Source organism: Pseudomonas sp. C9 (assembly GCF_002000165.1).
Lineage (GTDB): Bacteria > Pseudomonadota > Gammaproteobacteria > Pseudomonadales > Pseudomonadaceae > Aquipseudomonas.
Map to the genome: position 1 here is coordinate 346,027 of NZ_MPAK01000001.1, position 110,582 is coordinate 456,608.

The following is a 110,582-nucleotide window of genomic DNA, read 5'->3' on the forward strand; positions in this document are numbered from 1 at the left end:
GTCAGCGCGTCGAGCGCACCGAAGGGTTCGTCCATCAGCAACAGGCGCGGGCGATTGATCAGCACCCGGGCGATTTCCACCCGTTGCTGCATACCGCCGGAGAGCTGATCCGGCCAGCGTTCGGCAAAACCTTCCAGCCCCACCAACGCAAGAATTTCATCGGCGGCGCGATGCCGTTCGGCCTTGCCGATGCCACGCATTTTCAGGCCGAAGGCGACGTTGTCACGCACGGTTCGCCAAGGAAACAACGTGTGATGCTGGAACACCATGCCGCGCTGCGGCGACGGGCCCGACACTGGCGCACCATCGACCTTGAGACTGCCGGCACGCGGTTGCAGGTGCCCGGCCAGTGCGCCGAGCAATGTCGACTTGCCGCAACCGGACGGCCCGAGAATGCACACGAACTGCCCGGCTTCAATCTGGCAATCCAGACCTTGCACGGCTTCGAAAGCGTGTGCGCCGTCGCCGAGAACGATAGACAACTGGCGGATGTCGATCCGCCCTTCCGGGGTTTGCATCACGCTCATCAGGCTTTTCCTCGTGGTCGGTGCCAAGGCGTGAACAGCCCGCCGAGGCGTTTGATCAGCAGGCTGCTGCCCATTCCCAGTACACCGATCAGCAACATCCCGACCACGATGTCGGCATAGTTCTGGATGGTGTACGACTCCCAGGTGTAATAGCCGATGCCGTATTGGCCGGAGATCATTTCGGCGGTGACCAGGCAAAACCATGAAGTGCCCATGCCGATGGCCAGGCCTGTGATGATGCTTGGCGCGGCGCCGGGCAGGATTACTTCCAGCAGGATCGCCCGCCGCCCTGCCCCCAGGCTTCGGGCCGAGGCGATCAGGCGTGGGTCGACGCCTTCGACGCCATGCACGGTGTTGAGCAAAATCGGAAACAACGCCCCGGTGAAGGTGATGAAGACCATCGACAGTTCCGAGGACGGGAACATCAGGATCGCCAATGGAATCCAGGCAACGGCGGGAATCGGGCGCAGGACCTCCAAGGGTGGCAGCAGCACATCCTCGGCCCATTTCGAGCGGCCGATGGCCAGGCCCAGGGCGATGCCGACGATCAGCGCGGTGAGGTAACCGGCGAAGACCCGGCTGAGGCTGCTGCTCAGGTGTTGGGCGAATTTGCCGGAGTCGCCGAGGCTCAAGGCAGCGTTAATGACTGCCAAGGGTGTTGGCACATTGGCGAAGGTGACCAGGCCAAGGTTCCAGTGGCCACTGGCGGCGAGTTGCCAGAACAGCAGGCACACCAACAGTGAAATGGCCCTGGGGAGCCAGCGTAAATAGGATCCGTACACAATAATTCCTCTCCATCGAGATCCCTGTGGGAGCGGGCTTGCCCGCGATGAGGCCTGATCAGTCAACATTGACGTTGTCTAACCCACCGCTATCGCGGGCAAGCCCGCTCCCACAGGGAATTGCACTGTTCTGAAATTAGCGTGCGGCAACGGCCTGGGTGGTGGCTTCGCTGAAGTCGAGGACTTTGCCGCCCTGGGCCGTGGCGAACTGCTGGGCTTGGCCTTTGAGCAGGAAGGCGCTCAGCTGCCCTTGCGCATCACTGGCAAACCACGCCTGATCCGCCAGCAACTTGATCCCGCTGTCGCTCGCCTGGGCATACACCGCGCGGATGTTTTTGCCTTCCTGCTTGAGGCTGACCAAGGCGCTGAATGCCGCTTGCGCCGAGGCGTATTGGCGGACTTTCGGCTCGCCGCGCACCCAGATTTCCGCCACATGGCTGACGTCAGTGATCGCCTTCCCGTTCGCTGCATCCACGGCTTTCAGAGGTGTCTGCGCGTAGTTGGCCAGTTGCGCGGTGTAGTCGAGGTTCGACGCCTTGAACGCGGCGCGGATGTATTGATCGTCGATAAAGGTGTTTAGATCGAGACCGCGATCCGCCTTCTTCAACAGCTTGAGGGTGTCGATAGCAGTGCCGACCGCCTGACGGTATTCCGGCTTCCAGCTCAGGTCGCGGGTCTGCACGCCCAACGGCCCGTGGAACAGGTAATTGACCTCGGCATCGACCCCGGTGACTTGGGCGATCAACTCGCTGTACTTCTCCGGTTCAGCGGCGAGCAACTGATTGGCCTCGATGCTCGCCCGCAGATAAGCGACGACAATTTCCGGGTATTTTTTGGCATACGCCTGATCCACCAGCGCGCCATGGAACGTCGGTGCATTGGCCTGGGCACCGTCGTAAATCTTGCGGGCGAAACCACGGCTCGGGAACAGTTCGGCGAACGGCACGAAGTCCGCATGTGCGTCGATCTTCCCGGCCTGCAACGCCGAGCCCGCGACTTCTGGCGGCTGGGCGATGATGTTCACGTCTTTGAGCGGGTCCCAACCCTGAGCGGCCACCGCGCGCAGCAACATGCCATGGGCCGTCGAGGCGAACGGAACGGAGATGGTCTTGCCCTTCAACTCCGCCAACGACTGCACGCCCGAGGCGCTCGGCACCACGATGCCGTTGCCGCTGCCCTTGATACTGCCCGAGAGCACGCTGATAAACAGGCTGTGCTTGCCGGCGGTTTCGAACGCCACGCCGTTGAACGAGCCAGGGAAATCGGCCATGGCGCCGAAGTCGAGTTTTCCGGCGACCATCTCGTTAGTCAGCGGTGCGCCACTGGTGAAGTTCTTCCACTCGACCTCGTATTTCGCGTCTTTGTACTGGCCGTCGTGGGGCAGGTATTTGTCGAGCAGCCCGAGCTCACGAATCAACAGTCCGCCAGCGGCGCAATTGATCGTGGTGTCCTGGGTGCCAATGGCAATGCGGATGGTTTCGGCCGACGCCGACAGGGTGAATGAGGCCAGTACCAGACCGGCTAAAGCTGCACGCAACAACATAGGTGTTTCCCCTCGAATCATTTATAGGATGTTCGTCTCCGCCACGATCAGGGCGTGGTGGGAAACGAGGGGTGGTTTGAAGCTGGCGTCCGGTGGTGGCCGGATGGCTTTTGGGTTGTCTGGGGGGCCTCATCGCGGGCAAGCCCGGCTCCCACAGTGATTTGTGCTGAATCCAAAATTTTGCAGACACCAAAGAAACCTGTGGGAGCCGGGCTTGCCGCGATGGCGTCCGACCATTCAGCGCAACAGGTAAGGAATTTCAACTTTCACAGCGCCAGTCGGACAGTCCTTTTCGCACGGCATGCAGTACCAGCATTCGTCGAAGGCCATGTAGGCTTTTTGCGTGGCCGGGTTGATCGCCAGCAGGTCCATCGGGCAGACGTCGACGCACACGGTGCAGCCTTTGTGGGCGATGCAAAGATCCTCATCGACCGTGACGGGCGCGTTGGAGCGGAAGAAGATTTCCTGGGGTTGATAGGCCATTTTCGGTCTCTCTCTTGTGTGTAGCTCAGGCCGCAAAGGCGCCCACGCGCAGCCGGTCGTAGGCCTGCATTTCATCGACGTCCAGCGCGATGATGTAAGGTTCGACGGCTTTCTTGAAACTGCTCATCAAGCCGTTTTCATCCTTTTTCAGGTGGCAATGGCAGAACCAGTCGCTGTCGTTGCGTTGCGGGTGATCGACGCGATAGTGGTAAAGCCCCCAGCGGCTTTCAGCACGGAACAGCGAGGCACTTGCGGCCATTTCGGCGCAATCGCGGATCATGCTGACTTCCATGGCACGCATCAGTTCGTGGGCGTTGTGGGCTTTGATCTGATCGAGATCGCGCTGGATATCACTGAAGCGTTGCAGGCCGATCTGCATTTTCTTGGTCACTTTCGGCGGTTGCAGGTAGTCGTTCACAAAGCGCCGCAGCTTGTACTCGACTTGCGCGGGTGGCAGACCTTGTTCGCGGTCCAGCGGTGCGTAAACCCTTTGTTTCTCCGTCTCGATTTGTTGGGCATCGACGGCTGAGAACTCGCGCCCGGCGACGAAATCCGCCGCATTGGTGCCGGCAAACCAACCGTAAGTGAACGCACCGAGCATGTAGTTGTGCGGCACTGCCGCCATATCACCCGCCGAGTACAACCCCTTCACCGAGGTCTCCGCCCGCTCGTTGACCCACACGCCCGACGCCGAATGCCCGCTGCAAAAACCGATCTCTGAAATGTGCATCTCGACCATCTGCGTGCGGTAGTCAGTGCCACGATTGGCATGGAACTGGCCGCGACTCGGGCGTTCGTTGCTGTGCAGGATCTCTTCGATGTTCTGGATGGTTTCCTCGGCCAGGTGATCGAGTTTGAGGAACACCGGGCCGTTGCCGCTTTCGAGTTCCTGGTGGAACTCCCACATCATCTGGCCGCTCCAGTAGTCGCACTCGATGAAGCGCTCGCCCTTGTTATTCGCGGTGTAGCCGCCCAACGGACCGGTGACGTACGCGCAGGCAGGGCCGTTGTAATCCTTGATCAGCGGGTTGATCTGGAAGCATTCCAGGTTCGCCAGTTCGGCCCCGGCGTGATACGCCATGGCGTAACCGTCGCCGGCATTGGTCGGGTTTTCGTAGGTGCCCATCAGGTAGCCCGAAGCCGGCAAACCCAGACGTCCGGCGGCGCCGCAGCACAGGATCACCGCTTTGGCCTTGATCACATGGAAGTCGGCGGTGCGGCAATCGAACCCCATCACGCCGTTGACCGCGCCCTCTTCATCCGTCAGCAATCGGGTGCAGACCAGGCGATTGGTGATGCTGACCCGTGCGCGTTTCAACTGGCGATACAAAACCTTTTTGATGTCATGCCCTTCCGGCATCGGCAGCACGTAGGCGCCCATGTGGTGGACTTTTTTCACCGCGTAGTCGCCGGTTTCGTCCTTCTCGAACTTCACGCCCCAGCGGTCTAGCTGCTCGATGGTTTCAAAACTGTGCGTGGCATAGGCGTACACCGCCGCCTGATTGACGATGCCGTCATTGGCGATGGTGATTTCCTTGGTGTACTGCTCCGGCGTCGAGTGGCCGGGAATGATCGCGTTGTTCAGGCCGTCCATGCCCATGCTGATCGCGCCGCTGCGTTTGACGTTGGCCTTGTCGATCAACAACACGCGCAAGTCGCGGTTGCGCTCCTTGGCCTTGATCGCCGCCATCGGTCCTGCGGTGCCGCCGCCGATCACGACGATGTCGTATTCCTGTTCGAGGGTGCTTCTGGTTGTAGAGCTGCGCGTCATGCCTGTGCTCCTTTTTGCCGGTCGATTCGCAAGCGGTACTGGAAGGCATCGCCGCGGTAGTAAAGGTGTTCGAAGTCCACCGGCCGACCGTTTGCATCGTGGGTCAGTCGTTCGATGCGCATGATGGGCGAGCCCGGTTCGACGTTCAGTGCACGGGTCAGATCGCTGTCGGCCAAGACGGCATCAATGGCCAGGTCGGCGTGTCCGAGGGCCAGGCCGCAGTCGTTTTCGAGGATCAGGAAAATGTCGCGGGTGACCAGATCAGCCTTCTCCAGGCGTTCGCCGAGGGCTCTGGGCAGGTAGGTGATTTCCAGCGAAATCGGTTCGCGGTTGATCAAACGAACCCGTTTGATCTGCGCCACGGTTTCACCTTCGGCCACCTCTAAACGCTCGGCGACGAGTTTGTCGGCGGCGATGAATTTGAAACTGCGCAGGCGGTTGATCACTTCATAGCCGCGACCGGTCATGGACTCGGCCAGGCCTTGCAGGGTGCTGACGTTCTGGAAGGTTTTCGGTTTGGCGACGAAGGTGCCTTTGCCGTGGATCTTGAAGATCAGCCCTTCCTTTTGCAGATCCCCCAGGGCCTGGCGCACGGTGATGCGGCTGACTTTGAACAACGAGCCGAGCTCGCTTTCGGAAGGCATCTGGCTGTCTTGCGGGTATTCACCGTCGAGGATGCGAGCGCGCAATATGTCCCGCAGTTGGGTATGCAACGGGATGCTGCTCAGGGATAGAACGTTATCAGTCATGGCAGATCACTTGTTATAACGAGTTATAACGTGATCTTAGAGAGCCTGCAGGAGGATTGAGAAATACTGTTTGAGCATAAGGTTAGATGCGTCGGACACACCCGAGCCTCTGTAGCAGCTGCCGAGCCTGCGAGGCTGCGTCCGGCTGCGTAGCAGTCGTGAAATCTGATGACTCAGTGTGTCTGGCTAACCTTGCATGCAGGGTTTGCGACTGCTGCGCAGCCGGACGCAGCCTCGCAGGCTCGGCAGCTGCTACATCGACTTGGTTCAGGTGCGCTTGAGGATCTGGTCCATCACCCAATCGGTTTTCAACGCTTCCCCGGCGACTGCCGGGTGCTGCGTGTCACCCCGAATGTGCGCGTTCATGCCCAGCACGTGGTGCCACTGGATGTGTTCGTGATGGTCGATGCTCAGGCTGAGTTGCTCATCCGCATCAAGTTGCACCGGGTGCTCATCGAACACCGAGAAACGGATCCGCCCCCGGCTGCCGATCAGCTCGACGCGATCCTCGCGCCGATCCGCCACGAAGTTCCAGCAACCCATGCCCGTCGCCCCCGAGGCAAACCGCCAACTGGCGCTGACTGCATCTTCGGCGGCATACAACCCGGCCTGTCGCGCGGTGAAACCGGCAACGTCGGTGATGTCACCGAGCAGGTACTGAAACAGGTCAAACCCGTGGCTGGCGAGGTCGGCGAAGTAGCCGCCACCGGCAACACGCGGGTCCGTGCGCCAGTTGTCCGTGCCGGCCAAATCAACCGGCGACGCTGCTTTGGTGAGTGTCCAGGTCAGGTGCCGGACCTCACCGATTCGCCCCGCATCCAGCCACTGGCGCACTTGCTGAAAGCGCGGCAGCGAGCGCCGGTAGTAGGAAACGAACAGGTGCAATCCGGCGTCGGCAAAGACCTTTTGCATCTCGCGACTTTGCCCGGCATTCAGCGACATCGGCTTTTCGACGCAGCAATGTTTGCCGGCAGCGGCCACCAACAGGCTGTAGGCGTGATGACTGTCTGGCGGCGTGGCGATGTACACCGCGTCCACCTCGGGATCGTCGATCAGTGCTTGCGCGTCGGTGTACACCCGGGCGATGCCATGGCGCGTGGCGTAATCCGTCACCGCGTCCAGGCGCCGCCCCATCACCGCCATCAGCGCTGAACCGGGGGCCTTGTAAAAGGCTGGCCCGCTCTTGCGCTCGGCGACACTGCCGCAACCGATCATGCCCCAACGCACCACGTCCATCATCACGTCCCGAGGGTTAGCCGATGCGCAAGGCGCGCAGGTCCAGGCGACCGTCCTTGAGCGGCGGGCACCAGTAGTAGCCGCCCGTGATCGGGCGACTGATGCGGTACAAGCCGTCGGTGATGCCGTCTTCCAGACCGCTCATGCGCCGCAGTTGCGCTTCAAAGGCGTCGAGGGAAAAGCCGAACGCGAGGAACATCAGGCCTGCGCGATCACCTTCGATCCATGGCATTGAACGACGGACCACAAACGCCTCGGGCGCGAAGCTTTCCTGGGCGGTGCGCTTGACGTGGGCCGAGACCGGCGCGTCGTCGAGTTCTTCGTTGTCGCTCAAACGACGGCCCATGATGTTGTCTTTCTCATGGGACGGCATCGCGTGGAAGCCCTTGAGGTCATGCTGCCACTGCTGGATCGCGGCAAAGCTGCCACCGACCAGGCCCTCAGCGCCCTCGCCCAACAGGGCGGCGGCGACGGCGGCTTCATCGTGCGGGTTTTCGGTGCCGTCTTCGTAACCGGTCAGGTCGTGGCCGCTCATGTGGCGAAAGGTTTCGTTCATCTGCACCAGGCGCAAGGCCGGCGCCAGAGCGGCTTCGATGGCCTGGCTGCGATTGAGCAATTCGCCACGGTCGACGCCGTGCAGCCAGCACCACAATGCGTGTTGCGTCGACGGGTTATCGACGCCAACACCGGTCAACGCCGGAAAGGCTCGCAGGCCGTCAACCTGCGCGTGCAACGCCTTGACCAGCGATTCGCCGAAACCGACGACAGCCGATTTCCCGTCCACCAGTTGCATCAAGTTGTCGAGCGCGACTGGCAATGCTTCGGCGCATTCGAGGGCGAAGAACATATGGCGGGCTTGAGGCGGAACGGGGGTGGCGAGAATGCCCGGCTGGTAATAACTCATATGAACTCCTTGAAAAGAGCATGGAGTTTAACCGGGGATGAGCATTTATGTGCAGTCTCGTGTAGCAGCTGTCGAGCAGCGCGAGGCTGCGTTCGGCTGCGAAGCAGTCGTAATTCCTCTGTGCAAGGTGTGCCTGACACACCGCACTGCCTGGTTTCACGACTGCTTCGCAGCCGAACGCAGCCTCGCGCTGCTCGTCAGCTGCTACAGGGGGTCGAGTATCGGGGTTTCGTTGCGGAATGCGCTCGGGCTCATGCCCGTCCAGCGCTTGAAGGCGCGACGAAAGCTGCGCACGTCGCTGTAGCCGACTTCCTCGGTAATGCGTTCGATGGACATGTCCGGGTTGGCCAGCAGGCTCATGGTGCGGGCCTGACGTACTTGTTCCAGCAGCGTTTCGAAGGTCAGCGTGTGTTCGGTGAGGCGGCGGCGCAAGGTGCGGCTGCTCATGTTCAGGTCGCTGGCGATTTTCTCGATGTGGCTGCCCTCGGTCAGGTCCCGGGCAATCGCCCGTTCCACCGCTTGGATCAAGTCCATTTTCTGGTGCACTTGCGCCGCTTCCAGTTCGAGCAATTGCACCGCCTGACGCAGGGCCAGGGAATGGTGATTGGGCAAGTGAACATCCAGCCAATGCGCAGCGATCACCATACGGTTTTGCAGACAACCAAAGCGCACATCCGGCCCCAGCAGGCGCGAATACTCGCCGAGATAGTCCGGCGCGGCGTGCATGAACTCCACCGCCATCGGCTTGAAATCCGCCCCGACCAGCGCCCGGCCATACACCAGCAAACTGGCGAAAAACTCCTCGACCGCAAACAGCTGCACGTCGGCGAACGGCAAGCGGCATTCGACGTCGACAAATACCCGGTCACCCGACTCCTCCACGCTCGACACGACAATGCCGCCAGAGGTGTGCTGATGCCGAATGCCCAGCTCAAAGGCATCGCGCAAGGTCTTGCACAGCGACAGCACATGCCCCAGCAACCCCAGCGTGCCGAGCACATTTTGCGCACCCACCCACAACCCCAGCCCTTGATTGGGCAAAGCCTTGAGCGCGCGTTGAATCATCGCCACGGCCTGGCGATAGGAAATCCGTTGTGCCGGGTCCTGAAGATCTTCAAAAGTGAAACCCAGCCCTCGGCACAGGTTGTCGGGGTTGACGCCCTGTTGCTGCGCGACTTCGGCCAGGGTTTGCAGGAGAAACGGCGACACCAGCGCCAGTTCAAAGGTGGGATCGATCACTTTCATTTGCATGGGGCTATACATTCCGGGTCGAGCTGCATTCTTATTTTTGTTACCGGTTATGTCGAAGGAAGTTAGCACAGGGTTCAAAGGCTGTCCGCAGAAGCCCCCCTAAATGGCCGCCAATACCCTGCCTTGTACGGCGCAGACAGCTTATTTCTATGTTGCGGCCCTCGTATGGACGCTGGACAGCCCGCTAACAATAATAATGAGTACCCCCATGATCCTGACCCGCACGACACTTCCCCTACTGGTCATTAGCCTGGCCGGCGTCTGTGCCCTTCAACCGGCACTGGCCACCGAGGCTGGCGTGGACAACATCGGCCCCGGCACCGACGGTTTTTTCATGTTGCCGCTGTCGCCCGACAGCCTTCCGGACAACATGCTGGCGTTCAACCTCTACTACAACCACTACACCTCCACGAAGCTGAACATCAGCTCGCTCGGCGGCAAGGTGCCGGACGTTGATATCGAATCCACGGCGGTCATTCCGCGCCTCGATTACCTCAGCCCATTGCGGGTATTTGGCGGCCGGCTGGCGGGCTATATCGCACAGCCGTGGCTCAAGCAGGAAGTCGCGGTGTTCGGCTTGCACGACACCCGCGAGGGCATGGGCGACACCACGGTCGCGCCGATCATTCTCTGGGACATGGGCCCGAACCTGACCCTGGGCGCGGCCGTGGAAGTCACCGTGCCCACCGGCGAATACAGCGTTGATCGCCTGGCCAACACCAGCAACAACTTCTACACCTACAAACCGTTGTTCTCCTTCACTTGGCTGCCGACGGACAGAACCGAGGTGTCGATGAAGACCACGTACAGTTTCAACGGGAAAAACAAAGACACCGATTACAAGTCAGGGCAGATTTTCCACTTCGACTATTCCGCCAGTTTCAAAATCACCGACGACCTGATGCTCGGGTTGAATGGCTACTACCTCAAGCAAACGACCGACGACAAACAGTTCGGCCACACCGTGCAGTTCAATGGCCAGGACGTGAACGACGGGGTGCGCGGGCAGGTGTTTGCGATTGGTCCGGCGTTGCACTGGACCTTTCTTAAGTACGCCAGCGCGGAGATTCGCTGGGCCAAGGAGTTTGATGTGGAAAACCGGCCTGAAGGGGAAATGCTGTGGGCCAAAGTCAGCATTCCGTATGCGTTCTGACTGAACTGACGCCTTCGCGAGCAAGCCCGCTCCCACATGGACAACGCTGCACCCTGTGGGAGCGGGCTTGCCCGCGATGGCGGCGGCACATACACGGAAAATCCTTCAGGAATACACCGACCAGGTGTCGACGATCCGACCACCCCGCACCGCCAGCAAATCCCCAAACTGCAACAACACCGACTCCGTCTGGGTCGGGCGCAAAAACACCTGATCCTCAACCCCAAGCCCCACCGCTGCCGAACCATTGACCATTTCCTGATTCGAGCTGCGGCCATACACCCCGTTACTCTGCAACCCCGAGGGCGACTCGAACTCCGCCATCCAGTTGCCTCCATAGATAAAAAAAGTCTCGCGCTGATTGGTGTCCCACCAGGAAAACAGCCTGGACTTGTCATCCAGCGCCGGAATCTCCACCGCCCCGGTGCTTTTCAACACGGGCGTGGCGATGTACGCCGCAGGCACATGCTCCACCAGTGACGGCAGGTCATAGTGAGTGGGCTTGAGCATCGCCGTGCCCACCGACACTTCAGTGCTGAGCTGTTCGTGTTCATGCATGCGATAGCTCGGGCTGCCGGCCGTATTGAGGGTCAGCCCGTCGTGCCACAAACCGGGGTATTGCTGACGGGTGAAGTCGACGCAGCGGTTGTAAATCACCATCACCTTGGCAAACAGTTCTTCGGGCGAGCCCAGAATCCCCGGCACGCCCATGCCCACGAACGGGTCGTAGCCCATGAACCCGGCAAACTCCAGGTGCTGCGGGTTCTGGCTGATCAGCGTCAGCATCTGCCCGAGTACCCCCACCTCACTGACACCACCGCGATGCAGCCCGACATCCAGCTCGATGTTCACCCGCAATCGCGTACCCAAGCCTTGGGCCAGCGCCAGGTATTGCTGCAAGCGTTCCGGCGTATCGAGCAACCACTGCAATTGCTTCGCCGGGTCGAAAGGCCCCTTGTGCGACTGATAAAACAGCTGGGCCGAACGCGCCGGCAGCGGCTTGCCCAACAGAATGTCGGCCTCGGGAAACTGCACCGCGTCATGGTTGAGAAACGGTTGATGAAACGACATCAAGCGTTGCGTGCCGGCGCGCTTGGCGATGTAGGCCAGCAGCCCCGGCGCCGGCAGTGACTTTTCCACCAGTCGCAGGTGCTTGCCACCACGTTTGACCGACAGCATCACCGCATCGATGTTGTGATCGAGTCGGTCAAGGTCGATCAACATCACCGGGCGCATGGGCCCGTGATCCTTGAGTTCGGTGTTCAGCGCACGGAAATAATCACTGTACGGCGCGCCCCGATCACCCGGCCGCAACCAGGTGCCGACACCTGCCAACAACACGCCGACACCGGCGGCTCCCATCAAAAAATGACGCCGATTGACTGCCATCAGTTCACCCCCAGAATCGATGACAAATGCGCATTGAGGAATTTGCCGCTGGGGTCCAGTTCCTGCCGGACCTGAATAAAGTCCGGCCAACGCGGGTACAGCGGCTGCAGGGTTTTCGCGTTGAGGGTGTGCAACTTGCCCCAGTGCGGCCGGCCGTTGTACTTCCAGAAAATCGGTTCGACGGCGGCAAAGAAATTGTGATGATCCATCTGGTAATGCTGATGGACCGAAATCGAGCAACTGTCGCGTCCCTCGAACATGCTCAAGGGAATGTCGTCGGCTTTGACGTAGCGGTACTCAATCGGAAACCAGGTGCGCAGGTCTTTGTCCTGAATCAGCTTGAGAATCTCGCGCAGGCACGCCGGGCCGTGTTCGGCCGGCACCGAATATTCCATTTCGTTGAAACGCACCGTGCGCACGTTGGCGTAGATGTCGAACGAGTCGCCTACCCGGTCATCGAAACTGGCGAGGTGACGCAGGTTATTGAGCATCGTGCGGCGCAGGTCCGGGAAGTCGCTGCCGTACTTGTCGATCTTCTCGATCAAGGTCACGAACTCGTTGCCGCCCTCCTCATCCGCCGGGATCGGCGGTGTGGCCGGGTCGGTGGTTTCGTTCAGGGCGATAGACAAGGCGTAGTCGGAATGGGTCACGACGAGCATTTCCCAGTGCTGGTTTTCCCGGGTGTTTTTGTCGAGGTCTTCCAGCAACTCTTCGGTCTTGGCGATCCATTGGCGCTCCCTTAACCGATACGCCGGGCGGTTTTGCAGGCGAATTTTCGTGGCCACCCCAAGCGCGCCGAGCGACACCCGCGCCGCGCTGAACACCTCTGGATGACGCGTGCTGTCGCAGTCCAGAACCTCGCCCGTGGCGGTCACCAATTGCAGGCCACAGACGTGGGCTGAATAGGATTGAAAGTTCTTGCCGGTGCCGTGGGTCGAGGTAGAGATCGCGCCCGCGAGGGTCTGGTAATCGATGTCGGCCATGTTTTGCAGGGCCTGGCCGATGTCTTTGAGCGGTGTGCCCATGCGCGACATCGGGGTGCCGGCGGCGAACTCGGCTTGCAGCGTTTTCGCGTCGTGATCGAGCAAACCGGTGAAATAACTCAGCGACAGCAAGGTGCCGTCGGTGGGCACCAAGGCGCTGAACGAATGCGCCGAACCCACCGGGCGAATCTTGCCGGGCGCCTGGCGCACCACTTGCATCAGCTCATCCAGATTCTTTGGCGCCAACCGCGCCGCCGGCAGGCAACTCTGGCCCCCCGACCAGTTGCGCCAGGGAATCAGCCGCGGCGCGCGCAGCAGTTCGGCCAGCGCAGGCGTTGAGCCGAGCGCAGTGAAAGCGCCAATGACGCTCGCCCGTTGCAACAACTGACGCCGTGTCAGGTCCATCGTCATGAATCGCACCCTGCCGTTCTTATTGTTGGATTTGCTGGCCGGACATAAAGGCAATCAGCGCCAGGAACTGTTCTTGCGAACACTGCATGCACATCCCCATCGGCGGCATGCCGTTGAAGCCGTTGATCGCGTGATCGAGCAGCGTGTCGGCGCCTTGCAAGACTCGCGGTTCCCAGGCTTTCGTGTCGCCGGTCAGCGGCGCCCCGGCCGCCGGGTTGGCGTGGCACAGCTTGCAGCTGTTGTCGTAGACCTGCGCCAGCTCGGCGTCGGCGGGCCTGGCGGTGGCCGCTTCGCTGCGGGTTGTCGGGTTTTTCGGCTCTTCGCCACACCCCGCAAGCAACGCCGCGAAGACGCCCCCCACCAAGGCAAAACAAAGGCTAGGCTTTTCAGTGAATCGGCTTGCCCGCATGGCGGTCCTCTCATGGGGTGCCCGGACAGCCGGGTGCACCTTTTTTATTGTGATCAAGCACGGGTCAACACTAAGGCACCCCGCGTGGGCGGGTTGAGGGCATTGGGGGCCAACAATGGGGGCTTCTGAGGCCATGACCGAACACGTTGGTAAATTCGCGGTTAATCACGCTGTGCGGCAAAACGCTGAGATGAGTCATGACAAGCGAGGCCGAGGTCTGCTAAAACGATTCATCACTGCATCACCCAATCCAGAGGGGGTAGCGACATGACCACAGCCAACATTCTCGACAACCTGTTCCCGAGCCACGCCGACATCCCGGAAAAGTACCGGCTAGACGGCCAGACCGAGCAACGTGAGTACCTGGTCGATGGCGAACTGAGAACCTGGAACGGGCCGCTAGCCCAGGTCCGCAGCCCGGTGTACCTGAGTGGCGCCAATGGCGACGAGCAAGTGATCCTCGGCAGCACGCCGTTGCTTGACGCCGACACCGCGCTGGTCGCCCTGGACGCCGCCGTCCGTGCGTATGACCGTGGTCAAGGCCTGTGGCCGACCATGCGTGTGGCCGAGCGCATCCAGCACGTCGAAGCCTTTTTAGGACGCATGCGCCAACAGCGTGACGCGGTGGTCAAGTTGCTGATGTGGGAGATCGGCAAGAACCTCAAGGACTCGGAAAAAGAGTTCGACCGCACCTGCGACTACATTGTCGACACCATCAATGCACTCAAGGAACTCGACCGCCGCTCCAGCCGTTTTGAACTGGAACAGGACACCCTCGGCCAGATCCGCCGCGTCCCGCTCGGCGTTGCACTGTGCATGGGCCCTTACAACTACCCGCTCAATGAAACCTTCACCACGCTGATTCCGGCGCTGATCATGGGCAATACCGTGGTGTTCAAACCGGCCAAGCTTGGCGTGTTGCTGATTCGCCCGCTGCTGGAAGCGTTCCGCGACAGCTTCCCGGCCGGCGTGATCAACGTGATCTACGGCAGCGGCCGCGAGACTGTCAGCGCCCTGATGGCCAGCGGCAAGATCGACATATTTGCCTTCATCGGCACCAACAAGGCCGCCAGCGACCTGAAAAAACTCCACCCCAAACCACACCGTTTGCGTGCGGCGCTGGGCCTCGACGCGAAAAACCCTGGCATCGTCTTGCCGGAGGTCGATCTGGACAACGCGGTGAGCGAAGCGGTGACCGGCTCGCTGTCGTTCAACGGTCAGCGCTGCACCGCGCTGAAAATTCTCTTTGTGCATGAGGACGTGGTCGAGGCGTTCATCGAAAAATTCAACGCCAAACTCGCCAGCCTCAAACCCGGCATGCCGTGGGACAGCGGCGTGGCGCTGACGCCGTTGCCGGAGTCGGGCAAAGTCGATTACCTGCATTCGCTGGTGGCGGACGCCGAAAGCAAAGGGGCCAAGGTGGTCAACCCCAATGGCGGTCAAGCCCGCGCGTCGTTCTTCTACCCGGCGGTGCTGTACCCGGTGACGACGCAAATGCGTGTCTATCAGGAAGAACAGTTCGGCCCGGTCATCCCGATTGTGCCGTACCGTCATCTGGACACCGTCATCGATTACGTCCTGGAGTCAGACTTCGGCCAGCAACTGAGTATTTTCGGCACTAACCCGGTTGCGGTTGGTCGGCTGGTGGACACGTTCGCCAACCAGGTCGGGCGCATCAACCTCAACGCACAATGCCAGCGCGGCCCGGACACCTTCCCGTTCAACGGCCGCAAGAACTCCGCCGAAGGCACGCTGTCGGTGCATGATGCATTGCGGGTATTTTCGATCCGCACGCTGGTGGCCACCAAGTTCCAGGAAACCAACAAAGACTTGATCAGCGAGATCATCAGCGGACGGAGTTCGAGTTTCCTGACCACCGATTACATTTTCTGAGGACACCGAGCCTGAGTACGTTCAGCCATCGACTGCCACCGCTGTTGCGCCGACTGCTACGGCCGTTGCTGGACCCGTATCGGCGCTATCGCCACGCCAGACTGATCCATGCAGTGCGGGTATCGCTCGGGTTGCTGGCGACGATTTTGCTGACCACCGGCATCCATCTGCCCCACGGCGAATGGGCGTCGGTGACGATGCTGGTGGTGATCGGGGGTTTGCAGCATCACGGCAACATCGGTAAAAAAGCCGCCGAGCGGGCCATTGGCACCTTGATCGGGGCGGGCGTCGGCCTGGTGCTGGTCGCGCAACAGGCCTGGCTCGGGATGCCCTGGCTGACCTATTTCGCGATGTCGGTGGTGTGCGGATTCTTTTCGTATCACGCCATCGGCAAGGGCGGTTACACGGCGTTGCTGGCGGCGATCACGGTATTTATCGTCGCGGGGCACGGCGACAACCCGGTCACGGATGGCCTGTGGCGCGGGGTCGACATTCTGATCGGCATCGCCTTGGCGTTGGCGTTTTCCTTCGCGCTGCCGCTGTATGCGGTGTTTTCCTGGCGCTACAACCTGGCCGATGCCCTGCGCGATTGCGCGACGATCTACGGGCGCATCATCAATGGCCAATCGGTCAGCGATGACGAACACCTCAAACTCATGGGTCGCCTGAACTCGGTGATGGTGCAATTGCGTTCGCTGATGCCGTCGGTGTCCAAGGAAGTGAAGATTTCCATGACCGAACTGGACGCTATTCAGCGCAACTTGCGGATGTGTGTCAGTACCCTGGAAATCCTCGGCAACACCCGACCGGATGCCAGCGAACCGAATGCCGTGGCGCAGTTGCAATCGGCGATGACCGAGGAACATCGGCACATTCGCGTGCAACTGATCGGCATGGCGCGGGCCTTGAAAACCGGCGCATCCCAACGTCTGAGCCGCCCCGTCGACCTGCCAACTGCGTCAAGTCTTGAGGCACCGGTTTACAGCCCGTTGGACGGTTACCGTTTGTTGACCCGCCAGTTCGCCGCCAACATCGGCGAGATGCGCCAGCGCCTGGCAAAAACGGCCCCGCGCTGGAACATCTGACACCTACTGCGCCGCCAACTTACGTTGTTTGAAGCCCCAGCCCTGCTGCATTCCGGCGGCGGCCAGCAGAATCGCCACCACGCCAACCCATTGCAGCGGCTCCAGACGATGGCCGAAGGCAAACCAGTCGACAAAAATCGCTGCAATCGGGTAGATGAACGACAACGCCCCGGTCAGTGCCGTCGGCAGTTTTTGGATCGCGCCGTACAACAGCACATACATCACGCCGGTGTGAACGATGCCCAGCGTCACCAGGCTCGCCCAGGCAGCAGGCGCTTGCGGCAGCGCTGAAAAGTGCGCGAACGGTGCCAGCAACAGCACACCAGTGCAGACCTGGATCAACGCGATCAGATGCGGCGGCGTACCGGTCAGGCGTTTGATGATCAGCGCGGCAATCGCGTAAAGGAAGGCCGCGCCCAATGCCAGGCCAATCCCCATCAGGTAATCATTGCCGTCCTCGCCCGACCCGCCATGAGCGCTGACAATCGCCAGCATCCCGAGAAAGGAAATGCCCAGCCAGAACAGTTTCTGCAGGGTGATTTTTTCATTGAGGAACAACGCGGCCAGGCCCACCAACATGAACGGCTGAACGTTGTACACCGCCGTACCAATGGCAATCGAGGCGCGCGAATACGAGGCAAACAACAGCACCCAGTTGCCGACGATCGCTACGCCACTGAGCACGGCCAACAGGAACGTGGTGCGGGTCAGAATGCCGGGGCGCAGAAAGCCGAAAGCCGCGCAAATCAGCAGCAAGGTGCCGGCGCCAAACAGGCAACGCCAGAACACAACGTCCAGCACCGGTTGCCCGGACACCAGCACGAACCAGCCGATGGTCCCGGAGATCAGCATGGCGGCGCTCATCTCGAATGAGCCGCGACGTATTGTTTTGTCCATCATCAGACTCCTGTGTTTGAGCGCAAAGTATGCCAATCCATCCGTGGGCTTCTCCAGCGCAAAAAACAGGCTAGACTCGGTTTCTGCCTTTTTTATCAAGGCGTTTTTGTTTAATTGCCTTACGAGGATTGCCATGACCGACGACATCGACCAAGTGCTGATCACGGCATTGATGGAGGACTCCCGGCGCTCACTCAAGGCCTTGGCGAACATCAGCGGCCTGTCCTCGCCCAGCGTCGCGGAGCGTCTGCGCCGCCTTGAAGAACGGGGTGTGCTCAAAGGCTACACCGTTGAAATCGACCCGAAATGCTTCGGTTATCAACTCCAGGCCATCGTGCGGATTCGCCCGCTGCCGGGACAGCTGCAAGAGGTGGAGCGGCAAATTCAGGCCATTCCAGAGTTCACCGAGTGCGACAAAGTCACCGGCGACGACTGCTTCATCGCGCGCCTGCACGTGCGCTCGATGGAACAACTGGACACCCTGCTCGACCGCCTCAACACCCACGCCGAAACCAACACGGCGATCGTCAAGAAAACCCCGGTGAAACGCCGGTTGCCACCGATGGCCTGAGTGAAGTTTGCGCCTCACTGGCGTAGATTGGGGTTTTCCGGCGAAGGATTGGCGGCATGAAAATTCAGGCAATGCTACTGGCAGCGCTGATGCTGGCGGGGTGCGGCACGATTCAATCGGCCTTGCGCGGTGACGAAGTGGCGGCAAACAGTCTCAAGGAACAGAAGAGCTATTGCGGCGCCATTCCGCGGATCTACAGCGGTGTCAGCTATGATTTTTGCAGTTTGAATGCGCCGCTGAAAAAGGGGCTGGATGCACAAGATCACACCGATGCTCCAGCCATTGTGTTGATCGACGTGGTCATGTCCGGCGCGCTCGACACCTTGCTACTGCCCTACACCATCTACCGCCAACAGACCGATGGCAGCATTATCATTGCCGAGTAGCCCTGGATTTCAGGCAATAAAAAACCCGCCTAAGCGGGTTTTTTACTCAAGGCCTTCGATCAATCATCGCGGCTCATGATGCCGAACAGCTGCAACAAGCTGATGAACAGGTTGTAGATCGATACATACAGGCTGATGGTCGCCATGATGTAGTTACGCTCGCCGCCATGAATGATGGCGCTGGTCTGGAACAGAATGCAGACCGAGGAGAACAGCACGAAACCTGCGCTGATCGCCAATTGCAGGCCGCTGATCTGGAAGAAGAAGCTCGCCAGCGTCGCACCCAGCAGTACGAAGAAGCCTGCCGTGATGAAACCGCCCAGGAAGCTCATGTCCTTGCGGGTAATCAGCACGTAGGCCGACAGACCACCAAACACCAGCGCCGTCATCGCGAACGCCGAACTGACCACTTCAGCGCCGCCCTGCATTCCCAGGTAACGGTTGAGGATCGGGCCAAGCAGGAAACCCATGAACCCTGTCAGGGCAAAGGCAGAAACCAGGCCCCAGGCCGAATCACGGAGTTTGTTGGTGAGGAAGAAAAGGCCATAGAAACCGATCAGCACCACGAAAACGTTCGGGTAACCGACACGCATCTGCTGAGCGACAAACGCCATCACGCCGCTGAATGCGAGGGTGAGAGCGAGCAAGCCGTATGTGTTGCGCAGGACGCGGCTAACCTCTAGCTGCTCAGCCTGCACGCTGTTATTAACTGCGTAATCCTGTTCGCGCATGGCGACACTCCTGTTGGTTTGAAACGTTCAGTCGCAAAGATCATAACAGACGCTCTGTAACAAGCTACGTAGAGAGTTTGACAGTGTGTTTCATTCAGGTATTATGGCGCCCGCAACGCAAACGGAGGTGTGGCCGAGTGGTTTAAGGCAACGGTCTTGAAAACCGTCGACTGTAACAGGTCCATGAGTTCGAATCCCATCGCCTCCGCCATATTTGTACCGACAAAGCCCTGATTATTCAGGGCTTTGTCGTTTCTGGGGTTTGGTGCAACCCATAACCGCACACGTTTCATTGCAATGGCGAAAAGGCCGCGGGCAGATAAATCGTCGAGCGCATGTCACGCAGTTGCGGACCAGAATTCTCGGGTGGCCAGACACCGTCCTCCACGGCTTGAGTCCGCACTTGCAGGCGCTGTTCCAGGGTTGACCATGGCCAGATGTGCAGGTAGCGCGGCAAGGCACCGTCGGTGGCATAAAACGCCGCATACACTGGCGAATACTGCTCGGCCGTACGCGGTTCCACGGCCTTTATCCAGCCATCGAGTGTCGGCTGCAGCCCGGAACTGACCAGGTCATACACGCGCATTTCGTAATACGGCCCGTGTTTTCCGGCGCTCAGGGGATTGAGGAACGGGAACAAGCTGTAGTTTTCGATTCGCAGGTCGGTGATAAAGGCGTTGATACCGAATGCTTCGCCTTCCAACAGGAAGCGCTCGCGCTCCGCTTGCCGCAGACTTTCGTCGGCATAGCCGCGCAGCACGGCAATTTGATTCAGTTGGCCGATTTCCGACGCCCAACACCCCATCAGCGTGCCGCCCACCCCGGGCTTGGCCAGCGCGGCCTCGATGCAACCCAGCGCATCTGCAACGGTTCGCACACGCACCGTAAAAGTAATCAGTTCAAACAATCGCATGACGTGCTCCGCTCATTCGTTGCCATTAGCCTAACCCGGAGCCTCCAAGGCGAATATTGAGCCGAACCCCTTGGGGTACAGCGATCACCTTAGTGTTCTAGGTAGTTTCTTTATGGCAACAGTCAGCGGACAAGCCTCACGCAGCAAGTACGCCCATCACTCGATGCGGCGTACTCGCCTGTCACTCAATGCGGCGCGCGGGGGATTGTCTTGAGCAGGTCTTCGGGACTGATGTAACCAACGACCGGTTCTGCGACACTGCCCGGCAGTGGCAGGTCAAGGATGTGGCCCTTGATCTTGCCGATGACGTGCATTTCGCAAGGTTTGCAGTCGAACTTCAGCGTCAGCACCTCGTCACCGTGCACCAGTTGCATTGGCGCGACCTTGGTGCGCACACCGGTGACGCCTTTGGCTTGCTTGGGGCACAGATTGAAGGAAAAACGCAGGCAGTGCTTGGTGATCATCACCGGCACTTCCCCGGTTTCTTCATGGGCCTCAAACGCTGCGTCGATCAACTTGACGCCGTGGCGGTGATAGAAGTCCCGGGCCTTCTGGTTGTAGACGTTGGCCAGGAAGGACAAGTGCGACTCCGGATACACCGGCGGCGGAGTGGTTTCGGCCTTGCGATGACCTCTTGGGTGAGCGAGCAGACGGGCCACGGTCAACGCCTCAATCACTTCGCGACGCAAGGCTTTGAGCTGCGAATTGGGAATGAAGAACGCCTCGGGTGCAATCAACTCGATGGCGGTGGCGTGATAGTCAGTGGTGCCCAGTTGACCGAGCAGATCGCGCAGTTGCTCCAATGCCTGCTCCGGCTTGTTGGCCAGACCGAACGGACCGTCCAGCGACAAGCTGGCGCTGACACCCTCCTCGCTCGTGGCGGTCAGTTGCAGGCGCTGCTCGTCAAGACGTGCCACCCAACTCAAACCGATACGACGCTCGGCAGAGGTCTTCTGCAAGGCTTGCTGCCAGTTATGGTCAAGATTGCGGCTCAGTGGATGGTTGGGGCGCAACTTGAACATCCCATCCGGCATCTCGTTGGGTTCGACACGGTAGCGATAGCGCTTCTGGCCCTCTTCGAGGAACTCACCCTTAGGCTCGGCGATGTTGGCGCGAAAGCCCACCACCTCGCGCTTGATCTGCACATTGAGGCCGTCGCCATTGGACAGCGGCTCAAAGGTCACCACCTGCAAATCACGCTTGCCCACCTTCTCCACCACGCCCACCGACAAGCCAGTGAAGGTCGGTGAATCGAAGGCGCCGATGTCGATCTTGCGCTCACTGACGAAGTAGTCGGTGCTGCCACGGTGGAAAGTCTTGTCCGGGTCGGGCACGAAGAAGTGTGCGGTGCGGCCGCTGGATGCCCGAGCCAGGTCCGGACGATCTTCAAGCACGTCGTCCAGACGCTGACGGTAATAGGCTGTGATGTTCTTCACATACCCCATGTCCTTGTAGCGCCCTTCGATCTTGAACGAGCGAACACCGGCTTCGACCAACGCACGGATGTTGGCGCTCTGATTGTTGTCTTTCATCGAGAGCAGGTGTTTTTCGTAGGCGACGACGCGGCCCTGGTCATCTTTGAGGGTATAAGGCAAACGACAGGCCTGGGAGCAGTCGCCACGGTTGGCGCTACGACCGTTCTGTGCGTGGGAAATATTGCACTGCCCGGAGAACGCCACACACAACGCGCCGTGGATGAAGAATTCGATCGCCGCATCGGTCTCGTCGGCGATGGCGCGAATCTCTTGCAAATTCAGCTCGCGGGCCAGCACCAGTTGAGAGAAGCCAGCCTGGTCAAGAAACTTTGCCCGCGCCAGTGTCCGAATGTCGGTCTGGGTACTGGCGTGCAGTTCGATCGGCGGGATATCCAGCTCCATCACGCCCAGATCCTGAACGATCAACGCGTCGACGCCCGCATCGTACAACTGGTGGATCAGCTTGCGCGCCGGCTCCAGTTCGTTGTCATGCAGGATCGTGTTGATCGTGGTGAACACGCGGGCGTGGTAGCGACGGGCGAACTCCACGAGTTGGGCAATATCGCTGACTTCGTTGCAGGCGTTGTGCCGGGCGCCGAAGCTCGGGCCACCGATGTACACGGCGTCGGCACCATGCAGGATGGCCTCGCGAGCAATGTTCACGTCACGGGCGGGGCTGAGCAGTTCCAGGTGATGCTTGGGCAGAGACATATTTTTTATCTGGTTTGTCACGGTCGAGGTGCGCATTGTAGCGGCCAAAAGCTGGATGGGCACACGTCAAGGGTTTCGGTGCTGACAGGCAGTTGTCAGCTGTTATTCACGAGCGCCCTGGCCACAGAGGTTGGCGGAGCAAGACCAGCCTGCCCGTGGGGCCTCATGCGCCCTACCCCGACATGCCCAACGTACCGAACCTGCAAGACATAACCCCAAACTTTGTGGATGCTGATCGGGAATTCATCAAAAACAGGCACGATGATCCGAAGGCAATCAAAATGAGTTTCGATTACGAAGGGTTGCTCATCGGATTCCCGCAACGTCGCTTGATTTAGTGGCAAGTAGCCGCTACTTCTTAAAGTACTGAAACGCTACTACGACAGGGGAAAGCCGATGCCTAGATTCGTTGTTGTTCCCTCAATACCAAAGGAAACAGGATCAGCACGCAGCGGATCACGCTTCTATTGCACCACCGCTCCTATAGATTTCGACATCTACGACAACGAAGGTAAGTGCAGGCTAAAAATCTGCTATCCGACCCGGATGGAAGCCAACGCAGAATGCGAACGGCTGAACGCTGAACTCATTGAAACCCTGCAGGCTGAATATTCCAGGGTCAGCTCGTCATGGTCTTCGACGGCATGACCGGGAGACCTGTCGCAGGCATCGGATGCGTTCGATACCAGTGGTGGACCCGTCTGCGCTAAAAAACCCACTTCAAGAGAACATGAGAAGCGATCCAGGGAGATGCCGCGGCTACTCCCCATGCAATCAGTGCAGAGACGGACAAGTAAGCCGCAAAAAACTTGATGATTGCTGGCCTTCCCATTGCACCTCCCTCCTATAACCGCTCAGAAGCTGCATTTTTTGACTCAGTTGAATGCTCGCGGTTCCATGCCGTATGTCGTGGGGCTTACATCGCCGTCCTGACGCGTTCTGGATCCAAATCAGCCCCACCACGACGCAATGCCCGTCAGTTCGGCGCCCTCCTCAGTCTGCGCTAAGTTTCGTTGCGTACCTTCTCCGCTGCGCACTTTCAGCGCTGCTCAGGAGAGGCTATCCACATGAATTCCGCCACAGCCGGTTGGCTCAACAAAGTGCCCGAGGTCACGTTGTCATTCTGGGTGATCAAGATTTTGTCCACGACCGTGGGTGAAACCGGCGCGGACTTTCTTGCCGTGGACGCCGGTTTCGGCGCTGGCTGGACCAGCATCGGCATGGCGACATTGCTGGCGATTGCGCTGTTCTGGCAAATGCGCACCAAAGCCTATACGCCATGGATCTACTGGCTCACCGTGGTGCTGGTGAGCATCGTCGGGACGCAGATCACCGACATTCTGACCGACATCCTGGACGTCAGTCTCTACACCAGCACAGCGGTGTTTTCCGTATTGCTGGCGGTCAATTTTCTGGTCTGGTACCGGATCGAGCGCAGCCTGTCGATCCGTGAAATTGTCACGCCACGGCGGGAGTTGTTCTATTGGGCGACGGTGCTCTGCACGTTTGCCCTGGGGACGGCGGCCGGCGATCTGGCCACTGAAACCCTCGGCCTGGGTTTCACCCTCGGCATCGTCATCTTCGGTGCGCTGATCGCTGCCACACTGGCAGCCTGGCGCATGGGCGGCAATGTGGTGCTGACCTTCTGGATTGCCTACATCCTGACCCGACCTTTCGGCGCCTCCCTGGGCGACTTGCTGACGCAATCCAAAACCTATGGCGGCCTCGGCATGGGGGCTACCTGGACCAGTGCGATCTTCCTGAGCGTCATCCTCCTGCTGGTGGTTGCCGCCCAGATCAGCGTCGGCACGCGTAAATCAGTGACTCAGTAACGTTTAAACGCCAATCAAGGAATCTTCATGCGCCACTTTCAAACCCTTATTCGTCACGCCGCGATCGTCTCGTCCATCTGCCTGCTGAGCCTGGCCAGCGGTTGCTCCAAACCGGCTGACAAACCCAATACAGGCGTCGCTTCCAGTTCGATGAGCAGCACAAGCCAGTCAGGCACCAAACTGGGTGACCTGTCAGAGTTTCGTAACATCGCCGCCGATGTGACCGCCCTTGTCGACAAAAATGACCTGCCTGGGGCCAAAGCCCGGATCAAGGACCTGGAAACGTCCTGGGACTCCGCCGAGGCCGGCATCAAGCCTCGGGCCGCCAGCGATTGGCATGTCGTGGATAAAGCCATTGACCATGCACTCGACGCCTTGCGCGCCAGCAGCCCGAAACAGGCTGAATGCAAAGCCACAATGGATGACTTAATGAAGGCCTTCGACTCGATGAAAGGCAACGCCTGACCGGGCCCGCTAGCCGCCGTCATCCGGCGGCGGACAAACCCTGGTGCAGGTGCTTCAATACAGGCGCGACGGTCATGACCGCCGCGCCTTTTTTACGGAGCAGGACATGCGGATATTGCTGGTCGAAGACGACCCGATGATTGGCGATGCCATTCAGGGCGCCCTGAATGATGCGAGCTATGCCGTCGACTGGGTGAAAAACGGTCTCACCGCGCTCACGGCGCTGGAGGCTCAACACTATGACCTGGTGCTGCTGGACCTCGGTTTGCCGGGCAAGGACGGGCTGGATGTACTCGACAGCATCCGTGGCCGCAAAAACCCGGTGCCGTTGCTGATCATCACCGCGCGCGACAACCTCGAAGATCGCCTGCGCGGCCTCGACGGCGGTGCCGACGATTACCTGGTCAAACCCTTCGACTTGTCAGAATTGCTGGCCCGGATGCGCGCGGTATTGCGGCGCAACGGTGGCAACGCCCTGTCCGTGCTCGACAACGGCGTGGTGGCACTGGACCTGATATCCAAGCAAGCCAGCACCGAACAGGACCGCGATGTCCAGCTGTCCAGTCGTGAGTTCGCCCTGTTGCAAGCCCTGTTGATTCGGCCCGGCGCGATTCTCTCGCGTAGCGAGCTCGAAGACCGCCTCTATGGCTGGGGCAACGAAGTGGAAAGCAACGCGGTGGAATTTCTGATTCACGCGTTGCGGCGCAAGCTTGGCAACCATGTCATCAAGAACGTCAGGGGAATGGGATGGATGGTTTCAAAAAGCGCTTGAGTGACTCGGTACAACTGCGGCTGTCCGTCACGCTGTCGCTGGCCATCCTGATCGTTGCTGTCGTGGCCGGGGTTTTTGCGTTCGTCTCGGCGTTCGACGAGGCCCACGAAATGCAGGACGACACCTTGCGTCAGGTGGCCGTGCTGGTTGATCGCCAACACATGACCCCGCGCTATCCCGTGGGCAATAAGGTCGACGATGACAACGAAGAATCCAGGGTAATCGTGCAATACCTGGCCGACGGCAGCAAAGCCCTCGGCAACGATGACGCCACGCTGCCGCTGCCCTTCCCCACGACATTGGCCGATGGCCTGTCGACGTTGAATGTCGCAGGCGAGGATTTTCGTGTCCTGGTCAAGACCACCACCCAGGGCGAACGTATTGTCGTCGCTCAGGAAACCGGTATCCGCGACAAGGAGGCTCGCGAAAGCGCCTGGCGCAGTCTGCTGCCGTTTTTGATCCTGTTTCCGGTGCTGTTGCTGGTGGTCGGCGATCTGGTGCGCAAGCTGTTCCGCCCGATTGCCACGCTCTCGACCGAAATCGACCAGCGCGACGAGCAGGCCTTGCACCCCATCGACGAACACCATTTGCCAACGGAAGTCCGTCCTTTCGTGGTGGCCATCAACCGCTTGCTCGAGCGCGTCGCGCAGTCGATGGACGCCCAGCGCCGCTTTGTCGCCGACGCCGCCCATGAACTGCGCTCCCCCATGACCGCCCTGTCCTTGCAAGCCGAGCGACTGGCCGCCACCGACATGCCGGCACCCGCCCGCGAGCGTTTGTTGCCCTTGTCACTGGGCATCGATCGCAGCCGAAAACTGATCGATCAACTGCTGACGCTGGCCACTGCACAATCAGACTCCCATCGAGCGCAGTCCGCCGTTTGCGTGCATGAAATCTATCGGCGGGTACTGGAAGATTTATTGCCGCTGGCAGAGCGAAAGCACCTCGACATCGGTGTGGAGAGCATTGAAGACGTACAGGTGATTATCAACGAAACGGATCTGGTGATCCTGGTGAAGAATCTGGTGGACAACGCCATCCGTTATACCCCCGAAGGCGGGCGTATCGACCTGTCGGTTGAGCGTGTGCAAGGGCTGGTGATGTTGCAGGTCAAGGACTCGGGACCGGGAATTTCCCTGCTGGAACAAACGCGGGTATTCGATCCGTTTTATCGCAGCCTGGGGACCGATGAAGCGGGTTCCGGGTTGGGGTTGTCGATCGTCAAGGCAATAGCAGACCGCACGGGCGCGCGGGTTCAAATGGGGTATACGGATGAGATAAACAAAAACGGATTGTGTGTGTCGGTATGGCTGAGCGCCGGTAAACAATAGGAAGGGAGCGCACCATTACAGTGCGACTGCAGTGGCAAAAAACCGAATCCTCAACTAAGGTCTCTACGCAATCAAATGCCCCTGCTTATGGATTGGGTTGACTGATCAAGGAGAGATTGATGACGTCCGTTCGCAACGCCGAAAAAACCTATCGCGCCTGGTCGAGCCCGATCCTGCTGGAGCTCAAGGCGCGAGAACACCAAATGGATCCCGCCTCGCGCCAGGCACTCGAAAACATTCTGGTTGAAAGACGACTGATAGACCTCGGTCATCCGACAGGCACGGATCGACGTAAAACCGGGCGCACTCAACAGGACAAACCTCAGTGACCCGCGTGCGTCTCGCTGAGTCCCTGTCCGTTTTTGTTCGCGCAATCAGAAGTCCGAATCCGAAGGGAACTGGCACTACGCCATTAATGTCGTAGTGGCAGCACCTGGAGGATTGGATGACTCGCACTCGCTACTTTCAAATCACGTACTGCCTCAATGATGAGCGGCACACTTTTGTGCAGTCGGACACGCACATGCACCCCGCAGACGCTTGGTATTACGCCTGCCTGCATTCAGGGATTGGGCTTTCGTATGGGCAAAATCACGATCAACAAAACGACGCGGCGCTTCGAAGGCATGCGCAAGCAAAAGGTTTGACCGACGTCAGCTGGGTAAAATTACCCGATTGACGAGACCGGAACGCGCCCTTTCAACTTACAAACAGTTCTTCACTGCCTTGCGCATCGCGTCGGACTTGGCCCAAGGCGGCCCCTGATACAGCGAAACCCGGCTGCCGTCCTTGTACTTGACGATGTCCAGCACTTCATCCGCCGTGATGATGCTCGGCGCCTTGATTCGGTAGCCGTTGGAAATGCCGACCTGAGTCGTATTCGAAACTTCTTTCTGCCACACCGGCAAGATGCACGCGGCCAGCTCTTTTGGCGGCTTCTTACTGTATTTGCTGACGTTCGGTTCACCCGGCACCACCGACGCCGGCAATGAACAACCCGCCAGCATTGCCAGCGTTACTCCCCCAATCAACATCCGCATGACGCATCCTTATCCCGTAAAAACGCGAAATGTAACGCTTCGCCGTCCGGACATCCATCTATTGCACACAACTTAATGCGCGGCATTGTTTTCATTGGGGGACTGGATAGGTTCTTTCGTTCAGATAGGCCATCCACCGTTCATACGCCTCATGCTGCCATTGCGTGACCCGATCCCACTCCGGGCCGCTGAACTGGTGAGCCGAAATCAGCTTCATCATCTCAGTGGTGGCGGCATCCAGATCAACAATCAACTCCTGGGCGTGAAATCTGAAATCGTCGGTATTGCTCATTGGGGGTGGCCTCGCCCTGGTGAAATGGCACTGACCTTCGTACGACATCCACCTGGGCCTCTTGCCCTCATTTTCCCGACCAATGGACCCACCTCCTGCCTCACGGACGAACAAACGCCGCATCGGGCCAAATCGGACTAATCTTTCTTGGCGAGACATGCAGGAGGTCGTCATGTGGCTTAACAAAGACGAAAACGAACTTCGCCGTGCCCTACAAGGCATTGCGTCGGATTTGAGGTGGTCGGCGGTAGAACTGCTGCGAATTGAAAAACAGCTGCGCCTGGCCGGTAATGACGTAGATGCGCAAGCGATTCTCAGGTTGTGTGCGTTGTTTCAGGGTGATGAAGAACGACTGGCGGGCTATGCCGAAGAAGTCAAAGCGAAGGTGATCAGCCGAACGAAAGCCCACTGACAGGAGCGTTGCAATGAACAAGCCTTTGTTCACGCTGGTGGTTGTACTGGCGGTGGGTGGCTGCAGCACCGAGGAACACATCTACGGTGCCCAACCGCTGGTCGCCAAGGTCGAGACGGGAATGAACAAGGATCAAGTGCAGCAAATTGGCGGTCAGCCTGCCTCGATTACCGACCGCACGGTGGTACCTGGCACCTGTTTTGATTACCGGTTAACGCAGGCTGGCCAGCATCAACCGTACAGCATCAGTTTCGATGGCAACGGCCAGGTCGACCACAAAAGCTTTATGACCTGTGCGGAGTGGAGTCACGCCCAAGAAAGGGCGAGGGAACCTACCCGCTCGGGTGGCGGCGGCTACTGATCGAACGTGGACTGCCAAACCTGCTAGCCGGAAACCGGCTTGTTACAGGTATCGCGCCATTTATCGGCGAAGGCATTGATTGCCTCGTTCTTTTGCTCTTGAGAACCGCGAACGGGCAGGCTGTATGCGTCGTTGATTAACATGGCGCCCAATTTGTCATGGTCCGGGTTGCCCGATTTTACTGCCAGCAAACTGGCCTTTGACTCATCATTCTGACGAGACTGCATGATCGATCCGGCCAATACACGGAAGACATCGCACACGTGCGGAGTCGTTTGTATTTCGCCGAGAGTCTGCGCTTGAGCCGCGTTCGTGCAAGCCAAACCGAGTGCAGACAACACGAGCAGCGACATCCAGCGCCCTTTCAACATGGGTTCTTCCTTGGAGTGAAAGCGGCCACCCTATCACTCAAATGTCGCGTTTCAAATCCTCCATCCTCGGTTCCGTGACAAAAAAAGCCCCAGAATTCCGGGGCTTCAAATGGGCTGTCATTCGGATTTCTGACTTGGCGCTCGTGTCGCTCTTGCCCTATAGGCGGGAAGCGACGCGGCATACGCCAGTGCTTCTTCCCGGCTGCTAAAAGCTCCCAGCCGATCACCTTGGGTGCACACCCGCCAGGGGCCGTTGTTCACACTGAGTACTTCATAACCGTTCATGCGCATTTTATTCAGCATCGGAACGCTCATGGTCACCTCCTGTTCGGCAGTGAGAATTGACGATTGACCTGATTACCTTACACCTGACCTTTGTCCAGGTGCCAACCAGACGTCGCGCCAGTTTTCCAGCACCCGATGGCACTTTACGCGAAGGCCATCGCTCTAACCCTTGAAACAGGGGGTTCGGCCCGAATGTTGCATTTTGATGTCTTTTTTGTGACAGCGACTATCAGGTAACGAATGAAAGTACGTGCAACGGTTATTTGCGAGCAGGATCGGCATGTTCTGCTGGTGCGCAAACCCAGGTGTCGCTGGAGCTTGCCCGGCGGGAAAGTCGAGCCCGGCGAAACGACAGGCGGCGCCGCCCTGCGTGAACTTGAGGAAGAAACCGGCCTTGGCGCCGACCACCTGCTGTACCTCATGGAACTGGAGTCCGGCAGCACCCGCCACCATGTCTATGAAGCATCGGCACCGAACCTTGAGCAGGCCCGGCCACAAAATGAAATCGTCGACTGCATCTGGCATCCACTGGAGACGGTCGACAACCTGAGCACCAGCGATGCCACTCGCCAGATCATCAAAGCATTTCGGCGTCGCCTGTAAGCGTATTCAGGCCAGGGCCGTCGCGGCCTTGTCGATGAACGCGGCAACCTCGACCGGCATTGAGGCCAGCGACGCATGACCGGCGTTCAAGGTCAGGATCTCCCTGGCATTCAGCCGTCCAGCCATCCATTGCTGATTTTGCGGCGCGATCATCCGGTCATCGCTGGAGACCTGATACCACGACGGTTTGTTCTTCCAGGCCACGGTGCTGATGGTGTCGCCGAAGGTGCTGGCCAGCGGTGCTTTCTGGGTGATACCCATCACCAGGCCTTCGGACGCAGGTAAGTCCTGGCAAAAACTCTCGTGATACAACTCCGGCTTGACCCACAAATACCCATCGCTGTCAGGGGCCAGGTTCGCCGCCGCAGCCGGTGGATGCTGGTGAGTGATGCTGCCGGGACTTTCACCAGCGTCCGGGGCGAAGGCTGCGATGTACACCAGCCCCACCACGTTCGGCTGATCGCCCGCCTCGGTGATCACGGCGCCGCCATAGGAATGCCCCACCAGCAACACCGGCCCCGGCACCTGGGCGACCATTTTGCGGGTGCGCTCTGCATCGTCAGCCAGGGAAGTCAGCGGCATCTCGACCGCGCGGATGTTCGTGTAACCCTTTCTCAGCAGTTCGGCGATGACCTTGTTCCAGTGGGCTGCGCCACCCCAAAAACCGTGTACTAGCACAATCGTGGGTCTGTCACTCATGACGATGACTCCTGTTCATGGGTAGGTTTTAGTGAGCCGCGTCAGCCCTGGTCGCCGCCACCGACCGGCATGATCATGCCGGTGATGTACGACGCCTCGTCGCTGGCCAGAAACAGAATAGCCCCGGCCTGTTCATCCAGCGTGCCGTAGCGCTTCATCAAACTGCTGTCGAGCGTCTGTTCGACGATCTGCTGATACCAGACCTTTTCTTCCGCGCTTTGCTCGGCATTGTTGCGGGCAATGACCCTAGGTGGCGCTTCGGTACCGCCGGGCGCGGTCGCGTTGACCCGAACCCCGCGACCGGCGGTTTCGAACGCCAGGCAGGCGGTCAGTGCATTCACCCCCCCTTTCGCCGCGCCATACGGCACGCGGTTGATGCTGCGCGTGGCAATCGACGAAACGTTGACGATGGCGCCACTGCCCTGCTCCAGCATGAACGGCAGTGCCGCATGACAGCACCACAGCGTCGGGAACAGCGAACGCCGGACTTCTGCCTCGATCTGCTGCTCTTCGTAGTGCTCGAACGGCTTGGCCCAGATCGTCCCGCCGACGTTGTTGACCAGCACGTCCAGGCGCCCGAAACGCTCGACGGCGGTGCGCATTACACGACTGCATTCGCCGTATTGCTCAAGGTCTGCGGTCAGGGCCAGCACCTGACTGCCCTGCCCCAACTGCTGCTGTACTTCGAAGACATGCTCGGAGCGGTCGACCAGGATCAACCGCGCCCCTTCGGCGGCCATGCGTTCGGCCACCCGCCGACCGATGCCTTGCGCAGCACCGGTAATCAGCACGACTTTTTCGTGAAATCTGTTCATGACGACCTCAGGCCGCGCTGGCGGCAAACTTCTCATAATAAAAATTCGCTGGCTGGATGCCTTGTTCGCGAATGAATTGACTGACCGCCTCGACCATCGGCGGCGGGCCGCACAGGTAGACGTCGACGTCGCCCTCGTTCAAATGCCGGGGCTCGATGTGCTGCGTCACGTAGCCCTTGAGTGGGTGCTGACTGTCGGGATTGGCCACGCAGGCGCTGTAACTGAAGTTCGGGATGCGTGCGGCAAACGCTTCGAGGCGATCAAGCTCCACCAGATCGAAATCGTTGGTCACGCCGTAGATCAAATGCAGCGGATGTTCACTGCCCTGCTCGGCGATTTTTTCCAGCATCGCCGTGAACGGTGCCAGCCCTGTACCGCCGGCCAGCAGCAACAACGGGCGGCGGATGTCGCGCAGGTAGAAGCTGCCCAACGGCCCGGCCAGGCTCATGCTGTCGCCGGCCCTGGCCATGTTGGTGAGGAAACTGCTCATCAGGCCACCGGGCACGTTGCGAATCAGGAAACTGACCTCGCCGTCGCGCTGCAACGAACTGAACGAATAGGCCCGCGTCTGCTCGCTGCCCGGAATCCCGAGGTTGACGTATTGCCCCGGCAGGAACGCCAGTTTGCTCAACGCTTCACCCTTGATCGATAACGCGATGGTGCTGTCGGAGAGCTGCCGCACCGCGCTGATCGTGGCGTCGTAGCTGGCCTGGCGGGTGCGGCAAACCTGCGAGGACGTCGGCACCCGCACCACGCAATCGCTCTGGGCGCGCATCTGGCAGGTCAGGACAAAACCTTGCTCCGCCTCTTCAGGGCTGAGGGCGTCTTCGATGTAGTCCTCGCCCAAGTCATAACGACCCGCTTCGGCAAAGCACTTGCAGGTGCCGCAGGCGCCATCGCGGCAATCCAGCGGAATATTGATGCCTTGGCGGTACGCGGCATCGGCGACCGTTTCGCCGACATTGGCGTCGATGAACCGGGTGACGCCGTCTTCAAAATTGAACGCAATGGAATGAGTCATGACGGGCGCCTCACAAGTGGTAGACATCGATGACCTGGCGAACGTAATCGTTCTTCAAGATCACTTTCTTGGCCTTGATCAGCGGGTTCTGACCGCGCACATCAAGGGTGTAGAAACTGCTGCCGAAATAGCTGTCGACGGTCTTGTAGCGAAAGCTCAGGGTGTGCCAGTTGAAGCGCACCTTGCACAGGCCATCCGCTTGTTCGAGCAGCTCGATGTTGCTGAGGTTGTGCGAAGTCCGGGTGTCCGGAATGCTCGCACTGGAACGCTCGGTCTTGATGCGGAAGATGCGGTCTTCCAGGCCGGTGCGGTTGCCGTACCAGATCAGCGAGATTTCCCGCTGGGGGTCTTCGGTCAGCTCGTCGTTGTCGTCCCAGGACGGCATCCAGAACGAGGCATCGGCAGCGTACAGTTCCAGCCAGTCGTCCCACTGCTTGTCATCGAGGTAGCGTGCTTCGCGATAAAGAAAATCGCGCACGGCGTCGTAGGAGATGGTCATTGCACGGCCTCCACGGCAATCAATTCGCTCTGTTCAGTGGCCAGGGCCTTGAGCATCGTGTCCTGCCAATACTTGTGTTGCAGCACAAACAGGCCTTCGTCTTCGGTGCGCACGCCGCTGAGCAGCGGATGCAGGTCGATCTCTTTGGCCGCCTCGTCCGCGCCTTCGATCCAGTGTTCGGCGCCCCGGGACATGTCATTCCAGGTGGTGACGCTGCCCTGGTAGCTGGTCTGGCACGAGCGAAACTCCTCCAGATCATCCGGGGTGGCCATGCCGCTGACGTTGAAGAAATCCTCGTACTGGCGAATCCGGCTCGACCGGGCGTGGTCGCTCTCACCTTTGGGGGCGATGCAGTAAATGGTGATTTCCGTGCGGTTGACCGAGATCGGCCGGGCGATGCGGATTTGCGAACTGAACTGGTCCATCAGGTACACGTTGGGGTACAGGCACAGGTTGCGCGAGTTCTCGATCATCCAGTCGGCGCGGGCCTGGCCGAAGTCCTGGGCCAACTCATCACGGCGCTCGTACAGCGGACGGTCTTCGGGGTTGGACCAACGGGTCCAGAGCAACATATGGCCCTTGTCGAAGGAATAGAAACCACCGCCCTGCTTGGCCCAGGTGCCGGCACTCATGGTCGGATTGCTGTCACCGGCCTCGCGCTGCTTGCGCTGGTTTTGGGTGGCTGCGTAGTTCCAGTGCACGGAGCTGACGTGGTAACCGTCGGCGCCGTTTTCGGCGGTGAGTTTCCAGTTGCCTTCGTAGATGTAGCTCGAAGAACCGCGCAGCACTTCCAGGCCATCGGTGGACTGGTCGACGATCATGTCGATGATTTTTGCTGACTCGCCGAGGTGTTCAACCAAGGGCACCACATCGGCCTTGAGGCTGCCGAACAGGAAACCGCGATAGGACTCGAACCGCGCGACTTTGGTCAGGTCGTGGGAGCCTTCGCAATTGAAGCTCGCCGGGTAGCCAGCCGCCGCCGGGTCTTTGACCTTGAGCAACTTGCCGGAGTTATTGAAGGTCCAGCCGTGGAAGGGGCAGGTGTAGGAGCTTTTGTTGCCGGTTTTGTGCCGGCACAGCGTCGCACCGCGATGGCTGCAGGCATTGATAAAGGCGTTGAGCACACCGTCCTTGTTGCGCGCGATGAAGATCGACTGGCGCCCCATGGTGGTGGTGTAAAAATCGTTGACGTTGGGGATCTGACTGTCGTGGGCCAGGTACAGCCAGTTGCCTTCGAAGATGTGTTTCATCTCCAGATCGAACAACCGGGGGTCGGTGAACATCTCGCGCTTGCAGCGATAGATGCCGTTTTCCTTGTCATCTTCAAGCAGGGAGTGAAGGTATTCGGGTCGCAGGGACATGGCCGCCGCCTCCATTGTTTTTATTCAGGCAGGGCCATGCTAGGACGCGGGGGAATGACGGACTATCCGTTGGGTGCAGACGTGTATCCGTTTAGTGCAGCATTGAATGCACAGATTCATGTAGCAGCTGCCGAGCTTGCGTGCCTGCGTGTAGCAGCTGTCGAGCTTGCGAGGCTGCGTGTAGCAGCTGTCGAGCTTGCGAGGCTGCGTTCGAGTGCGCAGCACTCGCAGAATGCTTCCCACGATATTTCAGCCAGACCGCATTGCTCCTCGGCGAGCGCTGCGCACTCGAACGCAGCCTCGCAAGCTCGACAGCTGCTACAAGCTCGGCTGTTACGAGGGTTTGGCGGTCTGTCAATGGCGGCGTTTGAGGGTGTCGGACGGCAACTCGCCGAACTGTTTGCGGTAGCTGTCGGAGAACCGTCCCAAGTGCAGGAAGCCATAATCCATGGCCACTTCCGTGACGTTGCGCACGTTGCACGTCGGATCACTCAGGCACAGGTGGATGCGTTCGAGTTTCTTCTGCCGGATGTAGTTTTGCGGTGAAGTGCCCGCGTTGCGTTCGAACAACCCATACAACGACCGCAGGCTCATCCGCGCCTGGCGTGCCAGCTCTTCACTATCGATGTCTTGTTTGAGGTGGCGTGCGATGTAATCGGCAATCGCCTCGAACGTGGCCGACGGCGCACTCGGGCTGGTGCGGATCACGTTGGTTTTCATCAGGCTGAGCATCTTGCTGACGATGATCTGCGCGTAATGCTCCTGCACCCGGGGAATCTGTTCGGTGGCCTCGGCTTCCTGGCAAATCATCGCCAGCAGGCTGACAAAACCTTCCAGTTCATCGAGCTGATAACGGTTCTCCAGAAACCGCACGCCCTGCCCCGGATAACGCCAGCGCTGTTCATCGCACACGGACTCGAACAAGCGGGTGGGAACTTTGAGGATGAATTTTTCGCAATCGTCGGAGTAGGTCAGATCGACCGGCTCATCGGGGTTGATCAGCAACAGCTCGCCCGGTGCAAAGTAATGGTCCTCGCCCCTTCCGCGCGAAAGGCAGTTGCCCCGCAGCAGCACTTGCAGGTGATAAATGCTGTCGAGCGCGCCCGACGTCACGCGCACGCTGGCGCCGTAACTGATGCGGCACAGGTCCAGGCTGGCGAATTTGCGGTGATCGAGGCTGGCCAGCGGTCGGCCGCCCCTGGGCATCAGGATGCAATGGTTGCCGACATGCTGATTGACGTAACCCGAGACCGCATAAGGGTCGGCATGGTCGAATACTCTGCTGCGCTGACTCAACAGTTGCGCGTGCATCATCGGGTCACTCTCGTTGTTACTATCGGCGGTGTCAGTTCCATTCTAGAACATTGACTGAAAATCCCTGTGGGAGCCGAGCTTGCTCGCGATGACAGAGTGCCAATCAACATAGATGTTGAATGTTAAACCGCTATCGCGAGCAAGCTCGGCTCCCACAGGGTAGGAGTACCGCGCTATCAATCTTCCAGTGCGCGAACCCGTTCGTGACGTTGTTGCTCTTCGGGCTGGGCGGTCGACTGCAGCGTGAAATCGAACTCGATTTCAGCAAACCGCCCGCTGACGCCATGCGCTGCGGCGCGTTGCTGGTCGTCGCTGAACGTGATGTGGGCGATCAGCTCGTCACGGGTGGCGTAGGCGAAATCGTCGTGCAGGTATTGATCGCCATCGAGGTTGATCTGGGTGGTCAGGTGGCGGTGATCCGGTGCCGAGATGAAGAAGTGCACGTGTGCTGGACGCTGGCCGTGACGGCCCAGTTGATCGAGCAGTTGCTGGGTCGGACCGTCCGGCGGGCAGCCGTAACCCGACGGCACAATGCTGCGCAAACGATAGCGACCTTCGGTATCGGTAACGATCCGGCGGCGCAGGTTGAACTCCGATTGCGCGGTATCAAAATACGAGTAAGTGCCGCCGGTATTGGCGTGCCAAACGTCGACCACGGCACCGGCCAATGGCTCGCCAGCGGTATTGAACACGCGCCCTTGCATGAACAGCGTGACACCTGGATCGAGACCATCATCGAGTCGCGCTTCGCCTTCGGACAGCGGCGCGCCGGCCACGTACAGCGGACCTTCGATGGTCCGTGGCGTGCCGCCGGACTTGCCGGCTTGCTCATCCTCGGCATCCATCAGCAGATCGAGGTAATGCTCCAGGCCCAACCCGGCCACCAACAGCCCTGCTTCCTGACGCGCGCCCAGCACGTTGAGGTAGTTGACGGCTTTCCAGAATTCTTCCGGAGTCACCGCCAGGTCTTCGATGATGTTCACCGAGTCACGCAGGATGCGGTAAATCAGGGCTTTGACGCGCGGGTTGCCGGCGTCGTTGAGCAGGCCGCTGGCGTCTTCAAGAAACTTCTGGGCGTTGGCAGTGTGGGAAATCTTGACGTTCATGGTGGTTCCTCATCTTGTAATTATTAGCGTAGCGAACTGAACAGGCTGGGTTCAGCGGTCATCCTCGCGGATGGAAGACGGGTGCCGGCACATTGCGTCGATCTCGATCGCCATGTAGGGAAACAGCGGCAGTTGCATCAGCAGGTCGTGCAATTCCTGGACGCTGTCGACATCGAAAACGCTGTAGTTGGCGTAGTGCCCGGCGATGCGCCACAGGTGACGCCACTTGCCCTGCTCTTGCAGGCGCTGGGCCAGGGCTTTTTCGTCAGCCTTGAGTTTGGCGGCTGCTTCGGGGTTCATGTCGACCGGTAGATTCACGGTCATTTTTACGTGGAATAGCATGATCTCTCCTCAGGCTTGATGAACGGAAGTGGATGTTTTGTCGCGACGGAAAAACGCCAGGCGTTCTTCGTCCAGGCTCAGGCCCAGACCTGGTGTTTGCGGCACATGCAGTTCGAAATCGCGATACACCAACGGCTCGCTGAGAATGTCTTCGGTCAGCAGCAACGGGCCGAACAGTTCAGTGTCCCAGGCCAGTTTATTCAGCGTGACAAAGGCATGGGCCGAGGCCAGCGTACCGATGCCGCCTTCCAGCATGGTACCGCCATACAGGGCGATGCCCGCTGCTTCGGCGATCGCGGCGGTACGCAGCACGGCACGGGGGCCGCCGTTCTTGGCGATCTTCAAGGCAAACACCGAGGCCGCGCCTTCGCGCGCCAGGTTGAAAGCGTCTTCCACGCATTCAATGGATTCGTCCGCCATGATCGGCGCCGGGCTCATCGCATTCAGGCGCGCCATGCCAGCACGGTTGTTGCGCGAGATCGGCTGTTCGATCAGGTCGATGCCGTTGGTGCCGAGGATCCGGCAAGCGCGCAATGCGACCGCTTCGTCCCAGGCCTGATTGACATCGACCCGCACGCTGGCGCGATCACCCAGGGCTTTTTTGATCGCGATGACGTGCGCCAGGTCGCGGTTGACTTCACCGGCACCGATTTTCAGTTTGAAAATTCGATGGCGGCGCAAGTCGAGCATTTTTTCCGCTTCGGCGATGTCTTTTTCGGTGTCGCCGCTGGCCAGGGTCCAGGCCACCGGCAAGGCATCACGCACCCGCCCGCCCAGCAGTTCGCTGACCGGCAGGCCGAGGCGTTTGCCCAGTGCATCGAGCAAGGCGGTTTCGATCCCGGATTTGGCAAAGGTATTGCCGCGGATGCTGCGCTCCAGACGCAACATGGCGGCATTCACATTGCCGCTGTCCTGGCCGATCAGCAGGGGCGCGAAGTGTTTGTCGATGTTGGTCTTGATGCTGTCCGGGCTTTCGTTGCCATAGGCCAGGCCACCGATGGTGGTGGACTCACCGATCCCTTCGATGCCATCGGCGCAGCGCACGCGAATGATCACCAGGGTCTGATTCTGCATCGTGTGCATCGCCAGCTTGTGCGGGCGGATGGTCGGCAGATCGACGATGATCGTCTCGATCGATTCAATGGCTGTTGCACGCATGTCGATACCCATCAGGTTCTTAAAGTTCTGGAACCGATTCTCGTACGGCTTTTTTGCCGATGCCAATATAGAATTGGTCTGACTTGATACCTTTAAGGTATGCAAACGACTGACGTCTGGAGGCCCCATGGAACTGCGTCACCTGCGCTATTTTCAGGTATTGGCTCAAACCCTCAATTTCACCCGCGCCGCCGAACTGCTGCACATCGCCCAGCCGCCCCTGAGCCGGCAGATCCAGCAACTGGAAGACGAACTCGGGGTGTTGTTGCTGGAGCGTGGCCGGCCACTGAAGTTGACGGAGGCCGGGCGGTTTTTCCATGAGCACTCCACCGCCCTGCTTGAGCAACTGAACAAGGTCTGCGACAACACGCGACGGATCGGCCTGGGGGAAAAGACCTGGCTGGGCATCGGCTTCGCGCCTTCGACCCTTTACGGAGTGCTGCCGGAACTGATCCGCCGTTTACGCAGCGGCGAGCCTCTGGAGCTTGAATTGGGGCTGTCGGAAATGACCACGTTGCAACAGGTGCAGGCGCTCAAGGCCGGGCGTATCGATATCGGCTTCGGCCGTATTCACATCGACGACCCGGCGATCATTCAAACCGTGCTCACCCAAGACCGGCTGGTCGCCGCCCTGCCCGCCGGCCATCCCCTGCTGGCCGGGCCGATCAGCCTTCGCGAACTGGCGAAGGAGCCCTTTGTGCTGTACCCCGGCAACCCGCGCCCCAGCTATGCCGACCATGTGATTGCGCTGTTCGAATCTTATGGCGTGAGCATTCACGTGGCGCAATGGACCAACGAACTGCAAACGGCAATCGGACTGGTGGGGGCCGGGATCGGCGTCACGCTGGTGCCCGCCTCGGTGCAGTTGCTGCACCGCGACGACATTGGCTTTACCCCATTGCTGGAAGACAACGCCACGTCGCCGATAATCCTCAGTCGGCGGGTGGGCGATGTTTCACCGGGGTTGAGTCACTGTTTGAAGGTGATCGAGGAGCTGCAACCGCAGGCCAGGTTTTAATGGGAGTTTTTGTCCCAGAACCAGTTCCAGAAACCCGGCAGTTCTACTGGCTGCGAACTGTCTTTGACGGTGCGCGCCATGGCCGCGCGCAGCAAGGTGTCGTGATCGTCATAAAACGGCTTCTGCGCCAGTGGCACGCCGGTGGCCCTGGCGCTGTCGATCAGGATTTGCAGGTATTCGCGCGCGTGCCGGGCGGTGTAGCGATTGAGGTCGTGGAAGGTCACCACCACCGGAATCACCCCGTCCACGGTCGGCAACTGGCCCAACACGATGCGCTCGCGCACTTCGGACATCGAACGCAGCATGTGCGAGCGGCGTCGGGGGCTGGCGTTGAATCCCCAGATTTTGCCGTCATTGGCGCTCAAATCGGTCAGCAACACGTGCATGCCGTGCTGCTGATAGGCCGCGAAGACGCGTTTGTCGTAATTCCAGAACGGCGGACGCACCAACGTCGGTGGCGCGCCGGTGATGGCGGCGATGTCAGCACTGCCTTTGCTCAGCGACTGCTCCAGTTCTTGCGGGGTCAGCGAACGGTGATTGGTGTGCCAATGAGTAGCGGTGTGAAAACCCAGCACGTGCCCCTCTTCATGCTCGCGATGCATCAGCGCCCGCCCGATGTCACTGTCGCCGGCCCTCGGCGCACCGGTCTGCACGAAAAACACCGCTTTGATATCGGGCTGCAGAGGATTGTCCTTCAGGCTGTCGAGGACCGTCGCGGTAGGGTTCCAGAAACTCGACGCGCTGGGGCCGTCATCGTAGGTCAGCAGAAAACGAATCGGTGCCTGCGCCTGTAGACGTTGTTCCGTCTGCGGGGTCAGCTCGATGGGGGCAGCGATGCAGCCCGCCAGCCCGATGGCAATGGCGAGTGCACACAATGCGTTGAACAGTTGTTTCATGTTTTGCCTTGGGTCAGACCGTGACGGTCAACACTTCAAACGGCAAAGTCCTTCGCCCGTTCTTCCTTCGCCGGCCCGCCAATGGTGCGGGCCGAGGTTGGATCAGGGTACACAGTGTTTGGTTCCGCAGCCCCCTCTTCGCTTATTGCACCAATGCCTGCTGGAACGAGTGGTCGATGATCGGGGCGGTCGCCAGTTCCGTCGGCAGCGCCTTGACCTTGAACAGGAAGTCCGCCGTGCTCTGCAAATCCGCCGCCGCTTGTTGATCCACCGGGCCGACGGTCATGTGGGCCTGACGCAACCAATGGCGAGACACGTCCTGATCCAGATTGGCCTTTTTCGCCCACAGATCGGCGTACTCGTCGGTATGGCTGTCGACCCAGGCCCGGGCTTTTTTCAGGCGCACCAGGAAGTCGGCGATGGCGGCGTGCTTACTGTCGATGGCCGGTGTCGACGCGGCGATGGCGCTCAAGCCGGGCATCAGGTTTTTAGCGGTCAGAATCGGTCGCGCGCCGGAGAACAGAATCTGTTGGGAAATGTACGGTTCCCATACCGGGAACGCGTCGATGCTGCCTTGAGGCAACGCCGCGGCGGCGTCAATCGGCATCAATTTGATGAAGTCGACGTAGTCTTCCGGCAGGTCGGCTTTCTCCAGTGCGCGCAGGGTCAACTGCTGACTCCAGGCGCCGGGCCAGTAAGCGACTTTCTTGCCCTTGAGATCCGCGATGCTATGGACCGGTGAATCCTTGGGCACGAGCAAGGCAATGGTGTCCGGGTTCTGCCGCGACACACCGATCAGTTTCACCGGCGCCTGTTTGGCCGCCAGGAACAGAAAGCCGGAATCACCGAGAAACCCCACGTCCAGCGCGCCGGTGTTCAGCGCTTCGGCCAATGGCGCAGCCGCCTGGAAGTGCTTCCAGTCGACGGTGTAGGGCGCGCCCTCCAATGCACCCGAGGCCTCAACCGAGGCACGCACGTTGTAGTAATTCTGAGCGCCGATATGCAGGACCACCGGGTCGGCGGCATAGGTGATCGGGGCGGCAAGCAGTGCGCTGGTCAATAGACTACGTACGAATCGGGACAGGTTCATCAAAGGCTCCAGAGTGCTATTTCTTATAGACCCTACCGCTATTACAAGAGCCTTTATAAATTCGATTTAGGCATAAGTTAATGACCAGAAACAAACAGTGTCGGCCCTGCAACAGCACCCCAACAGACTGTCTGCCCAGCGACATCCTTCACACCGTTGATGAGCGAAATCCCTCGAGAAACCAGTAGCCCCGGAACATGGCACAGAGCCTGCAATATTCCTTTTACGCAGGAAGCGACTCTACATAATAAATTTTTGGATATAACAAGCCTTGCCCGGAGCAGCCCATGAAACCGACCTTCCGCTTTCCCGCCTTCAAGTCTCTGCTGGGGGCTTGCGCACTGGCCCTGAGCCTGCAACCGCTGGCCCAGGCAGCCGAAACGCCACCGGCCGAAGTACACCTGGATTACGCCTATTACTCGCCGGTGAGTCTGGTGCTCAAGCACTTCGGTTTCCTCGAAAAGGCCCTGCCACAGACCAAGGTCAGTTGGGTCCTGAGCCAGGGCAGTAACCGTTCGCTGGAATACCTCAACAGCGGCGGCGTCGATTTCGCTTCATCCGCCAGCCTGGCCGCCGTGCTCAGCCGCGCCAATGGCAGCCCGATCAAGTCGGTTTACGTCTACAGCCGGGCCGAGTGGACAGCCTTGGTGGTGCGCAAGGATTCGCCGTACAAAACCGTGGCCGATCTCAAAGGCAAGAAAATCGCTGCCACCAAAGGCACCGACCCCTACCTGTTCACCTTGCGCAGCCTGCAACAGGCGGGCTTGAGCAAGGACGATGTCGAACTGGTGCATTTGCAGCACCCGGACGGTCGCATCGCATTGGAGAAAGGTGACGTCGACGCTTGGGCCGGGCTTGATCCGCACATGGCCGCCAGCGAAGTTCAGGCCGGTTCGCGCCTGCTGTATCGCAATACGCAATTCAACAGTTATGGCGTGGTCAGCGTGACGGACACCTATGCCAAGGAGCATCCGCACACCATCGATACCGTGCTGGATGCCTATGAACAAGCCCGCGTCTGGGCGGTAAAAAACCCTGACGAACTGGCGAAGTTACTGGCCAGCGAATCCGGCCTGCCACTGGAAGTGGCCAAGCTGCAACTGTCGCGCACCGACCTGAGCAGCCCGCAATTGACCGCCAGGGATGTGATCGCCTCTAAAGCCGCGGCACCGATACTCGTGTCCGAAGAATTGGTTCGCCGTGGGGTGAACGTCGATCAGGTCATCGATCAACTGATCGATACCGGTTTCAAAGAAACCGTGGCCCGTCAGTAACGGGGGGCTCATGACCAGCAAAAGCAAACACCTGCCACTCGAACGGCTCCCATCGCGCCGCGCCAGTGTGTCCCTGAACAACGCCTGGCGCCTGCGCCTCAAGGGTCTGGCGTTGCCGGTGCTGATCGTTCTGTTTCTGGAATTCGTCGTGCGTATCGGCTGGTTGCCGTCATACCAAATGCCGGCCCCGAGCGAGGTCGCATTGACCCTCGCAGACTTGGCCGACGGTGCACTGTGGAAGCACATCAGCGCCAGTCTGCTGCGGGTGCTACTCGGTTTCGCTATCGGCGCCAGCCTGGCGTTGGGGTTCGCCGCATGGGTGGGGTTGAGCCGTGAAGCCGAGGCGTATCTGGAGCCGACGTTTGCAGGTTTGCGCTCGATTCCGAGTCTGGCCTGGGTGCCGCTGTTGTTGCTCTGGCTAGGCATCGACGAGACCTCGAAAATCGTCCTGATCGCGATCGGCGCATTCTTTCCGGTGTACCTGAACGGCGTCGCGGCCATCCGCGACATTGATCGCAAACTGGTGGAAGTGGGGCAAATGTATGGCTTCAGTCGCCGTCGGCTGGTCCGGCGAATTCTCCTGCCCGCCGCCCTGCCCGGTCTGTTCACCGGGTTGCGCAGCGGCATGAGCCTGGCGTGGATGTTTCTGGTGGCGGCCGAATTGATCGCGGCCACCAAAGGCCTGGGCTATCTGCTCAGTGATGGTCGTGAGACATCGCGCCCGGACATCGTACTGGCCGCCATCATCGTGTTGGCGCTGCTGGGTAAGCTCAGTGACGGCCTCCTCGCCAGCCTGGAGAAACGTTTCCTGGCCTGGCGCGACACTTTTAATGGCCAAAGCGCCGAGGACTGAGCCATGACCCGACACCTGCTGGACATTCGAATCGAGCGTAAAACCTTCGCAACCACCACCGTCCTTAAAAACATTCACCTGCAATTGCGGCCCTGGGAAACCGTCAGCCTGCTTGGCCCCAGCGGTTGCGGCAAAAGCACTTTGCTGCGCATCGCCGCCGGGCTGGAAAAGGACTTCCAGGGCGAAGTGCGTCACAGCGCCGGGGAAGTGGCCTTCGTCTTCCAGGAACCCCGGCTGATGCCCTGGCTGACGGTCGAGCAAAACATCGGTTTCAGCGCCGATTCCCATTACGACAAAGCCTGGGTCGCGCAACTGATCGAAGAAGTCGGCCTTGGCGGTTTCGCCCAGGCACTGCCCAAAGCCCTGTCCGGGGGCATGGCTCAGCGAGTCGCGATAGCGCGGGGGTTGTATTCGCGACCGCAGGTTTTACTGTTGGACGAACCCTTCAGCGCGGTGGACGCCTTTACGCGCATGAAGCTGCAGGATCTGTTGCTGCAACTCGCCGAGCGTCACGCCATTGCCCTGTTGCTGGTGACCCACGATGTCGATGAAGCGCTCTATCTCAGCGACCGGGTACTGATAATGGACAATCGCCCCAGCAGCGTCCGGCAGGAACTGGCCGTGGAACTGCCTCATCCACGGGATCGGCGCGATTCGCTGCTGGCGGGTTTGAAGGCGGTGTCATTGACCGAACTGCAGCGTGCCCATGTGATCTGAAGGCTAAGCTGAGCATTCCCGCCAGAGCTTTCCAACCGCAGGGTCAGCCGATGTGTGGACGACTGTCGCAATACCGTGGCATTCATGATTTTGTCGCCGTGCTGAGTATTCCCGACGCGATGATCAATCACGTCGGGGACGAACCCTTGGCGCGCTATAACGCGGCGCCCACCACCCAACTCGCCCTGCTGCACCTTGAGCCTGACGGATTGCACGCCGATCCGGTGCGCTGGGGATGGCGTCCGCACTGGGCAAAAGATCGCGCGGCGCCAATCAACGCGCGGGTTGAGAAAGTCGCTCACGGGCCGTTCTTCCGCGCAATCTGGCCACACCGGGCGATTGTGCCGATCGACAACTGGTTCGAATGGGTCGATGCCGGGGATTCGACGCGATTGCCATGGTTGATTCGCCGACGCGATTGCGCGCCGATTTGCTGCGCGGCCATTGGTCAGTTTCCCGGCGCTGGCAACAAGCCGCGCAGCGACGACGGTTTTGTCATCATCACGGCGGACAGCGCGGGCGGCATGCTCGACATACATGACCGGCGACCGGTGGTGTTGTCCCCAGAGCTGGCACGGGAATGGCTCGATCCGGCCACACCCAGGGAACGTGCCGAGCAGATGGTGCTTTTACAGGGTGAACCTAGCGAAACGTTTGAGTGGTACAGGGTCGACAAAGCTGTCGGGAATGTCAGGAATCAAGGTTGTTCATTGATTAATAAGCTTATTTAAACTGACCACCCAGGCTGTTTTGTCTATATAGGCAAGTTTTAACTAAACCTATGCCCGGCATAAACGTTACACAGACTGTTTCACATTAGAAACACTTCCCGTTGTATGCCTTATTGTCCCAATTACCGCTTGTCTGACAATCCATTCGCCATACATACATTTAGAAACACTAAAGCTAGGATGCGCGCCGCGTTTCCCGTGGCACCGCCCTGTTGACCAAGCAGTCAACAAAGAAGGAAATCCTTAAATATCAACAAGCCTTGCAGAGAACTAAGTTGCGCGACGATCTTGTAATCAATCAAGTCAGCGGCCTGGAGTGTGTGTACCTGTCGATGACGGAACGCTATCAACTTGACTGCTTTATCGGGCAATACATACAGACCCGAAACCTGCGCTCTACCCCCAATATCGACGACATACTGCGTTCAACCCTCTCGAACTACGCCGGCCAACCGCCGGTTATGCTCAACGAGCTGAATGCATGGATCGACAAGACCTTGGGCTATCGGGCTTCCCACCCGGATTTTCCGTGTCTGGAAGACCTTTGAAATGATGCCCGGTCCCGCTCAGCAGAAGAGCTGAACGAACCGCACAGCGTTGCACTCTCAGTAGTAAAGGCCTACGGGCCTCCTTCTTTCGTGGACGCGATTCATTCGGCCTCTGCCCATGCCTGTCCACAGTCCGAACGAAAGATCGCGGCACACGCCACCCTTGAAACGGCTCGCTTGATGGCTCGGCAACTGGGCATCACGCACATACGCTGGAACGAGGCGGTTTGATTCATCCAGGCACAATCCGTAGCAGCTGGCGTAGCCTGCGTCCGGCTGCGTAGCAGTCGTCAAACCTGAATGCACGGATTTTCTGAAACACCGCGGCGTCAGATTTTACGACTGCTACGCAGCCGGACGCAGGCTTCGCCAGCTGCTACAAGGTTAGCGGTCTTGGAGGGGTCAGTCAGGGCTTAAGCGGACGCTCTTCATCGCGGTCCGACAGCTCCCGGCTGTCATCATGTTTCCAGTCCTGCCGCGAACGTTCCTGACGCTTGATCTCTTCCTCCGAGGGTTCATCTTCGTCTTCAAAATCCGGACTTTTTTGATCGTTAGCCATGCGCACCTCTCTTCCTGTGAAGGGATTCATTAAGCGTAGAACAAATTCGGACGTTCGATTCAGAGCCACCAGCGCAGCAAAAAGAAAAACCCCATGCTCAGGAGCATGCTGAGCAAGGTATTACGGGTGTAAAGCACCAACCCCACCGCCACCAGCGAACTGATCAGGTACGGGTTGTCCCATTGCAGGTTCAGCTGTTTGTCAGGCATGAACACGATGGGCCCGCAGATCGCGGTCAACATGCCCGGCACTGCAAAACCGAGGAACTGCCGGGCATTGCTGCTCAACCGCACCGGCAGCCGGGGTTCAAGAAACACGTAGCGGTTGAGAAACACCAGCACGCCCATTCCGAAAATTACCGCCCAAACGATCATGCTGTGCGTCCCACGTAGAGTTTGTTGCAGATAAAACCGGCGGTCATGCCTGCCAATCCCGACAGCACCAGCGCCGAGCCCCATTGCCAGTAGCTGAACAACACCGAACAGAACAGCGACACCGCGACACACACCACGGTTGGCACATTGCGCACCACCGGCGTGATCAAGGCGATGAAGGTGGCGGCGATGGAGAAGTCGAGGCCCAAATGCTCCAGCCCCGGAATGCTGCTGCCCAGCACGATGCCCGCAAGCGTGAACAGGTTCCAGGCGATGTAAAACGTCAGCCCTACCCCCAACGCGTACCAGCGATTGAATTGCTGCTTGTCGTGCTGACTGGTCAAGGCGAACAGTTCGTCAGTCAGTAAAAAGCCCAGCCCTACCCGCCAACGCCCCGGCAACGGGGAAATCACCGAACGCATGCTCATGCCGTACAGCAAATGTTGAGAAGTCAGCAATAAGGTGGTCAGCAATATCGAAAAGATCCCGGCGCCACCCTTGAGCATGCCGATGGCGACCAGTTGCGCGGCACCGGCAAACACAATGCTCGACAAGCCCTGGCCTTGCAGCGGCGTGAGATTGGCCTCGATGGCCATGGACCCGGCCAGCAACCCCCAAGGCGCGGTGGCCAGGGACAGCGGCATGATCGCCGCGGCACCACGAAGAAACGCACTGCGTGGCATGAGTAAATTCGACATAACGCCCTACAACCGGTGAAAGACCTGAGACTGTGCCAGCCGCCGCGCCCGAAGGCTTGAACAATCTTGCGCATTTGCGCAGTGAGCGTGTGCAGCGAAGGTGTTCCATTCATCGGCTTGGCGCTTGCTTCGCCTCGATAGTGGCAACATGATGGCGCTGCATATTCCCCAGAGACCAGGCCCTTCATGAGCTCACTCGAACCCGCCAGTGCCGTCTATAAAACCCTGCTTGAGTCGACCAATGCGATCCCCTGGCGAATCGACTGGAACACCATGACGTTCAGCTATATCGGCCCGCAGATCGAGGCGCTGCTGGGTTGGAAGCAGGACAGTTGGGTGACGGTCAATGATTGGGTCGAGCGCATGCACCCGGATGATCGCGATTACGTGGTGGAGTTCTGTGTCTCGCAATCACGGGCCGGGGTCGATCATGAGGCGGATTATCGGGCGCTGACGCAAAGCGGCGACTACGTGTGGATACGCGACGTGGTGCACGTGGTGCGCAAGGACGGAGAAGTCGAGGCACTGGTGGGCTTCATGTTCGACATCAGCGAACGCAAGAAAACCGAGGAGCACTTGAGCCGACTGCAAAAGCAACTCGAAGAGTATTCCTTCCAGGACGGCCTCACCGGCATCGCCAACCGACGCATGTTCGATACGGTGATGGCGCGCGAATGGGGCCATGCCCAGCTCACCGGCCTGCCGCTTTCGTTGCTGATCCTGGACATCGACTACTTCAAGCAATTCAACGACCACTACGGCCACATCAAGGGTGATGAATGCTTGCGCCAGGTCGCCCAGACGTTGTCCCAGGCCGCCAATCGACCGCGTGATTTCATCGCCCGGATCGGCGGTGAAGAATTTGTCTGGCTACTCCCGGAAACCGATGCTGAATCGGCAAGGCTGGTGGCGCGCAAATGCCTGCACCTGATTCGTCAGCAGCACATTGCCCATGAATATTCCCCGGTGGCGCCACTGTTGACCGTGAGCCTGGGTGTCGGCACCACCGTCGCCCCGCTGGAGGCGAACGCACTGGCGTTCATCGAGCAGGTCGACAAGTTGCTCTATCGAGCCAAACACAACGGCAGGATGCGCGCCGAATTCGCTGATTTTCGCTGAGCACACTCCCCATAGAGCAGCCGCCAGCGCCCGAGTACCATGGAGCCATTCGCATAACGGGTCAGGGAGTCGACATGCTGTACCGGATCGCTGCCGATGGGCTGGTGCTGCTTCATTTGCTGTTCATTCTGTTCGTCCTGTTCGGCGGCTTGCTGGTGCTCAAATGGCGGCCGTTGATCTGGGCGCACCTGCCCGCCGCAGCGTGGGGCGTGACGGTAGAAGTCATGCACCTGACCTGCCCGCTGACCCAATGGGAAAACCTGATGCGCCAGGCGGCCGGGCAAGCCGGTTACGGCGGCGGTTTTATCGAACACTACGTGTGGCCGGTCATTTACCCGGCCGGCCTGACGCCCACCCTTCAACTGGCGCTGGGTAGCGTGGTGCTGGCGATCAACGTGCTGGTTTATCTTCGGCTGATCCGGCGCTGGAAACTTCGCCGGACCGCCTGAAACAAACGCCGAGGATTGAATCCATGTTGTCGCTTGAAGACCTGACATTGCTCCAAGCCATCCGCGAGACCGGCAGCCTGTCGCGGGCCGCCGCTCACCTGGGCAAGGCACCATCGACCGTGTCCTATGCGGCGCGGCAACTGGAAGAGCGCTTCGACGCGCTGCTTTTCGATCGCCGTCGTTATCGCTTGCAGCTCACCCCGGCCGGCGAATTACTGGTGAACGAGGCGGCGCGGTTGATGCAGGACGTGTCCCGGCTGACCCAACGAGTCCAGCAAGTGGCCAACGGCTGGGAAAGCCGGCTGTGGATTGTCACCGACGAACTGCTCGAATTCGAAACCCTGATTCCAGTGATCCACGAGTTCGATGCGCTGGCGTCCGGCGTGCCGCTGCGCATCACCCAGGAAGTGCTCAAAGGTGTCTGGGAAGCCCTGCGCGAAGGCCGCGCCGACTTGATCATTGGCGCCACTAACGAACCACCGGCAATCCCGACCTTGCGCTGGATGCAACTGGGGGAAATGGAGTGGGTGTTCGCGGTGTCGCCCAAACACCCGCTGGCCAAGGCCAAGGAGCCGATTTCACGGGCGATGGTGGCGCAACATCGGGCGATTGTGGTGGCCGATTCGTCCCGGGTCACCGAAGGCAGCACCTACGGAGTGTCTGGCGGCCAACCGGTTTTGGCCGTGCCGACCATGCGTGCCAAAATTCTTGCTCAATGCGATGGACTGGGCGTCGGCTGGTTACCCCGGCATCGGGTGGGCTCGCTACTGAAAAACGGCACGCTGATTGAGAAGCTGATGGCTGACCCGCGCGAGCCAAACATTCTGTATGCCGGCTGGCGTGGCGATCATGACGGTCGTGCATTGGGCTGGTGGCTGGAAAAACTCAAGCAGTCGTACCTTTGCACCCAGCTCGTTCAGGGCAGTGACCGGTTTGTCTGAACGCCGTCGGCAATCACGCTCATGTTCCGCCCGCTGGCCTTGGCCACATACAGCGCCTTGTCCGCGGCGCTGACCAAATCGTCGGGCTGATCCTGTGAAGCCGGGTTGAAGGCACACACACCAATGCTGACCGTTATCCGGCCCTCGACGCCTTCGCTGTGCTCGATGCCCGCGCTCAGGACCGCGAGGCGTATTTTTTCGGCCACCAGAAACGCGCCTACATAGTCAGTACCCGGCAGCACCACCGTGAACTCCTCACCGCCATAACGAGCCGCAAGGTCACCGGGACGCTTGATATTGTCCTTGATGATCGCGCTGACCCTGCGCAAACACTCATCGCCGGCGACATGGCCGTAGCGGTCGTTGAAACTCTTGAAATGATCAACGTCGATCATCTGCAGCGCCAGCGGGGTCAGCGTGCGCCGGGCACGGCCCATTTCCGCGAGGATAAACACGTCGAACTGACGCCGGTTGGACAGCCCGGTCAATGCGTCCTCAAGAGCCAGCAACTCAAGGCTGCGATTGACCTCGATGAGCTTCTCCCGCGCATCGAGCAAGACACTCTGGACATGATGTTGCTGCTTCATGAAGCGAATGAGGCGGTAACCGAGCGCGCCCAGAAATGCCAGCAGCGACAACATGATCCCGGCGCTGAGCGCTGTCTCGCCACGCCAGCCGGCCAGCACTTCCTTCTTGTCCAGCGCGGCGAAGATGATCAGTGGATAGCCGTCGACACGGCGATACCCCGTCACCCGCTCGACTCCATCCACAGAAGACTTGACCGTCGCGGTTCCGGCATCGCTTTTGGGTAACAACTCGGTAAACAGCGGCCCCTTGGCGACACTGCTGCCAATGTCGGCCTCATTGAATGGCCGGCGAACAATGATGCTGGCGTCATCGGCAATCAGGTTGATGACCCCGTTGTTGCCCATGTCGATGTTGTCGTACAGGTCCAGGAAATGACTGAGATAAATCGTCGCCAGGGCCACACCGGCGAACCGGCCATCGGCATGATTGACCCGGCGAGAGACGGTCATGATCCATTCACCGCTCGAGCGACTTTTTATCGAGCGACCGATGTGCGGGCCACGGTCAGGATGATCACGATGGAAGATGAAATATTCACGGTCGGAATTATTGGCATTGGTCCCTTCCGCACCATTGGAATTGGCGATCCAGTTCCCGTGTTCGTCATAGACAAACAGGCCATGAAGTTGCTTCAGCTCATCACGCTCGGCGCTGAGCAATCGCTGCAACCTGGGTAATTGCTGCGCGTCGATGCCTTCGTGTTCGAGGCGGTCTACCAAGGCAAAGAGCAGCGTATCGGCCTGTTTGATCGACGATTGCGCCTGCGACGCCAGGGTCTGCGCCAGGTTGGACATCGCCACTTCTTTGTCATGCAGGTGGTACTGGCGCGAGGTCCAGGCTTCCCAGATCACAATCGCCGTCATCGACAGGCACACCGCCACGAGCAGCACCACCGCGTATCGGACCTTGAGCCGTGACTCGAGCTGACCGGGCGCCCCGGGCGTGGCGGGCTGGGGGCTTTCAATCGGATCTTTAATGGACGAGTACCCCATGACAATCCCTGACTGGTGATGACAAGGCGACTTTTCCTGTTCGCCCATCGCAACAACACGATAGGTGATTTACTGACCGCGTGACGGGGTTTGTGGCGGGAATCCGCCCTGAGGTCATGACTTGCCGGACTGTTTCACCGCCTCAAGCCAGGCCGGATCCAGTCGGGTTTGTTCGGTATCGATGCCCAATGCTTGCATGCGCGCCTTGTGCTCATCCATCTCACGAGTCAACTGGCCGTGGTCGCTGGAGTTGCCGTCCAACTCATGCATCTGGTGCAAACCCAGGTGGTAGAAACGCAGCAGTTTCATGGCCACTGGATCACCGGTTGCCACCGCTGCGGTGACCTGATGCATGATGTTGGTCACGCTCATCAGGCTGCGCTTGAGCTGCCAGCCGTAGACCGCCGCGGCCATCCATGGCTGGCTCCAGAGTTTGCCGCGCATCAGCGCCACTATCAGCAGCACCGCGACGAAAACGCCGCCGACGTTAAATCGCAGGTTGTCGCCACCGGGTTCACCGAACAACGCCACCGCGGCCGTGGACAGCCCCATCGCCAGCGCCAGGAAAATCAGGGCAATTATCACCGTACTGCGTCGCGTCTGTTGTCGATAGGTTTGGGCATTCTTCGGCTGGATTTCGAACATCGCGACAGGGTTCCTTGGGGGCATGAACAAAAAGACTGCGGCGCATTATCGCCTCTGCGCGGGATTTAGCTATGCTGGGGCTCCTTTTCATCTTTTCATCGTCAAACGGGGAACATGGCGATACAGCTCGGTTCGTGCCATCTTCATCCATGGATACACACTATTCAGATGCCATTCCCGCCGTTCAGTGAATGACATCGTTTTAAGGATCTTTGAATGACCCAACGACAAGTAATCAACGCCTCGGTCAGCCCAAAAGGTAGCCTGGAAACCCTCTCCCAACGCGAAGTCCAACAACTGAGCGAAGCCGGTTCCGGCAGCACCTACAACATTTTCCGCCAGTGCGCCCTGGCCATCCTCAATACCGGCGCCCATGTCGACAACGCCAAGACCATCCTCGAAGCCTACAAGGATTTTGAAATCCGCATCCACCAGCAGGACCGCGGCGTACGCCTGGAACTGTTGAATGCCCCGGCCGACGCCTTCGTCGACGGCGAAATGATTGCCAGCACCCGCGAAATGCTCTTCAGCGCCCTGCGTGACATCGTCTACACCGAAAACGAACTCGACAGCCAGCGCATCGACCTGAGCACTTCCCAGGGCATCAGCGACTACGTGTTCCACCTGCTGCGCAACGCCCGCACCCTGCGCCCCGGCGTCGAACCGAAGATCGTGGTCTGCTGGGGCGGCCACTCGATCAACACCGAAGAATACAAATACACCAAGAAAGTCGGCCACGAACTGGGCCTGCGCAGCCTCGACATCTGCACCGGTTGCGGCCCCGGCGTGATGAAAGGCCCGATGAAAGGCGCGACCATCGCCCACGCCAAACAGCGTATCCACGGCGGTCGCTATCTGGGCTTGACCGAGCCGGGCATCATCGCCGCCGAAGCGCCGAACCCGATCGTCAATGAGCTGGTGATCCTGCCGGACATCGAAAAACGTCTGGAAGCGTTCGTGCGCGTCGGCCACGGCATCATCATTTTCCCCGGCGGTGCAGGCACGGCCGAAGAGTTCCTGTACCTGCTCGGCATCCTGATGCACCCGGACAACGAAGGCCTGCCCTTCCCGGTCATCCTCACCGGGCCGAAACATGCCGCACCGTATCTGGAACAACTGGACGCGTTTGTCGGCGCCACGCTGGGTGACGCGGCGAAGAAACATTACGAGATCATCATCGACGATCCGGCTGAAGTCGCACGGCAGATGACGCAGGGGCTCAAAGCGGTCAAACAGTTCCGTCGCGAGCGCAATGACGCGTTCCATTTCAACTGGCTGCTGAAAATCGACGAAGGCTTCCAGCGCCCGTTCGACCCGACCCACGAAAACATGGCCAACCTGAAACTGAGCCTGACCCTGCCGGCTCACGAACTGGCCGCCAACCTGCGTCGCGCGTTCTCCGGCATTGTCGCCGGCAACGTCAAGGACAAAGGCATCCGCCTGATCGAACAACACGGGCCGTACCAGATCCGGGGCGATGCGGCGATCATGCGTCCGCTGGATCAACTGCTCAAAGCCTTCGTCGCCCAGCACCGCATGAAGCTGCCGGGCGGCGCGGCGTATGTGCCGTGTTATCAGGTCGTGGCATAACCTCGACCTGACCAACACTATTTACCCCTGTAGGAGCAAGCTCACTCCTACAGGGGTTAACGTGGCTACAGGTGATCAGCGTCAATCACCGCTTTGGCAAAGGCTTGCGGATCTTCCTGCGGCAGGTTGTGGCCGATGCCGCCGGTGATGAGCCGGTACTCATACTTGCCGGTAAAACGCTTGGCATAATCCTCGGCTGCCGGGTGCGGTGCGCCGTTGGCGTCACCTTCCATCGTAATGGTGGGCACCGTGATGGACGGAGCCTTGGCCAGGCGTTGCTCCAGTGCTTCGTATTGCGGCTCTCCCTGAACCATGCCCAACCGCCAGCGATAGTTGAAAATCGTGATCGCGACATGGTCCGGGTTGACCAGGGCCACGGCGCTGCGGTCGTAGGTCGCGTCGTCGAATTTCCATTGCGGGGAGGCCAGTTCCCAGATCAACTTGGCGAAGTCGTGACGATTTTTTTCGTAGCCGGCCTGGCCGCGCTCGGTCGCGAAATAGAACTGATACCACCATTGCAACTCGGCCTTGGGCGGTAACGGGTTCTTGCCCGCTGCCTGATTGCCGATCAGATAGCCACTGACCGAGACCAACGCCTTGACCCGCTCCGGCCACAACGCCGACACGATGTCTGCCGAACGCGCGCCCCAATCGTAGCCGCCAAGCACGGCCTGTTTGATGTTCAGGGCATCCATGAAGTCGATGACGTCGCTCGCCAGCGCGGAAGGCTGGCCATTGCGCAAGGTCTTGGCGGACAGGAACTGCGTGTCGCCATACCCCCGCGCATACGGGATCAGCACTCGGTAGCCCTTGGCTGCCAGCAATGGCGCCACTTCGCTATAGCTGTGAATGTCGTAGGGCCAACCGTGCAGGAGAATCACCACCGGACCATCGGCGGGGCCGACCTCGGCGTAAGCCACATTGAGCAAGCCGGCCTTTACATGCTTAAGCGCGCCGAAGGTGTCCTTCCTGGCCTCCACCGAGTTAGCGGTGACCGTGGTGCTGGTTTGGGCGCTGGCCGCACCGAGAACACCGAACTGCATCAACGCGAAAGCAAGCACCGCGGGTCCCATCAAGCGGCGGCCTCGTGATTCGGTTTTATTGCCCGACACATTCATCTTCATGGTGATTTCCCTATAAGTCATTCAACGATTGTTTTGGACGACGTAGTGGGCCGATCAACCGCCCTGATTGGCGCAGTCCGCGAGTTTGCTGTAATCGAGAACCTTGTGCGTGCCGCTGGAATCAAGGTAGTTCAGGCGAGCATTGACAATGCCGCAACCACTGCCGGAGTCTTCGGCGGACAGCACTTTCTTGATATCCAGATGCGCGCCGTGAGCAGAGACCTGCGCCTGGGTTTGATCATTGGCATGGGCTGAAAACGCAGTGATGTTCAGGACAGCGAAGAAGCTGGCGGCAACGAGTGTGTTCCAGTTCATGGTGATTTCCTCAGGGCTGCGATAGGCGGTGGTGGTGAGGCAAGTCGTCTTGTCTCGATGGAGCCCATTCAACCGCCCCAAGGTATCTGCCATGTGTCGTCAAAACGGCGTTATTAAGGCGTAAGGTGTCAAACAGCGCGCCCGATACAGTGCGATACAAATCTGCGTCGCGCCGTGTAGCGCGCAGCGAACTAATAAGAAGAGGTTTGTGCAATGGACCATGTGAACCACATCCTGATCGTCGATGACGATCGGGAGATCCGCGAACTGGTGGGCAATTACCTGAAGAAAAACGGCCTGCGCACTACAGTGGTTGCCGATGGCCGGCAGATGCGCAGTTTTCTGGAAACCAATCAGGTGGACCTGATCGTGCTGGACATCATGATGCCCGGCGATGACGGCCTGGTGCTGTGCCGTGAATTACGCGCCGGCAAACACAAAGCCACACCGATCCTGATGCTCACTGCGCGCAACGACGAAACCGATCGCATCCTCGGCCTGGAAATGGGCGCCGACGATTACCTGACCAAACCCTTCGCCGCCCGCGAGCTATTGGCGCGGATCAATGCGGTATTGCGCCGCACTCGAATGTTGCCGCCGAACCTGCTGATCACCGAAACCGGCCGGCTGCTCGGTTTCGGCCGCTGGCGCCTCGATACCACAGCCCGCCACTTGCTGGACGAAGACGACACGCTGGTGGCCCTCAGTGGCGCGGAATACCGTTTGCTGCGCGTCTTCCTCGATCACCCGCAGCGGGTACTCAGCCGCGACCAATTGCTCAACCTGACCCAAGGCCGCGACGCCGACCTGTTCGAGCGTTCCATCGACTTGCTGGTGAGCCGTTTGCGTCAACGCTTGCTGGATGATTCACGCGAGCCGACCTACATCAAGACCGTGCGCAGCGAAGGCTACGTGTTCTCGTACCCGGTGGAATTGCTTGGCGCAGAATCTTCCTAGGGGTTTTGTATATAGAAACTGCCGAAACATACGCAAATCCCACAGCCTTTAAATCCTACGATCTGACACAAAAGCCCCGGCAATTCCTCGGGACAGTGCCGCCCGCTCGTACTAAGCTGCGCGATTCATTTCATCAGGGACGATTTATGAAGCGCATTGCCGGTTGCTTGCTGCTGTTGCTGAGTGTTGGCGCAGTCGCAGCAGACCTGAAACTGCTCACCGACAACCACCCACCGTTGCACTTTCAGCAAGGCGACACACTGGTGGGTTTTGGTGTGGATGTGGTGCAGGCGTTGGCCCAACGCACGGGCGACTCGGTGCATTTGCAGCAAGTCCCTTTGCTGCGGGCCTTGCGCGATGCCGGGACCGAGCCCGCCACCGGGGTGTTCACTATCTTTCGCACCGCCGAGCGCGAAGGCCTGTACCAGTGGGTCGGCCCGCTGATGGAGGTGGAAACGGCCCTCTACGCCACCGACAGCACCCTGCCCCCTGTCCGCGCCCTGAGCGAGACCGCCAGCCTGGGCCGAATCGCCGTTCCGCGAAAATGGCTGGCCTACAGCTACTTGCAACAGCAAGGCCTGAACAACCTGTACGGCGTCGAAACGCCCGAACAAATGATGCGCCTGGCGAGTCTGGGCCGTGCAGAATTTGTGGTGGCCGATACCCTGTCCATCACGGCGATGGCGCGAGAAGTCGGGCTGGCGCCCAGTCGGCTGCACTACCAGATGCCCCTGATGAAGCAAAGTACGTACATCGCGTTTTCACCGCAGACCGATGCCGCTCAAGTGGAGCGCTGGCAACTGGCGCTGGACGAAATGAGGCGCGACGGACGCCTGGAACATATCAAGCAGCGCTGGCTGATCGACCGCACGCCTCGCTGACAACGGATCAGCGCGCTCGATAACGACTATGCCCAAGGGTGTTTTTTCATCGCCGGGCTCCAGCACTACAGTGGCGACATCTTCTTCCCACGCTCTGGAGCAACCCCATGAAAAGCCTCATCGGTCTTGGTTTCGCCCTCTCGGTTCTTGGCGCAACGTCCGCTATCGCCGCCCCCCACGCCACCTCGCAGGTTGTCGCGGCAGTGAAAGTCAGCCAACCGGCCACCCTCAATGTGAACACTGTCGAAGTCGATAAAAAGGACAGCCAGCCGACCACGTTGTACGTCGCTGAAAACCGCCCTGAGTTCGGTTCGAAATATCAGCGTTATTGATCAACAGCTTTGCGCCGCTTGAACAAAAAACCCCGGGCAGACCCAATCTACCCGGGGTTTTTCCTGGAAACACACCGGCTCCTGTAGCAGCTGCCGAGCCCGCGAGGCTGCGTCCGGCCGCGAAGCGGTCGTAAACCCTACTCACTCGGTTTGACTGAAACACCGCATCGCCTGATTTTACGACCGCTGCGCGGCCGGACGCAGCCTCGCAGGCTCGGCAGCTGCTACGTCAGTCGTGCGGCGAGGGCCTTGGCTTGTAGTGCGACGTCGGTGACCGCCGTGCTTTCCCACCACATGCCGCGCAACGGGGGGCCCATGGCGAACAGGCGAGTGGCAACCTGACCATCGGCATCCAGCACGGCACCGTCTGCAGCCGCTGCAATCCCCAAGGCCAACGGCCCCGGTCGGATCAACCCGCGCGCCAACAGTTGTTGTGGCAACGCACGAGCGACCCGGCGCCAGTCATATTCGATGCCGCTGGAATTGATCAACGCTGCGCCCTGAACCACACAGGTGCCCTCTTCGCCACGGCGACGAATGCGGATGCTGACGCCGCCCTGCGACGCGGGCTCAAGGCCCTTGAACGACGCCGCCTGAATCCGCAACCGCCCTTCCCTGTGCAAACGCTCCACCAAGGCAGCACTCAGCGGTGGCGAACGATGGTGATGACTTTCCCACCACGGCCGAACATGCCTTACAAATTGCCGACGCTGCCGGTCCGTCGCCTGATTCCACAACCGGCCAATGTGCGCACGCACGGTGTCGAGTGGTGCTTGCCAGTCGATGCCTTCAGCGATGGCCTGCCGACAATGCCGACGCAGTTCACGCACTAACTGCCGAGGTGTGCGAATGCTCTGGTCCTCGGCCAGGAAATCCACCCAGGCCGGCGGTTGGCGACGTACGTGCGGCAGTAAGCCGTGACGCGAAAACACCTCGATCGGCCCACGATGCCCAGCCTGCTCCAGCGACACCACGGCATCGACCATGGTCAGGCCGGAACCGATGATCAGCACCGTCGACTGCGGATCGAGCTGGCGCATGGCGGCCACATCCCACGGATCCAGCGCCGCGGCGTTCAAACCGCTGGACTCGGTCTGCGGTGTGCGCGCCGCGGGAAACATCCCCGTCGCCAACACCGCATAAGCGCCCTGCAAGCGTTGCCCGTCACTCAATGTCAGCCGAACCGAATCGTCGCCCGCTTGCAGATCAATCACCTCGGCCTGCACATGCTCGACCGTCGAGCCATTCAACGCCCCGACGGCTTGCGCCTCGGCCAGGCGTTGTTGCACGTACACGCCGAACAGGCCGCGTGGCGGGAACAACTCGCTGATCGGCACAGGTTGCTCGGCCGATTCCGGCCAGCCACCGGCGGCGATGTGTTCGGTCAGCCATTGCGTCAGGTCATCGGCGTTGTCCGGGTCGACGCTCATGCGCGCCGCGTTGCCGTTCAGCGTATGGCCCAACTCGACCGCGCTGTAGGCTTCACCCCGCCCCAGTTCGGCGCGCGGCTCGATCACCAGCACCGACCGCCGACCAGGCAAGCGCAACAACTGCGCCGCCAGCATCGCGCCACTGAGGCCGCCGCCGATAATCAGAATGTCTGCATGGCGGATGGCGTCGTTGGCCTGTCCGCTTTGGATTTCGCTCATTCCATACTCACTGGTCAATGACTCCCTGAATAAAAATCCACTGTCTGCCACCTTAATGTTTTGCCCTCCAGCGCACAAACAACACTCCTTTGCAGGAGTGAGCCTGCTCGCGATGGCGTCTAAGCAGATACCACCTTCTTCTCCTGCTGCCGCAACGCCGCCAGATCCCGATAACCCGCTGCGGGATGAACGTCTGCCAAACGCGGCCCCTCCCCAAACAATTTTTCACGCAAGGTCCCCGGCGCATAGTCGGTCTTGTACACCCCACGCTTCTGCAACTCCGGCACCAGCAACTCCACCGCGTCGATGAAGGTTTCGTGGGTCAGTGCATAGGCCAGGTTGAAACCGTCTACGTCGGTCTCCTCCACCCACTCTTGCAGAAGATCGGCAACTGTCTCGGGGCTGCCGACAAACAATGGCCCGAACCCGCCAATGCCGACCCAGTCCGCCAGTTCATTGGGCGTCCAGACCTTGTTCGGGTCCGCCGTGGAAAACGCTTCCACCGCCGATTGAATGGCATTGGTGTGCACATGCTTGAGCGGTTCATCCGGTTTGAACTGGCTGAAGTCGATGCCGGTCCAGCCGGAAATCAGTGCCATGGCACCTTCGTAGCTGACCCAGGTTTTGTACTCCTCGAACTTGGCTTTGGCCTTCGCGTCGGTTTCGCCAAGGATCACCGTTTGCAGGTTGAAGATCAGGATCTTGCGCGGATCGCGCCCAGCCTCGGCGGCACGGCGACGAATGTCTGCCACGGTTTTCTTGAGCAGCACTTTCGACGGTGCGGCGACGAAGACACATTCAGCATGCTCGGCCGCAAATTGTTTGCCACGACTCGATGCTCCCGCTTGGTAAAGCACCGGTGTGCGCTGCGGCGAAGGTTCGCAAAGGTGAATGCCCGGCACCTGGAAATGTTTGCCAACGTGGCGGATCTCGTGAATTTTGCGCGGGTCGCTGAAGACCCGCCGCTCGCGATCGCGCAGAATCGCGCCCTCTTCCCAACTGCCTTCCCAGAGTTTGTAGCAAACCTCCAGGTATTCCTCGGCGAAGTCGTAGCGGGCGTCGTGTTCGGTCTGGTTTTTCTGGCCAATATTCTTGGCGCCGCTTTCCAGATACGAGGTGACGATGTTCCAGCCGGCCCGGCCCTTGGTCAGGTGGTCGAGCGTCGACAGGCGCCGGGCGAATGGATACGGGTGCTCGAAAGACAACGACGCGGTCAGGCCGAACCCCAGATGCTCGGTGACAAGCGCCATTGGCGGAATCAGTTGCAGCGGATCGTTGACCGGCACCTGCGCGGCCTGGCGGATCGCCGCGTCACCATTGCCGTTGTAAACGTCGTAGATGCCGAGCACATCGGCAATGAACAGACCGTCGAACTTGCCACGCTCAAGGATCTTCGCCAGATCGGTCCAGTATTCGAGATCCTTGTACTGCCACGAACGATCGCGCGGGTGCGCCCACAAGCCCGGCGACTGGTGGCCGACGCAGTTCATGTCAAACGCGTTCAGACGAATTTCGCGGCGGATGCTTGGGGGTTTGGCGGGGGTTGTCATGGACCGGCTCCGGGTTTCTGGTGAATGCTCTGTTCGCATTTGCAGAAGTCGTGCCTGAACATGATTGCAAGTTATTTCAACAGGTTGAGATGCTTTCCAAGAAATAACATCAGCTTTAAAAGAGCAAAGTGTCTATCCACTGTTGATGAGCCAACAGTCAAATCACCACGTTGCGCACAAACCGCGCCGCCACCGGCCCGTCATTGCGATAGGCATGGGGCTGGTTGCTGGCGAACATAAAGAACTCACCGGCAGCAATGTGCTGCGGGGTGTCACCCAACATCAGGGTCAGGCAGCCTTCGAACACGTAGATCTGTTCGCTCCAGCCTTCGGCGTCCGGTTGCGACGGGTAAATTTCCCCCGGTTGCAGGCACCATTCCCATTGTTCCACTTCGCGGGTGGCGGTGGCCTTGGACAGTAAAACGGCTTTGCTGCCGGGGATTACTCCGGCCCACGCCACTTCGTTGATGCGGTTCGTGTCACGGGCGTCCGGGGCCTGGATGAGGTCGCTGAACCTCACGTCCAGTGCCTCGGCCACGCGGTCGAGGGTGGTCAGGCTGACGTTGTTGTCGCCGGCTTCGATGGCCACCAGCATCCGGCGGCTGACCCCGGACTTTTCGGCCAGCACGGTCTGGCTCATGTCAGCGGCGTGGCGCAAGCGCCGGACGTTCTGGCTGACGTGCTGGAGGACCGAAGCCCGCGGGGTGGAATCTTTGTGCACTATATTGCTCACTTGGTGGGGTTGGGCAGTATACTGCGCAACATTCGGCGCATTGTGCGTCGCCCTCAAGTAGCGCGCAAGGTCATGACGTCAGTGAACTCTTCTCCCACCTCCCCCCGCGTCTCACGGTTCAGCAAAGCCGAGTGCGTGCTGGTGCTGATCACCATGGTCTGGGGCGGAACCTTTTTGTTGGTGCAGCATGCGATGACCGTCAGCGGACCGATGTTTTTCGTCGGTCTGCGCTTTGCCGCTGCCGCGAGTCTGGTCGCGCTGTTCACCTGGCGACACCTGCGGGCGTTGACCCTGTTCGAACTCAAGGCCGGGGCGTTCATCGGGGTGGCGATCATGCTCGGTTATGGCTTGCAGACGGTGGGTTTGCAGAGCATTCCCAGCAGTCAGTCGGCGTTTATTACCGCGTTGTACGTACCCTTCGTGCCGTTGCTGCAATGGTTGGTACTGGGGCGGCGTCCGGGGCTGATGCCAAGCATCGGGATCATGCTGGCGTTTACCGGGTTGATGCTGCTGTCGGGACCCGCCGGCGCTTCGTTCAATTTCAGCCCTGGCGAAATCGCTACGCTGATCAGCGCCATCGCGATTGCCGCAGAAATCATCCTGATCAGCACCTATGCCGGTCAGGTCGATGTGCGTCGAGTGACCGTGGTGCAATTGGCGACCACGTCGGTGTTGTCGTTCTTGATGGTGGTGCCGACCCAGGAACACATTCCGGACTTCTCATGGCTGCTGTTGTGCAGCGCGCTGGGCCTTGGCGCTGCGAGCGCGGCGATTCAGGTGGCGATGAACTGGGCGCAGAAGAGTGTCTCGCCGACACGCGCGACCTTGATTTATGCCGGGGAGCCGGTGTGGGCCGGGATTGTCGGGCGAATTGCCGGGGAGCGGCTGCCGGCGATTGCGTTGGTGGGTGCGGGGTTGATTGTGGCGGCGGTGATTGTGAGTGAGTTGAAGACCAAGGGTAAAGGTGCTGCGGCGGCGGCGGAGTTGGAGCGGGAAACACAGGGTTAAATCGCGAGATCTGTGGCGTCTGATAGATAGCTATCGCGAGCAAGCTCGCTCCCACATGGGTTCTGCGTTGTGCCACCAGAGTGTGAACACAACTGGCCCCTGTGGGAGCGAGCTTGCTCGCGATGGGGCCAGAAGGGTTTAAACCGGCCCGTTGAAACAATGTGAATCAGGCTTTTTCCGTCTACCGTGTAGGATTCTGCGACAGCTTCGCGTTTGGTGATCCGGGAGCTGGCACGTATGATGCTTCACAAACTCCCGCAGATTAGAAGCCTATGTCCCTGATAGTTCTACTGCTTCTGCCATTTATTGGCAGCTGTCTGGCAGCCGTCCTGCCGCACAACGCACGCAATACAGCCCCCTTGCTCGCGGGCCTGATCGCACTGATCGGCACCGTCCAGGTCGCGTTCCTGTACCCGCAAATCGCCCATGGCGGCGTAATCCGCGAAGAATTCTTCTGGCTGCCAAGCCTCGGCCTGAACTTCGTCTTGCGCATGGACGGGTTCGCGTGGCTGTTTTCGATGCTGGTGCTGGGCATCGGCACACTGGTCTCGCTGTACGCACGCTATTACATGTCGCCGGACGATCCGGTGCCGCGGTTCTTCGCATTTTTCCTGGCGTTCATGGGCGCCATGCTCGGGCTGGTGATTTCCGGCAACCTGATCCAGATCGTGTTTTTCTGGGAGCTGACCAGCCTCTTCTCGTTCCTGCTGATCGGCTACTGGCATCACCGTGCCGACGCACGACGCGGCGCCTACATGGCGTTGATGGTCACCGGCGCGGGGGGGTTGTGCCTGCTGGCGGGGGTCATGCTGCTCGGCCATGTGGTCGGCAGCTATGACCTGGACAAGGTCCTGGCCGCCGGCGATCTGATTCGCGCACATGCCCTCTACCCGCTTCTGTTACCCCTGATCCTGATCGGCGCCTTGAGCAAAAGTGCGCAATTCCCTTTCCACTTCTGGTTGCCCCACGCGATGGCGGCGCCGACACCGGTCTCGGCCTATCTGCACTCGGCGACCATGGTCAAGGCCGGGGTGTTTCTGCTGGCGCGACTTTGGCCTTCGTTATCCGGCAGCGAAGAATGGTTCTACATCGTCAGCGGCGCCGGTGCCTGCACCCTGTTGCTGGGTGCGTATTGCGCGATGTTCCAGAACGACCTCAAAGGGTTGCTGGCCTACTCGACCATCAGCCATCTGGGCCTGATCACCCTGCTGCTGGGCTTGAACAGCCCGCTGGCCGCCGTGGCCGCGGTGTTCCACATTCTTAACCACGCCACCTTCAAGGCCTCGTTGTTCATGGCCGCCGGGATCATTGACCACGAAAGCGGCACCCGCGACATCCGCAAACTCAGCGGCCTGATCAAGCTCATCCCGTTCACCGCCACCCTGGCCATGGTCGCCAGCGCCTCGATGGCCGGCGTGCCGCTGCTCAATGGTTTCCTCTCCAAAGAAATGTTCTTTGCCGAAACCGTGTTCATCAATGCCACGGCGTGGATCGAGTGGAGCCTGCCGATTGTCGCGACCATCGCTGGCACATTCAGTGTCGCCTACTCATTACGCTTCACCGTCGATGTGTTCTTCGGCCCGACCGCCACCGATCTGCCGCACACCCCGCACGAGCCACCACGCTGGATGCGCGCACCCGTTGAGTTGCTGGTGTTCACGTGCCTGGTCGTGGGGATGTTCCCGGCGCAAGTGGTCGGTTCCATACTGGCCGCCGCAGCCCTGCCTGTAGTAGGCGGGACGCTGCCGGAGTACAGCCTGGCGATCTGGCACGGCTTGAATGCGCCAATGATCATGAGCCTGATCGCCATGTCCGGCGGCATCGTGCTCTATCTGCTGCTGCGCAATCAGTTCAAGCGCGGGCGCTTCAAATACCCGCCGGTCATTGGCCGGTTGAATGGCAAGCGCCTGTTCGAACGCAGCCTGGTGATCATGATGCGCCTGGCCCGCCGTCTGGTGCGCCGGATCAGCACCCATCGCCTGCAAACCCAATTGTTCCTGATGGTCCTCGCTGCCGTGTTGGCCGGCTTGATTCCGATGCTCCACAGCAGCCTGAGTTGGGGGGATCGACCGAAAATTCCGGGCTCTATCGTGTTCGTGACCCTGTGGCTGCTGGCGATTGCCTGCGCCCTCGGCGCGGCGTGGCAGGCCAAGTATCACCGGCTCGCGGCTCTGACCATGGTCAGCGTCTGCGGCCTGATGACCTGCGTGACCTTCGTCTGGTTCTCCGCGCCAGACCTGGCACTGACGCAACTGGCCGTCGAAGTGGTGACCACCGTGCTGATCCTGCTCGGTTTGCGCTGGCTGCCACGGCGGATCGAAGAGGTGTCGCCACTGCCAAGCAGCCTGCGCAAGGCGCGCATCCGGCGTATCCGCGACTTGCTGTTGTCGACCGTGGTCGGTGGCGGCATGGCCTTGCTGGCCTACGCGATGCTGACGCGTCAGACGCCTAACGATATTTCCTCGTTTTACCTCAGCCGTGCCCTGCCCGAAGGTGGCGGCAGCAACGTGGTCAACGTGATGCTGGTGGATTTCCGTGGCTTCGACACCCTCGGTGAAATCACTGTGCTGGTGGCAGTGGCCCTGACCGTGTTCGCCCTGCTGCGACGCTTCCGCCCGCCCAAGGAAAGCCTGCAATTGCCAGCCCAGCAACGCTTGCTGGCACCGGACGTGGTCACCGACCTGGTCAACCCGCGCCACGCCAGCGACACCGCGCTGGGCTTCATGATGGTCCCGGCAGTGCTGGTGCGTCTGCTGCTGCCGATTGCGCTGGTGGTGTCGTTCTACTTGTTCATGCGCGGACACAATCAACCGGGGGGCGGTTTTGTCGCGGGGCTGGTGATGTCGGTCGCGTTCATCCTGCAATACATGGTCGCCGGCACGCAGTGGGTCGAGGCGCAAATGAGCCTGCGACCGCTGCGCTGGATGGGCATCGGGTTGCTGTTTGCCACGGTCACGGGGCTTGGGGCCATGGCGGTCGGCTATCCGTTCCTGACCACCCACACCTGGCATTTCACCCTGCCGGTACTGGGTGACATTCACATTGCCAGCGCGCTGTTCTTCGACATCGGCGTGTATGGCGTGGTGGTCGGTTCGACGCTGTTGATCCTCACCGCCCTCGCTCACCAATCGGTTCGCGGCCACAAAACCGCAGCCCAGCCCAAACCCGTCGCCACACAAGGAGCCGTCTGATGGAAGAAGTCATCGCAATCGCCATCGGCGTTCTCGCGGCGTCCGGCGTCTGGCTGATCCTGCGGCCGCGAACCTTCCAGGTGGTGATGGGCCTGTGCCTGCTGTCCTATGGCGTCAACCTGTTCATTTTCAGCATGGGCAGCCTGTTCATCGGCAGGGAGCCGATCATCAAGGACGGCGTGCCGCAGGACTTGCTGCACTACACCGACCCACTGCCGCAAGCACTGGTGCTGACCGCGATTGTGATCAGCTTCGCCATGACCGCGTTGTTTCTGGTGGTGCTGCTCGCATCCCGGGGCTTGACCGGGACCGACCATGTCGATGGCCGGGAGCCTAAAGAATGAATCCAATGACGCACCTGATCGCCGCCCCGATCCTGCTACCGCTGCTGACTGCCGCCATCATGTTGATGCTCGGCGAAAAACACCGTCCGCTGAAAGCCAGGATCAACCTGTTCTCCAGCCTTCTGGGCCTGGGGATTTCGGTGTTGCTGCTGCAATGGACACAGACCACCGGCGTTCCCGGCTCTATCGGTGTGTACCTGCCGGGCAACTGGCAGGTGCCATTCGGCCTGGTGCTGGTGGTTGATCGCCTGTCAGCGTTGATGCTGGTGCTGACCGGGATCATCGGCGTCAGCGCCTTGCTGTTCGCCATGGCCCGCTGGGACGGCGCCGGTTCCAGCTTCCACGCGCTGTTCCAGATTCAATTGATGGGGCTGTACGGCGCATTCCTGACCGCCGACCTGTTCAACCTGTTCGTGTTTTTCGAAGTGCTGCTGGCCGCTTCCTACGGTTTGATGCTCCACGGTTCGGGTCGACCGCGAGTGTCGGCGGGGTTGCATTACATCTCGATCAACCTGTTGGCGTCGTCGCTGTTCCTGATTGGCGCGGCGCTGATTTACGGCGTCACCGGCACCCTGAACATGGCCGACCTGGCGTTGAAAATCCCGCTGGTGCCACAAGCCGATCGCGGCTTGCTGCATGCCGGCGCGGGGATTCTCGCGGTGGCGTTCCTGGCCAAGGCCGGGATGTGGCCGCTGAACTTCTGGCTGGTACCGGCCTACTCCTCGGTCAGCGCGCCAGTAGCGGCCATGTTCGCGATCATGACCAAGGTCGGCGTCTACACCCTGCTGCGTCTGTGGACGTTGCTGTTCTCCGGCCAGGCCGGGGCATCGGCCTACTTTGGCGGCGACTGGCTGATCTACGGCGGCATGGCAACGATCGTCTGCGCAGCGCTGGCGATTCTGGCGGCCCAACGCCTGGAGCACATGGCCAGTTTGAGCATTCTGGTGTCGGCAGGGATTCTGCTGTCAGCCGTCGGCTTCGCCCAGCCGAACCTGATCTCGGCGGCGCTGTTTTACCTGGTCAGCTCGACCCTGGCGATGAGCGCGCTGTTCCTGCTGGCCGAGTTGATCGAGCGTTCCCGCTCGGTCAATGAAGCGCCGCTGTTCGATGACGCCGACCTGATCGCACGACCGACGCTGTCCGAGCAACCGCCCAAAGGCTTCAACCTCGATGACGATCAGAAAGCCGTGGTTGGCCAGGTGATTCCCTGGACCATGGCCTTCCTCGGCTTGAGCTTCATTGCCTGCGCGCTGCTGATCATCGGCATGCCGCCGCTCTCCGGTTTCATCGGCAAGCTCAGCCTGCTCAACGCCCTCCTCAACCCGTTGGGCTTGGGCAATGGCGCTGGCGAACCGGTGTCGAACGCTGCATGGGGGTTGCTCGCACTGTTGATTCTGTCAGGGCTCGCCTCACTGATCGCCTTCTCGCGTCTGGGCATCCAGCGCTTCTGGACCCCGCAAGAACGTCCATCGCCGCTGCTGCACCGTTTGGAAAGCGTGCCGATCATCATTCTCCTGGGGCTGAGTATTGCGCTGACCTTCAAGGCTGAACCGCTGCTGCGTTACACCCAGGCGGCCGCCGATGCCTTGAACAACCCGCAGCAATACGTGATGGCCGTGCTCGGCACACGCGCAGTGCCAAGCCCGGAAGCCAAAGCGGCAATGTTGGAGGTGCAACCGTGAAACGCCTGTTTCCTGCCCCTTGGCTGTCGCTGGCGTTAGGGGTGTTGTGGCTGGTGCTGAACCAGTCGATGAGCCCCGGCAATCTGTTGCTCGGCGCGATGCTGGGCTTCTGCGCACCGTTGATGATGCGCCGATTGCGACCGCTGCCGATTCGTATCCGTCGCCCCGGCGTCATCTTGCGCTTGCTCCTGGTGGTCGGTCGAGACGTGCTGGCGTCCAACCTCGCCGTGGCCTGGGGCGTGCTGAACGCCGGTCGCCGCGCGCCACGCTCACGCTTCATCAAAGTGCCGCTGGACCTGCGCGACGCCAACGGCCTCGCCGCACTCTCGGCGATCTGCACCGTGGTCCCGGGCACCGTTTGGTCGGAACTGGCGCTGGATCGCAGCATCCTGTTGCTGCATGTGTTCGATCTGGATGACGAAGCCGTGTTCATCCAGCACTTCAAGGCAACCTACGAGCGCCCCTTGATGGAGATCTTCGAATGAGCCCACTGCTGTCGAACGCCGTCCTGCTGAGCCTGTTCATGTTTTCCGTGGCGATGATTCTGACGCTGATCCGTCTGTTCAAGGGCCCCTCAGCCCAGGACCGGGTTCTGGCCCTGGACTATCTGTACATCATCGCGATGCTGATGATGCTGACGCTGGGCATTCGTTATGCCAGTGATACCTACTTCGAGGCGGCGTTGTTGATCGCCCTGTTCGGTTTCGTCGGCTCGTTTGCCCTGGCGAAATTCCTGCTGCGTGGCGAGGTGATCGAATGAATGGCGAACTGTCGCTGTGGGTCGAGATTCCAGTGGCGATCCTGCTGCTGCTCAGCAGTCTGTTTGCGCTGGTCGGCGCCATTGGCCTGGTGCGGATGAAGGATTACTTCCAGCGCATGCACCCGCCAGCGTTGGCCTCGACATTGGGGGCATGGTGTGTGGCACTGGCGTCGATCATTTACTTTTCGGCGCTCAAATCGACACCAGTGGTGCATGCCTGGCTGATTCCAATCCTGTTGGCGATAACCGTACCGGTGACCACCTTGCTGCTGGCGCGCGCGGCGTTGTTTCGCAAGCGCATGGCCGGCGACGATGTGCCGGCCGAGGTGAGTAGTCGGCGCACGGATGGCAGAAGCTAAGGTTACACGCTGAATCACCCGGATTGGCCTGCCCGGCCATGCGCCAACCCGGGCACTTCAAACCCAGGCAACCGTCAGCAACCCGGCCCCCAACACCACGCACAGTGGTGAATAGACCCAGGTATCGAGCCGGGCAAACGTCGAATTCTTGACCTCTTTGAAGAACCCCACCAGTTCCGAATCGCCAATCGCCCGGGCGAACATCAGTATCGCAATGGCACTGAGCACCCATTGCAGCCACTTGTCATGCACCGCCGGCAAACACAGCCCGACCCGCAGACACACCAGCATGGCGATCAGTAACAGCGCCCCCGCCACCAGCAACGTCACGATTCCCGACGGCTTGAACGCAGGCCTTGATTGCGCGCCGCCCTCCCCGGGCACTCGCGGCACCGCCGCCTCGCTGCCCAGCTTGCCGCCCGAGGCCCAATACACGTGGACCAGGCTGATTATCAGAAAAATTGAAGCCATCCATTGTGCGACCAGCAGATTCATCTTCGGGCATCCATCCAGTGGGAGCGAAATTGCTCCGGGCGGTGATAGCGATACTCGGTGAAATACAAACGTGTGCGGCACAGGCTTACTTCAGTTCGGCGGAGACCTTGTCAGCCACCTGCTTTGGCACCCAAGCCTGCCAGATATCCGGATGCGTCTTCATGAACGCTTCCGCTGCCTGGCGTGGCGGGGTGTGTTTTTCGCTCATATCGGCCAGTGCCTTGTTCAGTGAATCGATGGGGAAATCGACCTTGCTGAAGAACTCGACGATCTGCGGGTACTGTTTCTGGAACGGCGTGGACACGCCAATGGACAGCTTCGAGGGCAGCGAACGCGTCGGCTGCGGGTTTGGATTGTCGGCGTCGGTCAGGGTTTTCCAGGCTTCGGCGTCGAAGGGGGGTTCTTCCAGTTGAATCAACTTGAAGCGTCCGAGCAATGGCGTCGGCGACCAGTAATAGAACAGCACCGGCTTGCCCCGATGGATCGATGAAGTGATTTCTGCATCCAGCGCGGCCCCGGAGCCGCTGCGAAAGTTCACGTAGCTGTCGTTCAGGCCATAGGCGGTGAGTTTCTGCTTGTTGACCACTTCCGACGTCCAGCCGATCGGGCTGTTGAGGAAGCGCCCCTTGCCCGGGCTTTCCGGGTCGCTGAACACGTCTTTATATTTAGGCAGGTCGCTGACACTGCGCAAATCCGGCGCTAGCGCCTTGATGCCTTTGGCCGGGTCACCCTTGACCACATACTCCGGGACCCACCAGCCTTCGGTTGCGCCCTTGACCGTATCGCCCAGGCTCGCGACCTTGCCTTCAGCCTCCGCCTTGACCCAGACAGGGCTGCGACCGGCCCATTCTTCACCTATGACCTGAATGTCATTGTTGGCCAGTGCAGTCTCCAGGGTAATGGTGGTTCCCGGCAGGGTATCGGTCGGCAACCCGTAGCCCTTCTCGACGATGATCCGCAGGATATCGGTGATCAGGCTGCCACTTTCCCAATTCAGGTCGGCGAAGTGGATCGGTGCCTGGGCCGCCAATATCGGGACGGGAGATGTTAACAATCCGACGCTGGCCAGGGACGCCGCCAGCAACCGTCGAAATCCTCTCATGCTTTTGCACCTCGTGCTGTTCACAGCAATAGCAGGATGGCCTGATAAACGACCACAAGTCTCAAAATATTCAGTCAATTGACTGTAGTAGAGGATCCTGATTTCGAGGGATGCGAATTACGTTTCGGAAGATTCCTGCAAACGGGCCAGCTCTCTTCTGACCATGCTGGCGTACGCCGCCGGACGCAGCGTATAGATCTGTGACGCCACCCAACTCAGCCAGGCTCCCTGCAGAACTGCCTTCTGCTCGAACAGCCGCAGGGCTTCAGTGTGGGCACTGGCCTGGTTCTGTTCATGGAAATCGGCGCGGGTCACCGACATCACTCACTGGCCTTGAAAGTCACCAGTTCGCCCTTGCGCCACTTGGCGGCTTTGGCAGTTACGGCTTTCAGGGTTTTGGTCAGGCCTTCCTGCAATTGTTGATGAGCGGCGAACACCATCACCACGCTATGACCTTCCTTGAACACAATCGCCTGACCGTCGGGCGTGGTGACAAATGCGTAATCACCCAATCCATACACCGTCAGTTTGATTTCGCGGAACTTGATGTCCAGCTTGCCGCCTTCGCGACTGGGTAGAACAGACGCGCTGAAATGATCACCGACCTTCAGTTTGAGCCCTGGCTTATCGTCCACCACCAGCGCTTCTTCGGTGTCGATCTCGGCAATATAAATGCCTTCGGCATTCTGTTCGGTGATGTAGACGAAACGAGATTGAAACTGTTTAACCAACTTTGCGCGCAAATCACCCAGCACGAACAAAGCATGCATATCGAGATTACTTACTGCCAAGGAAACATCCCCACATCTGAAATTGATGCCGCACGCAAAAAAGCGCACGGCAGAAAATAGCGGCCATGCCGATGGTCTTTCAAAAAACCGGGTTGAAATCCTGATCCTGGCTGAGGGCTCATGCATCGCGAGGTCAGCGAGCCTACTGGAATATCGCTCGCGCCGTCTTCCGTCAAAGTCGTCAGATGTTGAAGGAAATTGCCCTTCTTACCGCCAGAGGAAACCGGATTACCAACTGTAAGGAAAAAACGCTTCAAGAAAAGCACTTTTCCGACATATCAGCCGCAAAAAATTGCTTTAGATGAACACCATTCGCCAACCCGTGGTGGCGATTCTAGAGCAGCGACGCTCACAGAGACTACCCATAACGACGTACATACGTCGGTAAAATAAAGAAAAGGACTTCATATGTGCACGATGACTCACTTTGCAACCGCCCAGCCACCTTACGCTCACAACGCCTCGCCGCTGCATCAGGGGTTGCTCGAAGCACCTCGGTTTCACCCAGAAGAGCCTGCCCGACCAAGGTTTCAGGTGGTTCCGGCAGGTATTGCATTCTTCCACATAAAGGAAACCGCCACAGGACGCGTCAGAGGTTTCCGCGGCGATCATAACCAGGCGTGTGCACTTGCTCGCTCACTTGAATCACGCGAATGAAGCGTCCACCGAATTCATTTCAATAGACGTTTCGTCAAACGCTCGACTTAACTCAGCCGCCGGCGGGCAACAACTGCCATACTGCCCGCCCCATGAAACCCGTTCCCACGTCGGACGGCGTTCAAAACAACAAAACATTTCCAAGGGAAGGCTGCTACGTGACGGAATTTGATATCGGCGAGTTTATGATCCGGGGTGAAGCCAGAGAGATCGATGGCGAATTCCAGGCAGTGATTGTCATGCGCGCCAAACCGAAATTGACCACGGTGACGTATCACCAGGTCGAGAAAGATCGCTGGTTCAAAACAGCGGAAGTCGCCGCTATCGCCGCTCAGGAATCGGCCAAGGAACTGAAGGCTGCCGTCGATGCGGGGGCATTGAAAGCCTGATCATCGAATTTGCCGTCTATGCTCTTTCCTGCTTTGGCACATCCATCGAACTCCTGAAGCGCGGCCTCCTCAGATGCAATGAAGCTGCCCTTCAGATCTCGCACTCGACGCGGCCCGCAAGGAGATGAACATGGATTCACCCACACACGACTTGAAAGGCTTGTTCGACCAACTCGGCCTGGATTCCAGCCAGAAGGCCATCGATGATTTCATCGCCAGCCACTCACCGTTGGCCGACGACAAGAAAATGATCGACGCCGAGTTCTGGACCCCGCAACAAGCCGGCTTTCTGAAAGAGCAACTGCGCGAAGACGCCGATTGGGCGCGGGTGGTCGATGACTTGAACTTGCGCTTGCACCAGCTTCACTAGCCCGCGCAATCAATGCAGGCTGTCAGGTGATTCAGCGCTCAATTGCGCCAACCAGGCAGCCCTGCACTCTTCGGCCTCATCGCGGCTGGAAAACGCCGTCCCCCGGCGCTCACCGTTGAGCAGTACAACCCAACAGACACTCTGCCCCATCGCGCGCAAACAGGCGGGCACACCGCTACCAATCATGACTGCGACATCCACTTTGCTTTGCATGCTGGCCTCTCGAATTTCATTAGCAACCTAACTACATAGGCATGTTAATGAGTTCATTCGCGAGGAAACAGCAACGAGCTTGTATAGCTTCGTTGCCAAAATCGTAACAATCGCCCCCTTTCAGCGAGGAACTTGGGGCTTGTAACCCAAGCGCAAACCGCCCCAATGCCGGCCCTTGACCATGATCGGCACCGAAAGATCGTGCATCAATTCACCTGTGTCGCGGGTATACGTCTGCAACAGCACTGGCTTTTGATGGCTGCCACAACGGATACCGGTGCGGTCGGCGAATTTGCGTTTGGTGCGGTTTTGCAGCGTATCGACCTGCACGTCGCCGGTCAGCGGCTGGCTGAAGACGTTGTTATGCGTCGGCACATATCCCTGTTGAGTGCAGGCGATGGCAAACACCAAGCCTTCATGAAGCGGCAATAACGGTTCCTGTATCGCCGGCAAGACTTGATCGGTATAGCGGTCGAAGCGGGTCTGGAACTTGGGCGGGCTGGTGTTCGGGATCGCCTGGTAATTGCGATCAAACAGGTCATCGAGGCTGACTCGCCCCTGGCTGATGTCCGCTTCAAAGCGCGCCGCAATCTGCATCGCGCCCTCGCGGGCCAAGTCATAGACCCGCTGGTGATAGTCATCCAGCCCGACTTCGGCCAGGCGCTCGCTGATGGACTCAGCCTGACCTTCCATCTGCACGGCGGCCTGGGCCAGGCGCTGGGTCTGTTGGTCGCTGATCGCCAGATCGCTGCGCATCTGCTCGATCGCATGAAACAGGCTGTCGAGTTGTTCGCGATTGGTGTCCGCGCCCCGGGCGATTTCCCCGACCTGGCTTTCGACGCCAGCGGCCAATCGCGCAATGTTTTCCAGGTGCTGCCCCGTGTGCTCGACTTGCTCGACACCCGTGTCGAGGTCGCTGGACAGTTGGCGAATCTGCTCCACGACCTGAGCCGTGCGTTGCTGGATATCGGCAACCATCTCGCCGACTTCGCCGGTCGCCGTCGCGGTTCGCGCCGCCAGGCCACGCACTTCATCGGCCACCACTGCGAACCCGCGACCATGTTCCCCGGCCCGCGCCGCTTCGATTGCGGCGTTCAACGCCAACAGATTGGTCTGGTTGGCGATGGACTGGATCACCAGCGTCACCCGCTGGATATCGTCACTGCGCAGGCTCAGGGCCTCGATCAGCTCGCGACTGTTGCTGGCGCGCTGGCTGAGTTGATGCATTCGGGCGATGGACTCAACCAGCTCTTTACGCCCCGCTGCGCCGCTTTGATGCGCTTCGCTGGCGGCGCCGAGGGCGTCGCGGCTGAGTTTGGAGGTGACTTGTTCGGTAGCGATCATCACTTCGGCGTTGCTGACAATTTGCGCCGCCGCGTTGAGCTGCGATTGCAGTTTGTCCGCCAGTTGCTTGACCGAATAGGCCACTCCGGCCGCCGACAACGCGTTATGACTGGTGGTGTAGGAAAGATCGCGAGTCAATTCGCTGATGGCGCTGGCACTGTCCGCGGGGTTGTCTTGCGGGTTAGCGCGCGAGCGCAGGCGAGGCAACCAGATAATCAACACGGCCAAGGGCAGGCCAAGGTAAAGCGACCCGTAACCCAATGTCATGCCACACAACAAAAGCATCAGGGAGATGCTTTGCAGGGTCGGCGTCAGCCAAGGGTTTTTCGGCAAAAGCACTGGCGCAGGCGCTGCCGCCGCCAGAGATCCGTCTCTCGTCATCTTCGTCACCCCACGATCTTCTAATTGTTGTCTTCGCATTTAACGCCACTACAACGCCATTATCTATGGTCCATTAGTAGTGGGTATTGCAGCAGATCAATAGAGGGGCACAAGTTTTCTACGGACGAAAAAAAGCATCGCGGGCGAGCCTTGCTCCTTCAGGAGTGAGGCTCGCCCGCGATGCGTGGCGCTACGAAATCAGGCCTGACGCTGGTGCTTGTCGATCTGTTCGTGACGCTCTTGAGCTTCGATGCAGTACTTGGTGGTCGGGCTAATCAGCAAGCGCTTCAGGCCAATGGCCTCGCCGCTGTCGTCGCACCAGCCGAAGCTGTCTTCTTTGATGCGTTCCAGAGCCTGTTCCAACTGAGGCAGCATGCGCTGGTCGCGATCGATCGCGTTTACCAGCCAGGTGCGCTCTTCTTCAACAGAAGCTGCATCTGCCGGATCGGCCGGAGTGTCCAGGCTCTCGATGGCGATGCGGTTCTGTTCGATGCGCTCATGGGTTTCGACTTTCATGTTCTGCAACAGCTCGGAGAAAAAAGCATGTTGCTCAGCATTCATGTAGTCATCCGCCGGCATGGCCAGCAACTTGTCCTTTGTCATTGATATCTCTATAAAAAAACGTGCATTAAGGCGAATTAGGGAGCGTTCCGGCTGACCGGGTGAGGCCATCGGAAAGGCGCCGTTTAATTCCAAGCGCCACCCGGCACTCAATTTACGAGGGGCGGCAGTCTAAGGCCGACGTGAGGCCCCAGCAACTGAAAAGTCAGCGAATTTGTCTGACAAGGTGTGCAAAGTGCTCTATAGCAACCGTTGCGGCGGTTATCGGAGTGCGTTTATAGCAAGAAATTCCGTCGAGCGGCTGTATATAGAAGACAAACGGCTGCGCCAGCCCCACCCGTTTGCAGCTAGCGCGAGCTCAGCTAAGGTTGTCCGTCCCGAAATGGCCTTTAAAAGGAATGCATTAATGAAGCTGATCGGCATGCTGGATTCGCCTTATGTACGGCGTGTGGCCATTTGCGCCCAACACCTGGGTATCGACCTGGAGCACCAATCGGTATCGGTGTTCCGGCACTTCGAGCAGTTCCAGCAGATCAACCCGGTGGTCAAGGCGCCGACGCTGGTGTTGGACGACGGCGATGTGTTGATGGATTCGACCCTGATCATCGACTACCTGGAAGCCTTGGCCGGCCCTGGCAAAAGCCTGATGCCCAGCGACCTCAAGCAACGGCTGCGCGCACTGCGCGTGACCGGCCTGGCGTTGGCGGCCTGCGAGAAGTCAGTGCAGCTCTATTACGAACGCAACCTGCGCCCCGTCGATATTCAATTTCAACCATGGGTGGAACGCGTCGAAGGCCAATTGGCGGCGGCCTATGCGGCACTTGAGCGCGAATTGGAAAAACAGCCGCTGGCTGGCGGCGCCTCGATTGCACAGGACGGCATCACAGTAGCGGTCGCCTGGAGCTTCACCAACCTGGTGGTGCCGGATCAGGTCGATGCCGCGCGCTTCCCGCAGATCGCGAAATTCACGGCACAGGCGGAAACGCTTGAGGCATTTATCAATACCCCGATAACCTGAGCCGCCCAGCCCACCGGACTCTCCCATGACCGCCGTCGAACAGACCGCCCCGGCGCTGAAGGAAATCTTCAACGCCGAGCGCCTCAAACACATCGCGACCGAAATGACGGCGGTTTACCCCCGGTTCAACGCCATAGCCTTCCTGAAGATGGCCAACGAAGGCCTCGCCGACCTGTCGATCATGCAACGCATGGCCCGGGTCAGCGAATGCCTGTACGCGGTGCTGCCGCTGGGATATGACGAGTCCCTTGAAGTATTGCGCACCCTCGCCCCACGCCTGAACAGCAGCTTCGTCAGCATCTCGTTGCCGCACTACGTGGCGATGTATGGCGTTCATGATTTCGAGCAGTCGATGGAAGCGCTCAAGTACTTCACCGCATTTGGCTCTTCGGAATTTGCGATCCGGCACTTTCTGCGCAGCGACCTTCCGCGCTCATTAGCGCTGATGCAGCGATGGTCGCTCGATGACAACGAACACGTGCGGCGCCTGGCCAGCGAAGGTTGCCGCCCGCGTTTGCCGTGGTCGTTCCGACTCGAACAGATCCAGGCCGATCCGACACTGGCTGCGTCGATCCTCGACAACCTAAAGACTGATGAAAGCCTGTATGTGCGCAAGTCCGTGGCCAACCACCTCAATGACATCACCAAGGATCATCCCGACTGGGTGCTGGACCTGATTGAAGGGTGGCCGCTGGATAACAAGCACACAGCGTGGATTGCCAAACATGCGTTGCGCAGTCTGATCAAACAGGGCAATCAGCGAGCGTTGGCCGTCATTGGCGCCAGCGGCAAGGCTGAGGTCGAGATGGTCGGGGTTAAAGTTGAACCGGCAGTGATTCGTCTGGGGGAGAAAATCTCCCTCTCGTTCACTGTGAAATCCACGGTGTCAGAGAGTCAGCGACTGGTAATCGATTACGCGATTGATTACGTCAAAGCCAACGGCGGTACATCGGCGAAGGTGTTCAAGCTCAAGGCGTTGACGTTGCCGGGCAAGGCCACAGAGTTCGTCAGTCGCTCTCAGCAGATCAAAGAGCTCACTACTCGCAAACACTATGTGGGCAAACACGCGGTGCACATTCTGGTGAACGGCGAACGCCTGGCCAGCACCTCATTCGAAATCCTCGCTTAGCTTGTAGCAGCTCGTCCGCTGTAGCAGCTGCCGAGCCCGCGAGGCTGCGTTCGGCAGCGCAGCTGTCGTGAAATCAGGCCGCGCGGTGTTTCAGAAAGACCGCGTATGCAGGTTTTGCGACTGCTACGCAGCCTCGCAGGCTCGACAGCTGCTACAGCGGACATAGCGCTGCTACAAACTATCAATACATCCGTCCCGTTAGTTGATGCCTGAGTTATCCAGAACCATTTCCAATACCTCGCTGACCCGACTTGGCGGCCCGACGTCAACTTCACAAAGTTTTTAGACGAGATGACGTTTGCCGACCATCCTTACGAGACTTCCGTCCCCATGGATCACTTCGCATCAGCGCGAGGAAGACTTCGATGCTCAACTGGATGCTGGTTTTCGTTCCCATCGCCATTGTCGTGGAATATGTCGCAGCAGACTTCCATCTGCTGGTCTTCCTGATGGCGGCCCTGGCCATAGTGCCGCTCGCAGGTTGGTTGGGACGGGCTACCGAGCATCTGGCGGAACGCTCCGGCGAGGGCGTTGGCGGGCTGCTGAATGCGACGTTCGGCAACGCGACCGAGCTGATCATTGCCCTGAGCGCCTTGCGCGCGGGTCTCTTTGATGTGGTGAAAGCGTCTATCGTCGGGTCCATCGTCGGCAACATCCTGCTGGTGTTGGGCGTGGCCATGCTGGCTGGCGGGTGTCGTCACCATGAACAGCAATACAACATTTCCGGGGCGCGCTCCCAGGCTACCCTACTGACCCTGGCTACCATCGCGCTGATTCTCCCGGCTGCCTACAACGCCGTCATCACGCCCCGAAATCCACAGGGTCTGCAGTCGCTGAGTCTGTACATCTCGCTGATTTTGCTGGTGGTATACGGCTTGTTCCTGGTGTATTCGCTGGTCACCCACAAAAGCCTGTTTTCCGGTACATCCAACACCGAGCAAAGCCCGGATCAACCGCGTCCCTGGTCAACGCGCAAAGCGTTGCTGGTGCTTGGCGGGTCGACGGTACTGATCGCGTGGATCAGCGAGATTCTGGTCGGCGCCATCGAACCCAGTGCTCATCAGCTCGGCCTGAGCAACCTCTTTGTCGGTGTATTTGTCGTGGCCATCCTCGGCAATGCCGCCGAGCATGTCTCAGCCGTCTCGGCCGCCATGAAAAACCGCATGGACCTTGCGCTGTCGATCGCGATCGGCTCCAGCGTTCAGGTGGCCCTGCTGGTCGCTCCCATTCTGGTATTGGCCAGCCATTTCATTGGTCCGACGCCCATGGGGTTGGCCTTTTCCGCAGGGTTGGTGCTGAGCGTCCTGTTGGCGGTGCTGATTACCGGGCAGGTCGCCGGCGATGGCCGTTCGGACTGGCTCAAAGGTGTGCAATTGCTGGCGGTGTACCTGATCCTTGGCCTGGCGTTTTTCTTCACACCTGATGCGTCCATTCCATAAAGCGGCCCCTATACCTCTAGCCTGTAGTCCTTAAAATAGCCGGGTGATTTCATTCAAGACCCGATCCTGGGCTTGAGGACTTGGCCTGTGGCGATAAGCCACTGCGAAAAAAGCAACGCCTTCGTAGTCACAGCGAATCGAAAAAGTCATACCTTCACGCAACCCAAAGACTGATCGGTCCCCTGCATCAACAAAATATCTCGCTTTTGTAAGAGCCGCTCTGGCGTGCTTCAGGCAGTCAGATTGGCTAAACGAGTGTTGCAGCCAACTAGTAGTGACACGCACAGACGAAGTCTCGCTGTCATCGATAGGTGGCTGAGTAATGACTTTAGTAGGTGCAGTAATGTTATCGTCGCTGGCGCAAGCGGTCAGCCCCATTGAAATAACACCCAGTAAAAAACCCAAACGAAGTTTCGAATGCTTAAGTGCGTTTCGCATCGTGGGGCGTTCCTGTGACGATCTGCAATGAACGAAGTGGCAGTTACTAACGTAATAGCGGGTTTCTGCTATTTTGCTACCTATGTTCAGTGAATGCGACCAATGGTCCTATGTAGGTCGGTCATTTTGTTCTCGAAATCCATGCTGACTAACTGAGCGTTTTCAGATTCAACGTATAAGCGGTAGCTTCAAGCCGACATTCGTTTTTTACACAGTCTGGGCCGATTGCTGCCTGTCGCGAAGGCAGCAATCGACTGTGGATTCAACTGGACGATGCAACATACCAACTGTTGTGTAAACGGGATCTCGGTTAAACCGGCACTTGCAGCACCTTGCGTGCTGCATCTGAGACTTGAGACTGTACATCTCTGTCAGCCGGGGACGCGCTGCACAGATTAGCTTTTGGCCTGATTGATCGGCCTGGCTTTGCTTTCAGCTACAGCGCCTTCAGCCTTCTGTTTCTGTGCAACCTGGAAGGCTTCCATCGAGACTTTCCGGGCCGCCTCCATGCGTGTGAAGGTGCGATCACCGCCACCTGTGGCCATAGCCAGAGAAGAAGCGGTCAGCGTGGCGACTACCAAGAGAGCTTTCATGGATTTCATTTGGGTATCCTCAAGTGAGACTTTGTAAACAGCTAACAGTGGACATTACTGGCCAAAACCGAACCGCCTTATTCAACTTGATCTCACCACGTAAATATTCCAAGGAGGACAAAGAGAACACATGACCTCTTGATTACAACAGCGAATCAACATGACTCTCAGCACGACTTGATTGGAGCTTGCCGTTACTGACTACAATTAAGGCCCAGTAATTTCCACTCATTAATCTTGCAGTATTGCGCCACCAAGTTAATGGAAAGCTTCGCGAATGAACTTTTACTCATTCGATTATTTTCATTTCGAGATAATAAAAACCTGATTCGCACTGAGTGCATATGAGGTTTAACTTCCGCTTCTGGGTACAGGCGAGGCTCAGACCACATTCGGCGAGCGGATCAGGCAATGCTGGTGGAGTTGGCCGGGCTTGCGCCCCATTCAAGGAAACGGATTTTGTGAACCTCGCCCTCGCTATCTGCGTAGACCAGGGTCACCGGTACCAGGCCAGTCTTGTCGGAAGTGTCGGTACGTTGCAGTACCCTCTCATCCCGTAGTGGTATTCGACGGCTGAGATATGCGCAACGGGGTCTTGCAGGTCATTCTGGGCAAATACACTTGGCGCGATAGCCAATGCCTGCATTTACCAAGGCCGCCAGATGCTGGAAAAGCTTCGAAAGCAACGGCTGGCGAGCCGGGGGGAAAATGTCAGGAATTGACCGTTATCTGCCTGATGCAGTGAATCGGAGCCGCGGTCCGGAAAAGAAACCGCGGCGACCGAACAATCAGGCGGCTGGGAGCAAGCCTTTCTGTTTGGCGACATGAGTCGCCATTGCGTCCATCAAGTCCGGGGACAGGCAGTCATAGGGTTCGAGGCCGATCGAGCGCAAGCGCTCGCGGATAGCCTTCATTTGCGCTGGCGGTGTGCCGGTTTCGATGATGGAGGACACGAACGCCGCGAATCCTGGCGCAGCCCATCCGCGCTGTGGCGAAAGCTCGGTGTGGACGAAATCCAGGCCATAAAACGCATGGTTCTTGTTCTCGATGCGCCCAAAGAGATGGGCGTGACATTGCTTGCAGGCGTGGCGCTGGATGGTGGCGGACTCGTCGACAATCGCCAGTTTTTCGCCGTGGGCAATGACGCTGACCTTATCTCGAGGCACCACGGCGATGACGGCGAATGTCGCGTTTTGTGGTTTCCAGCATTTGCTGCAGCCGCACGCGTGGTTATGCAGGGTTTGTGCGTCGATCTTGACCTCGACCTTGTCGGTCGCACACAGGCATTGCAAGGTGCCACCTGTGAAATTCGCGGCGGCGGGTTGGATACCGTTGTCCAGTGCTGGGTGAAGTTGCAAGGTGCTCATGCTGGCGTCTCCGATTCAGGGTGTCAGACAAAAGTGCCTGGGGCCGTGCCCCAGACCGGTAGTTCATCGGAACTCGATGACAGCGCGGATCGATTGGCCTTCATGTATCAGATCGAACCGCGCGGATTTCGAAAAGGACACAGTGCATAAACGACTGACCTCCTTCGGTGCGACCGGTCGATTACCCAGATCAAGAATAGTCTGCGATGACGCCTCGAGCACGGCCAGGCCCAGCTAACGGTAGAGGCAACAGGTGCTTACAGGAAAACCGCGTTTGCCGATGGCGAGGACTACGTCCTCGAACGCAGCCTGGCGGACTCGGCAGAGGCTACAAATGCAGGCACTGATTAACCTCCCACTGTGCGGGCGGGTCCGATCAGAATGTTTTCTTCAGCCCTTTCAAGCGCACTTTCGCCCTTTGCACAGCGGCCATTTTTTCAGGCCGCTTCATGCGCTTCCACTTTTTGATGTCTTCCTTGCTTCGCCCGCAACTCACGCACAGATCCCCACTCAGTTGACATACCGAGATGCAGGGATTTTCGATTTCTTTAGCCATTGTCAGTCCCCCTTGGCCGCACGTGATTGAGCCAGGCGCTTTTGCCAATCGCCACCGTGAGTGCGTTGGCACTCTTCCTCGGAGTCGAAACGGACACTGTGGTCTGAAAGGTTCAGGTCGATATTGGCCTCATTCAACGCGATAGCCGTCAGCTCAAAGATGCGCGTCTTGGTGTCAGCCAGGGCGATTTTTTTATCGGCCAAGGTTTCAAATACCCAGATGACCTTCAGGGTCTCAGCCAACGCGTTCAGGTCAGCGGTGTGAGTGAGCCAGGCAAACCCTTTGATTTCACCCTTTGCTGTTTCGCACGCCTCGGTGAGCGTGGTTATCAACCGGCGTTCGATCCGCGCCAGTTCGCGTTTCCCTGGGGGCATTGCGGGTTCCTTTGGAGACAATTAAGGGGAGGCGCTGAATCAGACCGGTCGAAATTCGACCGTCAGATGGCTGACTTCGTGAACCGGCTTGAGACGTTCACGAATGCTGTCGGCGTTCGCAGTGGCCTCACCCAGGACGCTGACGATGGCCGCATGGGCTTGCGGTCCGACCCGCCAGACGTGCAAGTCGGTGATGGTGGCATCTCCCGGTTTTTCAACCAGTTCGCGAATTTCCTCGGCAACGTGCGCATCGGTCTGATCCAGCAGTACACCTGCGGTGACCCCCATCAATGTCCATGCCCAACGCGCAATAACGATGGCGCCGACGATGCCCATGACCGGGTCCAGCCACACCCAACCGAGATACCGGCCAGCGAGCAGTGCAGCGATGGCCAGAACCGAAGTCAGCGCGTCCGCGATGACGTGGACGTAGGCCGATTTCAGGTTGTTGTCGTTCCCGTGATGGGCATGGCCATGATCATCATGATCGTGGCCATGACTGTGTCCGTGGCCCAGCAGCAGGGCACTGACAATGTTGACGATCAAACCGGCAATCGCGATGAGCGTAGCGGTGCCGAACTGAACGTCCGTAGGCTGCAAGAGGCGCATGACAGACTCAACGCCAATTCCCAGGGAAACCATACCGAGAATCAGCGCCGAGGCGAACCCGCCCAAGTCTCCAACCTTTCCAGTACCGAAACTGTAGCGCTGGCTGGAAGCGTGGCGTTTTGCGTAACCGTAGGCGGCCGCCGCAATGCCCAATGCGCCGGCATGGGTTGCCATATGGAAGCCATCGGCCAGTAACGCCATCGAGCCCGTGATATAGCCGGCGGTGATCTCACCAACCATCATCACAACGGTCAGTGCCACAACCCAAAGCGTACGCTTGGCATTTTCGTCGTGCGCTGAGCCAAGGAACATATGGTCGTGTGTGTAGTTGATACGGGAGCTACTCATGAGTGGGTACCTGGATGCGTTCACTTCGAGTAACGGCGAATGGCTTCAAGAAGCTCTTCGACGCCCTTGTTTCGCTCCTCTTCACTGAGTGCAGGGTTCGCGACGTGCTCCCGGGCGTGGTCCTCAATGATTTCCTCCATCAGCCCGTTGATGGCTCCGCGGGTGGCGGCCACCAGGTGCAGCGTTTTGGCGCAATCGAGATCCGATTCCAATGCCCGTTCAACGGCCTGGATTTGCCCGGCGATACGTTTTACGCGCTTGAGCAGTTCGTCTTTGTTGGCTGCGATGTGACCCATTTGATACCCCCCCCACCTATGCATTGCGCATGATAGGCATACCCCCTATACCTATGCAAATCGTCTGATGCACAGACCACCTGAGGGTTGGAGCGAGAGGGTCTTGAATGCCCGATAACAGCCGCTACTGATCCGGCTTTTCCAAAACGTTGATACTTCACGCATACCGATGCGGACGTGCTACCTCCCTGCGTGGCAACGGGCTAACCGTTCGCCACGCGGGATTTTTCTTACGCCGTCGGCTCCACGTTATCCAACGCTTGATTCACCGCCAGTTCCCCCAACATCACCACTTGCGTAATCCCCAGCAGGGTCTTGCGGTTTGAGTTGTCCAATAACGCCGCAAGATTGCTGAGCATGGTGGTCGCCGAGCCCAATGATTCGCTGGCGTTGGCCAGCAGGGATTCGGTGTCGCACTTAGGGTTGGCGAGGAACATCGGTTCGGGTTCGTGGGTGCTGGCCATGATTTGGGCGGCCGGGTTGAGGTAGTGGTCGAGGGCGCGCTCGGCGGCTTCGTGGAGTTTTTTGGAATCGAGGGATTCGTAGGGGGATGCCGGATCGGTTTCCGGTGGGTTTGGCGTTGGCTTGATCATAGATAGAACCTCTAGCGCGAATACTGAAGGAGCCATCACCCTCGCTACCAAACGAAGGGTGGTGGCCATACGCAGGTTGGTAGACCGGTCGCACTAGAACCCGGCGCCCACGAATGGGCCCCACGCATGACCACCATGAAAGCAAAGTCTTAAAAACGACTGTGCAAGGTGACGCCATACATCTAGGCAAAAACCGGGCTACCAAACCCGATCACTGATTTTCAGTGACCCAGCAACGATAGAAGCCCTGTCCTAGACGCACAAGCCGGCGGATTCTGTCTTACCTGTGGGCAGCGGCGCAAGGCGTTGTAGCCTTTGGGTGGTAACAGGAGGCTTCGTTTAAACAGTCAGGATTTTTGTTGTTTAAGCGTAAGTGAAACAGAGGATTCTCTCGCTGCGTCAGCCGATCGAAATCCATGGGGGAGCGACCTTGCTCCGGGCGGCGTACCGACGATATCGGTGTGTCAGCGGCATCGATGTTGAATGGGCCTCCGTCATCGCGAGCAAGCTCGGCTCCCACAGGGTTTGGTGTTTTGTCTGAAGGGTGTTGGGAGGGCATGAACATGCCCTGCCCGCCCGGCTCAGTCACTTCTTGCCGGCCGCTAAATAATGCGCAACCAAAGCATTGGCATGCCCATGCCCCATACCGTGCTCAGCCTTCAGCCAGGCCACCATTTCCATGTGCTTCTTGCCACTCACTGCCCCAAGCAAATCCAGCCAGTGGCTGATGGGCTGTCCATACTTTTTCTCAATGGACGGGAAGTACGACGCGGGTCCTTTTACTGTTGTCTCATCGGTCATGCTGCAAGCTCCCTTTATCACGACGGAGTGTCGGATAACGCTCCTTGTCGTCATCCATTGGCTGGACGCAAAAACATTAGCCCAACAACAACGCCTGCTCAACTTCACACAACTCCACCACGTAATCCCACAGCACGCGCAGCCGCACCGATTTGTGCAGCTCGCGCCGCGTACTGATCCAGTAGCTGCGCTGGATGCTCTCCTCCGGCAGCAATGGCACGAGTTCCGGATCTGCGCTGGCCATGTAGCACGGCAACACCGCAATCCCCAACCCAGAACGCGCCGCCTGTTGCTGGGCGATGACGCTGGTGCTGTGGAACACCACCTGGGGATTGCGGCAGAAGCTGTTGAGGAACATCAGTTCCTGGCTGAACAGCAGGTCGTCGACATAGCCGATCCAGGCGTGACGAGCGAGGTCTTCGCGGCTGCGCAAGGGTGGCGAGCGGTCCAGGTACGCCTGGCTGGCATACAGCGCCAGGCGATAGTCGGTGAGTTTGCGGGTGACCAGCATGTCGGCGGCCGGGCGTTCGAGGTGGATGCTGATTTCGGCTTCGCGGTTGAGGATGCTGACGAAGCGCGGTACGGCCACCAGTTCCACTTCCAGCCCCGGGTAGCGCTCGAACAAACCGTTCATGCGACTGGCCAGGAACATGATGCCCAGCCCTTCCGTCACCCCGACGCGAATCTTGCCCAGCGGTGCCGTGGACTGGGTGATTTCTTCCTGGGCCAGCAGCGCGACGTTTTCCATCGCTTCGGCGTGTTTGAGCAGCGCTTCGCCGGCCGGCGTCAATTCGTAACCCTGCGCATGCTGGACGAACAGCGCCGTGCCGAGGCTCTTTTCGATGGCCTCGATGTGCCGCGCGACCGTGGCGTGGGTGGTGTTCAAACGGCGCGCGGCGGTGAGCAAACGCCCGCTGCGCTGCAATTCAAGAAAAAACCGCAAGTCATTCCAGTCAAACATGATCCGTCCTTGAAGTGATGCTGTTTAAAAACGCACAGCGGCTGCGCAAAAACTAACATTCTTTTGACGAAAGCTAACAACTAGGATGACCGACAACAAGAACAACAAGACGAGGTCAGGGATGTCGACTTCCCCAGATGAATACGACTACATCGTGGTCGGTGCCGGGCCGGCCGGTTGTTTGTTGGCCAATCGACTGTCGGCCAACCCGCAACACAGGGTCTTGCTGTTCGAAGCCGGCGGCCGCGATAACTACGCGTGGATTCACATCCCCGTGGGTTACCTGTTTTGCATCGGCAACCCGCGCACCGACTGGTGCTTCAAAACCGAGGCGCAACCCGGCCTGCAGGGGCGGACGCTGAGTTACCCACGCGGCAAGGTCCTCGGCGGGTGTTCCTCGATCAACGGCATGATCTACATGCGTGGCCAGGCGGGCGACTATGATCGCTGGGCCGCCGACGGCAATCCGGGCTGGAGCTGGAACGACGTATTGCCGCTATTCAAGAAGAGCGAAAACCACTTTGCTGGCGATTCGGAATTTCACGGTGCCGCCGGCGACTGGCGGGTCGAACGTCAGCGGTTGTCGTGGCCGATTCTGGATGCCTTCCGCAGCGCTGCCGAGCAAAGCGGTATCGCCAGCATCGACGATTTCAACCAGGGCGATAACGAAGGCTGCGGTTACTTTCAGGTCAATCAGAAGGCCGGAATCCGCTGGAACGCGGCCAAGGCGTTTCTCAAACCGATCCGCCACCGTGCCAACCTGACGGTGCTGACCGACGTTGAGGTCGACCGTGTGCTGCTGGAAAACGGCCGCGCCTGCGCCGTCCTCACACGCTGTCAAGGCCAGGCGAAAACCTTCAAGGCACGTAGGGAAATCGTCTTGTGTGCCGGCTCCGTCGGCTCACCGGGCATCCTCCAGCGCTCGGGGATCGGCCCTCGCCCGCTGCTGCAAAAACTGGGGATCGGCGTTGCCCATGAGCTGCCGGGCGTGGGCGGTAACCTGCAGGATCACCTGCAACTGCGACTGATCTATAAGTTGGAAAACGCGCGCACGCTAAATCAGATCGCCGGCAGCGTGTGGGGCAAGATGGGCATGGGCCTGCGCTATTTGTATGACCGCAGCGGCCCGCTCTCCATGGCGCCGAGTCAACTGGGGGCCTTCGCCCGCTCGGGGCCGGAACAGACCTCGGCGAATCTCGAATACCACGTGCAACCCTTGTCGCTGGAACGCTTCGGCGAACCGTTGCACCCCTTCCCCGCCTTTACCGCCTCTGTCTGTGATTTGCGGCCGCAAAGCCGTGGCCGAGTGGACATTCGTTCAGCCGACCCACAGCAAGCGCCGCTGATTCAGCCCAACTATCTGAGCCACCCAGAGGATTTGCGCGTCGCGGCCGACGCCATTCGCCTGACCCGCCGCATCGTCGCCGCACCGGCCCTGCAGGCCTTCAATCCGGTCGAGTACATGCCCGGCGATCGTTTGCAGACCGAGGAAGAATTGCACCAGGCCGCCGCGCAAATCGGCACCACCATTTTTCACCCGGTCGGCACGTGCCGGATGGGCAACGACGCAGACGCAGTGGTCGACGCCGAACTGCGTGTCCACGGCGTTCCCGGTCTGCGCATTGCCGATGCGTCGATCATGCCGCGCATCACCTCCGGCAATACCTGTTCGCCAACGCTGATGATTGCCGAAAAAGCCGCGCAGTTGATGCTCGACTCACCCACAAGGAGTTTTGCCCCGAACGAAACCGCACTGACCGCAGTCTCTTGATCAAGGAATAGCGGCGCCAGCCCACAAGACCGGCGCCGACAGTGGAACAACAAAAACAATCACTGTGAGGGATACCGATATGTCAGAACATGTTCAGCCAATGGAAGCCATACCCGTCGCGGCCATAAGCCATGACACCCGCAAAGTCATCTTCGCGTCGTCGCTCGGGACGGTCTTCGAGTGGTACGACTTTTTCCTCTATGGCGCCCTTGCGGCGGTGATCAGTAAACAGTTTTTCGCCGGGGTGAATGACACCACGGCGTTCATTTTTGCGCTGATGGCTTTTGCTGCAGGCTTCATCGTGCGGCCCTTCGGTGCGCTGGTATTTGGGCGACTGGGGGACATGATCGGGCGTAAATACACGTTCCTCGCGACCATTGTGCTCATGGGCCTGGCGACCTTCTGCGTCGGCTTGCTGCCGACCTACGCGAGCATCGGCATCGCCGCGCCGATCATCCTCGTGGTGCTGCGCATGCTTCAGGGCCTGGCCCTGGGCGGTGAATATGGCGGCGCTGCCACGTATGTCGCGGAGCACGCGCCGATGGGCAAACGCGGTTTCCACACCAGTTGGATTCAGTCCACGGCGACCCTCGGTTTGCTGCTGTCGCTGCTGGTAGTGCTCGGTTGCCGCTACTTCACGGGCGATCAGTTCGAAGTGTGGGGCTGGCGGATTCCGTTCCTGTTTTCGATTATTTTGCTGGGCATCTCGACCTGGATCCGCTTGAGCCTGCATGAGTCGCCTGCTTTCGTGAAAATGAAAGAAGAAGGCAAACTCTGCAAGTCGCCGCTGCGCGATTCCTTCGGCAAGTGGGAAAACCTCAAGGTCGTGTTGATCGCCCTGTTCAGCATCAATGCCGGGCAAGCGGTGACCTTCTATGCCGCGCAGTTTTACGTGCTGTTTTTCCTCACACAATTCCTGAAGATGGACCCGGCCGTGGCCAACGGCTTGCTGATCGTCAGCGTGATCATCGGCGCGCCGTTCTTCATCTTTTTTGGTTGGCTGTCGGACAAGGTCGGGCGCAAACCGGTATTGATGATCGGCCTGTTGTTGGCCACCGCGCTGTATTTCCCGATCTTCAAATCCCTGGCGCATTACGCCAACCCAGCCATTGACCAGGCCAGCCGCCAGGCGCCGATCACCGTCATGGCCGACCCGGCCACCTGCACCTTCCAGTTCGACCCCGTGGGCAAGGCGAAATTTGATAGCCCATGCGACAAGGTCAAAACCTTCCTGGTCAAACAAGGCCTGCCCTACGCCAGCGCAGCCGCACCCGCCGGCAGTGGCGTGCAGGTGAGCATCGGCGAGGTACAAATCGACGGTTACGACGAAGCCGCCCTGCGTGGCGCGGTGACACTGGCTGGCTATCCGTCCCAAGCCGATATGCAGCAAATCAACAAACCGATGATCGTCGCGTTGATCGTGGCGCTGATCATCATCTCTGCCATGTGCTACGGCCCGCTGGCGGCATTGATGGTCGAACTGTTCCCCACGCGCATCCGCTACACATCGATGTCACTGCCCTATCACATCGGTAACGGCTGGTTTGGCGGGTTCCTGCCGACGGTGTCGTTTGCGTTGGTGGTCTACACCGGCGACATCTTCTACGGGCTTTGGTACCCGGTGGTGATTACCGCGGTGAGCCTGGTGGTGGGGATGATTTGCTTGCGTGAAACCAAGAACGTGGACCTGGACAAAAACTGACAGGTCGTTGTGGCGAGGGTGCTGGTGCCCTCGCCACGCGTGGCTTTGTTACCCTTCAGACCTCGGAGTCGAGCAATTCAAACTTCACCTGATCCGGATAGAACGCCACGTACTCGCGAATCTGCTCCACCGAGATCTTGGGATTTTCGTAACTCCACACCGCGTTAGCGCCTTCATGCCCCGGCACCTGCAAACTGAAATAGCTGGCATCGCCCTTGTAGGGGCAATAGCTGGTGTGATCGGTGCGCGCGTAATACTTTTCGTCGATGTCCTCTCGCGGCACGTAGTACACCGGCGGGTAATTGGCTTCCAGCAGCACCAGTGCGCGTGCAGACGCGGCCACCTGGATGCCATGAAACTTCACCAACAGGCAGCCTGGCTGCTCTGCGATGGTGATGACAGGACTGGGACCGGAGCTTTTCATGGAATACGTTCCTCATGACGGTGATGAACCTGTGGGAGCGTGCGGTGCGGCGATCCGGTTTGCCCGATGGATCGCACAGCAGCCCCAAAACCTGAGACCACGACTTTCAGGTATAACCCAAAATTCATCATTGCTCCTGCCTCGCAGCCAAACGGGGCGTTTTGACTGCAGCAAACAAACGCAACAGCTTTAGCTGTACATCCATACAGATAATGATTGCTCCATCGCTCATCACCCGCCATTCTGTGCGCCTCTTGCACATTTGATGAACGATGGTGGTTATGCGGCTGTACCTCTGTGAAAAACCTTCCCAGGCCAAAGACATTGCAGCAGTGCTCGGCGCCAAGCGCCGGGGCGACGGCTGCTGGCTGGGAACAGACGTCACGGTGACCTGGTGCATCGGTCATCTGCTGGAAACCGCACCGCCGGACGCCTACGACGCGCGCTACAAACGCTGGGTATTGGCGGACCTGCCGATCATTCCCGATAAATGGAAGATGACCGTCAAGCCGCGCACCGCCAGCCAGTACAAAGCCGTGAAACGCTTGCTCGGCGAGGCCGATGAACTGGTGATCGCCACCGACGCCGACCGTGAAGGCGAAATGATCGCCCGCGAACTGGTCGAGCACTGCCGTTATCGCGGGCCGATCCGCCGGCTGTGGCTGTCGGCGCTGGACGATGCATCAATCCGCAAGGCACTGGCCGCCTTGAAGCCAGGGGCGGAGACCTTCAGCCTTTATCATTCGGCGTTGGGCCGCTCCCGGGCCGACTGGTTGATCGGGATGAACATGAGCCGGTTGTTTACGCTGCTGGGCCGCCAATCCGGTTATCAGGGCGTATTGCCGGTGGGTCGGGTACAAACACCGACCCTGAGGCTGGTCGTGGATCGTGATCGCAGCATTGCCGACTTCGTCCCCGTGGCCTATTGGGCCATCGACGTGCAATTGCTGCACGATGGCACGGCGTTCACTGCACAGTGGCGCGCGGCCTCCGACGCTTGCGACGATCAGGATCGCTGCCTGAATCAGTCTCTGGCACAGAGCGCAGCCCAGGCCATTGGCAACGCCGCTAGCGCACGGGTAATAAAGCTGCGCACCGAACGCATGCGTGAAGTCGCGCCTTTGCCCTTTGATCTGGGCACCTTGCAGGAAGTCTGTTCAAAGAAGCTCGGGCTCGGCGCCCAGGAAACCCTCGATATTGCCCAGGCGCTCTACGAAACCCACAAGGTCATCACCTACCCGCGCAGTGATTGCGGTTTCCTGCCGATGAGTCAGCACAGCGAGGCCCCGGGCATCCTCGCCGCCCTGCGACAAGCCGATCCAACCCTGAACGCGCTGAACGATTACCTTGAACCCCAGCGGCGCTCACGGGCCTGGAACGATGCCAAGGTCACGGCGCACCACGGCATCATTCCAACGGCCGCGGCGAAGAATCTTGATCGGTTGGTGGGCAAGCAACGGGCGGTCTACACGCTGATCCGTGCCCGCTATCTGGCGCAGTTCCTGCCCAATCATGAATACGATCGCACCCAGGCTGACTTCGACTGCGCCGGTGAAGCCTTGCGCGCCGTCGGCAAACAGATCGTCGAGCCCGGCTGGAAGCGTGCGCTGCCGGAGGCCCTCGCCCCCGCCAAGGGCCGAGAGGTGCCGGCGCCGCAAACCCTGCCGGCATTGGCCGAAGGGCTTGATTGCACCGTGGCCGACCTGAAGCTCAAGGACCTCTGGACGCAACCACCCAAACCGTTCACTGAAGGCGACCTGATCAAGGCCATGAAGAACGTCGCCAAACTGGTGGAGGATCCGCTGCTCAAGCAGAAACTCAAGGACACCACCGGTATCGGAACCGAGGCGACACGCGCGTCGATCATCCAGGGCTTGCTCGACCGGGGTTATCTGATCAAGAACGGCAAGGCCCTGTCCGCCACCCCGGCGGCCTTCAGCCTGATCGATGCCGTGCCGCGCGCCATTGCCGACCCCGGCACCACGGCGATCTGGGAGCAGGCGCTGGACATGGTGCAGAGCGGCGAAATGAGCCTGGAAGAATTCGTCACCAAACAGGCGGCATGGATGAGCAAGCAAGTCGCGCGTTGCGCCGGTCTGAGCCTGACCATCAGCGGGCCGGCAAGCCCGGCCGGGCGTGGTGCCGCACCGTGGAAGAACAAGCGCAAACCGGCGAAACGCAAACCGTCCACGGGCACCAAACGCACGGCGAAACCGGCAAGTTAAGGTTGATGGCACTTCAAATGGATCGTGATGGTCTAGTGTTCTTCAAACCCGTTGACAGCCCCACTTTCACGCGCTGAAGAAAGGCGCAAAGTACAACTTCTCACCACATTGCATGATTCACGGACAGCCCTGCTCAACCTGGAGCGCTCCGACATGTCTTCGATAGAACTGCACGCCGCACAGCGCGACGAACTGGAAACCATCGAAAATCTGATGCAGTTCTATGTGTACGACTTCAGCGAATGGCTGCCACTGAAACTGGGTGAACATGGTTTTTTCAACATCCAGCCCAAACCGGGTTATTGGCGCAACCCCGCGACTCGACCGTTTTTGATCAGAGTCGACGGTGAGCTTGCCGGTTTCGTGAGCGTGGACGACAACACCCACCTCGAGGGTGCCGAATACAACATCGGCTACTTCTTTGTCAGTCGGCGTTTCCGTGGCCAAGGTGTCGCGAAGTTTGTCGTTTCCACCCTCTTGAGCCAGTTCCCCGGTCAATGGCAGATTTTCCACCTGGATGCGAACCCGCCTGCACGGCGGTTCTGGGCCAAAGTGATCCCTGATCTTGCAGGGGGCCAATTCACCCTGCATCAGCGGTCTGTAGACGGTTATCCCTGCACCTTCTACCGCTTCCAATGCCCGACGCCGTCGCCCTGACAGGCTTCTCCTACAGACTTTTCTCATTCCAATCCGTTTTGTCAGACAATATGTAGTGACTGAAAATAATCACTACATAACTGTTGACGCCTCCGATTTGCCCTTGCATGATGCAGACATCTCCCCGATCGGGAGTACCGCAACATGTTTGAGCAAGCTCGTCTGACCGCCGAGCTGTTTTTCCCGGATACACGCTGCCCACAAGGCAGATTGAAGAAGCTGACCTGGCCCGAACGTCCAGTACAAGGACGAGAAGCGCTAGCGATCAATCCTCATGAAGCTTGTGGTCGACCCTGAAAAGTCGGCAATGGCCAGAAGGTATTCGCTGCTTCTCTTCGTTGTGACGCTTTTGCGTAGCAGTTATTCAACACGACTACATGCAACAGATGCGCGACCTCGTTGAATTCAACGGCCGACCGCTGACGTCCTGGTTTCGGTGCCAGGGATCAACTAACCGATGGGCTACTTGTATTAGCGAATCAACTTTGAAAGATCACCAAATGGTCAAGGGGCATATTATGAATCTGAACAATCAACCCACTATCGATGAACTGGCTCGTATGTTCGCTGCGCAAAAAGACAGCCACGACAGCCACATCCTGTGGATCAGCAAATCGGGCCAGGTTCATATCGACTGCCTGTCGCCTCACGCTCACGAAGCGGAGTTCGATCAGAACAACCAGAACCTGCTGGCCCGACTGAAGATGTACCGTCGCGGCCATGGCTATGTCGGCAAGAAAGCCGCAGCCGACAAGGACTTCATCGGTAATGTTCTGCAAACGCTGAAACAGGCCTGGGCATCGCTGCAAAACCAGAACGAAGTTCGGGTGATTGATCGGTTCTACTGATACTCCCCACGGTTCTATCCAGCGTCTCTAAATTAAAAGGCCCCGCTCGTCATATCGAGCGGGGCCTTTTTTTGTTTGTCGTGTGCGCCGTAAATGAAGCTATGGTTATCGGTATGCGCTGCTGGATTTATGGAGGCTTGCAATGAAAAACCCCCCGGCATCCCGCCATTCGATGCGGACTGCCCCGCAAACGTTACGGTTCATGCGGATCAGGATGGTCCGGTACTGATCAACAACAAAGAAGCCGAAACCAAAGCCGTCGATGATCGCCACTTCGAAGCCACGGGTTCGGGTGTCACGATTTCAATCAGCCTTGCCAAAGACGATTCCGTCCTCGTGTCTGCCACCAGCAAAAGCGGCAAAGTCGATTGCCCGTCAGTGGAAGATTGAGGTCGTTGACGCCAGCACAGGCGTCCCCAACACCAGGTTCATGAACGCCACGGACGCCGCACTGTGGTAGTTGTTTTTACGACGAAGCAACGCCGCCCCACGGGTAGGCGCCGCCCCCAGCAATGGAATCTTGCGCAGTGCGCGCTCCTGGCTGGCGATGGCCTCAGGGAGGATGGTGGCAATGGCCGTGTGCCGAATGACCTCCAGCAACGTGCTGACAGAATTGACCTCAATCACCACCTTGGGGGTGATCTGTTCCTGAGCAAAATACTCATTGATGCGGGTGCGGGTGACGAAGTCCGGGGTCAACAGCGCAAACGCCAGTTGAGCGAGCTCTTCAGCAGGCAATGCGACCTGGCTGTCATACAACGGATGCCCCTGCCCCACCATCACGCCCAGCGTCTCGGCAAAGGCCGGAATCGACTCGATGTCGGCATTTCTGACGTCATTGAACGCGATGGCGATATCCAGCGAGTCATCCGCCAACCCCGCCTCGATGTCGTCCATCGACAACTCGAAGATCTCCAGATGGATATTCGGATACCGCGCCACGTAATCGCGCACCAACGGCCCCACCAGATACGCCATAAATGTGGGCGTCATGGCCAGGCGCAAGGTGCCGCGAGACAAGTCCTTCACGTCATGCAGCGCACGTTTTCCGGCGTCCAGCTCAACCAATACGCGGCGGGCGCACTCGATATAGGCCTCTCCTGCATCGGTCGGCTTGACGGTGCGCGAGGTGCGGTCGAACAGGCTGACCCCCAGGGTTTCTTCAAGCTGGCGGATTTGCTGTGACAAGGTCGGCTGGGAAACATGCAGCGCCTCGGCGGCACGGGTGAAACCGCCGTGGTCGGCGACGGCCAGCAAGTAACGCAAATGTCGTAGCAGCATGGCTCTTCATCTATAGGCAGGACTTATGCAAAGCATTGTATATCGATCTTGGACGCTATGAGTCAATCGGCAGAAGATGGCTACACACCCAAGCGACACCACGCCGACAGGAGAATCACCATGCAACAGTCCCACGCTTACAACGACCCGAGTCTGGCCCTGACCACCTCGATTCTCGATGCCAAGGCCCGCAAAAATCTGTCCTGGCAGGACCTGACCGACGGCACCGGCCTGGGTCTGGCCTATGTTACCGCCGCCCTTCTCGGCCAGCATCCATTGCCGGAAACCGCCGCCAAAGTGATTGGCGAAAAACTCGACCTGGACGCCGACACCGTGGCCCGCCTGCAGATCATTCCGCTGCGTGGCAGCCTCTCGGGTGTCCCGACCGACCCGACCATCTACCGCTTTTACGAAATGATCCAGATCTACGGCACCACCCTCAAAGCCCTGGTTCATGAGCAATTTGGCGACGGCATCATCAGCGCGATCAACTTCAAGCTCGACATGAAGAAAGTCGAAGACCCGGAAGGTGGCTCCCGAGCGGTGATCACCCTCGACGGCAAGTTCCTGCCCCTGCGCCCGTTCTAACCAACACCCTAACCCCGTAGCAGCTGCCGAGCCCGCGAGGCTGCGTCCGAAGACGCAGTCTTCGCCAATCCAGGCGACTGCTTCGCAGCCGAACGCAGGCTCGACAGCTGCTACACACAATAGTGAGGACATCACCATGAAAGCGCTCATCGACGGCTTTTTGAAGTTTCAGAACGAAGCCTTTCCACAACGCACCGATTTGTTCAAACACCTGGCCACCACCCAGCATCCCGGCACGTTGTTCATCACCTGTTCCGACAGCCGTGTCGTCCCCGAACTGCTGACCCAGCAGGAACCCGGTGAATTGTTCGTCATCCGCAACGCCGGCAACATCGTGCCGTCATACAGCCCGCACCCCGGCGGTGTGTCGGCCACGGTTGAATATGCGGTTGCGGTGCTCGGTGTCAGCGACATTGTGATCTGTGGGCATTCGGATTGCGGCGCCATGACCGCCATCGCCTCGTGTAAATGCATGGATCACCTGCCGGCGGTCAGCGGCTGGTTGCAGCACGCCGAGTCGGCAAAAGTCATCAACCAATCCCGCCCTCACGCCACTGACGCGGCGAAGGTGAGTTCAATGGTCCGGGAAAACGTCATCGCGCAACTGGCCAATATCCAGACGCACCCGAGCGTGCGCCTGGCGCAAGAAAAAGGCCTGTTGAATTTGCATGGCTGGGTCTACGACATCGAGACCGGTTCGATTGACGCCCTGGAAGCCAGCAGCCGCACTTTCGTGTCGCTGGCAGAACATCCCGCTACCTGCGCTGTTTACGACAAAACTGTCCAAGCCGCCTGATGCGCCTCCCCTGCGCAGCGCTCCTGGCTTACAGGAGCGCCGCTGATGGGATCGTCAGGCTCATTTGTCATCCGGTGGCCGACGCTCACTGCGTTCTTCGGCGTCAGGTGGTTCGGGAAAACTGCCGGGTGTGAATACGTGAGTCAGCAACTCCCTGGCATCGACATCGACAACCCCCTGAACCGAACGAGTCAGTGCAACGACCTTTTCACATTGCCGATGGGTAGTGACCCGGCCACTCAACGCCACCGTGCCCGCATGGGTTTTGACGTGAATTTGCAGTCCCAGGGTTGGATCGTCCATGGCCAGGACCGATTTCACCCGGGTCGTCAGCCATGCATCGTGGGCGACCGACTCCAGGTGATGAGAATATTGCTCGAAGGAACGAAGTTTCATGGTGTATCCCTCTTTCAGAACGAAGGAGCAAACACCTTAATTATAGTGTGCCCCTCGCCTAGCGTTTGACCGACAAAGAGGTCTGCGTCATGCGACTACGAACCGTGAACACCCCGTCTCCCGAGAGAATCGCGCTGCGCGCAAACAGCCGGCCGCTTTCCCAGTTCGAAAGCCCCAACTCCGGCTTGTTCAAGGCGTACTGCCCGTCGACCCAACGCGTGATGCCGTTACCGACAAACGGAGCATTGACCGCGTTGTAGAAACGCTCATGCGCCGCGTCATTCTCACTGATCAACGACACCGTGAATTGCGGGCTGTAACGATTGAACAAGGCAATGGCACGGTCCAGGTCATCGACGATCATCAAGCTGGCTTCCGGGGTTTCTTCCCATTCCCACTCGCGACCCAATTGATCCTCCGGCAGTGGCTCGGCCATCGCCTCGGTCCGGTAACCTTCGGCGCGCAATACTTCGACGCTCGCACTCAACCAGTGCGTCGGCAAGTACGACTCGCTGCCTTCGACGATGTGCAATTTGCAGCCCTGGGCCCGCGCGCTGCCGGCTTGTTGCAATGCATCGAGAAACAACGGCACCAGATCGGCGGCGCGGTCGCGCTGGATCAGGCAGACGTTCATCGTGTTGCAGACCTTGCGGTCCAGAGAATTTCGCACGACGGCGGCGAAACGCGTCGCGTCGGCGTCCTTGTCAGCGATCAGCCAGGCGCCACCAGTGCCATGCAGGCTGACGGCGGTACCCGCCTGTTGAGCGATGCTGCCCAATTGACTGACCGCACGCCCTGAACCTCGGGCCACGGCCAGGGACAGACGCCGGTCAGCGAACATCGCCCAACCGGCCGCATGATTGACGCTTTCGACCAGCGATACCGCGCCGACCGGCAACCCGGCGTCGCTCAATGCCGGATTCAATGCATGGGTGACGATCGCCTGGGCGGTGCCCAACGCATCGCTGCCAATGCGCAGCACGGCGGTGTTACCGGTGCGCAAGACACCGGCGGCGTCGGCAAACACATTCGGTCGGCCTTCAAAGACAAACGCGACGATGCCCAGCGGCGACACCACTTGTTCGACTTTCCAGCCGTCATGCTCAACGCAACTGATCACTTTGCCGCGTGAGGCTGGCGCATCGCGCCAGGCCCGCAGGCCGGCGATCATGTCGCGGCGCATGCGCTCATCGGCCAGCAAACGCGTGGTGGAGCGCCCACGAGCCTTGGCCCGTTCGATGTCGGCGAGGTTGGCGGCCGCGATCAAGTCCCAGCATTGCGGGGTTTCCAGACGCTGGGCAAAGAGGTCGAAGAAGGTGCTGATCGCTTGATCCGACACCGTCGACATCGCGGTGAATGCGGCTTCTGCTCGCTCGATCGCCACGCTGGCCGCTTGCTGGTCGGCCACCGGAATCAGCAACAATTCGCCGCTGACCTGCTCCACCAGCAGGTGGTCCCCGGGCTGAAACCGCGCGGCCAGTTCGGGGCTGACGACCGTGACACGATTACCGGCAAAAGGAATCGGCGTGCCAGCGACTAGACGTTCGAGCGCAAGAGACATGAAGCGGTTTCACCATGCAGGGGGGCGGCCGGAAAATGTATAGGAAATTGCCCGGAGCGTCACGCGCCGGACCGGCCGGCGCCACACAACCTCAAATCCACCACAAATCCCCTGTGTGTTGTGGCTATGTATCAGTGTGTGTACAGCCAGCCTCCTGACACACCTCGCCCATAAAACCCCGCTGCAACGACACATCGCAGATACACCCGCTTGATGAAATACGCCAGTCGATTGGCCACGCCGATCAAAGCGCTCAACTCACTCAAGCTACGGAGTATCACCATGTTCAAACTCTCGACTTCTTCCCTGACCCTCGGCCTGCTCATCGCGGGTGGCCTGGCCCTGTCGAACGTCGCTTCGGCGTCCGAATCCGAAGCGTTCAGCATGAAACAACTGACGCACGGCTACAGCCAGGCTCATGCCGACACGTCGGAAAAACCCGCCGAAGGCAAATGTGGCGAAGGCAAGTGCGGCGCCAGCGAGTAACCCATCGCGCGGGGCACGCCGTTGCCCCGCATTCCTGACCTGACGGAAATCATGCCAATGAACACTTCAATTTCTTCGGCCGTGAAAGGCCTGCACCTGAACCTCGACCGTGCCGGCAGCTGGCTCGCGCCCCTGACCTTGCGGTTGTTCATCGCCTGGGAATTTTTTGAGTCCGGCCTTGAAAAATGGAACGGCGAAAACTGGTTTGCCGATATCCAGGACCGTTTTCCGTTTCCATTCGACCAGTTGCCGGCCACGCTGAATTGGGAACTGTCGATGTGGGTCGAGCTGATTGGCGCACTCGCCATTCTGGCGGGCCTTGGCACGCGGATATCGGCGATCAGTCTGATGGTGGTCACGGTTGTCGCCACCGCTGCCGTTCACTGGCCGGCCGATTGGTCTACATTGAGTGAGCTTGCCCAGGGTTACGCCATCAGCAACAAAGGTCACGGCAACTTCAAACTGCCGCTGATCTACCTCGCCGCCCTGATGCCATTGTTGCTCTCGGGTGCCGGCAAGCTGAGCCTCGATACGCTGCTGGCGCGATTTTTCTGGCGCCGTCACAATCGTTGAGATGCTACCGTGGCAAGCTTCACCCTACACCTCACTTGCGTAGACAGGAGCCACCATGAGCGTAACCACCCAATGGATCGAGATCGACAGCGACGACGGTAAATTCGGCGCTTACCTGGCCATTCCGCATACTCAAAATGGCCCTGGAATCGTATTGATCCAGGAGATCTTCGGTGTCAACGAGCACATCCGCTCGGTCGCCGAACAATACGCCGCTGATGGTTATCTGGTGATCGTGCCGGACCTGTTCTGGCGCAGCGGCCACCGCATCGAACTGACCTACGACGAAGCCGGCTGGAAGCGCGCCGTCGAGTTGATGAACGCCACCGACATCACCCAGGCGCAGGCCGACATCAAACTGGCCATCGACGCCCTCGATGCGCAACCAGGTCTGGACGGCGGCATCGCCTCCATCGGTTATTGCTTCGGTGGTTTATTGTCCTACCTCACCGCCACCAATGGCTATGTGGATGTGGCGGTTGCCTATTACGGCGGCGGTATCCAGAATCACCTGGACCGCGCCGATGACATCGAAGTGCCGCTGTTGATGCACTTCGGTGAAGCAGACAGCCATATTTCGCTGGAAGCCGTGGAGACAATCGCCGAGCGTTTCGACACCAACGATAACGTGGAAATTGTCGTGTACCCGGAAGCTGAACACGGCTTCAACTGCTCGCACCGCGACAGCTATAACCAGCGCGCAGCGGCTGAGGCGCATGGCAATACGTTGATTTTCCTGGGTCAGGAGCTCTGACGCAAACGAACCGGTGGTGCGGATGACCTTCGCACCATCGGGCTCGCCACGTGCTACTTCGCTACATCGATCGATACGATCGTCGCCGTCGCCCCTTCAAGCTGAAACTCGAAGTTCACCTGGTCCCCCACCTTCACCGCAGCCAATTGCGCCTCTGTAGCCTTGAACCCCATGGTCATCGGCGGCCACTTCACCGCGGGTACGGCACCGTGGGCGATGGTTACCGTGTGCTTGGCACTGTCGATTGACTTCACGGTACCCGCCGCCTTCGCAACCGGTGCTTGCGCTGTTTGCGCCTTCATCGGCTGACCGTCCATGGCCATGTCATCCATCTTCATGCCGGGCATATCCGCTGCGTGGGCAGAAAGAGAAAGAGCAATCACCGTGCTTGTTACTGCGATCAGAGTCAGTTTCATTGGATGTTTCCTTGAGCTTTAGGGGTTTTTGACAGGAGCGGACGACGGCGCATCAAGCGATACGCCGCCGGAATCACAAACAGTGACAGCAAGGGCGCGGTGATCATGCCGCCGACCATGGGCGCGGCGATGCGGCTCATGACCTCGCTGCCGGTGCCACTGCCCAGCAGAATCGGCAACAGGCCGGCAATGATCACGGCCACGGTCATGGCCTTGGGTCGAACCCGCTGCACTGCACCTTCACGAATCGCTGCCACCAACCCGTGTTCTGTCCGGTCGCCAGCGTCTTCGCGCTCAGCCCAGGCATTTTTCAGGTACAGCAGCATGATCACGCCAAACTCGGCAGACACCCCGGCCAGCGCAATGAAGCCAACGCCGGTGGCCACCGACAGATTGAACCCCAGCCCATAGAGGAACCACGCTCCGCCCACGAGTGCAAAAGGCAGCGTGGCCATAATCAGCAAGGCCTCGTCGAAACGGGCAAAGGTCAGATAAAGCAGGACAAAAATGATCAGCAGCGTGGCCGGCACCACCAGTTTTAGCCGCGCATTGGCCCGCTCCAGAAACTCGAACTGCCCGGAGTAGCTCAGGCTCATGCCGGGCTGCAACGTCACCTGTTCAGCAACGGCCCGGCGCAAATCGGCGACCACTGACGCAATGTCCCGCCCACGCACATCGATGTACACCCAACCGGAGGGCCGGGCGTTTTCGCTCTTGAGCATCGGAGGCCCATCCGTGACCTTGATTTTCGCCACCGTGCCGAGGGTGATCTGACTGCCCAGAGGCGTGTAGATCGGCAATTGCTCCAGTGCGCCAAGGGAATCACGCCACTCTCGCGGATAACGCACATTGATCGGGAACCGCGCGCGCCCCTCGATGGTTTCTCCTACGTTTTCACCCCCGATGGCACCCGCCACGATCGATTGCACGTCGGCGATGTTCAGCCCATAACGAGCGGCCGCCTTACGGTCGATGTCCACATCGATGTAACGCCCGCCGGTCAATCGTTCGGCCAGCGCAGAGCTGACACCCGACACCCCTTTGGCGACCCGCTCCACGCCTTGCGTGACAGCATCGATTTGCGCCAGGTCATTGCCCGCAACTTTGACCCCGATGGGGCTTTTGATGCCGGTGGCGAGCATGTCGATGCGGTTGCGAATCGGCGGAATCCAGATATTGGTCAGCCCCGGCACACGGACCACGCGATCCAATTCTTCCACGAGTTTTTCCGGGGTCATACCGGGGCGCCACTGATCCTGGGGCTTGAACTGAATGGTGGTTTCGAACATCTCCAGCGGGGCCGGATCGGTGGCGGTTTCGGCGCGCCCGGCCTTGCCGAACACGTGCTCGACTTCCGGGACGGTTTTGATCAGGCGATCGGTTTGTTGCAGCAGTTGCGCAGCTTTCTGTACTGACAGCCCCGGCAATGCGGAGGGCATGTACAGCAAGTCGCCTTCGTCCAGCGGCGGCAGGAACTCGCCTCCCAGGCGCGACATCGGCCACACCGCGCTGACCAACACCAGCAACGCCGCCAGCAGTGTGATCTTTGGCCGGCGCAACACCGCGTCCAGCGCCGGTTGGTAGAGCCTGATCAACCAACGGTTGAGCGGGTTTTGTTGTTCATTGGGGATCCGTCCCCGTATCCAGTAACCCATCAACACCGGCACCAATGTTACCGACAGCCCTGCCGCAGCCGCCATGGCATAGGTTTTGGTGAACGCCAACGGACCGAACAGACGCCCCTCCTGCGCCTCCAGTGTGAACACCGGAATGAACGACAGCGTGATGATCAGCAGGCAAAAGAACAGCGCCGGCCCCACTTCCACCGCCGCATCGATCATCACCTGCCAGTGCCGCTCACCCGTCAGGGTTTCGCCCGGATGAGCCGTGTGCCAGGCTTCGATTTTCTTGTGGGCGTTTTCGATCATCACCACGGCAGCATCGACCATGGCGCCAATGGCGATGGCGATCCCGCCCAGGGACATGATGTTGGCGTTGATCCCTTGATGGCGCATCACGATGAAGGCGATCAACACCCCCACCGGCAACGAGATGATCGCCACCAGCGCCGAGCGCAAGTGCCAGAGGAAAATCCCGCACACCAGGGCCACGACGATGAATTCTTCGATCAACTTGTGGCTGAGGTTTTCCACGGCGCGATCGATCAATTTACTGCGGTCGTACGTGGTGACGATCTCCACACCCGCGGGCAAACTGCTTTTTAGCGCATCCAGCCTGGCCTTGACCGCAGCGATGGTTTCCCTGGCGTTCTTGCCGCTGCGCAAAATCACCACGCCGCCCACGGTCTCGCCTTCGCCGTCGAGTTCCGCCAGGCCACGGCGCATTTCCGGTCCCTGTTGAACGGTTGCCACATCGCCAAGGGTGACGGGCACGCTCCCCACACCGAGCTTGAGAGGAATGGCCCGAAAGTCATCGAGGGTTTTCAGATAGCCCGAAGCCCGCACGATAAATTCGGTCTCGGCCAACTCCAGCACGGCGCCACCGGTTTCCTGATTGGCCTTGCCAATGGCGTCGGTGATTTGCGCCTGAGTAATCCCCAGACTGGCCATTTTCAAAGGCTCGAGTTGCACCTGATACTGTTTGACCATGCCACCGACCGTGGCGACTTCGGCGACATTGGGCAAGGTCTTGAGTTCGAACTTGAGGAACCAGTCCTGCAACGCCCGCAGTTGCGCCAGATCGTGACCACCGCTGCGATCCACCAACGCGTATTGAAAGATCCAGCCAACCCCGGTGGCGTCCGGTCCCAGCGCGGGTTTGGCGCTGGCGGGCAGACGACTCTGCACCTGACTCAGGTATTCCAGCACCCGTGAACGTGCCCAGTACAGGTCGGTTCCATCCTCAAACAACACGTACACAAAGCTGTCACCGAAAAAGGAATAGCCGCGAACGGTCTTCGCCCCCGGCACCGACAACATGGTCGTTGCCAGTGGGTAGGTCACCTGGTTCTCGACAATTTGCGGCGCCTGGCCGGCATACGGTGTGCGAATGATCACTTGGACATCGGACAGGTCCGGCAACGCATCGATGGGTGTGCTCTGTACCGACCACACGCCCCACGCTGTGACGAACAGCGTCGCCAGCAGCACCAGGAAACGGTTGGCCACGGACCAGCGGATCAGTGCGGCAATCATGGCTGGCCTCCGCTTTTTTCCAGCGGCTGCACGACAATGCCTTTGAGGCTGGCTTCGGAGTCGAGCAGAAACTGCCCCGACGTGACCACCTGCTGGCCCTCCTCCAACCCCTTGAGCACGGCCGTTTGGCCGTCGCTTTCCGGCCCGGCTTGCACTTCCACCGGACGGTAGTGCCCGCCCTCTTCGGCCAGCATCACCAGCACCCGCCGGCCCGTACGAATCAAGGCTTCACTCGGCACCTGCAACGTGGTGTCGGTGGCGCCTTGCAAACGCACCTGCACCGTCAACCCGGGACGCAAGCGTCCCTCGCTGTTAGGCAGTTCAATGCGCACACTGACCGTGCGGCTGTCCGCAGTGACTTGCGGCAGGATCGCACTGACCGTCCCGTGCAGCACCGCCTGCGGGAACCCCGCCAGCCGGGCTTCCACGGTTTGACCGGTCTGGATTGACCCTGCGGCCGATTCCGGCACCGCCACCGTCAGCCAGACGCTGTTCAGGCCATTGACCCGGGCCAGTGTTTCTCCGGCGGCCAGGGTCATGCCGACGCGCACGTTCAGTTCCTGTAGCGCCCCGGCAATCGGCGTGGTGATCGTTTGGCTCGACTGTACCTTTGCATTGCGTTCAACCTGGTCAATCAACGCGGCCGGCATCCCCGTCAGGCGCAGACGTTGCCGGGCGGCAGCCAACAGACCGGGGTCACCCAGGCGTTTGAGCGCCAGAAACTCCTCTTGGGCGCCAGCCCATTCCGGCACCAGAATGTCCGCCAATGGCGCCCCCGCCTTGAGCACATCGCCCGGCGCACGGGCGTAAACCCGTTCGACGAAACCCGGCGTACGCGCTTGAATCACCGCCACATCCCGCTCGTTGTAAGCCAGCACACCCGCAGCCTCAAGGCTCGATGACTGAGTGTCGCGACTGACTGTCGCCAGCCGCAGACCGAGATTCTGCGTCACGCTCGGGTCGATCTGGAGGGAGGCCGTATTGGCCGTGTCGTCGGCGTAGCGCGGCACCAGCTCCATTTCCATGAAAGGCGACTTGCCGGGCTTGTCGAATTTCTGCTGCGGGTACATCGGGTCGTACCAGTACAAAGCCTTGCGCTCGTCCCCGGCCATGGAGCCTTGATTCGTCGTTGCAGATTGATGAGCGAACCAATAACCGCCAAGACCGCCCAGCGCGATAGCGCCTGCAAACCCTGCCACGCTTTTTATGCGGCTCATTGGCCAGTCTCCCCGTAGGCGAAATACAGCCGGGCGCTGGTCAGCGCTTTCTGTTCGTTGATGTCGATCTGCTTCAAGCGGGCCTCGATCAGTTCACGCCGGGAAGCGACAACCGCTGACACATCGCTTTTGCCCGCCCGGTAACTGGCGAGGGTCAACTCGGCTTTTTCCGTGGCCAGCGGCAACACACTTTCCTGTGTGCGACGCACCGCGCGGTCCAGGCGTTCGTACTCGGCCAATTGCGCCTCCAGTTGCTGGGTGTGTTCGCGAGTCAACGCCTCACGCTCGGCTTCAAGTTGATTGAGCTCGGCCCGTTTCGCAGCAATCTTCGGGTTCTGCCGCGTCTCGGGAAACAGCGGCAGGTCGAAGGTGAATTGCACACTGACCATGTCGCCGAACTCACGCCCGCGCTTCTGGTAATCGAGCTCCCAGCTCCAGTCGGATTGCTTCTCGGCTTCGGCTTCGCGGACTTTGGCTTGCGCTTGCCGGGTCATGGGCGCGAACGCTGCCAACTCCGGGTGATGCTCGAGTTTGTGCGCATAACCCGAGGTATCGATGGGCCATTGCGGCCAGTTGCCGGTGGGTTGCTCATTGGCCGCAGGACCGATCCAGCGCTTGAGCGCCGCACGCGCCTGGGCTCGCTGTAACGTCAATTGGTCCTGCTGCTCTTCCAGTTGCACCGCTTCCTGCCTGGGCGTCACGGCATCGGCCGGTTGCGCACGACCGCTGGCAATCTGCGCGCGAACGATGTCGGCCAGCAGACGGTTCTCGCGATAAAACTCCTGGAACAGCGCGTGTTTCAGCTCGACGGCATAACTGTCGATCCAGGCCAGCGCCGTGGCCTGACGCACAGTTTGGCGCTCGACCCGCCCTTGCGCAGCAGCCAGGTCTACAGCCGCTTCGGCGACTTCGGTGCGCGCCCGGCGCTTGTCGCCACTGGGCATTTCCTGCATCACGCCGACCATTTGCATGGTCATGAAGTCGTGGTCCAGCGTGCCCCGATCAGGGCCGCCGACCGGAAAGTTTTGCACCCCCAGCAACAGCTTCGGGTCGGGCAATTCACCGGCAGGAATCGCGGCGCTTCGGGCCGCCTGGAGTTTTTCTGCTTGAGCGGTGAGCGACGGCGCGTTGTTATCGGCCAGCCGCAAGGCTTCATCGAGGGTCAGTGGGGCAGCGACGCACGGCAACGCCAATACACTTGCCGCCAGGGCCGCCGCGAGCGGCCACCCCGTACGAAAGCACATGAGTTTCATGTCTTGAATTCCTGTCATGATCCGCGGCGCGCTTTAACAGGCGCGCAGCAACGCCATCCCGCACAGGCGGAATGGGGCTCAACGTGGAACAGGAATCAGGCGCGAGGGGGGCGCCATACCCCGGACGGGGTCTGGACAGGCAGCGCATCCGCGAAGAATGTGGCTATCACAGGGCTGAACAGATTAACGGGAGGTTTGATGATCGAGACTTGCAGAAGGGCACCGGTCTTGCACTCCTGACCCGGCTTGCAAGGTTTGCCATGGTCTGGCGCAGTGCTCATGTCCTGGCAGCAGTCCATGCCCATGTCACCCATCATCGACATGTCCATGGTTTTCATCGGACAAGGTTCTGCAGGTGCGGAAACGCCCGCCATTCCACTCAGGGGAAGCGCGAGGCTGATCAGGAAAATCAGGCAAAACCGCAGATAGCGTTTCATGGGGCTGGAGTCTAGCGCAGGCCACTGCGGGTTCAAATACCGGACAACAAAAAATGGCGTAACCGGAGCTGCACGCGATGAGAGCCCCGGCACGCCAGTACGTTTACCTGGTCACACCTCTTCCACTGGTGCAGCCACCGTCAACGTCGGCTGGGCATTGCGTTCATGAACATGGCGATGCGGTGTGCGGTCGATGTTCAGGCTGAGGATTTCCGGACGGCTGTAGTGACCGCGACCATCCATTTGACGTTTACGGATCTCGATCTCGAACAAATCGATGTCAGCGATGACTTCGCCCTCGCCTTCGGTCAGCGCGCCGATGACTTCGCCTTGCGGATCGATGATCGCGGTGTAGCAACCGCCGGAAATCGGACCGATCTCGCAGCCGGTGTCGGCCATGATCTGGGCTTGTTGTTCCGGGTACAACCAGGCCGTCGAGTTGACCACGAAGCAGGCCGATTCCAGGGCGTGCATGCGGATGCTGACTTCCATCTGGCGGGTAAACCGTTCACCGGCAAATGAACCGGGGTACATCGCGGCGTGAATCTGTTCGCCGTCTTCGATCAGGGCGTAACGCGCCAGCGGGTTGTAATGTTCCCAGCAGGCCAGTTGCCCGATGCGGCCAACGGCGCTGTCCACCGCTTTGAGGCCAGAGCCATCGCCCATGCCCCAGATCATGCGTTCGTGATAGGTCGGCGAAATCTTGCGCCGGGCCTGGATCAGGGTGCCGTCGGCATCAAACAGCAACTGCGTATTGTAAAGGGTGCTGCCATCGCGCTCGTTGACGCCGATGGACACCACCATGTTGGCTTCCTTGGCGGCCTTGCCGATTTCATCGGTGGTCGCAGAAGGCACCACCACCGCCTGATCGAGCAATTTGTAGTGCTCGGCACCCATTTTGAAAGGCGCCTGCACAAAAGAAAAATACGGGTAGTACGGGACGATGGTTTCCGGGAAAACGGCGAACTGCACGCCCTTCTCGCCGAGTTCGCGAATCTTGTTAACCACCTTTTCTACAGTGCCTTCACGGCTGTAGAGCACAGGTGCGATTTGGACGGCAGCAGCTTTGACAATGGTCATGGCGGTGATCTCACTGAGGGTTTGGGCTTCAACGAGATAAAGATTACGGCAATCATATTTTGTCTTAAATGCCGAATACACCACCTTTTAGGACATGCCGATTATCACGTCCGGTTCGCGCGCTGAATCACCTGCGGCGGCTGCCCGAACGCGCGAATAAACGCCCGACGCATGCGCTCGCGGTCGCCAAAACCGGTTTCGGTGGCGACCACATCAATGGCGTGCCGCCCGGTTTCCATCATCAGCCGCGCGGCTTCAACCCGCAGGTTTTCGACGGCTTTGGCCGGTGATTGCCCGGTTTCGGCCTGGAACACCCGACTGAATTGCCGAGGGCTCAGATTGGCCGCCTCGGCTAATTGCTCCACCGACAACGCCGACTTCAAGTGTTGCTTGGCGTAGGTCAATGCCGCCTGGATGCGGTCGGTCTTCGGTTCGAGTTCCAGCATCACCGAAAACTGCGACTGCCCCCCTGCGCGGCGGTGATACACCACCAATTGCCGGGCCACCGTGCGCGCCACGTCAGCACCGAGGTCTTTTTCCACCAACGCCAAAGCCAGGTCGACACACGCACTCATGCCCGCGGCGGTCCAGAGGTTGCCGTCGTTGATGAAAATACGGTCCTCCTCGACGATCACCTTCGGATACGCTCGTTGCAAGGCCGGCGCATGGCACCAATGCGTGGTCGCCCGCCGCCCGTCCAGCAAACCGGCCTCGGCGAGCGCGATGGCGCCGGTGCAGATCGAACCGATACGGCGAGTGGTCTGGCTGGCGCTGCGCAAAAACGCCACCACGCCGGGCGACGTCGGACGAATCACGTTGTCGCCCATCACCAGCAGCGTGTCGAAAGTGCGCTGATCAAAAGCGCTGGTTTCCACGCCGAAACCGGCGGAGGTCTGCACCGTGCCGCCGTGCTCTGACAGCAGTGAAAGGCTGTACACCGGCTCGGTGGTAGTGTTGTTGGCCAGCTCGAAAGTGGCGCACATGGCGAGGCCGAGTACCTGGAAGCCGGGGTAAACGATGAGTCCGATGTTGTGCACGGCTGACGACCTTAAAAGTGGTATGAGGGGTTTCAGGCCATAAAAGGTGGACTCTACGCCACTTGGCATTCTGGACAACAGGCTTTGCGATCAATGGATCGAACAATGCCGTTATGCAACTTCCTCAACCCGTTCTATTTCGCGTTAAATTTCATACTTGTGTATTGGCCACGTTACAACTTACAGGGCAATAACACGCTCAACTAAAAGAACTAAGCACTCAACAAAACCAACTTGTAAAACAGGTCTATAAATAACCTAGTAGCGTCGGCCATTCGAGGGATGGGCCATGGACAGCAACAAGGATTCCGGTACTAACCTGGCGTTCTGGCTGCCGGGCAGCGCAGTCATCTTCAGTCTGGTCGTCTCTACGTTTGCACTGACCCGCGAACCGTTCCTTGAACCGCGCCCCATCGGTGCACAATTTCAAGCGCAGTTGCCGATCGAAGCGCGGTTATGGCAGGACCCGTTTGATGCGCTGGAGCGTTATCGCAAGAAACTTAACGACATCGATAGTCCGGATGCCGCGAATTTATGCGCGCCCAGGGTTTCCCCGCCGCCCGGAGCGCCCACCCCGCCCGACATCATGGTTTCGCTGGTGGAAGGTGGCCCCTACGCTGACGAAGTCGAGCGCCGACGCCGCACTCGATATGCCCTGCTTGCCGGGTTTAAAAACTCTCAACGGGTGCCGGATCAAGAGCAGTACATTCATTGTTTGAGGCTGGCGGCCGATCTGTCGGTAGATCCTTCGCCGAACCAGCGCTTCATCGATGTGCCGTATGAAATATTCGTTTCCAATCCATTCGACCCACCAAAACCCCTTGCCGGCGCCCCCCAGCCCGCCGAGCAGACCATCGTGTTCTGGCTAAAACAGGACGCACTGGGTTCACAGCCATTGCAGCAACTGGAAAAGCTGCGCCAGAGCCTGGCGTGTAGCACTCTCGAAAGCAGTTACCCATTGGCCTGCACAGGCGTGCCTGACAATCGCACTGTTCTGAAAGTCATCGGCCCCGCCACCTCAACCGTGCTGCGGGCTATGTATCAGGATGACGCCAACGCCCGGGCAACACCCAATGTCGAGATCTACTCGCCCCTGGCCACTGCGAACAATTTGACACTGAAAAACCGCCTCAATGTTCCTGAGCCGCCAATACAAGACAAACAACCCATGAAGTTGCTGCGCACCGTCAACGACGACGGCACCATGGCGCAATTGATGCTGGCGGAACTGAAGCTGCGCAATGTTGATCCGGCCACCAGCCTGCATTGCAATAAAGAAGGCGGCTTGCAGCGAGACGGAGAAACTTGCGTACAGAGCAGTTGGTCGCTTGCGCCAGACCGAATCGCACTGATTTCCGAATGGGACAGCTTTTATAGCCGCGCACTGATCGAAAGTTTCAAGACCTGGGTTGCCGACAATGCAGGGTTTAGTGAACAAGGCGACAAGGCATTTGTCGACAAATGGGTTTTGCGTTTCAGCTATCTACGGGGCCTCGACGGACGCCTCCCCGAGGAAGCCGCGAGCAATGACAAAACCGCCAGCAGCGATGCCAGCAAAAATAACAAGGACGCCGGCAAATTTGACCTCAGCCCACTGGAGAAAGCCGATGGAAACTCCCAGCTCGACTACCTGAGACGCCTTGCCGACCACATCGCACGCGAGGACGCAGCCTATCGACGAGACGGCATGCCCGGCATTGGCGCAATCGGCATATTAGGTGTCGATACCTACGACAAACTCTTGGTGTTACAGGCGCTCAAGAGTCGAATGCCTTACAAACTGTATTTTTCCACGGACCTCGACGCGCGCATGCTGCAACGAGGTCAGGCGGAAACCACCCGCAACCTGATACTGGCGGCACCTTATGGGCTGACCCTGACGCGCGTCCTGCAGCAAGACGTGCCGCCATTTCGCGACAGCCTGCAAAGTTCGGTGTTTGTGGCCGTTCAGGCGGCATTGGCGCCGCAATCGTTCCATGACAAGCGAGAGAAATTCGACTATTCAACATCGAAGCTATTGCCCGGCATTTATGAGGTGGGCATCAACGGTTTTATTCCGCTGGCGAGCCCGATAGACCAAAAGCGCACACAGAAATGCAACGTACAGTCCGAGTCGAACCGTTCGGATCAAGAAATACATCCGCACGATTTGATGTCCTTAGACTGCCTTCAAGACCCGTCACCCCTGTCCTACCCTGGAACCTCCAAGTCAGTGCGCGAGCACTTCAAAAGTACTCAATCGCTTTTCTTGGCCGGACCGCTGACGTTTGTCCTTCTTCTACTGGCCGGGTTCGTCGTCTGGCGCTGGATCTCGGGGCCGGAAATGGCCACACAAACGAAGCTGGCCTGGGCACGCGGCGTGCCCATGACGCTGTATATGATCGCGGTAGCCTGTGCATTTATCGCCACCCACTTCTGGTATGTCGGGTTTCTCTGGGGCACGTTTTTGCTGATCCTGCTGGGCATCATCACCTCAAACCGGATCCGTCGCCTCGAGCGGCTGGCACAAGACAATAACGCGACGGCCAGCGCCAGCAGCGGCGTGTACGATTCCCCATCGTGGTACATCGTCGTCCCCCTCGTCGTATTTGTCCTCGCGTTGATGCTGGCGTACCAAAAGCGCGGCCCCTTGACAAACTTTGGGTTCGGCGAGCCGATGTTCCTGTTTGAAGGCATCAGTGCCTGGCCGACGGTGGGACTGCGCGTCGCCGCCGTGCTGATCTCCATTTCGGCACTGGCATGGGGCTGGCGCAACCTGCGCGTCAACAGGGTCGAGATAGAACGCGCCTACCAATTGCACG

Annotated in this window: 122 protein-coding genes, 1 tRNA gene and 1 pseudogene (2 of these 124 only partly in view); 53 read left to right on the forward strand and 71 right to left on the reverse strand. The window is 59.4% G+C overall.

The annotated features are described in order from the left end of the window. The 9 genes from BMS17_RS01500 to BMS17_RS01540 all read right to left on the reverse strand — a co-directional run. Positions 1-527, reverse strand: partial view of an ABC transporter ATP-binding protein gene (locus BMS17_RS01500; protein WP_046027487.1) — the 5' portion only. The gene continues 322 nt to the left of window position 1, outside the view; only the first 527 of its 849 coding nucleotides appear in the window; its start codon is at positions 525-527; the stop codon falls past the left edge of the window. Further along, positions 527-1,309 (reverse strand): ABC transporter permease, encoded by a 783-nt coding sequence (locus BMS17_RS01505; RefSeq protein WP_046027488.1) that lies wholly within the window; start codon positions 1,307-1,309, stop codon positions 527-529. Before BMS17_RS01505 ends, BMS17_RS01500 begins: the two co-directional genes overlap by 1 nt. Positions 1,310-1,445: 136 nt before the next feature. Then, positions 1,446-2,852 (reverse strand): ABC transporter substrate-binding protein, encoded by a 1,407-nt coding sequence (locus BMS17_RS01510; protein ID WP_175648943.1) that lies wholly within the window; start codon positions 2,850-2,852, stop codon positions 1,446-1,448. A gap of 237 nt (positions 2,853-3,089) precedes the next feature. Further along, positions 3,090-3,335: a ferredoxin family protein gene (locus BMS17_RS01515; RefSeq protein WP_007946457.1), complete on the reverse strand. Its 246-nt coding sequence runs from the start codon at positions 3,333-3,335 to the stop codon at positions 3,090-3,092. A gap of 25 nt (positions 3,336-3,360) precedes the next feature. After that, on the reverse strand, positions 3,361-5,106 hold the full coding sequence (locus BMS17_RS01520; protein ID WP_046027489.1) for a fumarate reductase/succinate dehydrogenase flavoprotein subunit: 1,746 nt from the start codon (positions 5,104-5,106) through the stop codon (positions 3,361-3,363). Next, complete coding sequence (locus BMS17_RS01525; RefSeq protein ID WP_046027491.1) at positions 5,103-5,855, reverse strand: GntR family transcriptional regulator; 753 nt, start codon at positions 5,853-5,855, stop codon at positions 5,103-5,105. The genes BMS17_RS01520 and BMS17_RS01525 overlap by 4 nt, the downstream gene beginning before the upstream one ends. Positions 5,856-6,122: 267 nt before the next feature. After that, positions 6,123-7,091, reverse strand: coding sequence for a Gfo/Idh/MocA family protein (locus BMS17_RS01530; protein ID WP_077430260.1), 969 nt, complete (start codon positions 7,089-7,091; stop codon positions 6,123-6,125). Positions 7,092-7,107: 16 nt separating this feature from the next. Next, entirely contained in the window at positions 7,108-7,995 is an 888-nt protein-coding gene (locus tag BMS17_RS01535) for a Dyp-type peroxidase (RefSeq protein WP_046027496.1), read from the reverse strand. 204 nt (positions 7,996-8,199) lie between these two features. After that, positions 8,200-9,246 carry an AraC family transcriptional regulator gene (locus BMS17_RS01540; RefSeq protein ID WP_077430261.1) on the reverse strand — a complete coding sequence of 349 codons (1,047 nt, stop codon included), beginning with the start codon at positions 9,244-9,246 and terminating at the stop codon, positions 8,200-8,202. A 208-nt stretch (positions 9,247-9,454) separates the two neighbouring features. Here BMS17_RS01540 and BMS17_RS01545 point away from each other — a divergent pair, with 208 nt between their 5' ends. Next, positions 9,455-10,399, forward strand: a complete 945-nt coding sequence (locus tag BMS17_RS01545; RefSeq protein ID WP_046027499.1) for a transporter — start codon at positions 9,455-9,457, stop codon at positions 10,397-10,399. Positions 10,400-10,504: 105 nt separating this feature from the next. On the opposite strand, the gene BMS17_RS01550 is transcribed toward BMS17_RS01545, so the two are convergent. From BMS17_RS01550 to BMS17_RS01560, 3 genes are all read right to left on the reverse strand, one after another. Beyond that, positions 10,505-11,713 carry a DSD1 family PLP-dependent enzyme gene (locus tag BMS17_RS01550; RefSeq protein WP_175649003.1) on the reverse strand — a complete coding sequence of 403 codons (1,209 nt, stop codon included), beginning with the start codon at positions 11,711-11,713 and terminating at the stop codon, positions 10,505-10,507. A 74-nt stretch (positions 11,714-11,787) separates the two neighbouring features. Next, the gene (locus BMS17_RS01555) at positions 11,788-13,182 is read right to left on the reverse strand and encodes a D-arabinono-1,4-lactone oxidase (protein WP_077430262.1); all 1,395 of its coding nucleotides are present in this window, start codon (positions 13,180-13,182) and stop codon (positions 11,788-11,790) included. Positions 13,183-13,201: 19 nt separating this feature from the next. Continuing rightward, positions 13,202-13,591 (reverse strand): cytochrome c5 family protein, encoded by a 390-nt coding sequence (locus BMS17_RS01560; RefSeq protein WP_046027503.1) that lies wholly within the window; start codon positions 13,589-13,591, stop codon positions 13,202-13,204. Between the two features lie 267 nt (positions 13,592-13,858). Here BMS17_RS01560 and BMS17_RS01565 point away from each other — a divergent pair, with 267 nt between their 5' ends. Together BMS17_RS01565 and BMS17_RS01570 are read left to right on the forward strand one after the other, a co-directional pair. Continuing rightward, complete coding sequence (locus BMS17_RS01565) at positions 13,859-15,484, forward strand: NADP-dependent glyceraldehyde-3-phosphate dehydrogenase (protein ID WP_077430263.1); 1,626 nt, start codon at positions 13,859-13,861, stop codon at positions 15,482-15,484. A gap of 41 nt (positions 15,485-15,525) precedes the next feature. Further along, complete coding sequence (locus BMS17_RS01570) at positions 15,526-16,569, forward strand: FUSC family protein (protein ID WP_077430264.1); 1,044 nt, start codon at positions 15,526-15,528, stop codon at positions 16,567-16,569. Between the two features lie 3 nt (positions 16,570-16,572). Here the strand turns inward: BMS17_RS01570 and BMS17_RS01575 are convergent, their stop codons facing one another. Next, the gene (locus tag BMS17_RS01575; RefSeq protein WP_077430265.1) at positions 16,573-17,466 is read right to left on the reverse strand and encodes a DMT family transporter; all 894 of its coding nucleotides are present in this window, start codon (positions 17,464-17,466) and stop codon (positions 16,573-16,575) included. 133 nt (positions 17,467-17,599) lie between these two features. Here BMS17_RS01575 and BMS17_RS01580 point away from each other — a divergent pair, with 133 nt between their 5' ends. Beyond that, positions 17,600-18,037, forward strand: a complete 438-nt coding sequence (locus BMS17_RS01580; protein ID WP_046027511.1) for an Lrp/AsnC family transcriptional regulator — start codon at positions 17,600-17,602, stop codon at positions 18,035-18,037. Positions 18,038-18,093: 56 nt separating this feature from the next. Beyond that, a complete protein-coding gene (locus BMS17_RS01585) occupies positions 18,094-18,423 on the forward strand; it encodes a YceK/YidQ family lipoprotein (protein ID WP_046027512.1) in 330 nt (109 codons plus the stop codon). 59 nt (positions 18,424-18,482) lie between these two features. On the opposite strand, the gene BMS17_RS01590 is transcribed toward BMS17_RS01585, so the two are convergent. Then, positions 18,483-19,154 carry a Bax inhibitor-1/YccA family protein gene (locus tag BMS17_RS01590; RefSeq protein WP_027923729.1) on the reverse strand — a complete coding sequence of 224 codons (672 nt, stop codon included), beginning with the start codon at positions 19,152-19,154 and terminating at the stop codon, positions 18,483-18,485. A 123-nt stretch (positions 19,155-19,277) separates the two neighbouring features. Here BMS17_RS01590 and BMS17_RS01595 point away from each other — a divergent pair. Further along, positions 19,278-19,365: transfer RNA gene (locus BMS17_RS01595), tRNA-Ser, on the forward strand. 78 nt (positions 19,366-19,443) lie between these two features. On the opposite strand, the gene BMS17_RS01600 is transcribed toward BMS17_RS01595, so the two are convergent. Both BMS17_RS01600 and BMS17_RS01605 read right to left on the reverse strand, forming a co-directional pair. Further along, positions 19,444-20,067, reverse strand: a complete 624-nt coding sequence (locus BMS17_RS01600) for an NIPSNAP family protein (protein ID WP_046027514.1) — start codon at positions 20,065-20,067, stop codon at positions 19,444-19,446. 185 nt (positions 20,068-20,252) lie between these two features. Next, a complete protein-coding gene (locus BMS17_RS01605; RefSeq protein ID WP_046027515.1) occupies positions 20,253-22,253 on the reverse strand; it encodes a U32 family peptidase in 2,001 nt (666 codons plus the stop codon). A gap of 1,067 nt (positions 22,254-23,320) precedes the next feature. On the opposite strand from BMS17_RS01605, the gene BMS17_RS01615 reads away from it, so the two are divergent. From BMS17_RS01615 to BMS17_RS01640, 6 genes are all read left to right on the forward strand, one after another. Continuing rightward, entirely contained in the window at positions 23,321-24,085 is a 765-nt protein-coding gene (locus BMS17_RS01615) for a hypothetical protein (RefSeq protein ID WP_077430267.1), read from the forward strand. Between the two features lie 27 nt (positions 24,086-24,112). Next, on the forward strand, positions 24,113-24,550 hold the full coding sequence (locus BMS17_RS01620; protein ID WP_077430268.1) for a hypothetical protein: 438 nt from the start codon (positions 24,113-24,115) through the stop codon (positions 24,548-24,550). Positions 24,551-24,656: 106 nt separating this feature from the next. Further along, positions 24,657-25,322 carry a response regulator transcription factor gene (locus tag BMS17_RS01625; RefSeq protein ID WP_077430269.1) on the forward strand — a complete coding sequence of 222 codons (666 nt, stop codon included), beginning with the start codon at positions 24,657-24,659 and terminating at the stop codon, positions 25,320-25,322. Then, a complete protein-coding gene (locus tag BMS17_RS01630; RefSeq protein ID WP_077430270.1) occupies positions 25,298-26,653 on the forward strand; it encodes an ATP-binding protein in 1,356 nt (451 codons plus the stop codon). Before BMS17_RS01625 ends, BMS17_RS01630 begins: the two co-directional genes overlap by 25 nt. Positions 26,654-26,772: 119 nt before the next feature. Next, on the forward strand, positions 26,773-26,982 hold the full coding sequence (locus BMS17_RS01635; RefSeq protein ID WP_046027520.1) for a hypothetical protein: 210 nt from the start codon (positions 26,773-26,775) through the stop codon (positions 26,980-26,982). Between the two features lie 116 nt (positions 26,983-27,098). Further along, on the forward strand, positions 27,099-27,332 hold the full coding sequence (locus BMS17_RS01640; RefSeq protein ID WP_077430271.1) for a DUF6555 family protein: 234 nt from the start codon (positions 27,099-27,101) through the stop codon (positions 27,330-27,332). Positions 27,333-27,357: 25 nt separating this feature from the next. Here the strand turns inward: BMS17_RS01640 and BMS17_RS01645 are convergent, their stop codons facing one another. Both BMS17_RS01645 and BMS17_RS01650 read right to left on the reverse strand, forming a co-directional pair. Beyond that, the gene (locus BMS17_RS01645) at positions 27,358-27,693 is read right to left on the reverse strand and encodes a hypothetical protein (protein WP_046027522.1); all 336 of its coding nucleotides are present in this window, start codon (positions 27,691-27,693) and stop codon (positions 27,358-27,360) included. Between the two features lie 91 nt (positions 27,694-27,784). Then, the gene (locus BMS17_RS01650) at positions 27,785-27,985 is read right to left on the reverse strand and encodes a hypothetical protein (protein WP_046027873.1); all 201 of its coding nucleotides are present in this window, start codon (positions 27,983-27,985) and stop codon (positions 27,785-27,787) included. A 172-nt stretch (positions 27,986-28,157) separates the two neighbouring features. Between BMS17_RS01650 and BMS17_RS01655 the strand changes: the two genes are divergently transcribed. Continuing rightward, positions 28,158-28,397 carry a hypothetical protein gene (locus BMS17_RS01655; protein WP_046027524.1) on the forward strand — a complete coding sequence of 80 codons (240 nt, stop codon included), beginning with the start codon at positions 28,158-28,160 and terminating at the stop codon, positions 28,395-28,397. 13 nt (positions 28,398-28,410) lie between these two features. After that, complete coding sequence (osmE, locus tag BMS17_RS01660) at positions 28,411-28,758, forward strand: osmotically-inducible lipoprotein OsmE (protein WP_046027527.1); 348 nt, start codon at positions 28,411-28,413, stop codon at positions 28,756-28,758. 23 nt (positions 28,759-28,781) lie between these two features. Here the strand turns inward: osmE and BMS17_RS01665 are convergent, their stop codons facing one another. Both BMS17_RS01665 and BMS17_RS01670 read right to left on the reverse strand, forming a co-directional pair. After that, on the reverse strand, positions 28,782-29,129 hold the full coding sequence (locus BMS17_RS01665; protein ID WP_046027528.1) for a hypothetical protein: 348 nt from the start codon (positions 29,127-29,129) through the stop codon (positions 28,782-28,784). Between the two features lie 117 nt (positions 29,130-29,246). Beyond that, complete coding sequence (locus BMS17_RS01670; RefSeq protein WP_077430272.1) at positions 29,247-29,444, reverse strand: SPOR domain-containing protein; 198 nt, start codon at positions 29,442-29,444, stop codon at positions 29,247-29,249. 210 nt (positions 29,445-29,654) lie between these two features. On the opposite strand from BMS17_RS01670, the gene BMS17_RS01675 reads away from it, so the two are divergent. Further along, positions 29,655-30,017, forward strand: a complete 363-nt coding sequence (locus BMS17_RS01675) for an NUDIX hydrolase (RefSeq protein ID WP_046027530.1) — start codon at positions 29,655-29,657, stop codon at positions 30,015-30,017. Positions 30,018-30,023: 6 nt separating this feature from the next. Here the strand turns inward: BMS17_RS01675 and BMS17_RS01680 are convergent, their stop codons facing one another. From BMS17_RS01680 to BMS17_RS01720, 9 genes are all read right to left on the reverse strand, one after another. Then, entirely contained in the window at positions 30,024-30,716 is a 693-nt protein-coding gene (locus BMS17_RS01680; RefSeq protein WP_046027532.1) for an alpha/beta hydrolase, read from the reverse strand. Between the two features lie 41 nt (positions 30,717-30,757). Beyond that, a complete protein-coding gene (locus tag BMS17_RS01685) occupies positions 30,758-31,531 on the reverse strand; it encodes a 1,6-dihydroxycyclohexa-2,4-diene-1-carboxylate dehydrogenase (RefSeq protein WP_077430273.1) in 774 nt (257 codons plus the stop codon). Between the two features lie 7 nt (positions 31,532-31,538). Then, entirely contained in the window at positions 31,539-32,552 is a 1,014-nt protein-coding gene (gene benC, locus BMS17_RS01690; protein ID WP_046027535.1) for a benzoate 1,2-dioxygenase electron transfer component BenC, read from the reverse strand. 10 nt (positions 32,553-32,562) lie between these two features. Continuing rightward, a complete protein-coding gene (benB, locus tag BMS17_RS01695) occupies positions 32,563-33,051 on the reverse strand; it encodes a benzoate 1,2-dioxygenase small subunit (RefSeq protein WP_046027537.1) in 489 nt (162 codons plus the stop codon). Beyond that, a complete protein-coding gene (benA, locus tag BMS17_RS01700) occupies positions 33,048-34,412 on the reverse strand; it encodes a benzoate 1,2-dioxygenase large subunit (RefSeq protein ID WP_046027544.1) in 1,365 nt (454 codons plus the stop codon). Before benA ends, benB begins: the two co-directional genes overlap by 4 nt. Before the next feature lie 354 nt (positions 34,413-34,766). Beyond that, the gene (locus BMS17_RS01705) at positions 34,767-35,726 is read right to left on the reverse strand and encodes an AraC family transcriptional regulator (protein WP_046027546.1); all 960 of its coding nucleotides are present in this window, start codon (positions 35,724-35,726) and stop codon (positions 34,767-34,769) included. Positions 35,727-35,902: 176 nt separating this feature from the next. Continuing rightward, on the reverse strand, positions 35,903-36,832 hold the full coding sequence (gene catA, locus BMS17_RS01710) for a catechol 1,2-dioxygenase (protein ID WP_046027548.1): 930 nt from the start codon (positions 36,830-36,832) through the stop codon (positions 35,903-35,905). A gap of 51 nt (positions 36,833-36,883) precedes the next feature. After that, the gene (catC, locus tag BMS17_RS01715; protein ID WP_077430274.1) at positions 36,884-37,174 is read right to left on the reverse strand and encodes a muconolactone Delta-isomerase; all 291 of its coding nucleotides are present in this window, start codon (positions 37,172-37,174) and stop codon (positions 36,884-36,886) included. Between the two features lie 9 nt (positions 37,175-37,183). Next, complete coding sequence (locus BMS17_RS01720; protein WP_175648944.1) at positions 37,184-38,332, reverse strand: muconate cycloisomerase family protein; 1,149 nt, start codon at positions 38,330-38,332, stop codon at positions 37,184-37,186. A gap of 127 nt (positions 38,333-38,459) precedes the next feature. Here BMS17_RS01720 and BMS17_RS01725 point away from each other — a divergent pair, with 127 nt between their 5' ends. Continuing rightward, positions 38,460-39,350, forward strand: a complete 891-nt coding sequence (locus BMS17_RS01725; protein ID WP_077430275.1) for a LysR family transcriptional regulator — start codon at positions 38,460-38,462, stop codon at positions 39,348-39,350. Here BMS17_RS01725 and BMS17_RS01730 read toward each other — a convergent pair. Then, a complete protein-coding gene (locus tag BMS17_RS01730) occupies positions 39,347-40,246 on the reverse strand; it encodes a polysaccharide deacetylase family protein (protein WP_046027551.1) in 900 nt (299 codons plus the stop codon). The two genes, BMS17_RS01725 and BMS17_RS01730, sit on opposite strands and share 4 nt — an antisense overlap. A 142-nt stretch (positions 40,247-40,388) precedes the next feature. Next, complete coding sequence (locus tag BMS17_RS01735) at positions 40,389-41,336, reverse strand: ABC transporter substrate-binding protein (protein WP_077430276.1); 948 nt, start codon at positions 41,334-41,336, stop codon at positions 40,389-40,391. A gap of 287 nt (positions 41,337-41,623) precedes the next feature. On the opposite strand from BMS17_RS01735, the gene BMS17_RS01740 reads away from it, so the two are divergent. The 5 genes from BMS17_RS01740 to BMS17_RS01760 all read left to right on the forward strand — a co-directional run bounded on the left by BMS17_RS01740 (position 41,624) and on the right by BMS17_RS01760 (position 45,459). Continuing rightward, positions 41,624-42,610: an aliphatic sulfonate ABC transporter substrate-binding protein gene (locus BMS17_RS01740; RefSeq protein ID WP_046027554.1), complete on the forward strand. Its 987-nt coding sequence runs from the start codon at positions 41,624-41,626 to the stop codon at positions 42,608-42,610. A 10-nt stretch (positions 42,611-42,620) separates the two neighbouring features. Continuing rightward, positions 42,621-43,463 carry an ABC transporter permease gene (locus BMS17_RS01745; RefSeq protein WP_046027555.1) on the forward strand — a complete coding sequence of 281 codons (843 nt, stop codon included), beginning with the start codon at positions 42,621-42,623 and terminating at the stop codon, positions 43,461-43,463. A 3-nt stretch (positions 43,464-43,466) separates the two neighbouring features. Next, positions 43,467-44,180 (forward strand): ABC transporter ATP-binding protein, encoded by a 714-nt coding sequence (locus tag BMS17_RS01750; RefSeq protein ID WP_077430277.1) that lies wholly within the window; start codon positions 43,467-43,469, stop codon positions 44,178-44,180. 50 nt (positions 44,181-44,230) lie between these two features. Beyond that, the gene (locus BMS17_RS01755) at positions 44,231-44,911 is read left to right on the forward strand and encodes an SOS response-associated peptidase (RefSeq protein ID WP_077430278.1); all 681 of its coding nucleotides are present in this window, start codon (positions 44,231-44,233) and stop codon (positions 44,909-44,911) included. A 275-nt stretch (positions 44,912-45,186) separates the two neighbouring features. After that, positions 45,187-45,459, forward strand: coding sequence for a hypothetical protein (locus BMS17_RS01760; protein WP_046027877.1), 273 nt, complete (start codon positions 45,187-45,189; stop codon positions 45,457-45,459). Between the two features lie 406 nt (positions 45,460-45,865). Here BMS17_RS01760 and BMS17_RS30290 read toward each other — a convergent pair whose 3' ends face one another. From BMS17_RS30290 to BMS17_RS01775, 3 genes are read right to left on the reverse strand one after another with little or no spacing between them, the layout of a single operon-like run. Further along, on the reverse strand, positions 45,866-46,018 hold the full coding sequence (locus tag BMS17_RS30290) for a hypothetical protein (protein ID WP_175648945.1): 153 nt from the start codon (positions 46,016-46,018) through the stop codon (positions 45,866-45,868). Between the two features lie 59 nt (positions 46,019-46,077). Next, positions 46,078-46,389: an AzlD domain-containing protein gene (locus BMS17_RS01770; RefSeq protein WP_175649005.1), complete on the reverse strand. Its 312-nt coding sequence runs from the start codon at positions 46,387-46,389 to the stop codon at positions 46,078-46,080. After that, entirely contained in the window at positions 46,389-47,090 is a 702-nt protein-coding gene (locus tag BMS17_RS01775) for an AzlC family ABC transporter permease (RefSeq protein WP_046027560.1), read from the reverse strand. The genes BMS17_RS01770 and BMS17_RS01775 overlap by 1 nt, the downstream gene beginning before the upstream one ends. 186 nt (positions 47,091-47,276) lie before the next feature. Between BMS17_RS01775 and BMS17_RS01780 the strand changes: the two genes are divergently transcribed. The 3 genes from BMS17_RS01780 to BMS17_RS01790 all read left to right on the forward strand — a co-directional run bounded on the left by BMS17_RS01780 (position 47,277) and on the right by BMS17_RS01790 (position 49,599). Then, a complete protein-coding gene (locus tag BMS17_RS01780) occupies positions 47,277-48,209 on the forward strand; it encodes a sensor domain-containing diguanylate cyclase (RefSeq protein WP_046027562.1) in 933 nt (310 codons plus the stop codon). 74 nt (positions 48,210-48,283) lie between these two features. Continuing rightward, entirely contained in the window at positions 48,284-48,658 is a 375-nt protein-coding gene (locus tag BMS17_RS01785; RefSeq protein WP_046027564.1) for a DUF2784 domain-containing protein, read from the forward strand. 23 nt (positions 48,659-48,681) lie between these two features. Next, positions 48,682-49,599: a LysR family transcriptional regulator gene (locus tag BMS17_RS01790; protein WP_046027566.1), complete on the forward strand. Its 918-nt coding sequence runs from the start codon at positions 48,682-48,684 to the stop codon at positions 49,597-49,599. On the opposite strand, the gene BMS17_RS01795 is transcribed toward BMS17_RS01790, so the two are convergent. Together BMS17_RS01795 and BMS17_RS01800 are read right to left on the reverse strand one after the other, a co-directional pair. After that, on the reverse strand, positions 49,575-51,179 hold the full coding sequence (locus BMS17_RS01795) for a sensor domain-containing diguanylate cyclase (RefSeq protein ID WP_046027568.1): 1,605 nt from the start codon (positions 51,177-51,179) through the stop codon (positions 49,575-49,577). The two genes, BMS17_RS01790 and BMS17_RS01795, sit on opposite strands and share 25 nt — an antisense overlap. 114 nt (positions 51,180-51,293) lie before the next feature. Beyond that, on the reverse strand, positions 51,294-51,824 hold the full coding sequence (locus tag BMS17_RS01800) for a DUF3087 domain-containing protein (protein WP_077430280.1): 531 nt from the start codon (positions 51,822-51,824) through the stop codon (positions 51,294-51,296). A gap of 216 nt (positions 51,825-52,040) precedes the next feature. Here BMS17_RS01800 and ppnN point away from each other — a divergent pair, with 216 nt between their 5' ends. Then, complete coding sequence (gene ppnN, locus BMS17_RS01805; protein ID WP_046027571.1) at positions 52,041-53,414, forward strand: nucleotide 5'-monophosphate nucleosidase PpnN; 1,374 nt, start codon at positions 52,041-52,043, stop codon at positions 53,412-53,414. Positions 53,415-53,479: 65 nt separating this feature from the next. Here the strand turns inward: ppnN and BMS17_RS01810 are convergent, their stop codons facing one another. Continuing rightward, positions 53,480-54,538, reverse strand: a complete 1,059-nt coding sequence (locus BMS17_RS01810; protein WP_077430281.1) for an alpha/beta fold hydrolase — start codon at positions 54,536-54,538, stop codon at positions 53,480-53,482. A 54-nt stretch (positions 54,539-54,592) separates the two neighbouring features. Then, positions 54,593-54,853 carry a DUF2790 domain-containing protein gene (locus BMS17_RS01815; RefSeq protein WP_046027574.1) on the reverse strand — a complete coding sequence of 87 codons (261 nt, stop codon included), beginning with the start codon at positions 54,851-54,853 and terminating at the stop codon, positions 54,593-54,595. 213 nt (positions 54,854-55,066) lie between these two features. Between BMS17_RS01815 and BMS17_RS01820 the strand changes: the two genes are divergently transcribed. From BMS17_RS01820 to BMS17_RS01830, 3 genes are all read left to right on the forward strand, one after another. Continuing rightward, positions 55,067-55,810 (forward strand): response regulator, encoded by a 744-nt coding sequence (locus BMS17_RS01820; RefSeq protein WP_077430282.1) that lies wholly within the window; start codon positions 55,067-55,069, stop codon positions 55,808-55,810. A gap of 146 nt (positions 55,811-55,956) precedes the next feature. Beyond that, on the forward strand, positions 55,957-56,691 hold the full coding sequence (locus BMS17_RS01825; RefSeq protein WP_077430283.1) for an ABC transporter substrate-binding protein: 735 nt from the start codon (positions 55,957-55,959) through the stop codon (positions 56,689-56,691). Positions 56,692-56,798: 107 nt separating this feature from the next. Next, positions 56,799-57,023: a hypothetical protein gene (locus BMS17_RS01830; protein ID WP_046027583.1), complete on the forward strand. Its 225-nt coding sequence runs from the start codon at positions 56,799-56,801 to the stop codon at positions 57,021-57,023. A 224-nt stretch (positions 57,024-57,247) separates the two neighbouring features. Here BMS17_RS01830 and BMS17_RS01835 read toward each other — a convergent pair whose 3' ends face one another. The 3 genes from BMS17_RS01835 to BMS17_RS01845 all read right to left on the reverse strand — a co-directional run bounded on the left by BMS17_RS01835 (position 57,248) and on the right by BMS17_RS01845 (position 60,943). Beyond that, entirely contained in the window at positions 57,248-58,672 is a 1,425-nt protein-coding gene (locus tag BMS17_RS01835) for an FAD/NAD(P)-binding protein (RefSeq protein ID WP_077430284.1), read from the reverse strand. A 119-nt stretch (positions 58,673-58,791) separates the two neighbouring features. Further along, a complete protein-coding gene (locus BMS17_RS01840; protein ID WP_046027885.1) occupies positions 58,792-60,195 on the reverse strand; it encodes an LLM class flavin-dependent oxidoreductase in 1,404 nt (467 codons plus the stop codon). A gap of 184 nt (positions 60,196-60,379) precedes the next feature. Next, positions 60,380-60,943: a helix-turn-helix domain-containing protein gene (locus BMS17_RS01845; RefSeq protein WP_077430285.1), complete on the reverse strand. Its 564-nt coding sequence runs from the start codon at positions 60,941-60,943 to the stop codon at positions 60,380-60,382. On the opposite strand from BMS17_RS01845, the gene BMS17_RS01850 reads away from it, so the two are divergent. From BMS17_RS01850 to BMS17_RS01880, 7 genes are all read left to right on the forward strand, one after another. Next, a complete protein-coding gene (locus BMS17_RS01850) occupies positions 60,938-61,963 on the forward strand; it encodes a DMT family transporter (RefSeq protein ID WP_077430286.1) in 1,026 nt (341 codons plus the stop codon). The genes BMS17_RS01845 and BMS17_RS01850 overlap by 6 nt on opposite strands. Before the next feature lie 272 nt (positions 61,964-62,235). Next, positions 62,236-65,154 carry a monovalent cation/H+ antiporter subunit A gene (locus BMS17_RS01855; protein ID WP_046027592.1) on the forward strand — a complete coding sequence of 973 codons (2,919 nt, stop codon included), beginning with the start codon at positions 62,236-62,238 and terminating at the stop codon, positions 65,152-65,154. Continuing rightward, complete coding sequence (locus BMS17_RS01860) at positions 65,154-65,498, forward strand: Na+/H+ antiporter subunit C (protein ID WP_007944721.1); 345 nt, start codon at positions 65,154-65,156, stop codon at positions 65,496-65,498. Before BMS17_RS01855 ends, BMS17_RS01860 begins: the two co-directional genes overlap by 1 nt. Beyond that, positions 65,495-67,180 carry a monovalent cation/H+ antiporter subunit D gene (locus BMS17_RS01865; protein ID WP_077430287.1) on the forward strand — a complete coding sequence of 562 codons (1,686 nt, stop codon included), beginning with the start codon at positions 65,495-65,497 and terminating at the stop codon, positions 67,178-67,180. Before BMS17_RS01860 ends, BMS17_RS01865 begins: the two co-directional genes overlap by 4 nt. Continuing rightward, the gene (locus BMS17_RS01870; protein WP_046027595.1) at positions 67,177-67,665 is read left to right on the forward strand and encodes a Na+/H+ antiporter subunit E; all 489 of its coding nucleotides are present in this window, start codon (positions 67,177-67,179) and stop codon (positions 67,663-67,665) included. The genes BMS17_RS01865 and BMS17_RS01870 overlap by 4 nt, the downstream gene beginning before the upstream one ends. Beyond that, entirely contained in the window at positions 67,662-67,940 is a 279-nt protein-coding gene (locus BMS17_RS01875; RefSeq protein ID WP_046027596.1) for a K+/H+ antiporter subunit F, read from the forward strand. The genes BMS17_RS01870 and BMS17_RS01875 overlap by 4 nt, the downstream gene beginning before the upstream one ends. Further along, positions 67,937-68,299, forward strand: coding sequence for a Na+/H+ antiporter subunit G (locus tag BMS17_RS01880; RefSeq protein ID WP_046027597.1), 363 nt, complete (start codon positions 67,937-67,939; stop codon positions 68,297-68,299). Before BMS17_RS01875 ends, BMS17_RS01880 begins: the two co-directional genes overlap by 4 nt. Before the next feature lie 57 nt (positions 68,300-68,356). Here BMS17_RS01880 and BMS17_RS01885 read toward each other — a convergent pair whose 3' ends face one another. The 5 genes from BMS17_RS01885 to BMS17_RS29545 form a co-directional block, all read right to left on the reverse strand. Next, complete coding sequence (locus BMS17_RS01885; protein ID WP_046027599.1) at positions 68,357-68,794, reverse strand: DUF3995 domain-containing protein; 438 nt, start codon at positions 68,792-68,794, stop codon at positions 68,357-68,359. An 85-nt stretch (positions 68,795-68,879) separates the two neighbouring features. Beyond that, entirely contained in the window at positions 68,880-69,896 is a 1,017-nt protein-coding gene (locus BMS17_RS01890) for an ABC transporter substrate-binding protein (protein WP_046027601.1), read from the reverse strand. A gap of 117 nt (positions 69,897-70,013) precedes the next feature. Next, positions 70,014-70,217, reverse strand: coding sequence for a hypothetical protein (locus BMS17_RS01895; RefSeq protein ID WP_046027603.1), 204 nt, complete (start codon positions 70,215-70,217; stop codon positions 70,014-70,016). Next, a complete protein-coding gene (locus BMS17_RS01900; RefSeq protein ID WP_046027604.1) occupies positions 70,217-70,687 on the reverse strand; it encodes a hypothetical protein in 471 nt (156 codons plus the stop codon). Before BMS17_RS01900 ends, BMS17_RS01895 begins: the two co-directional genes overlap by 1 nt. Continuing rightward, positions 70,678-70,944, reverse strand: a complete 267-nt coding sequence (locus tag BMS17_RS29545) for a hypothetical protein (protein ID WP_139348054.1) — start codon at positions 70,942-70,944, stop codon at positions 70,678-70,680. Before BMS17_RS29545 ends, BMS17_RS01900 begins: the two co-directional genes overlap by 10 nt. Before the next feature lie 151 nt (positions 70,945-71,095). Between BMS17_RS29545 and BMS17_RS30530 the strand changes: the two genes are divergently transcribed. The 3 genes from BMS17_RS30530 (at position 71,096) to BMS17_RS01915 (ending at position 72,103) form a co-directional block, all read left to right on the forward strand. Beyond that, positions 71,096-71,344, forward strand: coding sequence for a hypothetical protein (locus tag BMS17_RS30530; RefSeq protein WP_077430288.1), 249 nt, complete (start codon positions 71,096-71,098; stop codon positions 71,342-71,344). 158 nt (positions 71,345-71,502) lie between these two features. Next, positions 71,503-71,733 carry a hypothetical protein gene (locus tag BMS17_RS01910; RefSeq protein WP_046027605.1) on the forward strand — a complete coding sequence of 77 codons (231 nt, stop codon included), beginning with the start codon at positions 71,503-71,505 and terminating at the stop codon, positions 71,731-71,733. A gap of 130 nt (positions 71,734-71,863) precedes the next feature. Further along, on the forward strand, positions 71,864-72,103 hold the full coding sequence (locus BMS17_RS01915) for a DUF2789 domain-containing protein (RefSeq protein WP_046027606.1): 240 nt from the start codon (positions 71,864-71,866) through the stop codon (positions 72,101-72,103). Positions 72,104-72,112: 9 nt separating this feature from the next. On the opposite strand, the gene BMS17_RS01920 is transcribed toward BMS17_RS01915, so the two are convergent. The 3 genes from BMS17_RS01920 to BMS17_RS01930 all read right to left on the reverse strand — a co-directional run bounded on the left by BMS17_RS01920 (position 72,113) and on the right by BMS17_RS01930 (position 74,644). Continuing rightward, on the reverse strand, positions 72,113-72,316 hold the full coding sequence (locus tag BMS17_RS01920; protein ID WP_046027607.1) for a hypothetical protein: 204 nt from the start codon (positions 72,314-72,316) through the stop codon (positions 72,113-72,115). A 120-nt stretch (positions 72,317-72,436) separates the two neighbouring features. Further along, positions 72,437-74,080, reverse strand: a complete 1,644-nt coding sequence (locus BMS17_RS01925; protein WP_371916693.1) for a methyl-accepting chemotaxis protein — start codon at positions 74,078-74,080, stop codon at positions 72,437-72,439. Between the two features lie 159 nt (positions 74,081-74,239). Beyond that, positions 74,240-74,644, reverse strand: coding sequence for a TraR/DksA family transcriptional regulator (locus BMS17_RS01930; RefSeq protein WP_007907888.1), 405 nt, complete (start codon positions 74,642-74,644; stop codon positions 74,240-74,242). A 364-nt stretch (positions 74,645-75,008) separates the two neighbouring features. Here BMS17_RS01930 and BMS17_RS01935 point away from each other — a divergent pair, with 364 nt between their 5' ends. The 3 genes from BMS17_RS01935 (at position 75,009) to cax (ending at position 78,188) form a co-directional block, all read left to right on the forward strand. Next, on the forward strand, positions 75,009-75,620 hold the full coding sequence (locus BMS17_RS01935) for a glutathione S-transferase (RefSeq protein ID WP_046027609.1): 612 nt from the start codon (positions 75,009-75,011) through the stop codon (positions 75,618-75,620). Between the two features lie 25 nt (positions 75,621-75,645). After that, entirely contained in the window at positions 75,646-76,749 is a 1,104-nt protein-coding gene (locus tag BMS17_RS01940) for a DNA alkylation repair protein (protein WP_077430290.1), read from the forward strand. A gap of 365 nt (positions 76,750-77,114) precedes the next feature. Next, on the forward strand, positions 77,115-78,188 hold the full coding sequence (gene cax / locus BMS17_RS01945) for a calcium/proton exchanger (protein WP_077430291.1): 1,074 nt from the start codon (positions 77,115-77,117) through the stop codon (positions 78,186-78,188). Between the two features lie 30 nt (positions 78,189-78,218). Here the strand turns inward: cax and BMS17_RS29550 are convergent, their stop codons facing one another. The 11 genes and pseudogenes from BMS17_RS29550 to BMS17_RS01995 form a co-directional block, all read right to left on the reverse strand. After that, the gene (locus BMS17_RS29550; protein WP_139348055.1) at positions 78,219-78,626 is read right to left on the reverse strand and encodes a hypothetical protein; all 408 of its coding nucleotides are present in this window, start codon (positions 78,624-78,626) and stop codon (positions 78,219-78,221) included. 395 nt (positions 78,627-79,021) lie between these two features. Continuing rightward, positions 79,022-79,228, reverse strand: a complete 207-nt coding sequence (locus tag BMS17_RS01950) for a co-regulatory protein PtrA N-terminal domain-containing protein (RefSeq protein WP_077430292.1) — start codon at positions 79,226-79,228, stop codon at positions 79,022-79,024. 395 nt (positions 79,229-79,623) lie between these two features. After that, positions 79,624-79,865 (reverse strand): annotated as a pseudogene (locus BMS17_RS30880) (DUF2790 domain-containing protein). Positions 79,866-80,007: 142 nt separating this feature from the next. After that, the gene (gfa, locus tag BMS17_RS01960) at positions 80,008-80,586 is read right to left on the reverse strand and encodes an S-(hydroxymethyl)glutathione synthase (RefSeq protein WP_046027614.1); all 579 of its coding nucleotides are present in this window, start codon (positions 80,584-80,586) and stop codon (positions 80,008-80,010) included. A gap of 376 nt (positions 80,587-80,962) precedes the next feature. Beyond that, positions 80,963-81,142 carry a DUF1289 domain-containing protein gene (locus BMS17_RS01965; protein ID WP_077430293.1) on the reverse strand — a complete coding sequence of 60 codons (180 nt, stop codon included), beginning with the start codon at positions 81,140-81,142 and terminating at the stop codon, positions 80,963-80,965. Between the two features lie 2 nt (positions 81,143-81,144). Further along, positions 81,145-81,516 (reverse strand): hypothetical protein, encoded by a 372-nt coding sequence (locus BMS17_RS01970; protein ID WP_077430294.1) that lies wholly within the window; start codon positions 81,514-81,516, stop codon positions 81,145-81,147. Between the two features lie 39 nt (positions 81,517-81,555). Then, positions 81,556-82,473, reverse strand: coding sequence for a CDF family Co(II)/Ni(II) efflux transporter DmeF (gene dmeF, locus BMS17_RS01975; RefSeq protein ID WP_077430295.1), 918 nt, complete (start codon positions 82,471-82,473; stop codon positions 81,556-81,558). 20 nt (positions 82,474-82,493) lie between these two features. Beyond that, a complete protein-coding gene (locus BMS17_RS01980) occupies positions 82,494-82,769 on the reverse strand; it encodes a metal/formaldehyde-sensitive transcriptional repressor (RefSeq protein WP_046027619.1) in 276 nt (91 codons plus the stop codon). Positions 82,770-82,999: 230 nt separating this feature from the next. Then, positions 83,000-83,362, reverse strand: coding sequence for a DUF6124 family protein (locus BMS17_RS01985; protein WP_077430296.1), 363 nt, complete (start codon positions 83,360-83,362; stop codon positions 83,000-83,002). Between the two features lie 585 nt (positions 83,363-83,947). Further along, positions 83,948-84,163: a DUF4287 domain-containing protein gene (locus BMS17_RS01990; RefSeq protein WP_046027629.1), complete on the reverse strand. Its 216-nt coding sequence runs from the start codon at positions 84,161-84,163 to the stop codon at positions 83,948-83,950. A 76-nt stretch (positions 84,164-84,239) separates the two neighbouring features. Continuing rightward, the gene (locus tag BMS17_RS01995; protein ID WP_077430297.1) at positions 84,240-85,124 is read right to left on the reverse strand and encodes a LysR family transcriptional regulator; all 885 of its coding nucleotides are present in this window, start codon (positions 85,122-85,124) and stop codon (positions 84,240-84,242) included. Between the two features lie 121 nt (positions 85,125-85,245). Between BMS17_RS01995 and BMS17_RS02000 the strand changes: the two genes are divergently transcribed. Together BMS17_RS02000 and BMS17_RS02005 are read left to right on the forward strand one after the other, a co-directional pair. Continuing rightward, positions 85,246-86,895: a GMC family oxidoreductase gene (locus tag BMS17_RS02000; RefSeq protein WP_077430298.1), complete on the forward strand. Its 1,650-nt coding sequence runs from the start codon at positions 85,246-85,248 to the stop codon at positions 86,893-86,895. A 79-nt stretch (positions 86,896-86,974) separates the two neighbouring features. After that, entirely contained in the window at positions 86,975-88,597 is a 1,623-nt protein-coding gene (locus tag BMS17_RS02005; RefSeq protein WP_077430299.1) for an MFS transporter, read from the forward strand. Between the two features lie 55 nt (positions 88,598-88,652). On the opposite strand, the gene BMS17_RS02010 is transcribed toward BMS17_RS02005, so the two are convergent. After that, the gene (locus BMS17_RS02010; RefSeq protein ID WP_077430300.1) at positions 88,653-89,021 is read right to left on the reverse strand and encodes a DUF427 domain-containing protein; all 369 of its coding nucleotides are present in this window, start codon (positions 89,019-89,021) and stop codon (positions 88,653-88,655) included. A 281-nt stretch (positions 89,022-89,302) separates the two neighbouring features. Between BMS17_RS02010 and BMS17_RS02015 the strand changes: the two genes are divergently transcribed. The 4 genes from BMS17_RS02015 (at position 89,303) to BMS17_RS02030 (ending at position 93,141) form a co-directional block, all read left to right on the forward strand. Next, entirely contained in the window at positions 89,303-91,246 is a 1,944-nt protein-coding gene (locus BMS17_RS02015; protein ID WP_077430301.1) for a DNA topoisomerase III, read from the forward strand. Positions 91,247-91,399: 153 nt separating this feature from the next. After that, positions 91,400-91,903 (forward strand): GNAT family N-acetyltransferase, encoded by a 504-nt coding sequence (locus tag BMS17_RS02020; protein WP_077430302.1) that lies wholly within the window; start codon positions 91,400-91,402, stop codon positions 91,901-91,903. A gap of 518 nt (positions 91,904-92,421) precedes the next feature. Next, on the forward strand, positions 92,422-92,751 hold the full coding sequence (locus BMS17_RS02025; protein ID WP_077432160.1) for a hypothetical protein: 330 nt from the start codon (positions 92,422-92,424) through the stop codon (positions 92,749-92,751). A 93-nt stretch (positions 92,752-92,844) separates the two neighbouring features. Continuing rightward, positions 92,845-93,141 carry a hypothetical protein gene (locus BMS17_RS02030; RefSeq protein ID WP_077430303.1) on the forward strand — a complete coding sequence of 99 codons (297 nt, stop codon included), beginning with the start codon at positions 92,845-92,847 and terminating at the stop codon, positions 93,139-93,141. Here BMS17_RS02030 and cynR read toward each other — a convergent pair. Further along, complete coding sequence (cynR, locus tag BMS17_RS02035) at positions 93,127-94,032, reverse strand: transcriptional regulator CynR (protein WP_077430304.1); 906 nt, start codon at positions 94,030-94,032, stop codon at positions 93,127-93,129. The genes BMS17_RS02030 and cynR overlap by 15 nt on opposite strands. Before the next feature lie 120 nt (positions 94,033-94,152). Here cynR and cynS point away from each other — a divergent pair, with 120 nt between their 5' ends. Together cynS and BMS17_RS02045 are read left to right on the forward strand one after the other, a co-directional pair. Further along, positions 94,153-94,620: a cyanase gene (gene cynS / locus BMS17_RS02040; RefSeq protein WP_077430305.1), complete on the forward strand. Its 468-nt coding sequence runs from the start codon at positions 94,153-94,155 to the stop codon at positions 94,618-94,620. Positions 94,621-94,756: 136 nt separating this feature from the next. Further along, positions 94,757-95,416: a carbonic anhydrase gene (locus BMS17_RS02045; RefSeq protein WP_046027646.1), complete on the forward strand. Its 660-nt coding sequence runs from the start codon at positions 94,757-94,759 to the stop codon at positions 95,414-95,416. Positions 95,417-95,476: 60 nt separating this feature from the next. On the opposite strand, the gene BMS17_RS02050 is transcribed toward BMS17_RS02045, so the two are convergent. Together BMS17_RS02050 and BMS17_RS02055 are read right to left on the reverse strand one after the other, a co-directional pair. Further along, positions 95,477-95,812, reverse strand: a complete 336-nt coding sequence (locus BMS17_RS02050; protein ID WP_046027647.1) for a BON domain-containing protein — start codon at positions 95,810-95,812, stop codon at positions 95,477-95,479. Between the two features lie 58 nt (positions 95,813-95,870). Beyond that, complete coding sequence (locus BMS17_RS02055) at positions 95,871-97,373, reverse strand: aldehyde dehydrogenase family protein (RefSeq protein ID WP_077430306.1); 1,503 nt, start codon at positions 97,371-97,373, stop codon at positions 95,871-95,873. Positions 97,374-97,655: 282 nt separating this feature from the next. Between BMS17_RS02055 and BMS17_RS02060 the strand changes: the two genes are divergently transcribed. The 3 genes from BMS17_RS02060 to BMS17_RS02070 are packed head-to-tail and all read left to right on the forward strand — an operon-like array spanning position 97,656 to position 99,186. Then, positions 97,656-97,859, forward strand: coding sequence for a hypothetical protein (locus tag BMS17_RS02060; RefSeq protein WP_077430307.1), 204 nt, complete (start codon positions 97,656-97,658; stop codon positions 97,857-97,859). A 57-nt stretch (positions 97,860-97,916) separates the two neighbouring features. Beyond that, positions 97,917-98,432 (forward strand): DoxX family protein, encoded by a 516-nt coding sequence (locus tag BMS17_RS02065; RefSeq protein WP_046027652.1) that lies wholly within the window; start codon positions 97,917-97,919, stop codon positions 98,430-98,432. Between the two features lie 55 nt (positions 98,433-98,487). Next, a complete protein-coding gene (locus BMS17_RS02070; protein ID WP_077430308.1) occupies positions 98,488-99,186 on the forward strand; it encodes a dienelactone hydrolase family protein in 699 nt (232 codons plus the stop codon). A gap of 53 nt (positions 99,187-99,239) precedes the next feature. On the opposite strand, the gene BMS17_RS02075 is transcribed toward BMS17_RS02070, so the two are convergent. From BMS17_RS02075 to BMS17_RS02105, 7 genes are all read right to left on the reverse strand, one after another. Next, positions 99,240-99,602: a copper-binding protein gene (locus tag BMS17_RS02075; protein WP_046027655.1), complete on the reverse strand. Its 363-nt coding sequence runs from the start codon at positions 99,600-99,602 to the stop codon at positions 99,240-99,242. Further along, a complete protein-coding gene (locus BMS17_RS02080) occupies positions 99,599-102,757 on the reverse strand; it encodes an efflux RND transporter permease subunit (protein ID WP_077430309.1) in 3,159 nt (1,052 codons plus the stop codon). The genes BMS17_RS02075 and BMS17_RS02080 overlap by 4 nt, the downstream gene beginning before the upstream one ends. After that, entirely contained in the window at positions 102,754-103,974 is a 1,221-nt protein-coding gene (locus BMS17_RS02085) for an efflux RND transporter periplasmic adaptor subunit (RefSeq protein ID WP_077430310.1), read from the reverse strand. The genes BMS17_RS02080 and BMS17_RS02085 overlap by 4 nt, the downstream gene beginning before the upstream one ends. Further along, positions 103,971-105,227: a TolC family protein gene (locus BMS17_RS02090; RefSeq protein WP_077430311.1), complete on the reverse strand. Its 1,257-nt coding sequence runs from the start codon at positions 105,225-105,227 to the stop codon at positions 103,971-103,973. The genes BMS17_RS02085 and BMS17_RS02090 overlap by 4 nt, the downstream gene beginning before the upstream one ends. A 95-nt stretch (positions 105,228-105,322) precedes the next feature. After that, entirely contained in the window at positions 105,323-105,664 is a 342-nt protein-coding gene (locus BMS17_RS02095) for a hypothetical protein (RefSeq protein ID WP_077430312.1), read from the reverse strand. Positions 105,665-105,775: 111 nt separating this feature from the next. Continuing rightward, positions 105,776-106,744: a nitrilase-related carbon-nitrogen hydrolase gene (locus BMS17_RS02100; RefSeq protein ID WP_046027663.1), complete on the reverse strand. Its 969-nt coding sequence runs from the start codon at positions 106,742-106,744 to the stop codon at positions 105,776-105,778. A 104-nt stretch (positions 106,745-106,848) separates the two neighbouring features. Then, positions 106,849-107,781: a GlxA family transcriptional regulator gene (locus BMS17_RS02105; protein ID WP_046027665.1), complete on the reverse strand. Its 933-nt coding sequence runs from the start codon at positions 107,779-107,781 to the stop codon at positions 106,849-106,851. 289 nt (positions 107,782-108,070) lie between these two features. Between BMS17_RS02105 and BMS17_RS02110 the strand changes: the two genes are divergently transcribed. Beyond that, positions 108,071-110,582, forward strand: partial view of a hypothetical protein gene (locus tag BMS17_RS02110; RefSeq protein ID WP_077430313.1) — the 5' portion only. The gene runs 983 nt beyond the window's last position; only the first 2,512 of its 3,495 coding nucleotides appear in the window; the start codon lies at positions 108,071-108,073; its stop codon lies off the right edge, out of view.

Bases quoted from the DNA above. Each gene is read 5' to 3' on its own strand.
- BMS17_RS01825 (WP_077430283.1), top strand. From the start codon at position 55,957: ATGAAGCGCATTGCCGGTTGCTTGCTGCTGTTGCTGAGTGTTGGCGCA.
- BMS17_RS01640 (WP_077430271.1), top strand. From the start codon at position 27,099: ATGACTCGCACTCGCTACTTTCAAATCACGTACTGCCTCAATGATGAG.
- BMS17_RS01970 (WP_077430294.1), bottom strand. From the start codon at position 81,516: ATGCCCCCAGGGAAACGCGAACTGGCGCGGATCGAACGCCGGTTGATA.
- BMS17_RS02005 (WP_077430299.1), top strand. From the start codon at position 86,975: ATGTCAGAACATGTTCAGCCAATGGAAGCCATACCCGTCGCGGCCATA.
- BMS17_RS01615 (WP_077430267.1), top strand. From the start codon at position 23,321: ATGAATTCCGCCACAGCCGGTTGGCTCAACAAAGTGCCCGAGGTCACG.
- BMS17_RS01650 (WP_046027873.1), bottom strand. From the start codon at position 27,985: ATGAGCAATACCGACGATTTCAGATTTCACGCCCAGGAGTTGATTGTT.
- BMS17_RS02095 (WP_077430312.1), bottom strand. From the start codon at position 105,664: ATGAAACGCTATCTGCGGTTTTGCCTGATTTTCCTGATCAGCCTCGCG.
- BMS17_RS01940 (WP_077430290.1), top strand. From the start codon at position 75,646: ATGACCGCCGTCGAACAGACCGCCCCGGCGCTGAAGGAAATCTTCAAC.
- BMS17_RS01985 (WP_077430296.1), bottom strand. From the start codon at position 83,362: ATGATCAAGCCAACGCCAAACCCACCGGAAACCGATCCGGCATCCCCC.
- BMS17_RS01705 (WP_046027546.1), bottom strand. From the start codon at position 35,726: ATGATGCACGCGCAACTGTTGAGTCAGCGCAGCAGAGTATTCGACCAT.
- catA (WP_046027548.1), bottom strand. From the start codon at position 36,832: ATGAACGTCAAGATTTCCCACACTGCCAACGCCCAGAAGTTTCTTGAA.
- BMS17_RS01555 (WP_077430262.1), bottom strand. From the start codon at position 13,182: ATGACGATGGACCTGACACGGCGTCAGTTGTTGCAACGGGCGAGCGTC.
- BMS17_RS01780 (WP_046027562.1), top strand. From the start codon at position 47,277: ATGAGCTCACTCGAACCCGCCAGTGCCGTCTATAAAACCCTGCTTGAG.
- BMS17_RS01655 (WP_046027524.1), top strand. From the start codon at position 28,158: ATGTGGCTTAACAAAGACGAAAACGAACTTCGCCGTGCCCTACAAGGC.
- cynR (WP_077430304.1), bottom strand. From the start codon at position 94,032: ATGCTGCTACGACATTTGCGTTACTTGCTGGCCGTCGCCGACCACGGC.
- BMS17_RS01810 (WP_077430281.1), bottom strand. From the start codon at position 54,538: ATGAAGATGAATGTGTCGGGCAATAAAACCGAATCACGAGGCCGCCGC.
- BMS17_RS01740 (WP_046027554.1), top strand. From the start codon at position 41,624: ATGAAACCGACCTTCCGCTTTCCCGCCTTCAAGTCTCTGCTGGGGGCT.
- dmeF (WP_077430295.1), bottom strand. From the start codon at position 82,473: ATGAGTAGCTCCCGTATCAACTACACACACGACCATATGTTCCTTGGC.
- BMS17_RS01510 (WP_175648943.1), bottom strand. From the start codon at position 2,852: ATGTTGTTGCGTGCAGCTTTAGCCGGTCTGGTACTGGCCTCATTCACC.
- BMS17_RS01575 (WP_077430265.1), bottom strand. From the start codon at position 17,466: ATGGACAAAACAATACGTCGCGGCTCATTCGAGATGAGCGCCGCCATG.
- BMS17_RS01530 (WP_077430260.1), bottom strand. From the start codon at position 7,091: ATGGACGTGGTGCGTTGGGGCATGATCGGTTGCGGCAGTGTCGCCGAG.
- BMS17_RS29550 (WP_139348055.1), bottom strand. From the start codon at position 78,626: ATGCGAAACGCACTTAAGCATTCGAAACTTCGTTTGGGTTTTTTACTG.
- BMS17_RS02100 (WP_046027663.1), bottom strand. From the start codon at position 106,744: ATGACCATTGTCAAAGCTGCTGCCGTCCAAATCGCACCTGTGCTCTAC.
- BMS17_RS01790 (WP_046027566.1), top strand. From the start codon at position 48,682: ATGTTGTCGCTTGAAGACCTGACATTGCTCCAAGCCATCCGCGAGACC.
- BMS17_RS02030 (WP_077430303.1), top strand. From the start codon at position 92,845: ATGAAGCTATGGTTATCGGTATGCGCTGCTGGATTTATGGAGGCTTGC.
- BMS17_RS30530 (WP_077430288.1), top strand. From the start codon at position 71,096: ATGTGCACGATGACTCACTTTGCAACCGCCCAGCCACCTTACGCTCAC.
- BMS17_RS01935 (WP_046027609.1), top strand. From the start codon at position 75,009: ATGAAGCTGATCGGCATGCTGGATTCGCCTTATGTACGGCGTGTGGCC.
- BMS17_RS02075 (WP_046027655.1), bottom strand. From the start codon at position 99,602: ATGAAACTGACTCTGATCGCAGTAACAAGCACGGTGATTGCTCTTTCT.
- BMS17_RS01865 (WP_077430287.1), top strand. From the start codon at position 65,495: ATGAATCCAATGACGCACCTGATCGCCGCCCCGATCCTGCTACCGCTG.
- BMS17_RS02060 (WP_077430307.1), top strand. From the start codon at position 97,656: ATGTTCAAACTCTCGACTTCTTCCCTGACCCTCGGCCTGCTCATCGCG.
- BMS17_RS01820 (WP_077430282.1), top strand. From the start codon at position 55,067: ATGGACCATGTGAACCACATCCTGATCGTCGATGACGATCGGGAGATC.
- BMS17_RS01775 (WP_046027560.1), bottom strand. From the start codon at position 47,090: ATGTCGAATTTACTCATGCCACGCAGTGCGTTTCTTCGTGGTGCCGCG.
- BMS17_RS01980 (WP_046027619.1), bottom strand. From the start codon at position 82,769: ATGGGTCACATCGCAGCCAACAAAGACGAACTGCTCAAGCGCGTAAAA.
- BMS17_RS02070 (WP_077430308.1), top strand. From the start codon at position 98,488: ATGAGCGTAACCACCCAATGGATCGAGATCGACAGCGACGACGGTAAA.
- BMS17_RS01600 (WP_046027514.1), bottom strand. From the start codon at position 20,067: ATGCGATTGTTTGAACTGATTACTTTTACGGTGCGTGTGCGAACCGTT.
- cynS (WP_077430305.1), top strand. From the start codon at position 94,153: ATGCAACAGTCCCACGCTTACAACGACCCGAGTCTGGCCCTGACCACC.
- BMS17_RS02010 (WP_077430300.1), bottom strand. From the start codon at position 89,021: ATGAAAAGCTCCGGTCCCAGTCCTGTCATCACCATCGCAGAGCAGCCA.
- BMS17_RS01875 (WP_046027596.1), top strand. From the start codon at position 67,662: ATGAGCCCACTGCTGTCGAACGCCGTCCTGCTGAGCCTGTTCATGTTT.
- BMS17_RS01745 (WP_046027555.1), top strand. From the start codon at position 42,621: ATGACCAGCAAAAGCAAACACCTGCCACTCGAACGGCTCCCATCGCGC.
- BMS17_RS02050 (WP_046027647.1), bottom strand. From the start codon at position 95,812: ATGAAACTTCGTTCCTTCGAGCAATATTCTCATCACCTGGAGTCGGTC.
- BMS17_RS01535 (WP_046027496.1), bottom strand. From the start codon at position 7,995: ATGAGTTATTACCAGCCGGGCATTCTCGCCACCCCCGTTCCGCCTCAA.
- BMS17_RS01645 (WP_046027522.1), bottom strand. From the start codon at position 27,693: ATGCGGATGTTGATTGGGGGAGTAACGCTGGCAATGCTGGCGGGTTGT.
- BMS17_RS01680 (WP_046027532.1), bottom strand. From the start codon at position 30,716: ATGAGTGACAGACCCACGATTGTGCTAGTACACGGTTTTTGGGGTGGC.
- BMS17_RS02045 (WP_046027646.1), top strand. From the start codon at position 94,757: ATGAAAGCGCTCATCGACGGCTTTTTGAAGTTTCAGAACGAAGCCTTT.
- BMS17_RS01540 (WP_077430261.1), bottom strand. From the start codon at position 9,246: ATGCAAATGAAAGTGATCGATCCCACCTTTGAACTGGCGCTGGTGTCG.
- BMS17_RS01520 (WP_046027489.1), bottom strand. From the start codon at position 5,106: ATGACGCGCAGCTCTACAACCAGAAGCACCCTCGAACAGGAATACGAC.
- BMS17_RS01855 (WP_046027592.1), top strand. From the start codon at position 62,236: ATGTCCCTGATAGTTCTACTGCTTCTGCCATTTATTGGCAGCTGTCTG.
- BMS17_RS01560 (WP_046027503.1), bottom strand. From the start codon at position 13,591: ATGCGGGCAAGCCGATTCACTGAAAAGCCTAGCCTTTGTTTTGCCTTG.
- BMS17_RS02020 (WP_077430302.1), top strand. From the start codon at position 91,400: ATGTCTTCGATAGAACTGCACGCCGCACAGCGCGACGAACTGGAAACC.
- BMS17_RS01965 (WP_077430293.1), bottom strand. From the start codon at position 81,142: ATGGCTAAAGAAATCGAAAATCCCTGCATCTCGGTATGTCAACTGAGT.
- catC (WP_077430274.1), bottom strand. From the start codon at position 37,174: ATGCTATTCCACGTAAAAATGACCGTGAATCTACCGGTCGACATGAAC.
- BMS17_RS30290 (WP_175648945.1), bottom strand. From the start codon at position 46,018: ATGGCTAACGATCAAAAAAGTCCGGATTTTGAAGACGAAGATGAACCC.
- BMS17_RS02055 (WP_077430306.1), bottom strand. From the start codon at position 97,373: ATGTCTCTTGCGCTCGAACGTCTAGTCGCTGGCACGCCGATTCCTTTT.
- gfa (WP_046027614.1), bottom strand. From the start codon at position 80,586: ATGAGCACCTTGCAACTTCACCCAGCACTGGACAACGGTATCCAACCC.
- BMS17_RS02065 (WP_046027652.1), top strand. From the start codon at position 97,917: ATGAACACTTCAATTTCTTCGGCCGTGAAAGGCCTGCACCTGAACCTC.
- BMS17_RS01800 (WP_077430280.1), bottom strand. From the start codon at position 51,824: ATGTTCGAAATCCAGCCGAAGAATGCCCAAACCTATCGACAACAGACG.
- BMS17_RS02090 (WP_077430311.1), bottom strand. From the start codon at position 105,227: ATGAAACTCATGTGCTTTCGTACGGGGTGGCCGCTCGCGGCGGCCCTG.
- BMS17_RS01735 (WP_077430276.1), bottom strand. From the start codon at position 41,336: ATGAACCTGTCCCGATTCGTACGTAGTCTATTGACCAGCGCACTGCTT.
- BMS17_RS01620 (WP_077430268.1), top strand. From the start codon at position 24,113: ATGCGCCACTTTCAAACCCTTATTCGTCACGCCGCGATCGTCTCGTCC.
- BMS17_RS01860 (WP_007944721.1), top strand. From the start codon at position 65,154: ATGGAAGAAGTCATCGCAATCGCCATCGGCGTTCTCGCGGCGTCCGGC.
- osmE (WP_046027527.1), top strand. From the start codon at position 28,411: ATGAACAAGCCTTTGTTCACGCTGGTGGTTGTACTGGCGGTGGGTGGC.
- BMS17_RS01895 (WP_046027603.1), bottom strand. From the start codon at position 70,217: ATGTCGGTGACCCGCGCCGATTTCCATGAACAGAACCAGGCCAGTGCC.
- benA (WP_046027544.1), bottom strand. From the start codon at position 34,412: ATGTCCCTGCGACCCGAATACCTTCACTCCCTGCTTGAAGATGACAAG.
- ppnN (WP_046027571.1), top strand. From the start codon at position 52,041: ATGACCCAACGACAAGTAATCAACGCCTCGGTCAGCCCAAAAGGTAGC.
- BMS17_RS01630 (WP_077430270.1), top strand. From the start codon at position 25,298: ATGGATGGTTTCAAAAAGCGCTTGAGTGACTCGGTACAACTGCGGCTG.
- BMS17_RS01950 (WP_077430292.1), bottom strand. From the start codon at position 79,228: ATGAAATCCATGAAAGCTCTCTTGGTAGTCGCCACGCTGACCGCTTCT.
- BMS17_RS01785 (WP_046027564.1), top strand. From the start codon at position 48,284: ATGCTGTACCGGATCGCTGCCGATGGGCTGGTGCTGCTTCATTTGCTG.
- BMS17_RS01605 (WP_046027515.1), bottom strand. From the start codon at position 22,253: ATGTCTCTGCCCAAGCATCACCTGGAACTGCTCAGCCCCGCCCGTGAC.
- BMS17_RS02015 (WP_077430301.1), top strand. From the start codon at position 89,303: ATGCGGCTGTACCTCTGTGAAAAACCTTCCCAGGCCAAAGACATTGCA.
- BMS17_RS01990 (WP_046027629.1), bottom strand. From the start codon at position 84,163: ATGACCGATGAGACAACAGTAAAAGGACCCGCGTCGTACTTCCCGTCC.
- BMS17_RS01580 (WP_046027511.1), top strand. From the start codon at position 17,600: ATGACCGACGACATCGACCAAGTGCTGATCACGGCATTGATGGAGGAC.
- BMS17_RS01995 (WP_077430297.1), bottom strand. From the start codon at position 85,124: ATGTTTGACTGGAATGACTTGCGGTTTTTTCTTGAATTGCAGCGCAGC.
- BMS17_RS01585 (WP_046027512.1), top strand. From the start codon at position 18,094: ATGAAAATTCAGGCAATGCTACTGGCAGCGCTGATGCTGGCGGGGTGC.
- BMS17_RS01515 (WP_007946457.1), bottom strand. From the start codon at position 3,335: ATGGCCTATCAACCCCAGGAAATCTTCTTCCGCTCCAACGCGCCCGTC.
- BMS17_RS02085 (WP_077430310.1), bottom strand. From the start codon at position 103,974: ATGAGCCGCATAAAAAGCGTGGCAGGGTTTGCAGGCGCTATCGCGCTG.
- BMS17_RS01685 (WP_077430273.1), bottom strand. From the start codon at position 31,531: ATGAACAGATTTCACGAAAAAGTCGTGCTGATTACCGGTGCTGCGCAA.
- BMS17_RS01525 (WP_046027491.1), bottom strand. From the start codon at position 5,855: ATGACTGATAACGTTCTATCCCTGAGCAGCATCCCGTTGCATACCCAA.
- BMS17_RS01635 (WP_046027520.1), top strand. From the start codon at position 26,773: ATGACGTCCGTTCGCAACGCCGAAAAAACCTATCGCGCCTGGTCGAGC.
- BMS17_RS01890 (WP_046027601.1), bottom strand. From the start codon at position 69,896: ATGAGAGGATTTCGACGGTTGCTGGCGGCGTCCCTGGCCAGCGTCGGA.
- BMS17_RS01565 (WP_077430263.1), top strand. From the start codon at position 13,859: ATGACCACAGCCAACATTCTCGACAACCTGTTCCCGAGCCACGCCGAC.
- cax (WP_077430291.1), top strand. From the start codon at position 77,115: ATGCTCAACTGGATGCTGGTTTTCGTTCCCATCGCCATTGTCGTGGAA.
- BMS17_RS02000 (WP_077430298.1), top strand. From the start codon at position 85,246: ATGTCGACTTCCCCAGATGAATACGACTACATCGTGGTCGGTGCCGGG.
- BMS17_RS02080 (WP_077430309.1), bottom strand. From the start codon at position 102,757: ATGATTGCCGCACTGATCCGCTGGTCCGTGGCCAACCGTTTCCTGGTG.
- BMS17_RS01885 (WP_046027599.1), bottom strand. From the start codon at position 68,794: ATGAATCTGCTGGTCGCACAATGGATGGCTTCAATTTTTCTGATAATC.
- BMS17_RS01590 (WP_027923729.1), bottom strand. From the start codon at position 19,154: ATGCGCGAACAGGATTACGCAGTTAATAACAGCGTGCAGGCTGAGCAG.
- BMS17_RS01720 (WP_175648944.1), bottom strand. From the start codon at position 38,332: ATGCGTGCAACAGCCATTGAATCGATCGAGACGATCATCGTCGATCTG.
- BMS17_RS01670 (WP_077430272.1), bottom strand. From the start codon at position 29,444: ATGAGCGTTCCGATGCTGAATAAAATGCGCATGAACGGTTATGAAGTA.
- BMS17_RS01755 (WP_077430278.1), top strand. From the start codon at position 44,231: ATGTGTGGACGACTGTCGCAATACCGTGGCATTCATGATTTTGTCGCC.
- BMS17_RS01665 (WP_046027528.1), bottom strand. From the start codon at position 29,129: ATGTTGAAAGGGCGCTGGATGTCGCTGCTCGTGTTGTCTGCACTCGGT.
- BMS17_RS01915 (WP_046027606.1), top strand. From the start codon at position 71,864: ATGGATTCACCCACACACGACTTGAAAGGCTTGTTCGACCAACTCGGC.
- BMS17_RS01750 (WP_077430277.1), top strand. From the start codon at position 43,467: ATGACCCGACACCTGCTGGACATTCGAATCGAGCGTAAAACCTTCGCA.
- BMS17_RS01930 (WP_007907888.1), bottom strand. From the start codon at position 74,644: ATGACAAAGGACAAGTTGCTGGCCATGCCGGCGGATGACTACATGAAT.
- BMS17_RS02025 (WP_077432160.1), top strand. From the start codon at position 92,422: ATGAATCTGAACAATCAACCCACTATCGATGAACTGGCTCGTATGTTC.
- BMS17_RS01880 (WP_046027597.1), top strand. From the start codon at position 67,937: ATGAATGGCGAACTGTCGCTGTGGGTCGAGATTCCAGTGGCGATCCTG.
- BMS17_RS01675 (WP_046027530.1), top strand. From the start codon at position 29,655: ATGAAAGTACGTGCAACGGTTATTTGCGAGCAGGATCGGCATGTTCTG.
- benC (WP_046027535.1), bottom strand. From the start codon at position 32,552: ATGACTCATTCCATTGCGTTCAATTTTGAAGACGGCGTCACCCGGTTC.
- BMS17_RS01815 (WP_046027574.1), bottom strand. From the start codon at position 54,853: ATGAACTGGAACACACTCGTTGCCGCCAGCTTCTTCGCTGTCCTGAAC.
- BMS17_RS01835 (WP_077430284.1), bottom strand. From the start codon at position 58,672: ATGAGCGAAATCCAAAGCGGACAGGCCAACGACGCCATCCGCCATGCA.
- BMS17_RS01925 (WP_371916693.1), bottom strand. From the start codon at position 74,080: ATGCGAAGACAACAATTAGAAGATCGTGGGGTGACGAAGATGACGAGA.
- BMS17_RS01545 (WP_046027499.1), top strand. From the start codon at position 9,455: ATGATCCTGACCCGCACGACACTTCCCCTACTGGTCATTAGCCTGGCC.
- benB (WP_046027537.1), bottom strand. From the start codon at position 33,051: ATGACCATCTCCTACGACGCCGTGCGCGATTTTCTTTATCGCGAAGCA.
- BMS17_RS01830 (WP_046027583.1), top strand. From the start codon at position 56,799: ATGAAAAGCCTCATCGGTCTTGGTTTCGCCCTCTCGGTTCTTGGCGCA.
- BMS17_RS01920 (WP_046027607.1), bottom strand. From the start codon at position 72,316: ATGCAAAGCAAAGTGGATGTCGCAGTCATGATTGGTAGCGGTGTGCCC.
- BMS17_RS01730 (WP_046027551.1), bottom strand. From the start codon at position 40,246: ATGAAACAACTGTTCAACGCATTGTGTGCACTCGCCATTGCCATCGGG.
- BMS17_RS01795 (WP_046027568.1), bottom strand. From the start codon at position 51,179: ATGGGGTACTCGTCCATTAAAGATCCGATTGAAAGCCCCCAGCCCGCC.
- BMS17_RS01725 (WP_077430275.1), top strand. From the start codon at position 38,460: ATGGAACTGCGTCACCTGCGCTATTTTCAGGTATTGGCTCAAACCCTC.
- BMS17_RS01625 (WP_077430269.1), top strand. From the start codon at position 24,657: ATGCGGATATTGCTGGTCGAAGACGACCCGATGATTGGCGATGCCATT.